At 32.9% G+C, this 115,343-nt stretch carries 103 protein-coding genes and 1 tRNA gene (2 of these 104 cut by a window edge); 58 read left to right on the top strand and 46 right to left on the bottom strand.

The window, feature by feature from the left end; all coding sequences use genetic code 11:
- On the top strand, positions 1 to 808 hold the 3' end of the coding sequence (gene typA / locus GM3708_RS04535; RefSeq protein ID WP_066344470.1) for a translational GTPase TypA. It extends 986 nt beyond the left edge of the window; the window shows 808 of its 1,794 coding nt (coding positions 987-1,794); the start codon falls outside the window, past its left edge; its stop codon occupies positions 806 to 808.
- A gap of 104 nt (positions 809 to 912) precedes the next feature.
- Here typA and GM3708_RS04530 read toward each other — a convergent pair whose 3' ends face one another.
- Positions 913 to 1,671, bottom strand: coding sequence for a PD-(D/E)XK nuclease family protein (locus GM3708_RS04530; protein ID WP_066344468.1), 759 nt, complete (start codon positions 1,669 to 1,671; stop codon positions 913 to 915).
- Positions 1,672 to 1,727: 56 nt separating this feature from the next.
- On the opposite strand from GM3708_RS04530, the gene GM3708_RS04525 reads away from it, so the two are divergent.
- Positions 1,728 to 2,423, top strand: a complete 696-nt coding sequence (locus GM3708_RS04525; RefSeq protein WP_066344467.1) for a response regulator transcription factor — start codon at positions 1,728 to 1,730, stop codon at positions 2,421 to 2,423.
- A 42-nt stretch (positions 2,424 to 2,465) separates the two neighbouring features.
- On the opposite strand, the gene GM3708_RS04520 is transcribed toward GM3708_RS04525, so the two are convergent.
- A complete protein-coding gene (locus GM3708_RS04520) occupies positions 2,466 to 3,020 on the bottom strand; it encodes a shikimate kinase (RefSeq protein ID WP_066344465.1) in 555 nt (184 codons plus the stop codon).
- A 130-nt stretch (positions 3,021 to 3,150) separates the two neighbouring features.
- Between GM3708_RS04520 and GM3708_RS04515 the strand changes: the two genes are divergently transcribed.
- Genes GM3708_RS04515 through ybeY form a run of 3 tightly spaced genes read left to right on the top strand, consistent with a single transcriptional unit; the run spans position 3,151 to position 5,382 of the window.
- Positions 3,151 to 3,555, top strand: a complete 405-nt coding sequence (locus GM3708_RS04515; RefSeq protein ID WP_066344463.1) for a hypothetical protein — start codon at positions 3,151 to 3,153, stop codon at positions 3,553 to 3,555.
- A gap of 10 nt (positions 3,556 to 3,565) precedes the next feature.
- On the top strand, positions 3,566 to 4,825 hold the full coding sequence (locus tag GM3708_RS04510) for a glutamate-5-semialdehyde dehydrogenase (protein ID WP_066344462.1): 1,260 nt from the start codon (positions 3,566 to 3,568) through the stop codon (positions 4,823 to 4,825).
- A 38-nt stretch (positions 4,826 to 4,863) separates the two neighbouring features.
- Positions 4,864 to 5,382: an rRNA maturation RNase YbeY gene (ybeY, locus tag GM3708_RS04505; protein WP_066344461.1), complete on the top strand. Its 519-nt coding sequence runs from the start codon at positions 4,864 to 4,866 to the stop codon at positions 5,380 to 5,382.
- Between the two features lie 34 nt (positions 5,383 to 5,416).
- On the opposite strand, the gene GM3708_RS04500 is transcribed toward ybeY, so the two are convergent.
- Positions 5,417 to 5,665, bottom strand: coding sequence for a Ycf34 family protein (locus tag GM3708_RS04500; protein WP_066344460.1), 249 nt, complete (start codon positions 5,663 to 5,665; stop codon positions 5,417 to 5,419).
- A gap of 220 nt (positions 5,666 to 5,885) precedes the next feature.
- On the opposite strand from GM3708_RS04500, the gene petJ reads away from it, so the two are divergent.
- From petJ to GM3708_RS04480, 4 genes are all read left to right on the top strand, one after another.
- On the top strand, positions 5,886 to 6,218 hold the full coding sequence (gene petJ / locus GM3708_RS04495; protein ID WP_066344456.1) for a cytochrome c6 PetJ: 333 nt from the start codon (positions 5,886 to 5,888) through the stop codon (positions 6,216 to 6,218).
- A 126-nt stretch (positions 6,219 to 6,344) separates the two neighbouring features.
- Positions 6,345 to 6,635, top strand: a complete 291-nt coding sequence (locus GM3708_RS04490) for a DUF2288 domain-containing protein (RefSeq protein WP_066344454.1) — start codon at positions 6,345 to 6,347, stop codon at positions 6,633 to 6,635.
- Positions 6,636 to 6,735: 100 nt separating this feature from the next.
- On the top strand, positions 6,736 to 7,668 hold the full coding sequence (locus GM3708_RS04485) for a UDP-glucuronic acid decarboxylase family protein (RefSeq protein WP_066344452.1): 933 nt from the start codon (positions 6,736 to 6,738) through the stop codon (positions 7,666 to 7,668).
- 83 nt (positions 7,669 to 7,751) lie between these two features.
- Positions 7,752 to 9,131 (top strand): UDP-glucose/GDP-mannose dehydrogenase family protein, encoded by a 1,380-nt coding sequence (locus GM3708_RS04480; RefSeq protein WP_066344450.1) that lies wholly within the window; start codon positions 7,752 to 7,754, stop codon positions 9,129 to 9,131.
- Positions 9,132 to 9,166: 35 nt separating this feature from the next.
- Here the strand turns inward: GM3708_RS04480 and GM3708_RS04475 are convergent, their stop codons facing one another.
- The 4 genes from GM3708_RS04475 to GM3708_RS04460 all read right to left on the bottom strand — a co-directional run bounded on the left by GM3708_RS04475 (position 9,167) and on the right by GM3708_RS04460 (position 14,011).
- A complete protein-coding gene (locus GM3708_RS04475) occupies positions 9,167 to 9,490 on the bottom strand; it encodes a hypothetical protein (RefSeq protein ID WP_144439276.1) in 324 nt (107 codons plus the stop codon).
- A 170-nt stretch (positions 9,491 to 9,660) separates the two neighbouring features.
- Positions 9,661 to 11,871: a cation:proton antiporter gene (locus GM3708_RS04470; protein ID WP_066344447.1), complete on the bottom strand. Its 2,211-nt coding sequence runs from the start codon at positions 11,869 to 11,871 to the stop codon at positions 9,661 to 9,663.
- Between the two features lie 112 nt (positions 11,872 to 11,983).
- Positions 11,984 to 12,826 carry an alpha/beta fold hydrolase gene (locus tag GM3708_RS04465; RefSeq protein ID WP_144439275.1) on the bottom strand — a complete coding sequence of 281 codons (843 nt, stop codon included), beginning with the start codon at positions 12,824 to 12,826 and terminating at the stop codon, positions 11,984 to 11,986.
- Positions 12,827 to 12,871: 45 nt separating this feature from the next.
- Positions 12,872 to 14,011, bottom strand: a complete 1,140-nt coding sequence (locus GM3708_RS04460) for a chromate transporter (RefSeq protein ID WP_173644993.1) — start codon at positions 14,009 to 14,011, stop codon at positions 12,872 to 12,874.
- Between the two features lie 229 nt (positions 14,012 to 14,240).
- On the opposite strand from GM3708_RS04460, the gene atpD reads away from it, so the two are divergent.
- Entirely contained in the window at positions 14,241 to 15,689 is a 1,449-nt protein-coding gene (gene atpD / locus GM3708_RS04455; RefSeq protein ID WP_066344443.1) for a F0F1 ATP synthase subunit beta, read from the top strand.
- Between the two features lie 147 nt (positions 15,690 to 15,836).
- Positions 15,837 to 16,238 carry an ATP synthase F1 subunit epsilon gene (atpC, locus tag GM3708_RS04450; RefSeq protein ID WP_066344440.1) on the top strand — a complete coding sequence of 134 codons (402 nt, stop codon included), beginning with the start codon at positions 15,837 to 15,839 and terminating at the stop codon, positions 16,236 to 16,238.
- Between the two features lie 93 nt (positions 16,239 to 16,331).
- Here atpC and GM3708_RS04445 read toward each other — a convergent pair whose 3' ends face one another.
- The 4 genes from GM3708_RS04445 to GM3708_RS04430 all read right to left on the bottom strand — a co-directional run bounded on the left by GM3708_RS04445 (position 16,332) and on the right by GM3708_RS04430 (position 20,575).
- Entirely contained in the window at positions 16,332 to 17,369 is a 1,038-nt protein-coding gene (locus GM3708_RS04445; protein WP_066344438.1) for a hypothetical protein, read from the bottom strand.
- 349 nt (positions 17,370 to 17,718) lie between these two features.
- Entirely contained in the window at positions 17,719 to 18,978 is a 1,260-nt protein-coding gene (locus tag GM3708_RS04440) for an O-antigen ligase (protein ID WP_066344436.1), read from the bottom strand.
- A gap of 29 nt (positions 18,979 to 19,007) precedes the next feature.
- Entirely contained in the window at positions 19,008 to 19,601 is a 594-nt protein-coding gene (locus GM3708_RS04435; protein ID WP_066344434.1) for a DDE-type integrase/transposase/recombinase, read from the bottom strand.
- 278 nt (positions 19,602 to 19,879) lie between these two features.
- Positions 19,880 to 20,575 (bottom strand): DUF3318 domain-containing protein, encoded by a 696-nt coding sequence (locus tag GM3708_RS04430; RefSeq protein ID WP_066344433.1) that lies wholly within the window; start codon positions 20,573 to 20,575, stop codon positions 19,880 to 19,882.
- Positions 20,576 to 20,660: 85 nt separating this feature from the next.
- Here GM3708_RS04430 and GM3708_RS04425 point away from each other — a divergent pair, with 85 nt between their 5' ends.
- The 3 genes from GM3708_RS04425 to GM3708_RS04415 all read left to right on the top strand — a co-directional run bounded on the left by GM3708_RS04425 (position 20,661) and on the right by GM3708_RS04415 (position 22,677).
- Positions 20,661 to 21,080: a hypothetical protein gene (locus GM3708_RS04425; RefSeq protein WP_066344432.1), complete on the top strand. Its 420-nt coding sequence runs from the start codon at positions 20,661 to 20,663 to the stop codon at positions 21,078 to 21,080.
- Positions 21,081 to 21,118: 38 nt separating this feature from the next.
- Positions 21,119 to 21,835, top strand: a complete 717-nt coding sequence (locus tag GM3708_RS04420; RefSeq protein ID WP_066344431.1) for a DevA family ABC transporter ATP-binding protein — start codon at positions 21,119 to 21,121, stop codon at positions 21,833 to 21,835.
- Between the two features lie 368 nt (positions 21,836 to 22,203).
- Complete coding sequence (locus tag GM3708_RS04415; RefSeq protein WP_066344430.1) at positions 22,204 to 22,677, top strand: Hsp20/alpha crystallin family protein; 474 nt, start codon at positions 22,204 to 22,206, stop codon at positions 22,675 to 22,677.
- A gap of 131 nt (positions 22,678 to 22,808) precedes the next feature.
- On the opposite strand, the gene dnaB is transcribed toward GM3708_RS04415, so the two are convergent.
- The gene (gene dnaB, locus GM3708_RS04410) at positions 22,809 to 24,152 is read right to left on the bottom strand and encodes a replicative DNA helicase (RefSeq protein ID WP_066344429.1); all 1,344 of its coding nucleotides are present in this window, start codon (positions 24,150 to 24,152) and stop codon (positions 22,809 to 22,811) included.
- Between the two features lie 157 nt (positions 24,153 to 24,309).
- On the opposite strand from dnaB, the gene GM3708_RS04405 reads away from it, so the two are divergent.
- Positions 24,310 to 24,394, top strand: a tRNA-Ser gene (locus GM3708_RS04405).
- Positions 24,395 to 24,423: 29 nt separating this feature from the next.
- Here GM3708_RS04405 and GM3708_RS04400 read toward each other — a convergent pair.
- Complete coding sequence (locus GM3708_RS04400; RefSeq protein ID WP_066344427.1) at positions 24,424 to 25,908, bottom strand: DUF4335 domain-containing protein; 1,485 nt, start codon at positions 25,906 to 25,908, stop codon at positions 24,424 to 24,426.
- Positions 25,909 to 26,088: 180 nt separating this feature from the next.
- Between GM3708_RS04400 and GM3708_RS04395 the strand changes: the two genes are divergently transcribed.
- From GM3708_RS04395 to GM3708_RS04385, 3 genes are all read left to right on the top strand, one after another.
- Entirely contained in the window at positions 26,089 to 26,385 is a 297-nt protein-coding gene (locus GM3708_RS04395) for a 2Fe-2S iron-sulfur cluster-binding protein (RefSeq protein ID WP_066344425.1), read from the top strand.
- Positions 26,386 to 26,670: 285 nt separating this feature from the next.
- Positions 26,671 to 27,708: a uroporphyrinogen decarboxylase gene (gene hemE / locus GM3708_RS04390; protein ID WP_066344424.1), complete on the top strand. Its 1,038-nt coding sequence runs from the start codon at positions 26,671 to 26,673 to the stop codon at positions 27,706 to 27,708.
- Between the two features lie 324 nt (positions 27,709 to 28,032).
- Entirely contained in the window at positions 28,033 to 29,556 is a 1,524-nt protein-coding gene (locus GM3708_RS04385; protein WP_066344422.1) for a serine/threonine-protein kinase, read from the top strand.
- Between the two features lie 21 nt (positions 29,557 to 29,577).
- On the opposite strand, the gene GM3708_RS04380 is transcribed toward GM3708_RS04385, so the two are convergent.
- From GM3708_RS04380 to GM3708_RS04370, 3 genes are all read right to left on the bottom strand, one after another.
- Positions 29,578 to 29,979: a Fur family transcriptional regulator gene (locus GM3708_RS04380; protein WP_066344421.1), complete on the bottom strand. Its 402-nt coding sequence runs from the start codon at positions 29,977 to 29,979 to the stop codon at positions 29,578 to 29,580.
- Positions 29,980 to 30,055: 76 nt separating this feature from the next.
- Entirely contained in the window at positions 30,056 to 31,039 is a 984-nt protein-coding gene (locus GM3708_RS04375) for a GntR family transcriptional regulator (RefSeq protein WP_066344419.1), read from the bottom strand.
- A gap of 158 nt (positions 31,040 to 31,197) precedes the next feature.
- Positions 31,198 to 31,635: a CAAD domain-containing protein gene (locus tag GM3708_RS04370; protein WP_066344418.1), complete on the bottom strand. Its 438-nt coding sequence runs from the start codon at positions 31,633 to 31,635 to the stop codon at positions 31,198 to 31,200.
- A 312-nt stretch (positions 31,636 to 31,947) separates the two neighbouring features.
- Between GM3708_RS04370 and GM3708_RS04365 the strand changes: the two genes are divergently transcribed.
- Positions 31,948 to 33,210 carry a dihydrolipoamide acetyltransferase family protein gene (locus tag GM3708_RS04365; RefSeq protein WP_066344417.1) on the top strand — a complete coding sequence of 421 codons (1,263 nt, stop codon included), beginning with the start codon at positions 31,948 to 31,950 and terminating at the stop codon, positions 33,208 to 33,210.
- A 304-nt stretch (positions 33,211 to 33,514) separates the two neighbouring features.
- On the opposite strand, the gene GM3708_RS04360 is transcribed toward GM3708_RS04365, so the two are convergent.
- Positions 33,515 to 33,697: a hypothetical protein gene (locus tag GM3708_RS04360; RefSeq protein ID WP_066344416.1), complete on the bottom strand. Its 183-nt coding sequence runs from the start codon at positions 33,695 to 33,697 to the stop codon at positions 33,515 to 33,517.
- Between the two features lie 86 nt (positions 33,698 to 33,783).
- Entirely contained in the window at positions 33,784 to 34,323 is a 540-nt protein-coding gene (locus GM3708_RS04355; protein WP_066344414.1) for a Ycf51 family protein, read from the bottom strand.
- Between the two features lie 243 nt (positions 34,324 to 34,566).
- Here GM3708_RS04355 and GM3708_RS04350 point away from each other — a divergent pair, with 243 nt between their 5' ends.
- Together GM3708_RS04350 and uvrC are read left to right on the top strand one after the other, a co-directional pair.
- Positions 34,567 to 34,917 carry a DUF1830 domain-containing protein gene (locus tag GM3708_RS04350; RefSeq protein ID WP_066344412.1) on the top strand — a complete coding sequence of 117 codons (351 nt, stop codon included), beginning with the start codon at positions 34,567 to 34,569 and terminating at the stop codon, positions 34,915 to 34,917.
- Positions 34,918 to 35,153: 236 nt separating this feature from the next.
- Positions 35,154 to 36,965, top strand: coding sequence for an excinuclease ABC subunit UvrC (gene uvrC / locus GM3708_RS04345; RefSeq protein ID WP_144439274.1), 1,812 nt, complete (start codon positions 35,154 to 35,156; stop codon positions 36,963 to 36,965).
- A 76-nt stretch (positions 36,966 to 37,041) separates the two neighbouring features.
- Here the strand turns inward: uvrC and GM3708_RS04340 are convergent, their stop codons facing one another.
- From GM3708_RS04340 to GM3708_RS18650, 8 genes are all read right to left on the bottom strand, one after another.
- Positions 37,042 to 38,898, bottom strand: coding sequence for a phosphodiester glycosidase family protein (locus GM3708_RS04340; RefSeq protein ID WP_066344410.1), 1,857 nt, complete (start codon positions 38,896 to 38,898; stop codon positions 37,042 to 37,044).
- 73 nt (positions 38,899 to 38,971) lie between these two features.
- Complete coding sequence (locus GM3708_RS04335) at positions 38,972 to 39,637, bottom strand: hypothetical protein (protein ID WP_066344409.1); 666 nt, start codon at positions 39,635 to 39,637, stop codon at positions 38,972 to 38,974.
- A gap of 51 nt (positions 39,638 to 39,688) precedes the next feature.
- On the bottom strand, positions 39,689 to 40,192 hold the full coding sequence (locus GM3708_RS04330) for a hypothetical protein (RefSeq protein WP_066344408.1): 504 nt from the start codon (positions 40,190 to 40,192) through the stop codon (positions 39,689 to 39,691).
- A gap of 220 nt (positions 40,193 to 40,412) precedes the next feature.
- The gene (gene ltrA, locus GM3708_RS04325; protein ID WP_066344406.1) at positions 40,413 to 42,209 is read right to left on the bottom strand and encodes a group II intron reverse transcriptase/maturase; all 1,797 of its coding nucleotides are present in this window, start codon (positions 42,207 to 42,209) and stop codon (positions 40,413 to 40,415) included.
- Positions 42,210 to 42,970: 761 nt separating this feature from the next.
- A complete protein-coding gene (locus tag GM3708_RS04320; protein WP_066344403.1) occupies positions 42,971 to 43,531 on the bottom strand; it encodes a YcjF family protein in 561 nt (186 codons plus the stop codon).
- A gap of 326 nt (positions 43,532 to 43,857) precedes the next feature.
- Positions 43,858 to 44,961: a hypothetical protein gene (locus tag GM3708_RS04315; protein WP_066344402.1), complete on the bottom strand. Its 1,104-nt coding sequence runs from the start codon at positions 44,959 to 44,961 to the stop codon at positions 43,858 to 43,860.
- A 354-nt stretch (positions 44,962 to 45,315) separates the two neighbouring features.
- Positions 45,316 to 55,665 carry an FG-GAP-like repeat-containing protein gene (locus GM3708_RS04310; RefSeq protein ID WP_144439273.1) on the bottom strand — a complete coding sequence of 3,450 codons (10,350 nt, stop codon included), beginning with the start codon at positions 55,663 to 55,665 and terminating at the stop codon, positions 45,316 to 45,318.
- A 906-nt stretch (positions 55,666 to 56,571) separates the two neighbouring features.
- Positions 56,572 to 56,739, bottom strand: coding sequence for a hypothetical protein (locus GM3708_RS18650; RefSeq protein ID WP_158505848.1), 168 nt, complete (start codon positions 56,737 to 56,739; stop codon positions 56,572 to 56,574).
- A 16-nt stretch (positions 56,740 to 56,755) separates the two neighbouring features.
- On the opposite strand from GM3708_RS18650, the gene GM3708_RS04305 reads away from it, so the two are divergent.
- The 11 genes from GM3708_RS04305 (at position 56,756) to GM3708_RS04255 (ending at position 72,267) form a co-directional block, all read left to right on the top strand.
- On the top strand, positions 56,756 to 57,349 hold the full coding sequence (locus GM3708_RS04305) for an EAL domain-containing protein (RefSeq protein ID WP_231933068.1): 594 nt from the start codon (positions 56,756 to 56,758) through the stop codon (positions 57,347 to 57,349).
- A 47-nt stretch (positions 57,350 to 57,396) separates the two neighbouring features.
- Positions 57,397 to 58,116 (top strand): methyltransferase domain-containing protein, encoded by a 720-nt coding sequence (locus GM3708_RS04300; protein WP_066344398.1) that lies wholly within the window; start codon positions 57,397 to 57,399, stop codon positions 58,114 to 58,116.
- Positions 58,117 to 58,221: 105 nt separating this feature from the next.
- Positions 58,222 to 58,632, top strand: a complete 411-nt coding sequence (gene psb27 / locus GM3708_RS04295; protein WP_173644992.1) for a photosystem II protein Psb27 — start codon at positions 58,222 to 58,224, stop codon at positions 58,630 to 58,632.
- A gap of 218 nt (positions 58,633 to 58,850) precedes the next feature.
- Complete coding sequence (locus GM3708_RS04290; RefSeq protein WP_066344396.1) at positions 58,851 to 59,864, top strand: aspartate-semialdehyde dehydrogenase; 1,014 nt, start codon at positions 58,851 to 58,853, stop codon at positions 59,862 to 59,864.
- A gap of 274 nt (positions 59,865 to 60,138) precedes the next feature.
- Positions 60,139 to 61,032, top strand: a complete 894-nt coding sequence (gene dapA / locus GM3708_RS04285; RefSeq protein WP_066344395.1) for a 4-hydroxy-tetrahydrodipicolinate synthase — start codon at positions 60,139 to 60,141, stop codon at positions 61,030 to 61,032.
- Between the two features lie 286 nt (positions 61,033 to 61,318).
- The gene (locus tag GM3708_RS04280) at positions 61,319 to 63,184 is read left to right on the top strand and encodes a ribonuclease J (RefSeq protein ID WP_066344393.1); all 1,866 of its coding nucleotides are present in this window, start codon (positions 61,319 to 61,321) and stop codon (positions 63,182 to 63,184) included.
- Between the two features lie 356 nt (positions 63,185 to 63,540).
- Positions 63,541 to 64,566: an ABC transporter ATP-binding protein gene (locus GM3708_RS04275; protein WP_066344392.1), complete on the top strand. Its 1,026-nt coding sequence runs from the start codon at positions 63,541 to 63,543 to the stop codon at positions 64,564 to 64,566.
- An 86-nt stretch (positions 64,567 to 64,652) separates the two neighbouring features.
- Positions 64,653 to 65,543, top strand: coding sequence for an ABC transporter permease (locus GM3708_RS04270; protein WP_066344391.1), 891 nt, complete (start codon positions 64,653 to 64,655; stop codon positions 65,541 to 65,543).
- A 210-nt stretch (positions 65,544 to 65,753) separates the two neighbouring features.
- Positions 65,754 to 66,089, top strand: a complete 336-nt coding sequence (locus GM3708_RS04265) for a hypothetical protein (RefSeq protein WP_066344390.1) — start codon at positions 65,754 to 65,756, stop codon at positions 66,087 to 66,089.
- Between the two features lie 380 nt (positions 66,090 to 66,469).
- The gene (gene cysS / locus GM3708_RS04260) at positions 66,470 to 67,912 is read left to right on the top strand and encodes a cysteine--tRNA ligase (protein ID WP_066344388.1); all 1,443 of its coding nucleotides are present in this window, start codon (positions 66,470 to 66,472) and stop codon (positions 67,910 to 67,912) included.
- Between the two features lie 194 nt (positions 67,913 to 68,106).
- Complete coding sequence (locus GM3708_RS04255) at positions 68,107 to 72,267, top strand: response regulator (RefSeq protein WP_066344386.1); 4,161 nt, start codon at positions 68,107 to 68,109, stop codon at positions 72,265 to 72,267.
- Here the strand turns inward: GM3708_RS04255 and GM3708_RS04250 are convergent.
- Positions 72,264 to 72,851 (bottom strand): Npun_F5749 family FMN-dependent PPOX-type flavoprotein, encoded by a 588-nt coding sequence (locus GM3708_RS04250; RefSeq protein ID WP_066344385.1) that lies wholly within the window; start codon positions 72,849 to 72,851, stop codon positions 72,264 to 72,266. The genes GM3708_RS04255 and GM3708_RS04250 overlap by 4 nt on opposite strands.
- 350 nt (positions 72,852 to 73,201) lie before the next feature.
- Here GM3708_RS04250 and GM3708_RS04245 point away from each other — a divergent pair, with 350 nt between their 5' ends.
- Positions 73,202 to 74,674, top strand: a complete 1,473-nt coding sequence (locus GM3708_RS04245) for a glycosyl hydrolase family 57 (protein WP_066344384.1) — start codon at positions 73,202 to 73,204, stop codon at positions 74,672 to 74,674.
- Positions 74,675 to 74,821: 147 nt separating this feature from the next.
- On the opposite strand, the gene GM3708_RS04240 is transcribed toward GM3708_RS04245, so the two are convergent.
- Positions 74,822 to 75,427 carry a hypothetical protein gene (locus tag GM3708_RS04240; RefSeq protein ID WP_066344382.1) on the bottom strand — a complete coding sequence of 202 codons (606 nt, stop codon included), beginning with the start codon at positions 75,425 to 75,427 and terminating at the stop codon, positions 74,822 to 74,824.
- 116 nt (positions 75,428 to 75,543) lie between these two features.
- Between GM3708_RS04240 and dusB the strand changes: the two genes are divergently transcribed.
- Positions 75,544 to 76,551 carry a tRNA dihydrouridine synthase DusB gene (gene dusB, locus GM3708_RS04235; protein ID WP_066344381.1) on the top strand — a complete coding sequence of 336 codons (1,008 nt, stop codon included), beginning with the start codon at positions 75,544 to 75,546 and terminating at the stop codon, positions 76,549 to 76,551.
- Between the two features lie 303 nt (positions 76,552 to 76,854).
- Entirely contained in the window at positions 76,855 to 77,058 is a 204-nt protein-coding gene (locus GM3708_RS04230; RefSeq protein ID WP_066344380.1) for a hypothetical protein, read from the top strand.
- Positions 77,059 to 77,070: 12 nt separating this feature from the next.
- On the opposite strand, the gene GM3708_RS04225 is transcribed toward GM3708_RS04230, so the two are convergent.
- A complete protein-coding gene (locus GM3708_RS04225; RefSeq protein WP_066344379.1) occupies positions 77,071 to 77,673 on the bottom strand; it encodes a hypothetical protein in 603 nt (200 codons plus the stop codon).
- A gap of 141 nt (positions 77,674 to 77,814) precedes the next feature.
- Complete coding sequence (locus GM3708_RS04220) at positions 77,815 to 78,195, bottom strand: hypothetical protein (protein ID WP_066344377.1); 381 nt, start codon at positions 78,193 to 78,195, stop codon at positions 77,815 to 77,817.
- A gap of 338 nt (positions 78,196 to 78,533) precedes the next feature.
- Here GM3708_RS04220 and GM3708_RS04215 point away from each other — a divergent pair, with 338 nt between their 5' ends.
- The 4 genes from GM3708_RS04215 to GM3708_RS04200 all read left to right on the top strand — a co-directional run bounded on the left by GM3708_RS04215 (position 78,534) and on the right by GM3708_RS04200 (position 82,248).
- Entirely contained in the window at positions 78,534 to 79,487 is a 954-nt protein-coding gene (locus tag GM3708_RS04215; RefSeq protein WP_066344376.1) for a TAXI family TRAP transporter solute-binding subunit, read from the top strand.
- 54 nt (positions 79,488 to 79,541) lie between these two features.
- Entirely contained in the window at positions 79,542 to 80,156 is a 615-nt protein-coding gene (locus GM3708_RS04210; protein WP_066344375.1) for a DUF3011 domain-containing protein, read from the top strand.
- Positions 80,157 to 80,238: 82 nt separating this feature from the next.
- Positions 80,239 to 81,168 carry a heme A synthase gene (locus GM3708_RS04205; protein ID WP_066344374.1) on the top strand — a complete coding sequence of 310 codons (930 nt, stop codon included), beginning with the start codon at positions 80,239 to 80,241 and terminating at the stop codon, positions 81,166 to 81,168.
- A gap of 153 nt (positions 81,169 to 81,321) precedes the next feature.
- A complete protein-coding gene (locus tag GM3708_RS04200) occupies positions 81,322 to 82,248 on the top strand; it encodes a heme o synthase (RefSeq protein WP_066344372.1) in 927 nt (308 codons plus the stop codon).
- A 204-nt stretch (positions 82,249 to 82,452) separates the two neighbouring features.
- Here GM3708_RS04200 and thyX read toward each other — a convergent pair whose 3' ends face one another.
- The 4 genes from thyX to trpD form a co-directional block, all read right to left on the bottom strand.
- Positions 82,453 to 83,226 (bottom strand): FAD-dependent thymidylate synthase, encoded by a 774-nt coding sequence (gene thyX, locus GM3708_RS04195; RefSeq protein WP_071827580.1) that lies wholly within the window; start codon positions 83,224 to 83,226, stop codon positions 82,453 to 82,455.
- The gene (locus GM3708_RS04190; RefSeq protein ID WP_066344370.1) at positions 83,216 to 83,536 is read right to left on the bottom strand and encodes a nucleoside triphosphate pyrophosphohydrolase family protein; all 321 of its coding nucleotides are present in this window, start codon (positions 83,534 to 83,536) and stop codon (positions 83,216 to 83,218) included. Before GM3708_RS04190 ends, thyX begins: the two co-directional genes overlap by 11 nt.
- A 74-nt stretch (positions 83,537 to 83,610) precedes the next feature.
- On the bottom strand, positions 83,611 to 84,861 hold the full coding sequence (gene ftsZ, locus GM3708_RS04185; protein WP_066344369.1) for a cell division protein FtsZ: 1,251 nt from the start codon (positions 84,859 to 84,861) through the stop codon (positions 83,611 to 83,613).
- A 221-nt stretch (positions 84,862 to 85,082) separates the two neighbouring features.
- Positions 85,083 to 86,117 carry an anthranilate phosphoribosyltransferase gene (trpD, locus tag GM3708_RS04180; protein WP_066344366.1) on the bottom strand — a complete coding sequence of 345 codons (1,035 nt, stop codon included), beginning with the start codon at positions 86,115 to 86,117 and terminating at the stop codon, positions 85,083 to 85,085.
- A 192-nt stretch (positions 86,118 to 86,309) separates the two neighbouring features.
- Between trpD and GM3708_RS04175 the strand changes: the two genes are divergently transcribed.
- Positions 86,310 to 87,818 (top strand): tetratricopeptide repeat protein, encoded by a 1,509-nt coding sequence (locus GM3708_RS04175; RefSeq protein WP_066344364.1) that lies wholly within the window; start codon positions 86,310 to 86,312, stop codon positions 87,816 to 87,818.
- 80 nt (positions 87,819 to 87,898) lie between these two features.
- Here GM3708_RS04175 and GM3708_RS04170 read toward each other — a convergent pair whose 3' ends face one another.
- From GM3708_RS04170 to GM3708_RS04160, 3 genes are all read right to left on the bottom strand, one after another.
- On the bottom strand, positions 87,899 to 89,074 hold the full coding sequence (locus GM3708_RS04170) for a DUF58 domain-containing protein (protein ID WP_082713992.1): 1,176 nt from the start codon (positions 89,072 to 89,074) through the stop codon (positions 87,899 to 87,901).
- An 85-nt stretch (positions 89,075 to 89,159) separates the two neighbouring features.
- Complete coding sequence (locus tag GM3708_RS04165) at positions 89,160 to 89,444, bottom strand: DUF427 domain-containing protein (RefSeq protein ID WP_066344363.1); 285 nt, start codon at positions 89,442 to 89,444, stop codon at positions 89,160 to 89,162.
- Between the two features lie 34 nt (positions 89,445 to 89,478).
- Entirely contained in the window at positions 89,479 to 90,153 is a 675-nt protein-coding gene (locus GM3708_RS04160; protein ID WP_158505847.1) for a 4'-phosphopantetheinyl transferase superfamily protein, read from the bottom strand.
- A 144-nt stretch (positions 90,154 to 90,297) separates the two neighbouring features.
- On the opposite strand from GM3708_RS04160, the gene thiL reads away from it, so the two are divergent.
- From thiL to trmFO, 3 genes are all read left to right on the top strand, one after another.
- Positions 90,298 to 91,287, top strand: coding sequence for a thiamine-phosphate kinase (thiL, locus tag GM3708_RS04155; protein ID WP_066344361.1), 990 nt, complete (start codon positions 90,298 to 90,300; stop codon positions 91,285 to 91,287).
- Positions 91,288 to 91,356: 69 nt separating this feature from the next.
- Positions 91,357 to 91,728 (top strand): PleD family two-component system response regulator, encoded by a 372-nt coding sequence (locus GM3708_RS04150; RefSeq protein ID WP_066344359.1) that lies wholly within the window; start codon positions 91,357 to 91,359, stop codon positions 91,726 to 91,728.
- An 84-nt stretch (positions 91,729 to 91,812) separates the two neighbouring features.
- Complete coding sequence (trmFO, locus tag GM3708_RS04145) at positions 91,813 to 93,138, top strand: FADH(2)-oxidizing methylenetetrahydrofolate--tRNA-(uracil(54)-C(5))-methyltransferase TrmFO (RefSeq protein ID WP_066344357.1); 1,326 nt, start codon at positions 91,813 to 91,815, stop codon at positions 93,136 to 93,138.
- A 57-nt stretch (positions 93,139 to 93,195) separates the two neighbouring features.
- Here trmFO and GM3708_RS04140 read toward each other — a convergent pair whose 3' ends face one another.
- The 4 genes from GM3708_RS04140 to lepB form a co-directional block, all read right to left on the bottom strand.
- Positions 93,196 to 93,516: a 2Fe-2S iron-sulfur cluster-binding protein gene (locus tag GM3708_RS04140; RefSeq protein WP_066344355.1), complete on the bottom strand. Its 321-nt coding sequence runs from the start codon at positions 93,514 to 93,516 to the stop codon at positions 93,196 to 93,198.
- A 98-nt stretch (positions 93,517 to 93,614) separates the two neighbouring features.
- Positions 93,615 to 93,863, bottom strand: a complete 249-nt coding sequence (locus tag GM3708_RS04135) for a hypothetical protein (protein ID WP_071827578.1) — start codon at positions 93,861 to 93,863, stop codon at positions 93,615 to 93,617.
- Between the two features lie 261 nt (positions 93,864 to 94,124).
- Positions 94,125 to 96,152 carry a DICT sensory domain-containing protein gene (locus GM3708_RS04130; protein WP_066344352.1) on the bottom strand — a complete coding sequence of 676 codons (2,028 nt, stop codon included), beginning with the start codon at positions 96,150 to 96,152 and terminating at the stop codon, positions 94,125 to 94,127.
- Positions 96,153 to 96,305: 153 nt separating this feature from the next.
- Positions 96,306 to 96,923, bottom strand: coding sequence for a signal peptidase I (gene lepB / locus GM3708_RS04125; protein WP_066344349.1), 618 nt, complete (start codon positions 96,921 to 96,923; stop codon positions 96,306 to 96,308).
- 192 nt (positions 96,924 to 97,115) lie between these two features.
- On the opposite strand from lepB, the gene GM3708_RS04120 reads away from it, so the two are divergent.
- Together GM3708_RS04120 and GM3708_RS04115 are read left to right on the top strand one after the other, a co-directional pair.
- Positions 97,116 to 97,631 carry a YqeG family HAD IIIA-type phosphatase gene (locus GM3708_RS04120; protein ID WP_066344348.1) on the top strand — a complete coding sequence of 172 codons (516 nt, stop codon included), beginning with the start codon at positions 97,116 to 97,118 and terminating at the stop codon, positions 97,629 to 97,631.
- 577 nt (positions 97,632 to 98,208) lie between these two features.
- On the top strand, positions 98,209 to 99,015 hold the full coding sequence (locus GM3708_RS04115; protein WP_066344347.1) for a DUF3747 domain-containing protein: 807 nt from the start codon (positions 98,209 to 98,211) through the stop codon (positions 99,013 to 99,015).
- A gap of 229 nt (positions 99,016 to 99,244) precedes the next feature.
- On the opposite strand, the gene GM3708_RS04110 is transcribed toward GM3708_RS04115, so the two are convergent.
- The gene (locus GM3708_RS04110; RefSeq protein ID WP_066344345.1) at positions 99,245 to 101,593 is read right to left on the bottom strand and encodes a DUF3488 and DUF4129 domain-containing transglutaminase family protein; all 2,349 of its coding nucleotides are present in this window, start codon (positions 101,591 to 101,593) and stop codon (positions 99,245 to 99,247) included.
- A gap of 216 nt (positions 101,594 to 101,809) precedes the next feature.
- On the opposite strand from GM3708_RS04110, the gene def (GM3708_RS04105) reads away from it, so the two are divergent.
- From def (GM3708_RS04105) to GM3708_RS04090, 4 genes are all read left to right on the top strand, one after another.
- Positions 101,810 to 102,379 (top strand): peptide deformylase, encoded by a 570-nt coding sequence (gene def, locus GM3708_RS04105; protein ID WP_066344344.1) that lies wholly within the window; start codon positions 101,810 to 101,812, stop codon positions 102,377 to 102,379.
- 121 nt (positions 102,380 to 102,500) lie between these two features.
- A complete protein-coding gene (locus tag GM3708_RS04100) occupies positions 102,501 to 102,848 on the top strand; it encodes a YbaB/EbfC family nucleoid-associated protein (RefSeq protein WP_066344342.1) in 348 nt (115 codons plus the stop codon).
- Positions 102,849 to 102,896: 48 nt separating this feature from the next.
- Positions 102,897 to 103,370 (top strand): low molecular weight protein-tyrosine-phosphatase, encoded by a 474-nt coding sequence (locus tag GM3708_RS04095; RefSeq protein WP_066344341.1) that lies wholly within the window; start codon positions 102,897 to 102,899, stop codon positions 103,368 to 103,370.
- A gap of 140 nt (positions 103,371 to 103,510) precedes the next feature.
- Complete coding sequence (locus GM3708_RS04090) at positions 103,511 to 104,293, top strand: cytochrome b/b6 domain-containing protein (RefSeq protein WP_066344340.1); 783 nt, start codon at positions 103,511 to 103,513, stop codon at positions 104,291 to 104,293.
- A 124-nt stretch (positions 104,294 to 104,417) separates the two neighbouring features.
- Here the strand turns inward: GM3708_RS04090 and GM3708_RS04085 are convergent, their stop codons facing one another.
- On the bottom strand, positions 104,418 to 104,801 hold the full coding sequence (locus GM3708_RS04085; protein WP_066344339.1) for a DUF423 domain-containing protein: 384 nt from the start codon (positions 104,799 to 104,801) through the stop codon (positions 104,418 to 104,420).
- A gap of 51 nt (positions 104,802 to 104,852) precedes the next feature.
- Here GM3708_RS04085 and GM3708_RS04080 point away from each other — a divergent pair, with 51 nt between their 5' ends.
- From GM3708_RS04080 to GM3708_RS04065, 4 genes are all read left to right on the top strand, one after another.
- Complete coding sequence (locus GM3708_RS04080; protein WP_066344334.1) at positions 104,853 to 106,613, top strand: pseudouridine synthase; 1,761 nt, start codon at positions 104,853 to 104,855, stop codon at positions 106,611 to 106,613.
- A gap of 26 nt (positions 106,614 to 106,639) precedes the next feature.
- Positions 106,640 to 106,891 (top strand): glutaredoxin family protein, encoded by a 252-nt coding sequence (locus tag GM3708_RS04075; RefSeq protein ID WP_066344332.1) that lies wholly within the window; start codon positions 106,640 to 106,642, stop codon positions 106,889 to 106,891.
- A 165-nt stretch (positions 106,892 to 107,056) separates the two neighbouring features.
- Positions 107,057 to 108,547 (top strand): UDP-N-acetylmuramoyl-L-alanyl-D-glutamate--2,6-diaminopimelate ligase, encoded by a 1,491-nt coding sequence (locus GM3708_RS04070; RefSeq protein WP_066344331.1) that lies wholly within the window; start codon positions 107,057 to 107,059, stop codon positions 108,545 to 108,547.
- 67 nt (positions 108,548 to 108,614) lie between these two features.
- Positions 108,615 to 109,625 (top strand): NAD-dependent epimerase, encoded by a 1,011-nt coding sequence (locus GM3708_RS04065; protein WP_066344329.1) that lies wholly within the window; start codon positions 108,615 to 108,617, stop codon positions 109,623 to 109,625.
- Positions 109,626 to 109,716: 91 nt separating this feature from the next.
- Here the strand turns inward: GM3708_RS04065 and gatC are convergent, their stop codons facing one another.
- A complete protein-coding gene (gene gatC, locus GM3708_RS04060; protein WP_066344327.1) occupies positions 109,717 to 110,004 on the bottom strand; it encodes an Asp-tRNA(Asn)/Glu-tRNA(Gln) amidotransferase subunit GatC in 288 nt (95 codons plus the stop codon).
- A 110-nt stretch (positions 110,005 to 110,114) separates the two neighbouring features.
- Here gatC and GM3708_RS04055 point away from each other — a divergent pair, with 110 nt between their 5' ends.
- From GM3708_RS04055 to lptC, 5 genes are all read left to right on the top strand, one after another.
- Positions 110,115 to 111,173: a glycosyltransferase family 4 protein gene (locus GM3708_RS04055; protein ID WP_066344325.1), complete on the top strand. Its 1,059-nt coding sequence runs from the start codon at positions 110,115 to 110,117 to the stop codon at positions 111,171 to 111,173.
- Positions 111,174 to 111,270: 97 nt separating this feature from the next.
- A complete protein-coding gene (hemJ, locus tag GM3708_RS04050) occupies positions 111,271 to 111,831 on the top strand; it encodes a protoporphyrinogen oxidase HemJ (RefSeq protein ID WP_066344323.1) in 561 nt (186 codons plus the stop codon).
- A gap of 108 nt (positions 111,832 to 111,939) precedes the next feature.
- Entirely contained in the window at positions 111,940 to 112,392 is a 453-nt protein-coding gene (locus GM3708_RS04045) for a hypothetical protein (protein ID WP_066344320.1), read from the top strand.
- Positions 112,393 to 112,445: 53 nt separating this feature from the next.
- A complete protein-coding gene (def, locus tag GM3708_RS04040; RefSeq protein WP_173644991.1) occupies positions 112,446 to 112,940 on the top strand; it encodes a peptide deformylase in 495 nt (164 codons plus the stop codon).
- Positions 112,941 to 113,028: 88 nt separating this feature from the next.
- Positions 113,029 to 114,168: an LPS export ABC transporter periplasmic protein LptC gene (gene lptC / locus GM3708_RS04035; protein WP_231933066.1), complete on the top strand. Its 1,140-nt coding sequence runs from the start codon at positions 113,029 to 113,031 to the stop codon at positions 114,166 to 114,168.
- A gap of 28 nt (positions 114,169 to 114,196) precedes the next feature.
- Here lptC and GM3708_RS04030 read toward each other — a convergent pair whose 3' ends face one another.
- Together GM3708_RS04030 and GM3708_RS04025 are read right to left on the bottom strand one after the other, a co-directional pair.
- Entirely contained in the window at positions 114,197 to 114,535 is a 339-nt protein-coding gene (locus tag GM3708_RS04030) for a rhodanese-like domain-containing protein (RefSeq protein ID WP_066344315.1), read from the bottom strand.
- Positions 114,536 to 114,583: 48 nt separating this feature from the next.
- A protein-coding gene (locus tag GM3708_RS04025) for a cytochrome c biogenesis protein (RefSeq protein WP_066344313.1) crosses the window boundary here: on the bottom strand, positions 114,584 to 115,343 show its 3' portion. It continues 581 nt past the right edge of the window; the window shows 760 of its 1,341 coding nt (coding positions 582-1,341); its start codon lies beyond the right edge, outside the window — the gene reads right to left on this strand; its stop codon occupies positions 114,584 to 114,586.

The raw sequence follows: 115,343 nt of genomic DNA, 5'->3' as shown, positions 1-115,343 counted from the left end.
TCAAATTCGTGATCGTCTTGATAAAGAGCTTCAAACTAATGTAGCCTTGAGAGTTGAAGATGGTGAGTCAGCAGAACAATTTGTAGTTTCTGGACGTGGTGAATTACATTTAGGGATTCTCATTGAGAATATGCGTCGGGAAGGATTCGAGTTTCAAGTATCTCAACCTCAAGTAATCTATCGTGAAGTCAACGGACAACCTTACGAACCTTTTGAATACCTCGTTTTAGACGTACCAGAAGAAGCCCAAGGTGCTTGTATTGAGCGTTTAGGGCAACGTAAAGCAGAAATGCAGGATATGCAATCTAGCGGTAATGGACGTACTCAATTAGAATTTATTGTACCTGCACGAGGTTTAATTGGTTTTCGTGGTGACTTTATTCGTATAACCAAAGGTGAAGGTATTATGAATCATAGTTTTCATGAATATCGCCCCTTAGTTGGTGATTTGGAAACTCGTTATAATGGTGTACTAACTTCTTTTGAAGAAGGAGTTTCTACTTTCTACGCCATGAAAAATGCTGAAGACAGAGGTGTTTTCTTTATTCATCCGGGTACAAAAGTTTATAAGGGTATGATTATCGGTGAAAGTAATCGTGCACAGGATGTAGAAATTAATGTTTGTAAAACCAAACAGCTAACAAACCATCGTTCTGCAACTGGTGATGAGTTAGTACAACTACAAGCACCTATTGAAATGAGTTTGGAAAGAGCATTAGAATACATTGGCTCTGATGAATTAGTAGAAATTACTCCTGAATCTATCCGCTTACGAAAATTGCCTAGTAAAAAATTAGCTAAACGCTAAAAATAATGAGGAATTAGGAATTAAGAATCATAAATTATGAATTACGGGTGGGTAAATGCTCACCTTTTTTATACTTTATATTTTATTTTGCACTTTGCCCTTGACTATATTTCATCAAGAGAAGTTGGTAAATTTTGAGCTAATTCTAATTCTGTTAATAAATTAGGAAAATTATGACGATAAGGACAATTATTACAGTTTTGATGGTGAGGAAAATTAACTTTATTTTCTACATATTCTCTGGTTAGATAATCTAATTTTTCTAATAAAATATGTAATTCTTTTTTTGTTTGCTCATGTTTAGTTTTATTATATTTAATTGTGTATTTTTGAGGCTCATTAGGTATCTTTACAAACCAGTAAGTAAAAGAAATTTGATGAGGTTTATAGTTAAGTTTTTCTGCTAAGATATATAAATATAATTTTGTTTGCCAATTATTAATTAATGTTTGTTCGTTTTGCGGTTTTAAGTAAGTTTTCCAATCAAAAATTACCGCTTTATTCTTATACAAAATCAATAAATCATATACCGAAGTAAATAAAAAGTTTTTGATGGTGTGATTAACCTGAAATTCAGCTCTTTTTTCAAAAATATCCTCAGAATTCCAAATATTTGCCGTGGCATTAATTAAAGCCTTAACCGAAATTTTTAACTCTTCATTATCTGTGTGAATTTCCTCGATAGATAAACCTAAATTATGTTGCTGCATTAACAGATGAAATTGCTTTCCCCATTGGGTTTTTTCTTCTTGAATAACATTAAAAGGACTTTTTAATTGTTGTAAATAAATTTTTTGAAATATGGGTGGACAAGTTTCTAAGATGTTTAAATGATTCTGGGATAAGTGCCAATGTGATGTCATAAAGCAATATACTGAAAATTAGATAATTTTATATAAACTTACTATTAATAATCCTTATGTCAGAAATAGAAAAAATATTATTAGTGGATGATGAGCCAGGAATCAGAGAATCAGTACAAGCATACTTAAATTATAACGAAAATTGGGAAGTAGATGTTGCTAGTAACGCCAAGGAAGCGTGGCAAAAATTAGAACTAAACACTCCTGATTTAATTATTTCTGATATTATGATGCCAGAAGTTAACGGCTTACAATTTTTAGCACAATTAAAAGAAGATATTCGCTTTCGCTCTGTGCCTGTAGTTTTTCTGACTGCAAAAGGAATGACAACTGATCGAATAGAAGGATATACCGCAGGATGTGATGCGTATTTACCAAAACCATTTGATGCTGATGAATTAGAAGCAATTGTTAGAAATTTACTAGAGAAAAAAAGAAGTCAGCAGGAGAATGTAGAAGGTAATATGCAATTAGAGGAATTAGTCAAAGATGTGAAAGACATCAAAGATAAATTAGAAAATAGTTCTAAGTTTACCATTACAGAATTACCGATGGCTATTGATTTAACACCAAGAGAACAAAGTGTATTAGACTTAGTAGCACAAGGCTTGATGAATAAAGAAATTGCTAAAACTCTGGAAACCAGTGTCAGAAATGTCGAAAAATATGTTAGTCGTCTTTTCAGCAAAACTGGTACAAACAGTCGTACTGAATTAGTCAGATTTGCTTTGAAGCATGGTTTAACAGATTAACCAAGATTTGAAAAATATTCAGTGATTATCAATTAATAATCTTTAATTTAATTCGGGATTAAACTCTGGTTTAACATGGAGAGGAATTTCTTGAAGCAATTTTTCGACAATATCTTCAGGGGTGTCATTATCAGTGATGGGAAGAATAATATCCGCTTGTTGATATAAAGATTCTCTTTGTTGTCGTAATTTCGTCAATTTTATAGTTAAATCTTCTTGATGTAATAAAGGACGAGTATTATCATCCGCTAATCTTTCGACTAAAAGGTTGATTGGTGCATCTAACCAAATAACCATACCATCTCTTAAGTGACTCCAGTTGTCTTGACATAAAATAATTCCACCTCCCGTAGCGATAACAGTGCGAATATAAGCAGAAATCTCTTGTAAAATAGCACTTTCTAATTTACGAAAACTGGCTTCACCTTCTTCTGCAAAAATTTGATTAATCGTTTTATGACTTATTTTTTCGATCATCTCATCAGTGTCTAAAAAACGATAATGTAATCTTTCTGCTAATATTTTTCCGATGGTGCTTTTACCTGATCCCATCATACCAATTAAATAAACGTTTAAACCTCTTAAAATATTTTTCATCTATAATGAATTTATTAATCTTTGATATTTGATTATTGTCAACTGTCAACTGTCAACTGTCAACTGCGACTATGATTAACTCTCAACTGCTTATAATGTAGTTAATATTCAGTTTCTTTTACTTGTTATTGTGCCCTTAGGAAAAAACCATCCCATTGATTTAAACTGTCAATATCCTTGCCCTTGTCGTCGCAAAGGAATATTGTTACCTATTATATTAACCGAAGCTATGGGTTGCGATCGTTGTCAACAAATTTTTGTAGTAGCTGAAAAAGATGGATATATAGAGCAATTAAACCCCACTTATCCTTATAAAAAAAGATGGCGTTGGAATGGAAAACGCTGGATTTCGACAAAAAAGCCGTGGCAAGAAAACTATTTTTTATGGGGTGTTATTTGTTTAAGTTTTTTTATTTTGATATCCACTCCCATATTAATGACTTTAAATATAGGAATAAACTTAATTTTTGTTACCATTATAAGTTTAATCTTGATATTACTATCTTTGTCTATTTGGTTCGCCTTTCGTCGTTAACATCAACAATATGAGTCAAAATTCTATACAATCTATTTCTCAAATCCTATATCAAGCCCATCAAGCATTTTTACAAATGAGTAGTATCAAAGGAATTGAACGCTCTCAAGCTGTATTACGAATGGTGCAAAAACTTGAAGAATGCTTTGATGATATTTTACAGGCTAATACTTTGGATTTAGAAATCAGCAAAGAAATGGCAGTGCCCAATCTAATCTTAGAATGGTTGAAGTTGACTCCTCAAAGACTGAAATCGACTTTAGAAATACTTAAAACTCTAGCAGATTTACCAGATCCTTTTCAAAAAGTTATCAATTCTCCTTATCAAGTTACTTACTGTCAGAATTACTCGCAGTTGATGCCTTTAGGAGTTATTGCTTTTATTTACGAAGCCTTACCAGAATTAGCAATAATTATCGCAGGATTAACCATCAAAACGGGCAACAGTTTAATTTTAAAAGGTAGTAGTGAAGCTAGTAATACTAATTCTATTATTGTTCAAGTTTTACAAGTTGCCTTAGAAGAGGCTAATTTCCCACCGTCGTGTGTACAATTTTTGCCGCCAGAAGAAGGATATTCTATGGAAGAACTAGTCACTCAAGATCAATATCTCAACTTAATTATTCCCTATGGACGACCAAGTTTAATTCATAAAGTCACTCATATAGCAACCGCACCAGTGTTAAAATCTGCTATGGGTAATTGTTCTTTATATTGGTCATTATGTCATGATTTAGATTTAGTTCGCCATGTAATTGTTGATAGTTACAACACAATACCTGATCAAGTTAATGCCATTGAAAAGGTTTTAATCAATAAACAACAAAAACCTAATTCTATTATCAGATTATTTAACCATCTTAAAGAACAAAAATTTAACCTTGTCGCCGATGAATCTTTAGTTAAAGAATTTCCTGAATATCTAACTTTAATTAAACCAAATCAATGGAATCAACCTTTTCTTAATAAAACCATTGCTTTTCGTTTTGTGGATAACTTAAATGATGCCATTGCTTGGATTAATGAATATAGTAGTGGTCATGCTGATTGTTTAGTTACAGAATCTTATCAAGAAGGGCGAATTTTTGCGATGGAAATAGATAGTGCATTGATTTATATTAATACTTCTCCTCGTTTTTATCGTTATTTACAAGGTAGTAATTCCATTTTTTTAGGTGTATCTAATCAAAAAGGAAATCGACGAGGATTAATTAGTCTTGAAACCTTCACTACCCTTAAACAAATTGTTGTTGGCGACGGAGAAATTTAAACAATTAGCAATGATAAAATTCTGGGATAAATAAAATTATGACAAAATATGAACTCGAACTGTACGTAGAAGATTTATTTTTTCCTGATAATGATCAAAAATCACCAATAAGTGAATCTCAGTGGCAAAAATGGTTTGAAAAATGGTTAAATCTTGTTGATATTGATTTCGATGAAGATAAAATTTATGAAATAAGTCTTTTACTAACTGATGATAAAGAAATTCAAAGTTTAAATACTCAATTTCGCCATAAAAATCAACCTACTGATGTATTAACTTTTGCAGCCCTAGAAGCAGATTTTCCCGATCATGATTTGATGGATTCTGTTACCCTTGGGGATATTATTATGTCGGTGGAAACTGCCCAAAAACAAGCTCAATTACAACAGCATTCTCTCAAAACGGAATTAGCATGGTTAGCTAGTCATGGTTTTTTACATCTTTTAGGTTGGGATCATCCTGATGATGATTCTCTCAGAAAAATGCTCACCCAACAAGAGTTTCTTCTTAATGCTATTGGTTTACAATCTCCTGCTGTGGCTGATTTTTTCTTTTGAGGGATTATCCATATTTTTCTTCTTTCCCACAACTTTAAGTCGGAATAGCTTCTCCGGGGCGTAATTTTGCCCATTTACCTATTTCTTCTATAAAACTTTCACAGCCAACCACATCCCACTCAGTCTCAATATAATTATCTTTAGTACGGATATTGACATTAATAGAAGGTTGTAGTGGCTCAAAATCAGGATTTTCGTTTAGATGGGGTTGTTGATGTTGCTCTTCTACCGCAAAATAAGCATGACAACGATCTACATATAAACAGTTAACACAAATACACATAATTTTTTTCCTGTCAACTTACTTATTTATTAAATGTAGCTCAAATTTTTTATAATTAACAGATTTTACTTTTCAATTTTTATTTGTCTATTATTTTTGTAATTTATTAACTTAAATATTAAGAAATGTAACCAACTTTGACAGGCTGTCATTTGACAATAAAAAACAAATTGAGGAAGATCAGAAACGAGAATCATTGAAAACTATTCAAACCTTAAAAATGAAAAAAATTATTAGTTTAATATTGTTATTAATCACCGTTGCAACTTTCAGTTTTAGTTCACCAGCATTAGCTGATGCGGCTAATGGGGCTGCCATTTTTAGTGCTAATTGTGCTTCTTGTCACATGGGTGGTAAAAATGTCGTTAATGCAGCTAAAACTCTACAAAAAGCTGATTTAGAAAAATACGAAATGTATAGCTTAGAAAGTATTAAAACTCAAGTAACTAAAGGTAAAGGTGCAATGCCTTCTTTTAGTGGACGTTTAACAGCAGAACAAATTGAAGATGTAGCAACTTATGTTCTTTCTCAAGCTGATAATGGTTGGAAATAATTAATAATTAACAATTAATAATCAACGATTAACAATTAACAATTAACAACTCAGAAAAAATAGTTGATGACCTTTGGGATATATTCGATACAATATTTTAAGGTCAAATAAAATCAAAGTTTGTTCATGTCAAATTTAAAAACACAATTACAACAACAAATAGCACAAATGGATTGGAAAGATTTAATTCCTCATGCTCAAAGAGATGCTTTAATTGTAGTTGATCAAAATTTAGATTTAATTGAAGTGGGTTATGCCATCGCCGAAGATAAAACAAATTTAGTCGAAAATTGGATTAGTGAGCAGTTGATTCAAAAACCGACTACTCAACAATTAAGTTTATGGAATAGTAAACCTGATTATCAATTCAATACAATCATTGTCCAACCTTTTGTTTTAATTTCTCCTTCCGTTTAACCACCAAAAATAATTTTTGATAAAATCACAAAAAAATTTGCCTAAAGTAACCTATACAAGGTAATTTATAGATTAATTTTAGATTCTTGGATTAGGTTATATGAGAATTTTAGTTACAGGTGGTGCGGGATTTGTAGGATCTCATCTTGTTGATCGTCTTATGAATCAAGGTCATGAAGTATTATGTTTAGATAACTTTTATACAGGCAATAAAAGCAATATCGAGCAATGGTTTAATAACCCACGTTTTGAACTAATTCGTCATGATATTACAGAACCCATTAGGTTAGAAGTAGATCAAATTTATCATTTAGCTTGTCCAGCTTCTCCCATTCATTACCAATTTAATCCCGTCAAAACAACAAAAGTTAACGTAATGGGAACTTTAAATATGTTAGGGTTAGCTAAACGAGTTAAAGCTAGATTTTTATTAGCCTCCACATCTGAAGTTTATGGAGATCCTGATGTACATCCTCAACCTGAAGAATATAGAGGAAATGTAAATTGTATAGGGATTCGTAGTTGTTATGATGAAGGTAAAAGAGTCGCAGAAACTCTTACTTTTGACTATTATCGTGAGCATAAAGTAGAGATTCGAGTAGCAAGAATTTTTAATACTTATGGCGCTAGAATGCTAGAAAAAGACGGACGTGTTGTTAGTAATTTTATTGCTCAGGCTATTCGAGGTATTCCCTTAACAGTATATGGTGATGGTTCACAAACCCGTAGTTTTTGCTATGTTTCCGACTTAGTTGAAGGATTGATGCGTTTAATGAATAATGATTATGTTGGTCCTATAAACCTAGGAAATCCGGGGGAATATACTATTTTACAATTGGCACAAACTATCCAAGAAATGGTAAATCCTGACATTGAATTGGTTTACAAACCTTTACCAGAAGACGATCCTAAACAACGTCAGCCTGATATTACCAAAGCAAAACATTATTTAGACTGGCAACCTACTATTCCTCTAGTGGAGGGTTTAAAAATCACCATCGATGATTTTCGTCGTCGTATTGAAAATAATTAGACAATTTTTAGGGGTGAATGTCATTCACCCAGAGAATTAACTAATTTAGATTATTAACAAAATTATTGATTAAGGAGAAAGTTATGCGTGTTTGTGTCATTGGCACTGGATATGTCGGATTAGTTACAGGAGTATGTTTAGCTCATATTGGTCATGATGTAATATGTGTCGATAATAATGAAGAAAAAGTAAAACTAATGAAACGAGGACAATCCCCTATATATGAGCCAGGATTGTCAGAATTGATGCACTCTTGTATGAATAGTGGGAAGTTAAATTTTACTACAGATTTGGGTGCAGGAGTGAATCATGGTGAGATTTTATTTATCGCTGTTGGCACTCCACCTTTACCCACAGGAGAAAGTGATACCCGTTATGTAGAAGCTGTTGCACGGGGGATTGGTAATAATCTTAACGGTGGTTATAAAGTAATCGTCAATAAATCAACTGTCCCCATTGGCTCAGGAGATTGGGTACGCATGATCGTCTTAGATGGTTTCAAAGAAAAACAAAGCCAAACTTTAGGAGACGGTTTTGTGATGACGGAAGAATCAACTCCTATATTTGATGTGGTTAGTAATCCCGAATTTTTGCGAGAAGGTAGTGCCGTTTATGACACTTTTAATCCTGATCGTATTGTTTTAGGTAGTGGTAGTGAAAAAGCTATCGCTATGATGAAGGAATTATATGAGCCTTTAGTTAATCGTAGTTTTTCCTATGATCATACTTTACCACCAGTACCTTTAGTTGTAACTGATTTAAGCTCGGCGGAAATGATTAAATATGCGGCAAATGCCTTCTTAGCCACAAAAATCAGTTTTATCAATGAAGTGGCAAATATTTGCGATCGAGTAGGAGCAGACGTGACACAGGTAGCTCAAGGTATTGGTTTAGACTCCCGTATTGGTAGTAAATTTTTACAAGCTGGTATTGGTTGGGGGGGATCATGTTTTCCTAAAGATGTGTCAGCATTAATACATACTGCCCATGATTATGGCTACGAAACCGAATTAATGAATGCCGCAGTGAAGGTAAATGAGCGTCAAAGAGTAATTATTATCGAAAAACTCCAACATGAATTAAAAATCTTGAAAGGAAAAGTAGTGGGATTATTGGGGTTAACCTTTAAACCTGATACTGATGATATGCGTGATGCACCAGCGTTGAATATCATCCAAGAATTAAATCGTCTTGGTGCTAAAGTTAAAGCTTATGATCCTATCGTATCCCAAACAGGCTTAAGTCATGGACTTTCTGGTGTCATTATCGAAAGTAATGCTGAGATGTTAGCCGATGGTTGTGACGCTTTGGTGTTAGTCACTGACTGGCAAGAATTTTTAAAACTTGACTTATCCAAAATGAGAAAATTAGTTAAAAATCCTCTTATCATTGACGGGCGTAATTTTCTTGATTGTAAAGCCATCGAAGAAGCAGGTTTTCATTATATAGGCATCGGAAGATAGTTAATATTAATAAGTAATAAGTAATAAAGAAAGGCTTAATTTTTAATTTGATTACGCCAAGAGGATAAATGATTTTTCACGTTTTCATATACTTGTTTTTCTTCTGGGGTGACATTAGTTTGCTGAAGATAATTGTCAATGACATTAATACAATTATTTAATCCAGTTATATCAATGATGTCACCTTCTCTATAGATTAATAAGTTTCTCGCAGTATGATCTCCAGAACGGGAACGAATATAATAATAACGACAACGGTTAGCTTGTATTCCTAAAGATTGTGTCTGTTGACTATAACTTTTTATAGGAAAGAATACGCTTATTATTATTATGATTATTATTACGGGATTTTTAAACATATTTAACATTTTTAATATTTTGAAAAAATTATACGCTAAAACACATTTAACTTGTATCTTTTAAAATTAGTAAAAAATTAAAAAAACTCTTATCCATTGCTAATTATCTACCGCCACCTAAGCCCATAAAGTCTTCTGAGACGGTATAGAATCTTGTTATTTTATATTAATTAACTAATTTGAGTTAGCTTATCTAATTTACCGAATAATAAGATATTATCACCAGCTTTAATATCCTTCTCCGCATCAGGAAAACGAATATATTGATTTTTACGTCTAATGCCTTGAATAATAACTCCAGACTGTTTTTGTTGTTTGATTTCCTCTAGTTTTTGACTGGCAAGATCACTATTTTTAGGTATTGATACCCAAAGACAGGATTCTCCTTCCTTCGGTAACATGACTTTTTCTTTCGCTAAATAATCAAAAGCCTCAAAATCTTCTGGTGCACCTACTAGCAATAATTTATCATCTTTTTCAAAAACTGTTTGTGCAGGAGGGTAGTCTAATTTTTCGCCGTTTGAGCGTTTAATTTCAATGATACTTACTCCAGTTAAGCGACGCACATGGGCTTTTTCCAGAGTCATACCAATTAAAGATGATTCTGCAGGTAAAGTGTACCATTTATTATTCATGGTACTGACAGCTTCTTCTAGTTCTCTTAAAATTTCTTCATCAGAGCGTTCAGGTTGTAGTTGAAGATATTGAGATTGCCTGATTTCTTGGATTTTTTGTTGAATTATAAGTTTTGATACTCCTAATACTCTTAGTAAATGTCCTGAAAGTTCCAAACTAGCTTCAAACTCTGGTTGTATAACCTCTTTTGCACCTAGTTGATACAGCATTTCAATATCTTCTGCATCGTTAGCCCGTACTACCATATCTAATTCAGGATTAATTTGTAACGCTCTTTTGACACATAATCTTGAACTCATGGAATCGGGTAAGGCGATCGCCATAGCTTTGGCACTACAAACTTCTGCTTTTTCCAAAACCACTAAACTTGAGGCACTACCGTAAAGATAAGGTATTTTTTTGTCCCTAAGTTTTTTGATTTTTTCTTCAGATTGATCAATGACTAACACTTTATGTCCTTGATTTAATAAAAGTTTAACGACATTTTTGCCAACTCTTCCATAACCACAAACAATAACATGATTCTTAAAGGTTGATTCTTCAGAAATTTCTATGGGTTTTTCTAATGTTGCAAACCAATTTTCAAAAGTAGGAGAAGATTCTGCCTCAGATAAGATAATGGGTAAAAATTTGAGTACAAAAGGAGTTACAACTAAAGTCATCGCCGTAGTTCCTAAGACTAACATATAAATATCATTAGAAATCAAAGAAAAATCCCTACCTTTATCGGCTAAAACAAAAGAAAATTCTCCAATTTGGGCTAATCCGAATCCTGCTATCAAGGCAGTTTTAAGAGGATAACGAAATAGTATAACTAAAGGAGTAATAATTAATGATTTACCAACAAATACTAAGGATACTAATCCTAAAATTAAAGCTAAATTATTCCAAAGGAATACAGGATCAATTAAAATACCGATGGACACGAAAAATGCCGCCGCACAAATATCTCGTAAAGGCTCAACATAATCAAGGGTTTGATCTGAATATTCCACTTCAGAAATCATTAAACCTGCTACGAATGCACCCATTTCAGTTGATAAGCCGATTTCTCCTGTTAATAAAGCAATACATAAACATAAAGCCACCACCCCTAATAAAAATATTTCCTTACTTTCTGTTTTTGCCAATAATTTTAAATATGGTGGAATTAACCACTTACCTACGGCGATCGCACCTAAAGCAAATAAAGCCAATTTGAGTAAAGCAACACCAATAGCAATACCAATTTCATCAATAGGTTGATTTAAAGCAGGTAATACTGCTAACATTAAACCTAATGCTAAATCTTGAACTATGAGGATACCAAGCATAACTTGACCATGAGAAGTCCCAGTTTCATTGGATTCCATCAAAGCTTTAATCACCACAGCAGTAGAAGAAAGAGATAAAAGTTCCCCTAAAAAAATACCTTCAGGAATAGATGCTACCCATCCCACTGTAAAAGAAATAAAAGCAGTGATGCCGATGGTTAAGGCAAGTTGTAAACCTCCACCTCCTAAGCTAATATTTCTAACCTTATTTAACTCTGCAAAAGAAAATTCTACACCGATAGCAAAGAGTAAGAAAGTTACACCTAATTCGGCGATGGTTTCTACAATTTCATAATCATGAATTAATCCTAATTCAAAAGGACCAACAATAATTCCAGCTAATAAATATCCTAAGATAACAGGTTGTTTTAAAATTGAAGCTAACAACCCTCCGAAGGCTGCGGCAGAAAAAAGTGCGATTAAATCAGTCATTGAAGTTGTTTAAAATTTTCTTTCTGATTATAACGAATAAAGTTGAGACAAAAAACCGATGAATTGAACTATTAGTTTGATAATTATTACTAATTTTTAATAGTCATAAACTTTAATTTTTTCGTGTTTCTAAAAATTCCTCAATAACTTCATTAAATGGTTGTGGTTGTACCAAAAAAGCCCAATGATTACTAGGCACAGTTTTGATGGTTAAATTAGACAAATAAGTTTTAAAAGGTTGAAGTTGCCATGATGTTCGATTTAATCCCTTTTCAGGCTGAATAAATAAAGTAGGAATTACTAATTTTTCCGTTAAACCAGCTTGTAACATAACATCCGTAAAAATTTCATTTCTTGCTTCAAGAACAAATTTACTTGACCATGTACCATCATCATTTTTTTTGATACTATTTTGAAATACTTTTTCCTGTAGTGGTGTCCATCCTTGATATTGTTTTAATGTTTTTGCTAAATTTTCGGCTTTTTCATAAGTGGTGAAATTACCCGTCATTTTCAGGAAAGGTAAAACTTGATAAAGAAACGGAAAAGTTATTTTAAAAACATCAGGTATTTTATTAATATAAAAAGGATCAACTAAAATCATACTTAAAAAATAATCAGGATTTTTTGTTGCCCAAATAGGTACTAATTTTGCCGTCCAAGAATGTGCTAAAATATGAATCTTTTGCCAACCTAAATAATTAATCAATGCTTCTAAATCGCTAATTATATCTTCAGTAAAATATCCTGTTTCTGGTTTACTACTATCACCATGTCCTCTTAAATCAGGAGCAATAATATGATAGTTATCTTTTAAATGTTCTCCTAAACTTGTCCATACAAAAGCGTTATCAGCCATGCCATGTAATAACATTAAAGGAGTTTTTCCTTGATTCCATTCTAAGTAAGAAATCTGAATTTTATCATCTTTAATAAAAGTTTTTCGTTCCATAATTATTAAATATATTTTAAGAATATTTTTGTTAGCAATTACTAATGTTTAATTATTCATGACAATAAAGCCTAATAATCCTCCGCCTAAAACTAACCATGCAGAGTTTACCTGATAACAAAAAATTATTATTGTTGTTACTATCGTTAAAATTAAAGTCAAGGAATCGATAACTGACGTACGAATTAAAATAAATGTAACTCCTGCCATTAAGCCTAAAGAAGCAGTATTAACTCCATCTAAAAAACTACTCGCCGATTGAGAATTACGAATTTTATTTACCCAAGGATTAACCAATAAAACCAAAAGAAAAGAAGGTAAAAATATGCCAACAGTAGCAGAAATTGCACCTAAATTTCCCGCAACTAAATAACCAACAAATGTCGCTGTTGTAAAAATAGGTCCAGGAGTTAATTGTCCGATGGCGATCGCATCTAACAGTTGTTCAGAAGTTAACCATTGATAATTTTCTACTAAATCTCGCTGTAAAAATGCCAATAAAACATAACCGCCACCGTAAAGAAGACTACCAATTTTGAGGAAAGCTAAAAATATATTTAATCCACTGGGAATAAATGTTAAATTAACGCTATTTTGAGCCAATAATCCTGAAAATGGCAATAAAAGAGCACCTTGCATCTTATTTTTAGCAAAATTTTCATATACCATTACTCCCAATCCTACCACCAATAAAATAATCACCTCATCACCACCAAAAAAGAAGCCTACAGTAGCTAAAATACCTCCTATGGTAGTAGGAATATTTTTCATGGCTTTTTTACCCAATTTCCACAAAGCTTGAATAATAATAGCGATAACAACAGGTTTAATACCGTACAATAACCATTCGGCAGAAGGTACATTTTCGTAACGCACATATAAAATAGCCAAAATCCAGACGATAGCCATAGCAGGAAAAATGAAGCAACTACCAGCAACGATTAACCCTTTCCAACCAGCTTTTTCATAGCCGATATGAATAGCTAACTCTGTAGAATTAGGACCAGGTATTAAGTTTGTTACTCCTAATAAATCCAACAGTTTTTCTCGACTCATCCACTGCCGTTTATTAACAATTTCCTCATCCATCATCGCAACATGGGCGGCGGGACCACCAAAGGCGATCGCACCTAGCTTTAAAAAGACTTTAGCAATTTCTGTTAATGGTTGTTTCTTATTCTCAGGCATAACAATTAAATCCTGTTGAATATATTACAAAAATCGTTAAAAAGATCAATTTTCCTGTAAAACATCTTTTTCATCTCCTTGTCTTGTAGTGTCCCTTATCTTGAACATTTTTCTTCTGTCGAACTGGGGTAAATTGGGATCATAAATTGATCCAGTACATGATAATCTTGAAAGTGGCAAATTTTATTATAAATTAATATTTACGAAAGTAAATTAACAATAAATCAGCATGGTTGCAGTACAAGAAAAAACAAACGTCGGTAAAATCGTTCAGGTAATTGGGCCGGTGGTTGATGCTGAATTTCCTAGCGGCAGTCTTCCCCGTATTTATAACGCTATTCGTGTTGAAGGTACTAATGAAGCAGGACAAGAAGTTTCTGTTACCTGTGAAGTACAACAGCTTTTAGGTGATAATCAAGTTCGTGCCGTATCCATGACTACCACTGATGGTTTAGTTAGAGGCATGAGAATTGTTGATTTAGGTGCACCTATCAGTGTTCCTGTTGGTAAAGCAACTTTAGGACGTATTTTCAACGTTTTAGGTGAACCTGTAGATGAAAAAGGGCCTGTTAATACCACCGAAACTTCTCCTATTCACCGTAAAGCTCCTGCTTTCACTGATTTAGATACCAAACCTACCGTATTTGAAACTGGTATCAAAGTTGTGGACTTATTAACCCCTTATCGTCAAGGCGGTAAAATTGGTTTATTTGGTGGTGCTGGTGTTGGCAAAACCGTTATTATGATGGAATTAATCAACAACATCGCTATTCAACATGGTGGTGTATCTGTGTTTGGTGGTGTAGGTGAGCGTACTCGTGAAGGTAATGACCTCTACAACGAAATGATTGAGTCTAAGGTAATCGACTCTGAAAATCCTGAAAACTCCAAAATTGCTCTAGTTTATGGACAAATGAACGAGCCTCCCGGAGCAAGAATGCGTGTAGGATTATCTGCACTGACTATGGCAGAATACTTCCGTGACGTTAACAAACAAGACGTATTGCTCTTTATTGATAATATTTTCCGCTTCGTTCAAGCTGGTTCTGAAGTATCTGCACTTCTAGGAAGAATGCCCTCTGCGGTAGGTTATCAGCCCACTCTCGGTACAGATGTAGGTGAATTACAAGAACGTATTACCTCCACCAAAGAAGGTTCTATCACCTCTATTCAAGCGGTATATGTACCTGCGGACGATTTAACCGATCCTGCTCCTGCTACTACCTTTGCTCACTTAGACGGTACTACAGTATTGTCTCGTGGTTTGGCTTCTAAAGGTATTTATCCTGCGGTTGATCCCCTTGATTCCAGTAGTACAATGTTACAACCTAGTATTGTTGGTGAAGATCACTATAACACTGCTCGTGCTGTACAGTCCACTTTACAACGTTATAAAGAATTACAAGATATTATTGCGATTCTCGGTTTAGATGAATTATCTGAAGAAGATCGCTTAGTGGTTGATCGTGCTCGTAAAATTGAACGTTTCTTATCTCAACCTTTCTTTGTCGCTGAAGTATTCACTGGTAGCCCCGGTAAATATGTAACTTTAGCTGACACCATTAAAGGATTCAATAAAATTCTTTCTGGTGAATTAGATAGCTTACCTGAACAGGCTTTTTATATGGTTGGTTCTATTGAGGAAGTAATCGCTAAAGCTGAAAAAATGAAAGGCTAATTTCATTTAATGAACAATTAACAATGAACAATTAATCAATAGTTAGAGTTTTGATCCTTTGTTTCACAATAAGGGTTTTAATTCTAACTTATAAATTTTTAATTGTGCTTCACATAAGATTATAAGTATTAAATTTACAATTAAATTATGACTTTAACAGTAAGAGTAATTACCCCAGATAAGACTGTGTGGGATCAAACTGCTCAGGAGGTAATTTTACCAAGTAGTAGTGGACAATTAGGCATTTTAACAGATCACGCACCTTTATTAACTAATCTTGATATTGGTGTCATTCGTGTTCGCTCTGATAAAGAATGGAAATCCATTGCTGTTATGGGTGGTTTTGCGGAAGTGGAACAAAATGAAGTTAAAATTTTGGTCAATGGTGCTGAATTAGGGGACTCTATTAATAAAGAAGAAGCTCAGAATGGTTTAGCAGAAGCTCAAAAATCTCTCGAACAAGCTACAACTTCTGGTGATATTCGTTTGCAAATGAAAGCGACTCAGAATGTAAAAAAAGCTAGAGCCAGATTACAAGCCGCTAGTTAAAAATGAATAATTAGGCTCTGTTGAAAAAGTGTAAATAAAGTTCTTTTAAAAACTATGACTTAAAACACTTTAGATTGATTCAGCAGAGCCTATTTATATTTCATCACTCATAATTTTTAAGCGAATCATTTTATCTCCTCCATCGTCTAAATGTAATTCGATCATTTCACTGGTGAGTTTTTCTAAACAACTTAATAGCGATCGCAAATTAGGACTACTCGCACCAGTTTCTACATAAAGACGATCTGCTACACTACCTAGTTTTTTCCATAAAGTATATAATTTACCGACAGTTTGTTCTAAATTTGTAGCTTGTTTAACTAAATCTGCGGTAATACTTAAACAATCTAATCTCAACGCCTCATCTAAGGCTCTTTCTATATCTACACTAGAACCTCTTAAGGTTTCAACTTGAGAAGCAGAATCTAAATATTTAGATAAGCTTTTGGCTGTGGAAGTCATTTGTTTAACGGTATCAACATCTGGATTTTCCTCTACTTCTTTACGAATTTCGGCAATTTGTTCTTCAGGTAATTTTTCTAATTCTTTTACCAAAGGTGCTAAATGTCGAGGGGGTAATGATCCATCTACGGCTTTTTCTTTAACAATATCAGGCAATAAATCGGAATTCATCGCTGTATATTCATCTGTTAATTGTTTGACTTCTCGACGAGTAATACGATCACCATTTTGAGCGGCTTCACTAACTAATTTTTGAATTTCTGGATCAGCTTTAGCGGTTTCCACAAAAGCGCGTTTACTAAAATTATTAATCGCTTCAGGATCTAATTTTCCGTCTTCTAATAGAGTATCAGCACTATTAGCTAACTGAATAAAAGCATAAGCTTGACTCTTGGTAATTTCTCTATTTTTGAGCCAATTAAGAAAACCTGTACCTCTACCTTCTCCCCCATGCTTTTCTCTATCTCTGACGGTGCGCAAAATCCTACCACGCCAAATATCAGTTTGTAAATCGAAGCGCTCGCAAACTTTCCAACTATTTTCCACTTGTTGCAGAAACTCCTCCTCCGCAATACCGTCATCTTCAGGATTCGGTAAATCAAAATCTAAATCTGCGGGAATCGATAAAGCCTGAGCAATATCGATAGTTGAAGGGGGAGTATCTATCATAACTTTATATTCCTATAGTTAAATCAAAAAAATGACACTTTCATAAAATACCATTTTTTGACGATGAACTCTTTAGTTTTTTTAAAAAAGACAGAGATAGTTTGTAATTTTATGGACAGGTATTGATGTATTAACTTACTTTTCAGATGTTAACCTAAATGGAATTACTCCTAATTCTTTTATTCCATGAGCATACCCATTTGAAAATGCTCTTTTTTTGTCTTATAAATATTACTCTAATAATGCTTAATTTTATATAAATAAAAGCATTAACAAGCCATTTTTCGATTTATATATATAAACATCTTTTGATTCTTTTTTTACTACTAAATAATAGATAAAAAATCAATTAATTTTTGACGATATTTTCGCTGACTCCAGAAATAGAAGCTAAAATTATCCATCCTAAAATATTTAATCTTAAGTCAAAAATGCTGACATCAAATAAGTTAAAAATAATAAAACTACTAAATACGACTAAATAACTAAATAAGATAATTCCTTGAGATTTTTGCAATTTTAATCTATTTAATGCTTGAATTCCTTGCCATAAAATTCTCCCTATGATGAACATGATTACACCTAAAGTTATTAATCCTGTCTCTGCACCAAACATTAAAAATAAGTTGTGGGGATGTCCTAAATAAATTGATGTTTTTTCTTCATACAATACACTAAAATTTCTTAAACCCCACCCGAAAAAAGGACGATCTGTAATTAAATCAAAACAATAACGCCACTGACTAGATCTTAAAGTAGGTAAAGGACGATCTGGATACATCTGATCTGATAATCGTTGCCATAAAAAACTAGGAACAATTTTTCTTGTCCAATTTTGTCCGGGTAAATTACCAAAAGAAGCCCAGCTAACTATAAATCCTCCAAAAGCTAATAATTGTAAAATTACATACCAATTTGAATAAATAGCAAAAGCGATAAAACTAAAAAAAGTTATGATCCAACCGTTACGAGAACTTGTTAAAATTAAGCCAATGAGATTGAGAATAATTGTTGAAATTAACAATAAATCTATTTGATTAAATTTATGTTTTTCTCGGCGGTAAATGATTAATGCCAAAGTGAAAGTTAAGGCTGTTGTTAAATATAAAGTTAATGGATTAGCATGGGGAAAAACTGAGGACATTCTGCCTTCTGGTATGCCATAAGCTATTAATCTCCATCCAGATAGCTTAAAAAATAAATCTGGTGTTTGCCAACCTAATTTGACTTCACCAATTCCTAGTAAAACTATAATAACTGAGTTTAAAATAATGGGTAAAATAATAAAAAATAACTGGTTATAATTACTAATTAAAGTTCTCAAACCTAAAAACATTAAGAAAAAAGGTACAAAATGAACTAATCCTAAAAAAGATTCTGATGAATTATAAGCAAAAATAGAAGCTATTATCATCAAAACGGTTACAATAATAAAACTATAACTTAAATTATTTTTAATAATATTTTTGTAGTTATTTATCCATGATTTTAAAATTACAAAGAATAAAACAAGAATTCCTAAAAAAGATTGAAATGGTAAGATTAGGATACTTAGAGATAAAAGTTTTAAATCAGTGTATTCAGGATCATTATAAGTTTTAATAAACATTATATTTTTGTGTACGTTAATATCAATTGCTAGACTGTTTCAAAGTTTAAAACTAATCTTTCGGAAGAATTATTATTGAGATTAAAATTTTTATTTTTTTCTGTATATTTTGCCACTTGATTAAATACTACAATTCCAATAATAGAAAGTATCGTTATACTCAAAACACTTCGGAGAACATTATTATTTTTAAGACTATTTTTTTGTCTTTTTGGTAATATTTTACTAGGAGTAATTTCTGTATTTTTAGAAATAGTTTTTTCAAAAAAAATTCTTGCTTTTTCTTTATTTCTTTTTCCCGTAATAATAAAATCTAAAGTATTACCTTGTGCATCCAATGCTCTATATAAATATTTTCTCCTTCCCCTTAATTTAAAAGGTATTTGTACTACTCTCCAACCCTTTTTTCTTCTTCTTTCTGTCTCCCGAAATCTTTTCATCGCTCTAGGAGTATATTCTTGTATTATAGCATTAATAGTACGAGGATCAATTTTAAAACCTCTTTGCTGCATTACCATTTTCAATTGAGAGTAGCTTAATCTTTCTGTTACATACCACTGAATACATAGTAAAATAATCTCTTCTCTAATTTGATCCCAAGGATCATGACTAGCACTCCTCATGTTTTATTTACCTCATTAAGTGGCTTTTCTTTCTAATAATTTTAAATTTAATAATACCACTATTTTATCTTGAAAGTTATTGATAAAACCAATATTATTAGCTAATTTATTAATAATTAATAATTAGTAAAAAAATAACAAAAAGTAATTTTAATCTATGAATTTGTTGATTAGTATTTAAAATAAAAAGTAAGTCAGGGGTTCAAAAAATATTTTCAAAGACCTTTTATATATATTTTTCTTTTACCCTCATCAATCACTTTTTTATTTATAAAATTTTAAATATTTTTCATTCTAGCACTACTTCTCGAACGCACCGGAGGGGTTTTTAAAGGCTGATTTTCGATGGGTTGATCTTGTTTTTGTTTTGCTTTAGCGGCACTACGACGTAATGCTTGTAAACGCTCTTCATATTTTTTCCGTTGACTGCGATTAGGAGTTTGTTCAATAATAGTTTTAAATGCACTACCTAAACTTTGATAAGCATTTTTCATGGAATAACCGAAACGAGTAGCAATAATAATCGCTTTTTCATCGGCTTCAATGGCTTCCTTGAGATTTTTTTCCCCATTGTTTTTTTGCCATAAACGATAACCTGAAATACCACATAAACCTAAAGCTAACAATAACAATAAACCATCTTGTACCCAAAGTTCACCTACCGCACCACCTAAACCAATGGCCAATGCTGCCATTTCCCAACCTTCACGGGGAATAGTATCATTTTGAATACGAGCAACTTCATGCCAAAACATTAGATTACGTTGATCAATTGCTAGATTTTCCCACTTAACCAAATCAATTTGAATCTCGATTTCATCTTTTCCTAATTCCTCAGTGCGTATTAACGGAGGATTAACTTCTGTAGAGGCTTCTATCATAACCCAACTTTGCAACTCGGGGGGAAGTAAAGTTTTGAGTCTTCTCAATTCATTCATTTCGGCTCTAGCGGAGGAAGTTGTGTAAGAAGTCATATAATTATTCTGAGTAGATCTATATTTTAATAGATTTAATTTTATTCTATGGTAGTCTTATTTAATTTTAGTTGCCAATTTTAACATGGAACGTGGTTTATTATGGTTGCCTTTGCTAATAGTTTTTATTTGGTTAGCATGGAGCGGAAAAAAAGAATATCAAAAAGTTGAAGCTTATAAAGTATGGGCTGAAAAATTTGAACAATCTAAATATGATATTTATTCAGTTTTAGGAAAAAAAGGAGACTTAATAACATGGGGAAAACCCACTTCTAAAGGAATTATTCAGGAAACTACTTTTTCTTTGTCAAAGATCAATAAACTAGATATAACGGTAAAAGATAAAATAGCAGACATTAATAGTTTATCTGAAGATGGAGAAGGAAATTTACAATTTTTATTAACAAATAATGAAATCATAAATGTACCTTTTACTGATATTAATTTAACGATAAAATGGTTTAATTATTTACAGAAATTTATTAATGAAAATCCTAAAATTTAGAAAGAAAATAAATATATCAAATAAAATAATAATTAAAAATGATTGCTTTAACTGAACATCTCACTAAAGATGATGGATTAAATACAGATACGGTTGTAGAAATTAAAAACTTAGATTTTTATTACCATAATAATCATATTGAAAAACAAACCTTATTTGATATTAATTTAACCTTAAAAAAAGGTGAAGTTGTTATCATGAAAGGACCTTCTGGCTCAGGAAAAACTACGTTATTAACTTTGATGGGAGCTTTAAGAACTGCCACTCATGGAAGTTTAAAAGTGTTTGGTAAACAATTAGTTAATGCTGATAATAATTTATTAATTGAAACTAGAAGAAATATTGGTTATATCTTCCAAGCTCATAATTTGTTAAAATCTCTTACGGCTAGACAAAATGTTCAAATGTCTATGGAATTACACTCAGAATTTTCTACCAGAGAAGCGAAACAAAAGTCCATCGAAATGCTAACAGCTGTGGGATTAGGTGATAGAATCGACTATTATCCTGATAATCTTTCTGGTGGACAAAAACAACGAGTTGCCATTGCCAGAGCCTTAGTATCTCATCCTCAATTGGTTTTAGCGGATGAGCCTACTGCCGCCTTAGATAGTAAATCTGGTCGAGATGTAGTAGAAATTATGCAAAAATTAGCTAAAGAGCAAGGTTGCACTATTCTTATTGTCACCCATGATGATCGTATTTTAGATGTAGCTGAAAGAATTATTGAGTTAGAAGATGGATTGTTAGTTTAATATAGATCTTGTATCAGTACTTTTATACTGAAAGACAAAAAAATCAATTTCTCTTTAGTTAAGGTCAATTTTTCCTACTATTGCCCATTGCCTACCTTAACCGATAATTCAAGATCTCAGTTTAAACCTTCACTTTATTTAAAGTTTAAAAAGAATTAATTATTTTTAGGAGTAAATACGATTTATATAGACATAGTGTTTACTCAAATATAAGATAAATATCTCAAATTATTTATGATTGATTTTCAGAAAACCCTACCTAAATAAATTCGGTTTTCCCTCTACTAAGCTCATAAAATTATGACACCATAAAGATAACAAAAAATTCGATAGTTCATTATCAATTAACTTATAAGGAGGAAAAAAGTATGTCTTTAGTTCGTTTTTATCCCTTATCAGATATTAATAGTTTACATCGTCAAATGAACCGACTTTTTGATGAAATCACTTCTTGGGATAATACTAATAATACTGTGTTAAAACCATCAGTAGAATTATTAGATAATCAAGACACTCTGACTTTAAGAGTTTTAATACCGGGAATTGATAAAAAAGATCTTGATATTAGTGTTACCAGCGAAGCAGTAAAAATTAGCGGGGAATATCGTAGTCAAAAAGAAAATAAAGATAATGGTTACTATGTTTCTGAATTTAATTATGGTAAATTTGAACGAACTATTAATTTACCAGTAGCCATTCAAAATGAAAAAGTAAGTGCAGATTACAAAGATGGTATCTTAACTTTAAATTTACCTAAAATTGAACAAGCTCAAAACAAAGTATTTAAAGTTAGTTTATCTGAGGATGGTCAACCTACTTTAGAAGCAAAACATGATCAATAGTTTTGAGTTTTTCTCTAAATTTGACTATTAGACATTTGGGAAAAATTATTGTAGGGGCATAAAATTTTACACCTCTACAATAGTTTTAGTCTCCGAAAATTGAATTTCTGGAGATGTCCATTACAAAATATTTAACTACGCTTCATATTTAAAAACTGGGTTAATTCAGGGCGAAATATTAGTTTAACTTGCCCTGTCGGACCATTTCGATGTTTAGCGATAATTATCTCTGCTACACCTTGATCTACAGTGTCAGGATGGTAATATTCATCACGATATAACATCATCACTAAATCCGCATCTTGCTCAATTGAACCTGATTCTCTCAAATCTGATAACATAGGACGTTTATTAGTTCTTTGTTCTACCGCACGACTAAGCTGAGATAATGCAATGATAGGAGCATTGATTTCCCGTGCTAAACTTTTTAAAGAGCGTGTAATTCTTGATAATTCTTGTACACGATTATCACTACTACCCTGCATTAATTGTAAATAATCGATTAAAATTAACCCTAATTTACCTTTTTTTTCTGCTTGTAAACGACGTACTTCTGATCTCATTTGCATTACTGTTAAATTACCAGAATCGTCAATATAAATTGGTAACTCTGATAATTTGCCCATAGCCGTCATTAAAGGTTCCATTTCTTGTTCTGTAACCCTACCTGCTCTTAATCGACTACTCTCTAGTTTTCCTTCCGCAGAAAGTAATCTCATTGCTAGTTGTTCTCTTGACATTTCCAAGCTAAAAATGGCTACTGCTAAATCATGTTCTTTAGCAATATTAGAAGCAATATTCAAAGCAAAGCTTGTTTTTCCCATGGCAGGACGACCAGCAATAATAACTAAATCTGAACGTTGAAAACCACCACCCATCAAAGCATCTAAGTCATAAAAATCACTACTAATACCGGGTAAAGCAAGTTTTTCTTGAAAGTTTTGAATTTCGGTAAAAGTATCGATTAAAGTATCAGAAAGAGGAACTAATCCTTGTTGTATTCTTGCTTGAGTAAGTTTAAATATTTTCTGTTCAGCTTCATCTAATACTTGATCTAAATCTTTAGTAGTATCATACCCTAATTCACTAATTTCTTTAGCTGTACTTATTAATAATCTCCTAATATATTTTTCGGTGATTAATGGTACATAACGCTCAATATTTGCTGAAGAAACCGTACGATCAAGTAAACTAACTATTTTAGGAGTACCACCGATTTTATCTAATAAACTATAATCATTTAACCATGTTGTTACCGTCATTAAATCAACAGGTTGTCCTTGAAAATATAAATTTCTAGCCGCCTCATAAATTTGACGATGGGCATTAACATAAAATGCTTCTGGTGGTAATATATCGATAATTTTACCCATGGCATTAGGATCAAATAAAATTCCACCTAAAATAATCTCTTCTGCTTCTATATTTTGGGGTGGTAAAGAGGTTGGGGCTAAATCAGGGGTAAAGTCTTTCATTATCAATATTTATGATGGTAAGAGGCAGAAAATAAATTATACAAATAAATATTCTTCTCGATTACAAATTTCTCTTCTAACTAATTTTGATAGTTGCTGAGGGTATAATTGGCAAAAATAGTTCTTTTTTTGTTATAATCTTAGATGCTTGTTATCTGGAGAGGTGGCAGAGTGGTCGATCGCGCTCGACTTGAAATCGAGTGACTAGAAATAGTCCGTGGGTTCAAATCCCACCCTCTCCGTTGTTAAACAAAAATTTCTAAAAGTCTTCTTATTTCGACTCATGAAATGTTTGTACCTTGCCATCGGGGCTTAAAATTAATCTGACAGTGACTTGATCTTTGTCACTAAATGAAGATGTTATTTTTTCTCCTAATAACGGCATTTGTGTACGATCTAGAAAAATGATTGCCACTTGTCCGATAGGAGTTATTTTTGTTAAAGATCCATTTTGGTTAAAGTTTAAGCGATATTCAATACTTTGTTTTAAATTTTCAGGTGGTTGCCATTTACTTTGAAAATATTTTTTTACTTCCTTAGAAACCACTCCGTCGGATTTTTGATTATTTGAAGATGAATCTAATTTGCTTATTTGTTGATTAAAATTAGGTATATTTTCAATTACAGAAGGGGAAATACTATTTAAAGTATTAATACCGGGTTGAATGATATTAGAGTTATTTTTCGATAGGTTGGATGAAGGATTTTGGATTTTTTCAGAATTACTAGATTGCAATACAGGTAAACTTGAAAGACGAGAAGGATATTGGGGAGTGGAAATAACAGGAGGTTGAGTAGGTTGAAAAGAAGGATTGACTGGTGCTAAAGAAGGTTGAATACCGATGACATTAGAATTATTAGACGTTTCTGTCATTGGTGGTGGCGGTGGTAAATTAGAAATGGATGGTGCTAATGGTGGTGGAGAAATAATCATTTCTGCCTGTTGAGTGGGAGGATTATTATTAATTGTAATATTGCCATTATCCTGAGTATTATTTTCTTTAACTTGTGGTGGTGCTGTGATAGTGGAAGGAGGTGATAATGGATTTCTATTTTTAAGATTTTCAGGTACTTCTGGTGCAATTATCGGCGGTAAAGTATTGGGATCTAATGATGACGGAGGAACTACGCCTTCTATATTAGGTTTAATTGTCTCATCAGTTAATTCCTCTTGAGGTATTTTTGTTGCCATCTGTTTTTCATAACGCCACCAAATACCACCACCAATTAAACAGACTAAGGCAGTTAAGGTAATACTTAATCCTAAATTACTAGAAATAGAATCGTCTATTTTTGTTCTTGAGGCATCTGAATGATAAGAAGATAAAGCATTCACAAAATCCAATAGTTGAGTATTCGTCAAAATTATTTCAATAATTTCCTCTTTAGGAAAAAGAGAATGATAAAAAAGACGATGACGATAGGTTGAATCTCTAGTAATGGAAATAAATTCTTCTTGGTTTTCTGACGGTAATTCACAAGCTAAACATTCATCTGAAATATTATCAATTTTTAAATAGTTATTAATATATTCATTTACTTTTTCTCTTAATCTTTCTAATAAGTTGCGATCGCCAACTATGCTACTTCTATCATCTTGAGGTAAACGAGGATCATCAAAATGTAACTGAAAACTAAAATATTGAGGAAAATTTTTTGCACCAAAAGTACCCCAAAGAGCGTGAGGATGATAGATTTCTAAAGTACAAGTAGGAGGAGTATAACGTCGGAATGAATTAGAAGTATTAATTACCATACTAGATGCCAAGATACGGTTTTTGATTGAAAAACTAGAGACTATCTTCAAATGATAAAGCATAGACATTCATTATTGCATGAGAATTTCAAATATTGATCTATGGTCTGTCCGCATTTTTTGTGATAATTTCTTAATATTAGTATAAAAAACTTAACAGTTAGACAGGAGTAATGGAAAATGCCGACAATCACATTTATCAATGAAAATAAAGAAGTAGTAGCTGCTGATGGTGCAAATTTGAGAGAAAAAGCCTTACAAAATGGAATCGATATTTATAAATTTCGGGGTAAACTCATGAATTGCGGTGGTTATGGACAATGTGCAACTTGCGTGATAGAAATTGTCTCCGGCATAGAAAATTTATCCCCTAAAACCGACTTTGAAGAACGAAAATTACGGAAAAAACCAGCTAGTTATCGTTTAGCCTGTCAAACTCTTGCGAATGGTGATGTAACAATCAAAACAAAACCTTAAAATCAATCTGTCATCAGAGTTACCTCCCTTGAGTTCGATATAAATTTGTTGAGGAAGATGAGACTAGGAGAAAATTCTCAATATTTATAAATTTTTGAGAGATTTTTATTCATTCACAAAAAACATAATCTCCTTGTCTGCGGAGTCTTCCACGTCAGTCATTATTTTTATATTCAACTCAGGTTTCTCTAGTTTTGATTGTTCACACATCGTTACATTTTTTGGATATTAAATAAGTGTGGTGATAAGCTATGAAATGCACTTAAATTTAACATAAAAATTATAATGAGCGAATTACCTTGCCTATTGCGAGTTGCCCGTGGTGAAATATTAGATCGTCCACCTGTATGGATGATGCGTCAAGCTGGGCGCTATATGAAAGTTTATCGTGATTTAAGAGATAAATACCCCGGATTTAGAGAAAGATCTGAAAATGCTGATTTAGCCATCGAAATTTCTCTACAGCCTTGGAGGGCATTTCAACCAGACGGGGTAATTATGTTTTCTGATATTTTAACCCCATTACCCGGTATCGGTATTCCCTTTGATATTATTGAAAGTAAAGGTCCTATTATTGATCCGCCTATTCGTAGTTTAGAACAAGTTGAGAAATTACATCCTTTAAACCCTGAAAAATCCCTACCTTTTATTAAAACTATTCTTAATACTTTACGACAAGAAGTAGGAAATAAATCCACTGTCTTGGGTTTTGTTGGTGCACCTTGGACTTTAGCGGCTTATGCCATTGAAGGTAAAAGTTCTAAAAATTACGCCGTCATTAAAAGTATGGCTTTTTCTGAACCCGATATTTTACATAAATTCCTCGGTAAAGTTGCTGATGCCATCGCCGTTTATGTGCGTTATCAAATTGATTGTGGTGCGCAAGTTGTGCAAATGTTCGACTCATGGGCAGGGGAATTAAGTCCTCAAGATTATGAAACTTTTGCTTTACCCTATCAAAAAAGAGTAGTTGATCAAGTGAAAGCGACTCATCCTGATACTCCTTTAATTCTTTATATTAGCGGTAGTGCTGGGGTTTTAGAAAGAATGGGACAATCAGGTGTTGATATTGTTAGCGTTGATTGGACTGTAGATATGGCGGAAGCTAGACAACGACTTGGACAACAAATGAAAGTGCAAGGAAATATAGATCCGGGTGTATTATTTGGTTCACCAGAATTTATTCAACACAGAATTCATGATACTGTCAAGAAAGCGGGTAAAGGAGGACACATTCTTAATCTCGGTCATGGTGTATTAGTAGGAACACCTGAAGAAAATGTAAGAGTATTTTTTGAGACTGCAAAACAAGTTAGATATTAATGAACAGTTAATAATTAATAGTCGATGGTTAACAGTTGATCGTTAATAAGCTAAAAGGCATTTAACTTACATCTTTTAAAATTATTAAAAAATCAAGGAAACTCTTACCATTGCCTATCTTCACCAGTCAACTTAGATGCGTTTGAGCTTATTGGATAGTTGACAGTTGATAATTAACAATTAAAGCTATTCTACAAATGAGAAAATAAAAGTTAAAAAATGTTATAATTCAAATATACTTATTTTTTAAAAATTCGTTTTTTGATCTCAAAATAAATGTAATTATTATAAAACATAGATCATCATTTTCCCGGCACTAAATCAATGTTTAAACCATTATCAGATCTAGTAAAATCTTTTGGTAAAGACTCAGATAATTTATTAGCAAATCGCTACCAATTAATCACTCAAATTGGTAGAGGTGCAATGGGACAAGTTTTTAAAGCCATTGATAAATCATCGGGAGATAATATTGTTGCCGTTAAGTTTTTATCTCAGGCATTGTTAGACGAAAAAATGCGTCACCGATTTGAAACAGAAGCCAAAATAAGTGCTTTATTGGGAGAGCAAAGTAACCATATTGTCAAAGTAAAAGACTACGGTTTAGGTAATGATCAAGTTCCTTTTTATGTGATGGAATATTTAGAAGGAGACGATTTAGATCATTTAGTGAAAAAAAAATCTATTTCTATTCGTCGATTTTTATTTTTAACTCGTCAAATTTGTCTAGGTTTAGAGTGTGCCCATAACGGTATTTTAGTTAATGGAGAATTAGCTCCTATTATTCATCGAGATATTAAACCTAGTAATATATTTTTAGCAAAAACTGCTGATAAAGAAATAATCGTCAAAATATTAGACTTTGGAATTGCTCAAATTCGTAATCCTGAACAAGGTAAAACACAAGAAAGTTTCATGGGTACTCCTGAATACTGCTCTCCTGAGCAAATGGCAGAAGATGAATTACATCCTACTTCCGATATTTATAGTTTAGGAGTATTAATGTATCAGATGTTAACCCAAAAAACCCCTATTACATCGGAGTATCGAAATTTTCAGGCATGGTATAAAGCTCATCAAGAAAATATACCTCAATCTCTTCCTAGTTATTTGGAGTTACCAAAAGACTTAGAAAATATGATTATGAGATGTCTTGCTAAATCTCCTGCTGATCGTCCCCAAAATATAGGAGAAATTTTAAAAATTATTACTCCTTTAGAAAGAGAATATAATAATAAAAATGCCTTAGAAAAATCTTCCCAATTATTCACTGCAAAGGAACAAAATATTAATAAAATTTTACCTCTACAACAAATATATTTGCAAAGTAATTGGCCTCAAGATAAACCTCAGAAAAAAATTGTTTTTCCTTGTTTAACCGAAGCACAAGAAGGGTCATTTTCTAGCTTATGGACAATGTTAGAATCTCAAGATATTCAAATATTTAAACCCCAATCTACTTTATGTTTTAATCATTTTATGTACCAACTTGCACCCCATCCGATGATTTTATGGGTAAATTTACTTTACTGTCGCCACCATGAACCCAAATGGCTACCTTGTTATTTAGATTTAAAAACAGAAATTGGTTATCAAATTAGTACTAATTTAATTTCTAAAAGTTTATATTATATTATATTATTTGAAATAAATAAACCAAAAAAATATGAGCAGTTACTAACAGTTAAAATTAGTGAAGAAAAGATACAACATCTACAACATTTTATCATTAAAAGTTCATCATGGCAAGGAAAAAATCAACCAGAATTAAGTAAAATAAACCTAAAAAAACAATTTGAATCTGTTAAAAATACTATTTTATCTGCTATATATAAATCTACAAAATAAAAAAGATTAGTTTATTTTTTATTAACTATTAACTAGATTTTGACAGATTTCACATAAACCAAAAAATTCTAAAGTATGATAGTATAACTTAAAATTTTCAGTCAAACACCCGTTAATTAAATTATCATTAATAGGACAATATTCTCCTTTTAAAATAGTAGATTTTCCACAATTAACACAATTTAAATGATGGTTATGATTATCTTTGATTAATTCATATAAAGACTCTCCATGAGGATTAATTCTTTCTTGAATAATTCCTTTTAAATGTAAACTTTTTAAGTTTCGATATACTGTTGCTAATCCAATTTTTAAGTTTTTTTGACGTATTTTGAAATGTAATTCTTGAGCTGTAATTTCTTTATCTAAATCTTTTAGTAAATGTAAAATTTTTTGTTGATTTTTAGTAAATTTAACTAACATTTTAGATCAATCATATAATATTTAACAAAATAACATTGATAATAAGGATGAAATCTATTTTATAACAAAATTTCGATCAATTTATTCCTAATTCTCTTTTTAAAAGATTAATTGATTTTTCACCAATATAATTATTACTACAAATAATTTCAGGAGGACGTATTAGATCTTCTTGTACTTGTTGAAGGGTTTTTTTAACTATTAAATAACTATTAGGATCGCAGATAATAGTATAAGCACTACGAACTAAATTTTTTAATTTTTGTTGGTCATTTGTTTGAGCAGTAAGAATAGTAATATCTTTTCCTCGAAGACTATGAACTAAAATTTCTGCTACTCTCAAAATACCTGTACTTAAACTTACAATTCCTAAATAAGAGTCTTGGGGTAATTTTTTAATGATTTGTAACTCTTCTTTATAGTCATAAATATCAAGGGGAATTACTCTGGTTAACTGAGGAGAAACTATTTCTAAAACTTGATGAATAAAATAACGACTTGTAACGACAGTGGCTCTCATGGCTTCTGTTGCAATTAAATGTAATTCTTCCATCGGTACTAATTGTATCGGCATTAACAAAGCTTGTTCTAGTTCTAAAACTATTAATTGTCCTGCACCAATATCCGCCATTGGTACAGTAACGAAAACTAAAGCATTACAGCGTAATCGACTATCAATTTCAGCTACAAATAATTGTTTAATTTGTTCTAAATTACAACCTTGTAATAGTAATTCATCAACATTTTCCTTGACAATTTTTTGAAGGCTAAGATAAGCTCGTGACAAATGAGATTCTGATTTTTTGATACTTTCATTTCCTTGGGGTTTAACGTATATTCCAGAGCCCGGAAGAGATTCTACTAACCCTTTTTCTTCTAATTGCCGATAAACTTTACTGATTGTGTTGCGATGTAATCCCGTAATGGTAGCTAGTTGTCTTGTACTAGGTAATCGATGACCGGGGGGATACTGACGAGAGGCGATCGCAAATTGAATTTGATCAATTAATTGTTGAGAAGGAGGAATATTGCCTTCATTGTGGACACTAAAGTGAAACATAATTAACAATTAATTCTCCCAGTCTTTTTATGGTAGAGTGCTTAAACAAAATGAAAGTTTAATTTTTTGTGACTACAGTCAATTAAAGATTTATTAGGAAAAATTCTACATATAGAGGCATAGTGTAGCCCCTATACTATGATGACAACAATGAAGGATTAACCTTGAGTCTTTCCGCCTAATACTTGTTGTTTTAAGCCGTTAAATTCAGCAAACAGCTCTTGACGAGTAGAAGCTTTTAATAGATAACGAGTAACAAACCAAGCAGAATATCCTAAACCTACTAATTCTAAAATAGAAGATAAAAGAGGAATATTATCGATAGCATCCAATACTGACAAAGTTACATAAACAGTAATACCAGCAGTGAGAATTAAACCGAGGGTAGTTAAGGGTTGTTTATAGTCAGAAAAGAAGTTACCTAATTGTTCAGGCACTTTAGCTAAAAAGTCCACCACTAAATCTACCCATTCTTGCCAACCTTGTTCATCGTTAGAAGGTCTTTTAGCGGCAGTAATGACACCGGGGATGTCATCATTTAATTGTGCAGTAGATTCGTTAAATTGAGTCTCTTGCTCATAAGATTGAGATTCCATAGAATATATCTCCTAAGTTTGATTTCCAGATAATTTTGCTTGTGTAAGCACAAATATTAAGTTAACTGACTATTACTTAAATTGCCAGAAAACAACAATAAATTTTAAACTTTTATATAGCGATCCTATAAGATTTTTGTTCCACTCTACTATATATTTTTCTCTCTGACAATATTTTCCTCTTTTCTTTAATTAACCTAGTGTTATAAAGAAAAAATTAAACATTTTTTGTTCTTTACGAATCTTTCCTTCACCACCAATCAAGGTATAATTAGTCATTTGATGAATAAAAAAAATAAATTGTAAATTATAATGATTCACGATATTTTTATGCCTGCCCTTAGTTCAACAATGACAGAAGGGAAGATCGTTTCATGGGAAAAAGCACCAGGAGATAAAATTGAAAAAGGAGAAACCGTTGTTGTCGTGGAATCAGACAAAGCGGATATGGATGTAGAATCCTTTTATTCTGGTTATTTAGCTACTATTTTAGTCCCAGCGGGGGAAGAAGCCCCAGTCGGACAGGCGATCGCTTATATTGCTGAAACAGAAGCAGAAATAGAAGAAGCCAAACAAAAAGCTAGTCAAGGTCAACAAGCTACTCCTGCACCTCAAAACGAAGTCAAAGCTGAACCTGACCCCATTGTTACTGCTACTGTTAACACTACAGCTAAAACTAATGGTAGAATTGTCGTCTCTCCTAGAGCCAAAAAATTAGCTAAAGAATTTAAAGTTGATTTAAGTAATATTGTTGGTACTGGTCTTAATGGACGTATTATTGCGGAAGATGTGGAAAAATTAGCTGGAAAAGTTCCTCAAACACCGAAAGTTAGTCCTGTTATTGCCACTGTTACTGCTACACCCAGTATTGCTCCAGCACCTATTCCAGTTAATAATTTAGCAGGGCAAACTATACCTTTTAACACTTTACAACAGGCTGTCATACGAAATATGATGGCTAGTTTACAAGTACCCACCTTTCAAGTTAGTTATAGTATTAACACCGATCAATTAGATAGTCTTTATCGTAAAATTAAATCGAAAGGGGTAACAATGACTGCTTTATTAGCGAAAGCTGTAGCTGTTACTTTACAAAAACATCCTGTTGTTAATGCTAGTTTCAGTGAAGCAGGTATTAAGTATAACGAAAGTATTAATATTGCCGTAGCCGTAGCTATGCCTGATGGTGGTTTAATTACTCCTGTTATTAAAAATGCCGATCAAATTGATATTTATTCCTTAGCACGTAATTGGCAAGATTTGGTTAACCGTGCTCGTGCAAAACAGTTACAACCAGATGAATATACCACGGGCACTTTTACCCTATCTAATTTAGGTATGTTTGGTGTTAGTAATTTCACCGCCATTTTGCCTCCCGGATTAGGCTCAATTCTCGCCATCGGTGGTGCTTCTCCTACGGTTGTAGCCAATGGTGACGGGTTATTTGGTGTTAAAAATCAAATGTCAGTAAATATCACCTGTGATCACCGAATTATTTATGGTGCGGATGCGGCAGCATTTTTACAAGATTTAGCGAAATTAATTGAAACTGATGTTCAATCTTTAACTCTATAAAGACAGCAGATAACCTGAGTTCGATATAAAATTATCGGTGATGATTAACTCTCATTGACAGCTAGACAGGAAGACAGGGAGATTATATCTTGCATGAATCAATAAAATTATTTTAACGTGTACAAATATTAGGAATTTTTCTACCTGTCTCCTTGTCCACTTGTCCACCTGTCTTGTTTTCACAACTTTTCTTCTGTCGAACTGAGATTGTAATAATTGCGATATTAAAAACAATTCATAATCAATAAGACAAAAAAAGACACAGATTTAACTTCCGTGTCATAAATTTTGTCTGCAAAAATCTTTAATAAGCCAATGCTTCAAGGGTTGAACGTAAATACTGTTTTACTTGATCTTCAATATTAATTTCTAATTTATTTTCTTTCTGCCAACGCTTGAAACCAGAGCTTTTGGCGATCGCCTGTTTGAGATTGTTCCAGATTTCTTGATCTTGTCCTAGATTACTCGAAATAGTTGATATAGCCATAAATATTTTCGTTTTGGTAAGAGTGACTTAATTGCTGATCTTAAATTAAGATAACTCAATTCTAGCTCATACTATTGTAACTAAGATCACATAATATTGTTTTTCGAAGAATCAGTAAGAGTTTGCATCTTTGCAAAGCTCTCTTTAAAAATAGTTATAGTAGGATTATTATCATCTTTTTGAACTAAAGAACGTCGAATTTGACCCAGATATAAAGGATAAGTAACTTGATCTTGATGAATCTGTGTTCTAGCCCTAATGGTAAGCTGACTATCTCCATTAGAAGAAGTTCTACCATAGGAGAATAAATCAATTGCGGCTTGTTGTAAAGTGGCTTCTAATTGAGTAGGGGTAATAGTAGAAGGCACGGTAATGACAGCTTGATTTGCACCAGTATCATAAACCAAATTAAATCGAAGAGCATTCGGTATTTCTGTGCGACTAAATAAACCAAAACTAAGGGCGAATAAACCGATAGTTAATACTGCCATAAATCCCGTTGCACCGACTAAACGAAAACGAAAACCCCATTTGAAAATAAAACCCAGAATCGCCAAAATCGAAAAAGCAATGGTTGTATAGATTGACCATATCGTATAACTACCAAAATCTAAGGATAATTCCATTTTTTAAAAGTTGAATGTTAGCTTTTCAATTTTACAATAAGAATGAATAATCAATAGTTACTATTAATTTAACCTTAAAAAAAACTTAATATTATTTTAATAATTATCTATAATTATCATCAAAAAAAGATTAAAAAGAAAATTCAATTAAATTGGTAATCATCTTTACAACTAATTGGGATCAAGGAATGTTAGCTTATACAGTATAAAGATAAATTCAATTTTAAAAAACTAATGATCATCATGGCTCAAATACTAGATGCAATTCCTCACAATGAAAATGATGCTATTTTATGTTGTTATGTTAACGCTACCAGTCAAATTCAAATAGCTAGGATCACAAATATAAGTAATTGGTATTTTGAGAGGGTGGTATTTCCGGGACAAAGATTAGTATTTGAGGCTTTACCAGAGGCATTATTAGAAATTCATTCAGGAATGATGGCTAGTGCTATTCTCTCAGATACAATTTCTTGTAAACGTTTATGTGTAACTGAGCAAAAAGTCTCAACCGAAAATGGAGAGGAAGATTCCATCGTTAATATCAATAAAGACAGAAATAATAATTCTGATGTGGAAGCCATTGTTGCTTAAAATTAACTGAATTATAACTATCTGTTTATTGTGATTATTTTGATAGATTTTAACTGAGCTAATTTATATTATAAAAACTATTTAAAATAAAATTATGAGGGGATAATAGTCCCCTTTTTTATGAGTAATAATCAAAATTTGAAGCTAATCTAATATTTATTTTTGATACGAACAAGAAGAAACATAATTTATAATTTATTTTAATTAATAAGATATTTAAGATCAACCCAAACTTTATGATAGGACAAATAGAAACTTTACTAACACACTTGCCTTCTGATTCTGGAGTATATTTTATGAAAGATAAAGAAAGTAATATTATTTATATTGGTAAAGCGAAAAACTTGAAAAAAAGAGTTAAATCTTATTTTATATCTTCTCAAAAACATACTAATCGTATCGCTTTAATGGTGTCACAAATTCGAGATATTGAGTTTATTGTCACCGATACTGAAGCCGAAGCCTTAGCTTTAGAGGCTAATTTAATTAAACAACATCAACCTCATTTTAACGTTCTACTCAAAGATGACAAAAAGTATCCTTACGTTTGTATTACTTGGTCAGAAACTTATCCTCGAATTTTTATTACTCGCAAAAGACGCTTAAATAGTAAACTAGATCGTTATTATGGTCCTTATGTTGACAGTGGAAAATTAAGAGAAACTCTTGAGATTATTAAACGCACTTTTCCCCTCAGACAAAGATCAAAGCCTTTATATAAAAATCGCCCTTGTTTAAATTATGATATTGGGAAATGCCCCGGAGTCTGTCAAAATTTAATTACTTCTGAAAATTATCGGGAAATTATTAATAAAATTGCCTTAATTTTTCAGGGAAGAACAGATGAATTAATTAAAAATTTAACAAAGCAAATGGAAATAAATGCTGAGAATTTAGACTTTGAAAAAGCGGCTAAATATCGAGATCAAATTCTTAGTTTGCAACAATTATTTTCTAGCCAAAAAGTAGCATTATCTGACGATACTGTTTCCCGTGATGCTATTGCTTTAGCCCAAGATGATAGTCATAGTTGTGTTCAATTATTTCAGATTCGGGCAGGACGTTTAATAAGTAGATTGGGATTTTTTACTGATAATAATAATAATGATGAAAAAGGTGAGATTTTAGAAAGAGTTTTAGAAGAACATTATAGTCATATTGAGTCAGTGGAAATACCTTCAGAAATTTTAGTTCAATATGCTTTACCTGATGAAGAAATTTTTACGAATTGGCTCAGGGAAAAAAAAGGCAAAAAAATTACTATTATTACTCCTCAAAAACAACAAAAAGCGGAGTTAATTTCTATGGTTGAAAGAAATGCTCAAATTGAGTTAGAAAGAAGTCAAAAATTCAGTCAGGGAAATTTACAAGCCATGGAAGATTTAGCTAATCTTTTAGATTTACCTAGCTTACCGAGAAGAATCGAAGGTTATGATATTTCCCATATACAAGGCTCAAATGCTGTAGCTTCTAAGGTTGTGTTTATTGATGGTTTACCCGCTAAACAACATTATCGTCATTATAAGATACAGAATCCTGATATAAAAATAGGACATTCTGATGATTTTGCCTCTCTTCAAGAAGTAATTAAAAGACGGTTTTATAAGAGCGAAGAATTCCCAGATTTAGTGATGATAGATGGTGGAAAAGGACAACTTTCTTCTGTTTGTGAAGTGTTAGAAGAAATAAATTTATTATCAAAAATTAATGTTATTAGTTTAGCAAAAAAAAGAGAAGAAATTTTTTTACCAAATCAATCACAGCCGTTGCCAACTAATTCTGAACAAATAGGTGTACAGTTATTAAGAAGATTAAGAGATGAAGCTCATCGTTTTGCCATTACTTTTCATCGACAACAAAGATTAAAAGCTAGTAGAAGATCAATTTTGGATGAGATTAATGGGTTAGGATTTGAACGTCAAAAACTATTGTTAGCCCATTTTAATTCCATTGATTATATCCGACAAGCTACCATTAAACAATTGCAAGAAGTATCAGGCATCGGCGAAAATTTAGCTCAAATTATCTATGCTTATTTTCACCCATAAAAATCAAGAATAGAGAATACTAATCAAAATTGGAAATTTGTTCTTCAATTCTCCATTATTAACTATTAATTTTCTTCTATTTTTGACGATAAAAAACCCCTATACCATTATGAACTCTTGCAGCAGTGGCTGGAGAACGATCAATAATTTCTCCACCTAAATACATTTGTGTTGAACTACCACCATCTAAATTCAACGCTGATACAGCCCCCATTTTTTGTAAAATTTCCGCAAATTCCGATAAAGTAGCACCTAAACCACCTATCTTATTATGTACTGCGACTAATAAAATTCTACCTTGATTATCCACAGCGATAGCACTACGAGAAGCTTTTTGAGTATTAAAAGCTTTACTAAATTTTTCACCTTCTCCATTCAAGATAATTTGACGATTTAAGAGTAAAAGAGGTCCAGCACCAATAATATAAGGATATTTAGCAAAATTAGAGGGAATTGTACCCGTATTTAAAGTAATTTGATCATTAATATCTAGTTTTTCTGCTAGAGTTTTGGCACTTCTGAATACCAAAAGATAATTTTTGGGTTGAATAGCGATAGAATCCTCTCCTGCTTTTGTGCCGACAATTTTATCTTTAACAATATTATTTTCAACAACAAAGATAATTTCATTATCACTAAGAGTTTTATAATTGATGCCCCAATTAGAAGTATAACGAGCAACTCCTGCTTGAATATAACCACTATTGATATAACTATTTATAAAGCGATTTCCTTTATCGGTAGTAACAACTTCCTCTAGCATTATCCGATCAAAATTGACTTCTCCCACATCATTCCATGCCATAATACCACGATTTAAAATGGGACTTGATAGCCAATTATCACGATTTTTTATCGCACCTAAAGGCAACTGATTATTACGGTTAAAAAACCCCCCATTAATAGCTGCCATTGCTTCTAAGTTTTGAGCTGTAGTCTTAAGAGGTGCTGTACCAATAAGAGTATTATTATTAGCTAAAATTGGTTGTAAATCTATATTAAAATTCTTAATATTAAAAGTTAGAGCAGATACTAAAAATAAATCTTTATTATTATTTAAGCTGATATACTTCTTACTCAAAAATAAATCATTATTCCAACTAATATCTCTTGTAGTAAGAGCTGAAGGATTTATATCAACTAATAAAAGATTAGGATTAGCAGAGGTAACTTTAAGATTATTTCCCGTCGGTAAGTTAATATTAATAATGGTTTTATCATCTTTACTGCTAATATTAAATAAAGAATTTTTAGGCTTTTGTTTATCTTCCCTAACTTCATCACCTTCTTCCTCTTGAAGTCCAGAATTATCTAAGGGCTTTAAAGGCTTAGTATCATTAAATAATGTATTACTAGGTTGACCATTAATGGAAATAATTGCTTGATCTTTTCCTTGACTTACTTGGAAAAAACTAGGTTTATCTAATTCAATAATAATTTTTTTACCGTTAGTTACTGGAATTTCATAAACTTTATTAACTTGACTGGGAGGAAGATTTAATTCTAAAATATTATTGTTGTTATTAATTTGAAGGAAAGTAGTTTTAGTTAAATTAGTAATATCTAAATAACGATAAGGATTTATAAATTGAGTCGATAAAGTATTATGATAATTAAACCAATGAATAGGCTGTTTTTTTGTATTTGTTGTGTTCATTAATTCTATGCCTAAGACGGCTTCTGCACTCATATCAGCAATTCCTGTATGGATTTCACTTCCTTCTTGCCACTGTAACCAAGGAAGATTGACAGTTTTTTGATTGATTATGACATCTTTACCTTTTGCAATGATTGTTAAAGATTCAGATTGAGCAAAAACAGGATTTAAAAATTTACCTTTAATAATATTAGGAATATTACCAATAAAATTAACTATAAAAACTGATAAAAAAATCAATAATAAAAATTTAGATTGATAAAATTTTTTCAACATGGTTTTTCTACATTATAAAATAGTAAAAAGAACAAAACAAATTAGATGAGATTAAGGAGAATTAATAAGTTATTTATTTATCACAATATTCAGCATAGAGATTGATATAATCCATAGCATTGTCAATGGCTTTTTGTCGTAAATTACGTTTACGTTCAGGAAATTTAATTAAGACTGATTCGGGAATTTGATATACATTACACCAAGAAGATTCCATATTTTTTTGTGCTTCTATTAAAGAGTTAATAAAATGAATAGTGAAATTATTCGGTAATCCTACAATAGCTTGAGATAAAAATTCTGTGGGAGTAATTCCTCCTAAAAATTGATTAATATTTTTATCAATGGGAGATAAATAAAAATAATCATCCATAGCTAATAAATAGCCTAAGACAAATTTATCCGAAGCATTCAAGTCATTTAAGGTAAGATTACTTAATTTGATATTTTTTGATTTGACTAATGCTATTAAAAATAAAGAAGCATTATTTTGTCCGTCAAAATTCCACCCTAAAGCATTGATAACTGCCGCTTTTTCATCTAAAGGTGCATTACTCAATAAAAATTTTAATACTTTTACGTCAAGTTTTTTATTATTTAATGTTTCTGATACAATTTCTATGTCTTGATAAGGAGTTGCTAAATCTATAGAAGTTAATGGGCTATCTGCTTTAGCTGAATCATTTATTATCAGTAAACTCAGTGTTGCAGTTAAAATTATATATAAAGTTTTATTCATGATAATAATTTTAAAAAATAGCTTTTATAAAAACAAGTTCAATCACTTTATTTATTGTTGATAACCTTGTAAACTTTCAGGCTCAAATTTGTTTAATATTTCTTTTGCTTGATTTTTAATATTGTCATTGCCCTGCACAATTAATAAATATTTACCTACTTTTAAACGATTGAGAAAAGGTATCATCTCTCCTTTACTTTCCATTAAACTACCGCTACCACCCACAAAAACACTGCCCATTGCACCACCAATCGCACCCAAAATACCACCAATAATATGATTAAAAGGCTCACCAGCCCAACCAAAAGTATCGATAGTGGTAATAGCATCAAAAGTAAAACCACCAAAAAAACCGAAAGGAATCAACCAATAAGCCATTCTAATCACATTTTTACGTCCTTCTTCGCTAGGATCAAGAAACCCAAATTCCGCCGCATTTTTATATCCTTTTCCCACGATGGATAATTGACTCAAAGGAATTCCTACTTTTTCTAGGGCAGTGTAGGCTTCTTCTGCTTGAATTCTATCGGATAATACAGCTATTAAATAATTCATTTTAAAAGTTTATTCTTGTTTTAATTAAGTCTTGATATTTACTCGAATCATATCACCCTTGTACCCCAAACAGAGCATAAAATGGTGAAATCCATAACTAAAATAGCTTTTTATTATATGCCAAAGAGATATTGTGACTCATTGATTTATATTTTCAAGATATTAAATTTATTAGAAATTATAGTTGATGGAGTGGAAAATTTTTTGGTTTTAAGTCAAACTAAGCATAGATGTCACCATCTACCCTTGTCTTCAGAACGGAACGTGAGACTTTTACCTCATTCCGCTCCTCTGGAATAAACCCTTTGTCATGGGTACAATTCAGACTTCCATCTCTGGTTGTCTTATCATCGTGGCAATGTCTATGTAGAGCTTGTAGATTGTCATATTTATCCTTTCCGCCTTTCGATTTGGGGATAATGTGGTCGATTTCTAACAAGTCTCCAGCTTTGAAGTTCAGTTTGCAGTGATTACATTTTCCTTTTTGTTTCTTTAATAATATTGCCATTCTTGTAGAAACTTCAGGATGTTTGCCTATTCTTGCCGTCCAGTAAATCCAGTCACCATCGTAAGGTGATTTCTCTCCTTTAACTTTAGTGTGACGCTTGATTTCTGTTTTGCTATGGTTTAATAGTCTTATTCCATCTTCATCTCTGGTTGAGAACGTCCAGTTATCTTCTCCATAAGTACGCCAATATTTCTTGACTACCCATGATTTCGATTTATTGGGGTGTCTTCTTTCACTCCATCTTTTCAACTGTTTATATATCAGGTGGTCACATTTAGAGTAAGTCTCTTTACTGCACACAGAGCTATAGTAATTTGCCCAACCTCTTATTACTGGGTTAAGTTCCATTATCAGGGCTATTTGTGGACTTGATTTATGACTTCTGATTATATTTCCAGTCTTATTAATGTGAGTTTTTATTTTTTCCTTTGATGGTTTTATTATGGTCTTAAATCCAAGAGGTACACCTTGACTGTTAATTCTAGTGTGTGTTTTACCTACTTCATATTGTCGGATGTTGAATCCTAAGAAGTCAAACCCTATTTTTTCTTCGTACTCATAAAGAGTGTGAGATATTTGGGTTTTGCTTGGTTTAAGTTCAAGTCCTATTTCTTCTAACCAGTTCTCGATGATACTTTTACATTGGAAAATAACCTCTATATCTCTATGAAGAATGACGAAATCATCTGCATATCGAATAAGAGATAGGCTAGATTCATTTGCTTTCTTGTCACCTTTTAATGTTCTGGCAAACTTTTTAATTTCTAGTTCCATACCGTGAAGGGCAATATTTGCAAGTAGTGGAGATATGACTCCTCCCTGCGGAGTGCCTTCCTTAGTAGGAAACCATTGTTTGCTGTCCATTACTCCACTTTTTAACCATGATTTTATCTCACGTTTTAATTGTGGGTAGGTTTCCAGTTTAGCGAGTAATTTTTCATGATTGATTTTGTCAAAGCATTTAGCAATATCAGCGTCTAATACATATTTCGGTTGTAGCCTTATTGAATTAAATATAGCTCTTATTGCGTCATGACATGACCTTGCTGGTCGAAAACCATAGCTATTCGGCTCGAATTTGGCTTCCCATTGTGGTTCTAATGCTAGTTTTACTTGGCATTGTTTTACTCTATCTTCCATACACGGTATTCCAAGTGGTCTTTTTTCTCCATTCGCTTTTGGTATCCATACCCTACGAGTAGGTTTTGATTTACCTTTTAACTTTAGGTTTTTGACCATTTCAACACGTTGTTTCTGAGTGAGTGATTTAATACCATCAACACCTGCTGTTTTCTTGCCTTGATTATCTTGTGTTACCTTTCTGGTTGCCAAGAGTTTACCATAGTAGGATTTGATTAGTAATCTTTGCAGACTATGAACCAATTTAACATCGCCTCTTTGACTCGCTCTGTAAATTCTTTTTTGTAGCCGAAATACTTGTTTCTCTACAACTTTCCAGTTGATAGATGACCACTTATTAATTTTATCAATCGGTTGTACCGTTGTCATAATTTTAATACAAAAGTTGACTTTACATTGTTTATCACAGTGACTACGTCAGCAAATCCTTTACATTACATAAAGGCATTGGCTTCTTAGTCAATCCTTCCCCTCATAACCTTACGCTGGTTACTACTCCTAGTTTTCACCTTTCTAAGAGAAGTTACGAGAGGTTACTTCGTTCCCTATATCCTTTTTCTTTCTGACTTTAGACCTCCTCTTTCCACCAGACTCTGTGTATTTGACCCCAGTTTAGATTTGATATTCTACTGGTACAATAGAGCAGTACCATTTTGGTCTAGCCTATCAGCCTTATTTGGCTAGTTTACAATTACGATGGTTCAGACAAGGATTCCTTTCGTAGTCATGGTCAGTGTGCTAGACGGGATTCCGATTTAGGCTATCAGTTACCGCCGTTTAGCCCAGCTTCAGCGTATGAGATACCACCTCAGGTCACTGTGAGCTATGCTGTCACACGGTCAAATCGTGGGTAGGATTTTCACCGACAAGGATATAAAGTTATCAAGGTACATTAGATATAAACCTTGTCTAGCTTACGTTTTGGCTATTTTGCCTAGACTTTGGCTAGAACGAATCGCACATCAAAGATTGTAACCAGTGAATGTCAATTGATATTATTTCATATATATAGTGATTTTAATTAAGATTGAGACAAATTTTTGATTAATTATTATTAATAGAAAACTGTCTCATTTTTATTTTAAATAACTATAGTTAATTGGTAACAGTAAATGTACGATAATTGTTTTCTATATTCGTTCTAATAATTCTTTTTTCTTAGCCTCAAATTCTTCTTCAGACAAGATACCTTGCTGTCTCAATTTGCCTAATTTTTCTAAAGATTCATAAACATTAGTCACTTCATCTTGATTATCTTCTAAGTCAGAAACATAAGATTTGCCTTTTTTGTATGCAGACTCATAGGCTTTTTTTGCGTTTTCGATATTAAAATCAAGTAGTGAACCTGAATCAGAAAAGATATTAATGGCAACTTGTCCTACTGCATAAGTAGAAGCACCTGACATAACAGACATAGAAGCCCCCCCCACAATACTCCCAATACCTGGAATAGCTTTGATCATACTTGCCCCGATACTGGCTAAAGTTGTGCCGGTAAGTGCCGAAACAAAAGTTTTACCCACATTTTGGGAATAATTTACTTCGTAAAGATTTGCTAATTGCTGTAACATTTCTAGCTGAATAGCAGTAACGGCGGCAAAATCAACTAATGGTAGTGGTATAAGCCCCCCACCCATTGCCCAAAGTACATGAGAACGGATAATTTTTTCTGCTTCAATTTGTTTACTCATTTTTATTTATTTATTTTAATTCTTTTAATTTTATCTTGGCAAAACTCCATATTCGGCATGATACCAGATCTAAAACCAAGCAATATCTTGTCCATCTTAGGCCCCAGTTCGATAGAAGGAAAATGATGAACACGGGATAGGTGGACAAGTGGACAGGGAGAAAAATTCTCAATATTTGTACATTTTTGGGATAATTTTATTTATTCACAAGAAATACCATTTATCTGTCTTCCAAGTCAGTCATCATCTATTTTTACGTCGAACTCAGGTATCTGAGGGGCTGATCTCCCTTATGCTAGAATTACACCATGTATAGTGCAAAAAGCTTATTCTAGCCCACCTCCTTCACCAGCCCAAGCACGAATATAGGAAATGGCATCGGACAGATTAGCCGCATTTGTAAGTTGAGTAGCTGCCGCCACCTCAACACTAGCACTGGGAGGAGGAGATCCCGAAGTTAACAAACCACCATTAACCGTCAAATTTTCAAAGATCATTGTATTAGTGCTAAGATACTGTACTCCTCCTTGGTAAGTGGGGATTACCAAAACAGGACTCTGAAATGCTATTTCCCCCGCTAGGCCGATTTCTGCCCCGATAGATTGACTAGCACCATTCATCAACACAAAACTAGAACTACCACTGGCATAGGCTTGAACAGAAGAACTGTTCTTACTAGAATTGCCACTACGCCAAGCACGAATATAAGAAATGCCATCAGCAATAGTTGCCGATGTTGCTGCATCAATTTTCCCAGCAACGGCCACTTCTACACTGGGACTGGCACCAGAAAGCAGAGTCGGTGTACCAGGATCTACCGCTAGACCGAAAAATGCTTGGGCATTTGTACTAAGATTAAGAGTTGTGTCAACTAGAACTGGAGTTACAATAACACCTTGAAGAAATACTAGACTTTTTGAAGCGCCAATTTCTGCCCCAATGGATTGACTAGCACCGTTCATCAACACGATGGTGGAACTACCACTGGCATAGGCTTGGGTAGAAGAACTGCTATTACTCGAATAACCACGGCGCCAAGCACGAGTATAGGAAACTCCATCGGCAAGACTAGGAGCATTGGTAATCAAGTCGGCGACTACTGTCTCTATACTAGTCGCATTAGAACTGGGGATTGCTAAAGGTGCACCAGGATTGACGGTTAGGTCAAATATAATAGGGCTATTTGTGTCAAGACTATCTATTGTCGTTAAGTTTACGCTAACATCTCCTATCCCAGGTGTTGCCCCGCCAAAAATAAATCCTTTTGGAACAGAAATTTCCCCACCGATGGATTGACTGGCACCATTCATCAATACGATAGTGGAACTACCACTGGCGTAAGTCTGTTGTGCTGAAACGGAGGAAGATGTAAATACACCTAGCCCTGTTATCCCTAACGCAATCACTAAATCTACTTTCATTTTTGTCATTATTTTTATTGATTAATATACTTTGAAATAGAATGCTAAGGTGATTTTCAGAAAAATTTGTACCAGTCATTACCCGAGTTCGATATAAAAATAGATGAGGCTGACTTGGAAGACAGGCAGACAGGAAGATTATATTTTTGGTGAATGAATAAAGTTCTCTAAAAAGTACATCAAATATTGACAATTTTTTTCCCTGTCCACTTGTCCACTTGTCCACTTGTCTAGTCTTCATCATTTTCTTTATGGTTCACTGAGGTGAACTGAGGTTAGTGATTAGCCTTAGATAACCTATTGCTTTTTTAATTTACTGGTATTTTATACTGAAAATCTCTTAGGAGGACTCAATGATCTGAATTAAACTGATGGAATCTGAATCATGGTTAGGTTTGAGATGGCAGAAAAGTTGCCAAGACCATCCCCTGTTAAGATACCAGCATTATTGGTTAAATTATTGGCCACTCTTAAGTCTAGGTTACTATCGCTATTGAAGTCTCCTACCGTTACACTGTAGGCAGATAAATTAGCACTGAGGGCGATATCTGTTTTTGGACTAAACCCACCACTGCCGTTGTTGAGGAAGACAGACAGGGTATTCGATTTGTTGTTATTAACGACTAAATCAAAATCCCCGTCCTTGTCAAAATCGCCAACGGCAACGGAGTTGGGGCTTGTACCTGTCAGATAATCCGTCTTTGTCCCGAAGGTACCATCACCTGCTCCCTGGAAGATAGAAACTGTATTGGCACTATAATTGGTTACGGCTAAATCTGATTTACCGTCTCCGTTAAAGTCCTCCACGGCCATGGCCGATGGTTTAGAACCTGTGGTTAAAGAGGTAGGAGAGGAGAAGCCACCCGCTCCATTGCCTAAGAAAACGGAAACGGTATTATTACCATAATTAGCTACGGCCATATCTTTGTTACTATCTTCGTTAAAGTCTCCAGTCACCACAAACACAGGATTAGTACCAGTGGTAACGGTGGTGATTGTTGGTGAGGCTGTACCATTGCTGAGAAATACTGAGACATTATTCGTTGTCTTATTTGGTAAAATTAGGTCTAGACCTGCATGACCATTCAAGTTGGTTACTGCCCCTCCTCCTGGTTTTTTATTAGTGGGAAAGGTGACACGAGAAAGATAACCCCCCGCACCGTTATTGATAGCCACATAGAAAGCATTGAGGGAGTTTGTATAACCAATGTCGGATAAGTTGTCTCCGTTAAACTCGGCAATGATGGTGGTGCGTACAGAGTTCACTGCTAAAATATCCGTAGATAAAGAAGGTGCTGTTTGAGTTACGGCTTTAACCGTCACGGCAATGGAGTCACTATCTTGTTTAGCACCACCTGAGCCTGTATTGCCATTATCGTTGACTGTTAGGTTAATTGTATCTGAGCCGCTAAAGGTACTATTACTTTGATAGATGAGGTTCTTTAAGGCGGCATTGACATTATTGAGGGTACCGCTAAAGGTTAGGTTACTGCTACCACTACCCCCCGCCGAGATGGTTAAACCTGTGGTACTGGCTAGGGTGATGGTTCCTGATGTGGCGGAAAGGGTGACAGTTTGGTTGCCACTACCTGCATCTACATCTGCAATGCTTATACCACCGAGGATCAGGGGGGTATTTTGGTTGACAGTTTTTGCACTTGGGACTGTTATCACAGGGGCTTGGTTAGGGACTTGGTTAGGGGCAACGTAGAGTTGAACGTCATTCCCTGTGCCTCCTTGATAGGTGATTAAGAGTTTGTCACCTCCGATGGTGGCGACGGTGGCTCCTTCTGCTAATCCTGTGAAGGTTCCTGTTACTGCATCGGTGCCATCATTATTGATTAGGGTATAAACAGTATCGGCGGTGGGGGTATAGTTGCTGATGTCGAGATTCAGGGTTGAGCCAACTAAGTCCACTGCTCCCGTTAGGTTAAGGGTGTCAAAGCGATTAATACCTGAGTTGTAGTCAATTTTTATGGTGTCATTGAGGTAGAGGTTACCTGCAATGTTCACACTTGCCCCTAGGGTGGTTGTGCCGACTAAAGTACTGTTATCGTTGTCTTGGTTAATAAATATATTGCCGGTGGTGGTGATGCTGGTGGTGTCACCAAGGTTAATGGTATTTGATAATAGGTTGATATTGCCTGAAGTACTAGTAATTGCACTGCTATTAATCAGGTTAATGTCAAAGCCTGTATCTTTGGCGGTTAAGGTAATATTGCCACTGGCATTAATAGTCTGGTTAACGATTATGCTTTCTGTGGAACTCAAATTAACTTGTCCATTATTGACACTAACTCCGCTTAATCCTTCCACGGTATCAATGGTTAAAGTACCTGTATTTTTAATGGCAATATCTCCGCTTGTGGATGCCCTCGCCGCTAAATTGGTTACTTGTGTTTCTATGGCATTCGTTATTGTACCGATACCGTTGCTAGTATCTAGTTTGGCAGATGTAGCTGTGAAATTATTGCTATCATCATTAAAATCTTGTATGTTGCCAGAATCGATGTCCACCGTGATGGTCTTTGTGCCTCCGGCAATGATAGGGGAAACTAATCTCAAGTTACCACTAGTGATACTAATGCTTATATCACCATCATTAGTTTTAATACCCCCTCCACCTACATCAATACCACCGATCGCTCGACGGAGGATAATATCACCTACTCCCGTTGTTTCATAACCGCTAATAGTAGTAGAGACATCTAAATCAATGCCACTTAAAGCGAAAGCGGTGGAAGTACCTGATGTAATATTATTAACTCCGATACCGTTATTGTCTGTAATTTTGCCATCTTCTGCAATTAAATCTATATTGAATTGAGCTGACACAGTATTGATATTCAAGTCACCGCCTACGGCTTTTAGTGCGCTCGAACCGCTTCCTGTGGCAGTAACATTTTTAACTGTCAACCCTCCACTGGTATCTGTCACTCTGACATCCCCTGTCTGTGCAATGGCATTCAGGGTGTTAGCATTGATTTGAATAGTATTAATAATTGCATTGCTATTTAAAATCAATTCATTAGCGATAATATCCGTTGTACTGGAGTTATTATCATGGGTAATATTACTAGTAGGAGCATTGAGAGTAATATTGTTGCTACTACCGTTAAGGGCAATAACTTCGATCGAATTTCCATTGATGGTAAGGTTATCGGTAAAGGTAGCATTATTAATTTTGACTGCACCAGTTTTATCGTTGCCGATTGTAATCTTACTAAATCCATCTTTAAAACTAGCGATTTCTGTGGATGTCAGATTTAATGTACCACTTGCTGAACCAAGTCCGATGGAAGTGTTATCTGTTTTTTGCGTGATTAATAATTCACCACCACTAGAAATACTGTTATTACCACCTGCAAGGTTAATAGTGTCAGTTTCTAAGGTAATTTTGCCAGTACTACTGATGATCGAGCCACTATTAAAAATATTGATACCTATACTGGAATTATTGGCACTACCTGTTAAGGTAATGTTACCGCTCTTACTTTGTATTTTTGAATTTTCAAGGCTAATACCATCACTAGAAGTACCATTCCCCCCTATACCCGTGATCATTATATCGGCGCTGTCAGTAGCAGATATTTCACTTAAATTGACTATATTGACACCAACATTTAACTGTGTACCACTTCCTCCCGTTCCAGTAACACTTACGTCACCATCAATAGATGTTACTTTACTCTTATTCTCTACACGAACTCCGTCATTATTACTATCACTAGCTGTGGTTGATCCGTTTCCTACGATTGTAATAGTAGAAGCAGACTGTCCAGTTCCTGTAGAAGAGATTGTAGCATTGAGCAATAACAAAACACCATGATTTCCACTTTGTCCAGAACCACCTAAACCTGTCACCTTAATCGCCCCATCGATGGAGGTAATTTTGCCACTTTGTTCAATATCCACCCCCGCATTTTGACTTGCCTTGTTAGAAATTGAACCACCATTTCCCTCGATGGTAATGGTAGCAGCATCAGCACCCGTTCCTGTGGAGGAAATTTCTCCTGAAAATATGACTTGAACACCATAATTAAAAGTAGTACCTACTGAGTCACCTGTCGCTCCTGCTGTGCCACTAATGAAGATTGCTCCATTTTTGGAAGTAATTTTACCAGTATTATCTACACGAACCCCACGATTTCCTCCAGTGGAGAGGGGATTTCCTGAACCTTGTCCAATAACGGTAATAGTGGCTTTACCTGTGGAAGAAATCACTCCTCCACCTTCGATCGAAACTCCTCGATTATTACTACCACTACCTCCTCCCGTGCCTTCAATGGTAATATCACCGTCAATGGATGTAATAGCACTACTGCCTCCCGTAACTTGTACTCCATAGTTCGTACTTACAGCATTTTCACTACCAAAACCCTTGATGTTGATAGTTGCTTTACCCGTAGATTCAATTTTTGCACCACCAATGATTCTTACCCCTAGTTGGGTTGTTCCAGTACCTCCTCCTGTACCAGTAAGGACAATATTGCCATCATTGGATTGAACTGTACTATTATTGAGACGAATCCCATCATTGTTATTACCCGTGGCAGAGGTAGAGCCTTGACCTGTAATGGTAATAGTTGCAGCATTGGCTCCTGTTCCTGTTGATGAGATTTGTCCTGTTCCGCCCAAGTAAACACCATAATTATCATTCGTGCCATTACCACCAGTACCTCTAACTGAGATCGCGCCATTCAAAGAGCTAATCTTTGTATTCGCTCCGTCAATATAGACTCCAATATTTTCGACATTGCTTGTAGATGTTCCTTGACCTGTGACAGTAATGGCGGCAGCATTGGCTCCCGTTCCTGTTGAGGTGATGCCCCCACCAGTCACCAACGCAACACCATAACTTCTGAAACCTGCATCGGTGCCAGTGCCCTTGACTGTTATATTTCCTGTTTCTGAAGTGATTAATCCATTACTAGCAATCCATATACCTCGACTTTGTGCACCTTTACCACCAGTACCTGTTATAGAGATCGCCCCAGCAATGGAAGAGATTTTACTATTTGTGCCTTCAATGCGAACGCCGTCATTACTCCCCCCCGTACTATTTAGGGAGCCTTGACCTGTAACAGTAATAGTGGCAGCATTGGCTCCTGTCCCTGTGGAAGAAATTACGCCACCATTTATAGCATTACCAATGAGATAGACACCATAGTTTCCAGATCCTGTGCCACTTCCCGTGCCATTGACTGCAATATTTCCCGTTCCAGAAGTAACTACTCCATTGTTAAATACTACTACCCCACGATTACCATTTGTACCGTTACCTGCTGTGCCTGTAATAGCGATCGCTCCTGCCACAGAAGAAATCTTGCTATTCGTTCCGTCAATGCGTACTCCATCGTTATCAATGTTGCCTGTAGCAGTAATTGCCCCCTCACCTGTGACATTGATTTGGGCAGCATTTGCGTCTATTCCCGTTGAGACAATACTTCCTCCTGATGTTAACCATACACCATAGTTACTGATCCCCGTATTACCACCAGTTCCATTAACTGATATATTGCCTATTTCTGAAGTTATTAAACCATTATTAACGAGTAATACTCCTCGATTTTGTTGAGAACCTGTACCCGCAGTACCCGTAATGGAAATTGAACCGTTTTTTGCCGTTATTTGACTATTAACATTCTCTATACGAACACCATCATTACCATTTCCTGTTCCACTTTTTGAACCTTCTCCGATTAAAGTTATTTTGCCAGAATTGGTCTGAATTATTTTTGATTCGGAAACGATAGCAATACCAATATTCGTTCCACCTTGACCGTCGGCTGTGCCTTGGACAGTCATAGAACCTGTTGCGGAAGTAATTGCCCCTTTATCTGAGAGCAAAACACCACTATTAAAACCTGTTCCTGTTCCTCCTTTACCTTCAATGTCGATCGAACCACTGACAGAGGAAATTAAAGTATTTTCTCCTTGAACACGAATGCCATAATTCCCAGTACCAGTACCTAATAAAGAACCCTGACTTGTTATTTTTATGATACCTGTTCCAGTGGAACTTATTTTTCCTTTGTTAACAACATGAACACCATAACTTTCCCCAGCTTTGCCTCCGCCTGTGCCGTCGATGGTGATATTTCCACTACCTGTTGACGTGATAGCACTACCGTTTCCGTCAATCATTACGCCTCGATTATTACTGCCTGTAGCTGAAGTTGATGCTTTTCCTGTTACGGTAATGTTTGCTTTTCCACTGGAAGAAATAACCCCACTGCTTTCGATCGAAACCCCTCGATTATTACCCCCGCTACCTCCTCCAGTGCCTTCGATGGTAATGTCACCATCAATGGATGTAATGGCACTATTTACTCCCGTAACTTGCACTCCATAGTTAGTATCAACACCACTTGTACTACCTTGACCTATTATATCAATAGTGGCGTTTCCTGTCGATTTTACCTGTCCTCCACCAGTGATACGAACTCCTAAATTCGCACCCCCCGTACCACCTCCCGTACCAGTAATATTGATCGAACCATCTTTTGCACTTACTTGAGTATTTGTTCCTTCTATGCGAATACCATCATTGTCATTTGTGCCATTAATTGCTAGTCCGATTAAGCTAATCTTTCCTGTGTCTGTGGCGGTGATTTGTGACTGAGAATATATGTGAATCCCAATATTAGCACCTCCACTCAAATTGTTATTGGTTGTTCCTTGGATGGTAATGGTGCCAGTTTCTGTTGTCACCTGTGAAACATCAGCTATACGAACACCATCATTAAAACTACTCCCAGTTCTCGCTATACCCATGAGTTCGATCGAGCCACTCACCGAAGAAATTAAACTATCAGCACCCACCATGCGAATACCATCATTTCCCCCATTCAATCCTGATAAAGAACCTTGACCTGTTATTTTAATGGTGGCGGTAGTGGTGGAGATAATTTCACTGCCGTTGAGCAAATAAACTCCATACTGATCATTACCGTTGCCTCCTCCCGTACCATTCAGATCGATTGCACCTGTACTAGAAGTGATGAGACTGTCATTAACAATAATTCCTTGATAATTACCTGTTGCTTCACCTTTTGCTGTCAGATTGATATTTCCCTTCGTGGTAGTTAAACTTGAACCACTGGCAAAGTTGATAGCTTGTCCTGTTGTCCAAGTTACATCTCCATTATCATTAAGAAGATCGATCGTAGTGGTGGCAACGCTAGAAGCAACATTAATATTTTGAACTTCATCTAGGATAAAATCATTAATTGTAATACTACCATTGAGATTAACTAGATCTCCACTGGTATAACCATTACCATCGATGATTATATCGGACTGAAAAGCAGTGCCGACACTGTTAATATTGAAGGTATCTTCCCCTCCATCACGACTGATGATGATATTTTCATTGGTGACGGTGAAGGTAGGATCAACGTTAATAGTTACATCCGTATCTGTTAAATTGCCATTAGCAACGATCGTTACTACTGGGGCACTCGTACTCCTTGAAAACTCTGATGTATTGTCATTAATGTCGGTTGCCGTGGCTGTAATATTAGATGAACCTGTGGGAGGAGTAAAGGTAAAATCAACATTACCATCATTTCCTGTTGTAACTTGTTGAAAACCTAAATAAGTCTGCCCTTCACCATTGCCACTGGGATCGATTGTTGTATTGCTGAAAAACTCAATCCGAAAATCTGTGTCAGGAGTACTATTGAGACTACCCTTAACCAAACCAGTACTATACTGAATTAATAAGGGATAGTTTTGAAGATTATTGATTCCAGTATCGGGATCATTTAAGTCGTTGGGTTCTACTGTGTTATTTCCTACTAAATCAATGCCTAAATTTGTATTACTAAAAATACTATTGCCTAAAATACTATTTCCTTGATTTCCCGTGCCGTCAAGAATAACAACTCCATTCCCTTGATTGTAAGCAATTTTGTTTCCTGCTCCTGATGCTGTACCGCCGATCGTATTATTCGCTCCTGTAACTCTTACACCACTACCACTACCATTACCTAAAGAATTATTCCCACTGACATCCGTACCGATATAGTTACCTTGTACAATATTGTTACTAGCATTAGATGGAGTATCTGCGTAGATAGCAACTCCACTGAAGCCATTACCTGAGATGATATTCCGAGCTGTAGTTGTTACTCCGCCAATGGTATGGTTAGAAGAACCAATATAAACACCGTGAACTCCATTTCCTATTGCTGATGTGCCATTAACATTAGTACCAATATAATTACCCCGAGCAAAATTATTGTTGCCGAAGAAAAGAACACCTACATTTCCATTACCAGAAATTAAATTCCCCTCATTGGTGTCATTTATGCCATCTTCGTCACTGCCAATAATGTTATTATTACCTGAATTAACAAAAACACCAAATGAGTTACCTGCCCCAGATGTTCCGGTGGCATTAGTACCAATATAATTACCCTGTATTTTATTTCCTGTACTATTGATTAGGATGCCAATATTAGTAAAACGATTAATTATTAAGCCTTTAATAACACTATTACTAGAACCACCTCCCAAACTTAAACCGTTACCAACGTTATTATTACTATTTATTTCGATAATTGGACTATTAGTAAAACCGGGTTGACTTGTTCCATCAATAGTAACTTGTCCGGTAATTTCAGGCAAAGCAGTATTAAGAGTAATTGTCTGTACTCCACTACTTGCAATATTAAAGGTGATAGTATTTGCACCAGCGATCGCATTGGCATTGAGAATCGCCTGACGAAGACTGCCTTCACCACTGTCGTTGGTATTTGTCACGATAGTTTGAACTGGGGTAATTGTCCCGACTCCTTGGGTATCCCCTGCGGTGGCACCAGAAATATTAGAAAGATTGACGAAGAAAGTTTCACCAGGGGCGGTAATGTTACCCGATGCAATATTAACCGTAAAGGTTTTGCTGGTTTGTCCTGCGGTAATAGTTTGACCTGTTAGGGCAACAGCGGTGTAGTCACTACCTGCCGTAGCTGTATTATTAGCAGTGGCAAGATTAAAGGTGACATCCCCAGGAGTAGGGGATGACAGACTGACGGTAAAGATTGCGGTACCTGCAATCTCGTTAACAGTGACATCATTAATGGATAGAGTAGAGAGAACGTTGACCGTACCATAGAGATTAACATTGTTGAATGTACTGCCCGTACTAATACCGCCATTGTTAAGAGCAGTATTATTACTAAAAGTAATACCATTGACATTGACGGTAGGAGCCGTAGTAAGTCCTGCTTGGGTCTTGAGGGCATCGGTGACGGCAAAAATAGCACCCCCCAGCCCTTGACCGTTATTAGCTCCTGTTCCTCCCGTAGCACCGTTATTGCTAAAGCTAGTGTTATTAAGGATGAGGGAACCAGAGCGGATGAAAATCGCCCCCCCCAACCCAGCACCACCACCACCAGCACCACCAATACCATCACCAAAACCACCAGCACCACCAATACCATCACCAAAACCACCAGCACCACCAAAAGTAGCACTTCCAGCACCACCAGCACCACCAAAACCACCAGCACCACCTATAGAAGCACCACCACCAGCACCACCAAAACCACCAGCACCACCTATAGAAGCACCACCACCAGCAGCACCACCACCGAAAGGAGAGCCTAAACCACTACCACCCGCACCAGCAATATCACCACCATTCCCACTAAAACCACCACCACCAATACCACCACCAGCACCACCAGCACCACCAAAATCACCGCCACCACCACGAAAACCACCACCATTACCACCAAAACCACCACCACCATTAGAGTTACCATTACCACCATTACCACCGATCACCTGATTATTGGTGAAAGCCACATCGGTTAGTGTTACATTAGTAGGTACTTGATTGCCGTCAAACTTACCATTAATAAACAAAGCACCCCCAGCACCCATACCGCCACCGCTACCATCTCCTCCTTTACCCCGTCCATTGGCAAAGGTTAGCCCCGAAATGGTTACATTACCTTGGTTGATGAACATAATCCGCACATCCCCCGCATCGTTGCTACTATTATTATTGGCATCACCGCTCAGGGTTAATAAATTCGTTCCTGTACCTGTAATTGTCAGGTCATCGGTAATAATCGGCAACATGGAAGACAGACGAATCGTATCAGGAGTGGAGTCCGTAAAAATAGACCCTGTAAAAGTAATCACATCTGCCCCAGAGTTGGCATTGGCATCTATGATCGCCTGACGTAAAGAACCCGCTCCACTGTCGTTGGTATTGGTAACGGTAAAACTAGCCGCTTCGATTTGTACTATTTCTCCATCCACAACAATAGTATTGAAATCATTTTGGGATTTTATTTCCTGTACATTAGCTAAAGTTAAACTACCCTCTCTTACAAAAGCCGAAAAAAGTTCCCCTTCATCCCCTGGGGTATCGCTAACATTGAGAAGGGTATCAACATGATGTCCGTATTCTTCTAATAAAACCTTGGTAATTAGATCTGTATTATTACTGTCGATTAATTCCTGAGATAAGTAAATCTGACCTGTTTGTGCGGAGTAAGCCCCTAAAGCACCATTAATTACTGATGAATTCAGTACAACCACTGTGGGTAATGTCCAACTTTGATTAAGCCATTGTTGTTGTAGACTTTCAACTTGAATATTCTCCCCAAATACCTCTTCCATTAAAGTAGTAAATTCAGCCGATGTAGCGAAGTGACTGAGAATAGGTGAGAGAAGATGTTGATAAGTCATCATATGATTAAAATTGTTTAGAAAATATAATAAAATTATTTACAAAATATATCAAACAGTAAACTTACTTAAGTAATATATATTTTTTTATATTGATATGATAATATATTTGTTTTAACTATAATCCACTAATACAATTACTCAACTTTATGTTTATAAATTGTTAATATTCTTTCCCAAAGAGGATAGTTATAAAGATCTTCCACAGCTTTAATGATATTATTCCATTATTGCCCCTGCAAGGAGAGGAGTAAGTGCTCAAGGTAGAAAAGAGATTGAATACAAATGGCTCTCATTTAGTAAATCACCTACAGACAAACCTATTACCATTGGTACAGTGTTTAGGTTAGCCATGGATGAAACGTATAAACCTTAGGGAAAAAACTATTCAGAGTCAGAGTTTTCCCTAAGTTACTATAGTTTAGAGCAATTCAGGAAAGACTTAGACAATCAAGAATGGTCAGAGTTTCAATTTGACTTAATTAGAAGTACTAATAATCTAAGTAAGAATTTTATGAAGGGTTTTAATGATAGTAATAAAATACTATCTATTCCTGAATTACAACCTGCAACTTTACCTATCATCCAGAACGTCGTTTACCATCAAAGGCAGACTATGATAGTAAAACTCAGCCATTAATCATCATTCCCACAAAATATAAAAATTAGCGTCGGAAAATTATTGCTTATCGTTCTATTTAATATTTTTTCAAATAATCTGTCAATAAAAAATCCTATAATGATTAAATAGCAATCCTTTTAGCAAAAATTATTAGTGAGCTATTGGCACAAAGTTGTATAAAACCAAAAAATTGACTCGTATGAGTTCGTAGAGTATAGCTGATGTACGTTAGTTAGGATTTCCCATTGGTGATGGACGTAGAAAGTTCGTATAAAATAATTGAATTTCTACGACTTCTCTTTTTCCTCGTCATGGAATAGATGAGAAAGTTGATACCTGTCCATCAAAATCAAATCAATGAGGGTTGAAACACTAATATCAAGTTGTCTGGCTTCCTCTAATAGTTTTTGATAACTAGAATACGGTTTTGTATCTCCAGCCTTATTCATTCCCATTGCTGAATCTAGTGATTTGATTTTAGATATACGTACATGGGTATTGAGAACTGTTTGTCAACAAAATCAACGTTGGCTATCAGCAGGATTTCCAGAGTTATGCGTTGCTGTTAATTTATCAGGAAAACACTTTCAACAGGAAAATTTAGCAGATGAGATAAGAGGCATCCTTCAAGAAACAAAGTTAAAACCCCATCAGTTAGAGTTAGAAATTACAGAGGGTTTATTGATAGATGATGTACAGAAAGCCATTAATATTCTGCAACAATTACACAATTATGGTTTTTTACTAGCTTTAGACGATTTTGGTACAGGTTTTTCCTCTCTCAGCTATTTGAAACGTTTTTCCTTAGATTTCCTGAAAATTGATCAGTCTTTTGTCAAAGGCATCCCTCATGATTCAGATGATAGCGCTATTACTTGTTCTGTGATCGCTCTTGCTCATAGCTTACAAATGAGTGTTATTGCTGAAGGAGTAGAAACCATAGAACAAGCAAACTATCTTCAAGATCATGGTTGTTATAAACTTCAAGGTTACTATTTTAGCCGCCCGATTCCAGCTCAAGATTTTACTCATTTATGGCAAGAAAAATTAAAAAAATATAATTGAACAACTCCTGCAAATATAATTAATAAAAAAAACTAATAACTTTTTTTATGACTTTGAATCAAAAAATAACCAACATTAATGGTACTATCGAAAATTTAGCACTTAGTTCTTATCCTTTCAGTAAAAATGATATTGAAAAATTAGGATTAAAAGGTATTCACTGTGGCTCAGGATTAAACTTACACCCAACTTGGTTAAATACCGATTTTCTAAAAATAGGAAATCAATTAGGAATAACATCAACTAGAGAAAAATTAGTTGTTATCAATGATAATAAATATTATTTAGAACATGATCAAACTCAACTTCTACCGATTGAGGGTGAAGTATTTGATTATGCTTTTTCAGAACATTTTATCGAGCATATTACGTTAAATCAAGCAGTAGAATGGTTAAAAGAAATTAGACGGATTCTCAAAATAGGTGGAGTTTTACGTTTAAGTACACCTGATTTATATTTATATGTTTCTGGATACTTAGATAATACCGAGAGTTTTTATAAGCAACATTGTGATAATCTTTCTAAAATGGGAATGAAAAATATCCCTCAACGAAAGGCTTGGATGATCAATCAAATTTTTCGATTTTGGGGACATCAATGGATTTATGATTTTGATGAAATTAAGACAATAGCGGTAGCGGCAGGATTCCACCCAGAAAATATAGTAAAATGTAGTTTTCAAGAAGGTTCTATCCCAGACATTTCTAAATTAGATTTACCTAATCGTAGTGATGAAAGTATTTATGTTGAAATTCATAAAACCTAATTTCTCTGTGCATAGGAATAGTAGTTTCTCGTTATTGATTATTTATGGTTAATTGCCTCATAACTGATAAAATCAGGGAAAATAAAAATATGGTTATAAATGAACATGATCAAATTTACATTATCGAAACTCTTAGCATTAATACTGGTCATCACCATTAGTTTTCTGGGCTATATAGACAGTGCGTCTGCTAATTTAACAGGTAAATATACAGAAGATACTTTAAGTGTCTTAGAAACTTTAACTACAGCTATTGAACTTCCAGTAGATGCAGACGTTGAAACCAAAAAAGCAACTCAAAAAGAAGCCAGACAACAGATTAATGATTATGTATCTAGGTATCGTAAAAATAGTAATTACAGTGGTTTAAAATCTTTTACCACTATGCAAACTGCCCTTAATTCCCTAGCAGGTTTTTACACTTCTTATGGTAATCGTCCTTTACCTGATAAACTTAAAGCTCGTATTAATCAAGAATTTAAACAGGTAGAATTTGCCCTTAAAAAAGGATATTAAAGCAATTAGACATTAACAATTAACAATTAAGCTTTTGATAAAGGATAAACTTTTTTGTTTGTTATTAATGAGCAACTATTTTTGTATGTAAGTATAGCACACAATTTTAGCCATAATTGGACAGCCTAAAAAAGATTATAGTTTAATTAGTCTCAATTTTTATCGTAGTTTTATTTTTATTGTTAAATTTCTCAGTCAATTATTAGGAGGATACTTATTTGTCTAATCAAATTAATGTTGCTATTTTAGGGGCGACTGGTGCAGTAGGTACGGAAATTATCGATTTATTGATAGAGCGTGATTTCCCCGTTAAAAATTTAAAATTATTATCCTCTCCTCGTTCAGCAGGGCAAAAAATCCCTTTTAAAAATCAGTTAATCGAAGTAGAAGCGGTTGACGAAAATTCTTTTAAAGACATTGATATAGTTTTAGCATCTGCAGGAGGTTCGACTTCTAAATACTGGGCAAATACAATTGTCTCATCAGGAGCAGTTATGATTGATAACTCCAGTGCTTTTCGGATGAATCCCGATGTTCCCTTAGTTATACCTGAAATTAATCCTCAAGAGGCTTTAGCTCATAAAGGCATCATTGCTAACCCCAATTGTACAACAATTTTAATGGGAGTTGCTATCTATCCTTTACATCAAATTCAACCAATAAAAAGAATTATAGTTTCTACTTATCAATCTGCCAGTGGTGCTGGTGCAAGAGCGATGGAAGAAGTAAAAATCCAAAGCCAAGCTATCTTAAAAGGAGAAAATCCTGTAGCTGAAGTGTTGCCCTATCCCTTAGCTTTTAATCTGTTTCCTCATAATTCCCCTTTAATGGATAATAATTATTGTGAAGAAGAGATGAAAATGGTTAACGAAACTTGTAAAATTTTTGGTGACGATTCCTTAAGGATTAGTGCCACTTGTATTAGAGTACCTGTATTAAGAGCTCATTCTGAAGCTATTAATATAGAATTTGCGAAGCCTTTTTCTATCACAAAAGCTAGAGAAATTATTGCCCAATCAAAAGGAGTCAAATTAGTTGAAGATTGGGATAGAAATTATTTTCCTATGCCTATAGATGCCACAGGGAAAGATGATGTTTTAGTCGGCAGAATTCGTCAAGATATATCTAATGATAATGCTATGGAATTATGGCTATGTGGTGATCAAATTCGTAAAGGTGCGGCATTAAATGCGGTGCAAATAGCTGAATTATTAATAAATCAAAAATCATAAATTTATCAATTATCAACAATGTTGGGTTAAAAAATAAAACCAAACCGACAATAAATCAATTACAACAACGTTTAAGTCAATTCTCTCCTAGTCTCCCAATCTCCCAGTCTCCTAATCTCATCTTCGCCAACAAATTTATATCACGGGCGAGTTATCCTTTCTTTTGGGTATCTGTTTTGTTGTTGTTCTCTGAGGTTAATGTCCATTTATTGTATAATATTCTAAATTATGGACAATGTTTTCCCTTACTTAACCATTCCGTTGATTGACAATAATGAGTGATTATATTTTTGGTAGAGTTTTAACCGCTATGGTGACACCTTTTAACGAAGATTTATCCGTTAATTATAGTGTTGCTGAAAAATTAGCCGATCATTTGGTTAATAATGGTAGTGATGGTTTAGTTATTTGTGGCACTACTGGTGAATCTCCTTCTCTCGAAGACGATGAAAAATATGAGTTACTCAAAGTTGTTAAAAATGCTGTAGGTGATCGCGCTAAAATCGTCATGGGTACGGGTTCAAATTCTACCTCTAAAGCGATTAAAGATACTCAAAAAGCTAGTAAGATAGGAATTGATGGCTCATTACAAGTTGTCCCTTATTATAATAAACCGCCTCAAGAAGGCTTATATCAGCACTTTAGCTTGATTGCCAAATCCTGTCCTGATCTGCCAATAATGTTATATAATATTCCAGGTAGGACTGGTAAAAATTTAGAAGCGGAAACCACCATTCAATTAGCTCAAAATTTAGATAATATAGTAGCAATAAAAGAGGCTAGTGCAGATTTAGAACAAACGGCTAAAATAAAAATACTTGCTCCCTCCGATTTCCTAATTTATTCAGGAGAAGACTTTTTAACCTTACCTATGATGACAATAGGAGGTGTAGGAGTTGTTAGTGTGGCTAGTCATTTGGTGGGAAATCAAATGCAAAGCATGATTCAAGCCTACGAAGCAGGTAATAACTTATTGGCTCAAGAAATTCAACAAAAATTGTATAATTTATTTAATATTATATTTTGTAACACTAACCCCATTCCCGTTAAATTTGCCCTACAATTACAAGGTTGGGATGTAGGTGGCGTGAGATTGCCCTTATCTAGTCTTCCCATAAATCAATGTCAGGAAGTAGAAAAAGTATTAAAGGATTTGAGTTTATTATAAATAGTATAAAGATGACAATAAATTTAAAATACGACTATTTATAATTAGCTAACAAAGTTTTTCAGTCAATGAAAGAGATAAAATAAATTATTTTTTCGAGGAGGAAATAAGTAATGTTTTTTACATAGAAAATTTTATTACTACTACTTTTAGGTCTTATATTTCAATATTTTAGGATAAATCTATTTTTACTAAACTTTTAAAATTAATCCACCTAGAAAACTAACTACCAAATTTTATTTTAGTTTTTAACTAAATTCATTTATTCGTAAAAGGAAACATAAATATGTACAAAATTCAAGCAAGAAAAAGAAAAACTACTGCCGCCGAAAAACCTATAGTAACCCTTCCATCAAGAAATAATAAACCATTGTTAAAAGTTATTCCCCTCGGTGGATTACATGAAATTGGTAAAAATACCTGTATTTATGAATATGAAGACGAAATTATTTTAGTAGATGCGGGTATTGGTTTCCCTACTGATGGAATGCACGGTATTAATGTTGTTTTACCTGACATGACTTATCTGAAGGAAAATCAGCACAAGATTAAAGCTATGGTTGTAACTCATGGTCATGAAGATCATGTGGGGGGTATTCCTTATCACCTAAAACAAATTGATACACCCATCATTTACGGTCCTCGACTAGCGATGGCTCTTTTGCGTGATAAACTTGAAGAATCAGGATTACATGAGCGTACCATCATTAAAACTGTTTCTCCTCGTGAAATCATTAAAATAGGTAAACACTTTAAAGTTGAGTTTATTCGTAATACCCACTCCATCGCCGATAGTTTCACCCTTGCAATTCATACCCCTATTGGTGTTTTAATTCATACGGGAGATTATAAAATTGATCATACTCCCGTAGATGGTGAGTATTTCGATCTCCACCGTTTAGCTCAATTAGGAGAAGAAGGCATATTATGTTTACTGGGAGATTCTACTAATTCTGAAGTACCCGGCTTTACACCCTCAGAAAGAGCAGTTTATCCCGGATTAGAGAAAGTTTTCACCCAAGCACAAGGGCGTTTAATGGTAACAACTTTTTCTACTTCAGTACATCGGGTTAATATGCTGCTAGAGTTAGCAATGGAATATAATCGTAAAGTAGGGGTAGTAGGACGCTCCATGTTGAACGTTATTGCTCATGCTCGTAACTTAGGATATATCAAAGTACCTGATAATTTATTTGTACCTTTACGCAATTTAAGCGGTTTACCAGAAAATGAAGTATTAATTCTTTGCACAGGCTCTCAAGGGGAAAAATTTGCTGCCATGACAAGGATTTCTAAGGGTGAACATCGACAAGTAAAGATTCGTCAAGGTGATACAATTATCTTTTCTGCCAGTCCGATTCCGGGTAACACGATTGCAGTCGTTAATACGATTGATCGTCTCATGATGCAAGGAGCAAATGTAGTTTATGGAAAACAAGCTGGAGTTCACGTTTCAGGTCATGGTTGTCAAGAAGATCAAAAATTAATGTTAGCTTTAGCCAAACCTAAGTTTTTTGTACCTGTACACGGTGAACATAGAATGTTGATACAACACTCCAAGACTGCTCAAAGTGTTGGTATTCCCCCAGAAAATATTGTTATTATTCAAAATGGCGATACTATTGAATTAACAACAGATAGTATTAGTAAAGGAAATAAAGTTCCTTCAGGTATTCAATTAGTAGATACGGCAGGAGTTGTTCATGATAATGTCATGGAAGAGCGTCAACGGTTAGCGGAAGATGGGGTAATTACTATTGCCGCTAGTATTGATAATCAAGGGCGTTTATTAAGCCAACCACAAATTAATTTACGAGGTGTTGTTTGTAAAATAGAAATTTCTACCTTGGAACGCTTAATTATTCGTACTGTGGATAAAACTATTACTGATCGTCTAAAAAGTAGCTTACTATTAAATGGTCATGATGAGGTTAATTGGACAAGTATTCGTATTGATGTGGAGGCAAATTTAGAGCGATTAATTCAACGAGAATTAAATAGTGAACCATTAGTTATTTTTATCCTACAAGTGCAAGAATCAACGGAAAAACCTGTAATTACTAATGATAACGCTAATGATAGTGATACTGAAATGGAAGAATCCGATCCTAAATTTACTCGTCGTCGTCGTAAAACTATTGTTTCTGTGTAGATTATAAAGCTCCTCATCCTTAATTTTAATCTGACTGCGATCTAAATTTGAGAGAGGAGAACTAGAAGACTAGGATATAATCAACTTAAACACTGTCAAAATTTTATTTCAGATAATCATTGATCAAACTTAATTCTTTTCTGTACGTAAAATTTTGTGTTTCATCAGTCTCAAACCTTTATTTTTAAAAGTTTTTTACATCAAACTCAGGCAATTTTGAGACAATATTTTAGATTTGATCAAGTTCTGAAAAAATAATCCTCATCTGTGAATTTTGACAATCAGTCTCTTGATTATTTTTGCCAGAATATGAGAGCATTAAAAATATAATCCTGTCTGGTGTTTAAGTAAGTAAGATGAGTGATATAATTACAATCAAGAACCTACAAAAAAGCTACGGTAAAATTAAGGCTCTGAAAAATATCTCCTTTTCCGTCAAAGTTGGGGAAATTTTCGGTTTATTAGGACCAAATGGGGCAGGAAAGACGACGACGATTCGATGTTTAACTACCCTCGCTCAACCTGACTCTGGAGAAATTATTGTGGGCGGTGTATCCGCTATCACTCAACCAAAACAAGTTCGCCAAAAGTTGGGTTATGTGGCTCAAGAAGTTGCTATTGATAAGGTTTTAACTGGTAGAGAGTTATTAAACTTACAAGCCTCTCTTTATCATTTACCCTTCTCTCTGGCAAAAAAAAGAATTGATCAATTATTGAAATTATTAGGATTACAGGAATATAGCGATCGCCAAACGGGTACTTATTCAGGAGGTATTCGCAAACGTCTTGATTTAGCCGCTGGATTGCTTCATCAACCTCAAGTGTTAGTTTTAGATGAGCCTTCTGTGGGGTTAGACATCGAAAGTCGCACAATCGTCTGGGATTTTTTGCGTCAACTGAAAATAGCAGGTACAACAGTACTAATTACCAGTCACTATTTAGAAGAAATAGACGCATTGGCAGACCGATTAGCTATTATTGATCAAGGTGAAGTTATCGCTGAAGGTAGCCCTTCTTCTTTAAAAGATCGTGTAGGTGGCGATCGCATTACCTTAAAAATTAGGGAATTTGCTAACTTTGAAGAAGCACAAAAAGCAAAAGAAAAATTATCATTACTGCCCTTTGTCGAAAATATAATCATAAATCAAACTCAAGGTAATTCGTTAAACCTAATTGTTACCCCAAAAAGTAATCCTATTAGTAAAATAGAACAGACTCTTATAGAAAATGATTTACCTATATTTAGTATCAGTCAATCTCGCCCTAGTTTAGACGATGTTTATTTAGCGGCTACGGGAAAAACCTTGATTGATGCTGAAATAGAAGCATCTAATAATCGAGATTTGAAAGCCGAAAAAAAACAAGCCATGAAGAGCAATTAAGAATTAATAATTAATTATTATCTCCTAGTTTTCTACTCTTTGCCTTATCATCTTAATTAATAATATTTTTATACATCTAAATAATTATGACTCAAAGTATTTTACCTAATCAATTTACTGAAATTTTAGCTCCTAATTTAGATACTCAAATTGAAGTAAAAAATAGTGACTTTAGAGACTTTTTACAAGAAACTTTAGCTCTCACAAAACGTTTATTTATTCAGTTAAAGCGTCGTCCTTCAAGCCTTATTGCTGGTGTCGTTCAACCTTTTATGTGGTTAATTTTATTTGGTGCTTTATTCTTTAATGCTCCTGAAAATTTATTTGAAAATAACATAACCTACGGACAATTTTTAGCACCAGGTATTATTATTTTTACAGCTTTCTCTGGTGCATTAAATGCTGGTTTACCCATAATGTTTGATCGAGAATTTGGATTTTTGAATAGACTATTAGTAGCACCATTAGCATCTCGTTTTTCAATTGTTGCTGCTTCCACTATTTATATTATTAGCCTCAGTTTTATTCAAACCGCCGTTATTATCGTTGCTAGTGCCTTTATTGGTGCGGGTTTGCCCCATATTTTTGGATTAAGTGCGATCGCTTTGATAGTATTCTTGATCGTATTAGGGGTAACAGGGCTGAGTCTCGGGTTTGCCTTTGCTTTACCCGGGCATATTGAATTATTAGCAGTTATATTCGTAATTAACTTACCACTATTATTTGCAAGTACAGCATTAGCACCTTTGTCATTCATGGCGCGATGGTTACAAATTATTGCCAGTTTAAATCCTTTAACCTATGCCATTGAGCCCATACGTTATATTTATCAAAATGGTGATTGGAATTTTGCTAGTATAGTAATGAATACTCCTTGGGGTGATCTTAATTTTGTGACAGTTTTAGCATTATTATTGGCTTTTGATGTAATTATTTTATTATCAATTAAGCCTTTATTAAGTCGTCGTTTTACCTAACAAAAAATCATCAAAAATGGTTTTATTTTCTCTATAAAAAAGTAGAGTGATACAGTACTCACAACAAAACATGGAAGTATATAAAAATAGCTAAAAAAAAATACTTATGAGAAAAAAAATTGATGATAACGAAAAGATTAAAAAATAAAAAAAGAAACAAATAAGATTAATATTTAGTCGAATATATCAATAACTTAGAGAGATAAATCAATGAAAAATATCGCTAATTCAAACATTCTAGGTAGTATAATTATTAGCTTGAGTTTAATTACCGTAACTCATAACTCTGTTAATGCTCAAGCCGTTAGAAATGGGCAACCACAACCATTTCAAAGCAACGAAAAAAATCCCCTTTATGGCGATAGTATTAACCCCATGGATTTAATTCACAACGCCAACTTTTTTAACAGTCGTAATGGTGCGGATTTTGCAGAAGATACTAACCGTAACATTGATTCCGCCGCCGAAGATTTTAAACAACAACAGCAAAAAAGAATGATGGAAATGCAAAAACAAAAAGAATCAACGGAAATAATCAATAATTAATGATCTTCTTCAATCCCCAACCTTGGGGAATTTTTTTTGTTTATATGATGAAAGTGCTTTACAATAAAAAATTGATTAAGTATAGAAAATATTCTTTAAAATATGAGACATATTTCATCAGAAATCAAAGTTTAAATCTTTTGACGATAATGGAGAATTATTTTTAAAGAAGTCTAATTATTAACCATATCCAATATGTAGCAATCCTTAAATAATTTGTGACAAAAATAAAAAATAAATTTGTAAATTTTACTATATCTAAAACCTGATTATTAAAAGTTGAAAGCTGATAGCTAACATTTCCAAAAATCTCGCAACTCACATATTAGGATTGCTATATTATTTTGATCATTGCTAACAATCAATATTAATTACCTTAAATGAATTTAACTTTATATAACACTCTCACTAATCAAGAAGAAACTTTTATCCCTATTAATCCTCCTAAAGTTAATATGTACTGTTGTGGCATTACAGCTTATGATTATTGTCATTTAGGTCATGCAAGGACTTGTATTGTCTGGGACGTGGTAAGATCTTATTTGATTTGGAGAGGTTACGAAGTTAAATATATTCAAAATTTTACAGATATTGACGATAAGATTCTTAATCGTGCCAAAAATGAAAATACCACGATGGAAGCAATTTCTGAGCGTTTTATTCAGGCTTATTTTGAGGATATGCAACGATTAAACGTTAAACAAGCAGACGCTTATCCCCGTGCGACTCATGCCCTCGATGGTATTAAAAAATTAATTTGGGAATTAGAGCAAAAAGGTTATGCTTATGAAACTCAAGGGGATGTTTATTATTCTGTCAGTAAGTTTAAAGATTATGGTAAGTTGTCGGGGCGAAAATTAGAAGATTTACAAGCGGGTGCTAGTGGGAGAGTTAATCAAAGTGAAGCGGTGAAACAAGAATCTTTCGATTTTGCTTTATGGAAATCTGCTAAACCTGATGAACCTAGTTTTGACTCTCCTTGGGGAAGAGGGCGCCCAGGTTGGCATATCGAATGTTCGGCGATGGTGAGAGATATGTTAGGAGAAACTATTGATATTCATATGGGAGGAAATGACTTGATTTTTCCTCACCATGAAAACGAAATTGCACAATCTGAAGCCTTTACGGGTAAACCTTTAGCTCGTTATTGGTTACATAACGGTATGGTGAAAGTTGACGGGGAAAAAATGTCTAAATCTTTGGGTAATTTTGTTACCATTCGAGATTTATTGGCAAAATATGACCCTATGGCAATTCGTTTGTTTATTCTTCAAGCTAATTATCGTAAACCTCTTGATTTCACTGATGATGCTCTAAAAGCGGCAACTAATGGTTGGCATACTTTAGTGGAGGGCTTACTTTTTGGAATTAAATATAGAGAAAAACTGAATTGGACAGAAGAAACCCATAATAGTTTTATTAAATCAGTTCACGATCACTTCTGTCAAGCCGTAGATCATGATTTTAATTTTGCCGCTGGTTTAGCTATCCTGTTTGAATTAGCAAAGGATTTGCGTAAGGAAGGGAATTTATTAACCCATGAAGGCAAAACCAGTCAATCTAGTCAAGAATTAAGAGGTAAATGGCATACTTTAGTGAATTTAGCTCAAGTTTTGGGGTTGGAAGCTGATTTTAACGAAATTGAAGATGCTTCTAATGCTATTACTGAGTCAGAAATCGAGGCTTTAATTGAACAAAGATTAAATGCTCGTCAGGCGAAAAACTATCAAGAAGGCGATCAAATTCGTGATTTATTAAAAGAAAAAGGAGTTACTCTGATTGATGTTTCTGGGGGTGTCACTAAATGGCATTGGAATAATTGACAATAGTAATCTCCTATCACTTAATTGATTAAGTATTTTTAACCACATAATTTATAATGAGAATAACAGCTAAGTAAGTATTGTTAATATTTAATATTCTTTTTTTTATTTCATTTAAGTAATTATTATTTTAAAAAGCTAATATTGATTATTTATTATTAATTATATAATCTGGTTATTCTCTATCATAAACCATGAAAAGTAAGACAAAATTTGTTGATTTTTCATTATTTCTTTTAATTATTTTTTCATATTTAGGTAACTATTTTAAACTACCTTTATTTTTTGGCGTTGATTTTATTTTTGGAGCAATTTTTGTCTGGATAGTTAGTTATTTTTATGGTGGTTTATGGGGAGTAATAACAGGTTTTATCAGTAGTCTTTGTACTTGGTTTTTATGGGAACATCCCTATGCGATAATTGTTTATACTATTGAAGCTATTTTTGTTAACTATTTTTGGCGTAGAAAAAGTAAAAATTTAGTTTTAGTTAATATTATTTATTGGTTATTTATTGGTATTCCTCTTGTTACTTTTTTTTATTTACTGATTTTAAAAGTTTCTTTTTTAGGAGTGACTTTAGTTGTTTTGAAACAATCAATAAATAGTATTTTTAATGCTTTAATTGCTATTCTAATTATTAACTATTCCCCTATATATAAAATTCTCAGAAAAAATGCACAAAAAATAGTCTTATCCTTTCAAGAAAATCTATTTAATTTATTAATTAGTTTTATTCTAATTACTACTCTTAGTATTACTATTTTTAATAGTTATAGACAAATTGACGATATTGATCATACAATTGTTAAACAGTTACAACTAGTAGTTGCACGATTACAAGATAAAATTATTGATTGGTATGATCTTCATCAAAAATCTTTGCAAGAAATAGCTTCGGTTAAGGATAATAAGGAAATTTTGGCAAATCAATTAATGAGTAGTACAAAAATATTTAATGATTTTCGAGAATTATATGTGATTAATCAAGAAGGAATTATTATTGCTGGTTATCCTGATACAAATCAAATAGGAAACTCAATCGTTAATTTATCTTCTTCTGATTTGCAAGAATTTAAAATTGCAAAAAAAAGTCAGAAGTTGATGTTAAGTGATATTCATAATCAAGATTTAATTAATGAAAATCATGTTAGCTTTATTTATCCTATTATCGAAAATAATAAATGGAATGGCTTTATTTATGCCTCTTTTTTTACTAATAGGATAAGTAATTTTCTTAATTTAGATAAAATAACGATTGATGGAAATATATTTATTTTAGATAGTAAAAATAAAATCATCGTTGCTAATGATTCAACAGTTGATGAAAGTTATCTTAATTCTAAAAACAAAAAAATACGATCATTAAATAATGGTATTTATCAATGGTTACCTATTAAACCCGGAATGCCAATTATGTCGAGATGGAGTCAATCTTATTATGTAAAACAAGTAAAGATTAGTGATCAAATTCCATGGTCAATTCTTGTTAAAATTAAAACTGAACCTTTCATAAAACAATTACAAATTGATTATATTAATTCTTTAGGTATTCTTTTTATTATCACTATTGTTGGTTTTTTCTTGGCTGATAAAATTAGTAAACAAGTAGTTAAACCCTTAAAAATCTTAGGAGAAGTAACAAGTAATTTACCTGATAAAATTATTAATCATCAAGATTTTTTGTGGCAAAAAACAGCTATAGATGAATTAGAAGTTTTAGCAGTTAATTATCAAATAATGATCTTAGCATTACAAGATAAATTTAGAGAATTACAAGAAATAGAAAAAACTCTACAAGCTAAAGTGGAGGAGAGAACTAATGAATTAATCTTAAATACTAGAAAATTAGAAGCAGAAATAGAAGAAAAAAAAGAAATAGAAAAATTATTATTACAAAAAGATGAGCGTTATGAATTGGCAGTTTCTGGTACTAATGATGGCATTTGGGATTGGAATTTAAAGACTAATGACGTTTATTATTCTCCTACGTGGATGCGAATTATTGGTTATGAAGAGAATCCTTTACCACCCACTATTAATAGTTGGTTACATCAAATTCATGAGGATGATTTAGAAAAACATCTACAAGATATTCATTTTTCTCTATCTCATGATGCTCAACTATATCAAAATATACATAGATTACGTCATTGTAGTGGTCAATATATTTGGGTTTTAGCGAAAGGTAAACGAGATAATGATATTGATGGACAACCGTCTCGTTTAGTAGGGACAATTACAGATATTAGTGATAAAGTTAGGGTAGAACAAGAGTTACAACTAGCAAAAGAACAAGCAGAAGCGGCTAATCAGGCGAAAAGTGAGTTTTTAGCTACCATGAGTCATGAAATACGCACTCCGATGAATGCAGTGATAGGAATGACAGGATTATTGTTAGATACTCCTTTAAATGTTGAACAAAAAGAGTTTGCGGAGATTATTCGTACTAGCGGTGATAGTTTATTAACGATTATTAATGATATTTTGGATTTTTCTAAAATAGAGTCGGGCAAATTGGAGTTAGAATATCAACCTTTTTCTATTTATACAGTGGTAGAAGAGTCTTTAGATTTATTGGCATCAAAAGCGATAAACAAAAATATCGAATTAATTTATTTAATCGCTCAAGATATTCCTCTAACGATTAGTGGTGATATGATTCGTTTACGTCAGATTTTAGTTAATTTAGTAAGTAATGCGATTAAATTTACCAAAACGGGAGAAATAATTTTATCTGTAAGTGTTTATCAAACTAACATTATTAATAGTAATGTTACCGAATATGAGCTTCTTTTTTCGATTAAGGATACAGGAATTGGTATTCCCGCTAGTCGTATTGATAGACTTTTTAAAACTTTTTCTCAGGTAGATGCTTCTACAACTCGTAACTATGGTGGCACAGGATTGGGATTAGCAATCTGTAAACGCTTAGTTGAAATGATGAGAGGAAGAATTTGGGCAGAAAGTCGAGGTGAGGTAGCAGGAAATTATCCTTCTGATTGGAATATTTCTTCTAAAGTGGGAGAAAATGGTTCAATGTTTTGTTTTACCATGAAAACTCAAATTTCTAATCTGTTAAGGCAAAATCATTTATCTCATCCTGAATTTTTGCGAGGTAAAAAAGTTTTGATTGTTGATGATAATGAAACTAATCGCCAAATGTTAATGATTCAATGTCAGAATTTGGGCATGGAAACCACCGTGACTTCTTCAGGAAAAGAAGCCTTATCTATGCTCAGAAATAAGCAACATCTTGATTTAGCTATTTTAGATATGCAAATGCCTTCTATGGATGGCGTTGCTTTAGGAAAACAAATTCACTTATTACCAGACTATAAAAATTTACCATTAATTTTACTAAGCTCTATTGGTAATCCAGAAATAGAAAAATATATCAAACAAGTTAATTGGAGTGCAACTTTAACAAAACCGATTAAACAATCTCAATTATCAGATATTTTGCTTAAGGTTTGTAATCGAGAAAATAATAATTTTCAATCTTTTAACATAATTAATAACAATTTACCTTTTGATAATATCGCCAGTATTGCACCTCTAAAAATTCTCGTGGCTGAAGATAATATTGTTAATCAAAAAGTAATTACTAATATTCTTAAACGTTTGGGCTATCGTGCTGATGTAGTTGCTAATGGTGTAGAAGTTTTAGAAACTCTTCGCCGTCAATCCTATGATTTAATTCTCATGGATGTACAAATGCCTGAAATGGACGGTTTAACTGCCACTCGTCAAATTCGCACTCTTTGGAATACTCCTCATAGCAATTTTTATGGAGATATACCATATATTATAGCCATGACAGCTAATGCAATGGAAGGTGATCGAGAAATCTGTTTATCGGCGGGGATGAATGATTATTTATCGAAACCTGTAAGGGTAGAAAATTTAGTCCAAAAATTGAAAAATCTGAAAAAAAAGAATTCAGTTTCAGACATAATTAATAATAATGATGTTAAACCAGAATCAAATAATAGTATGGATCATTTAGACTCAAAAATAATTGCTGAATTAAAAGAAATGATAGGAGATGAAGACTTTGAAGAAGTTTTTGCTGATTTAATCAATGCTTATTTAGAGGATAGTCCAAAATTAATACAAGGTTTAATTAATGGGTTAAAAAATAAAGATAGACAGGAAATTAAAATCAATGCTCATACTCTCAAGTCTAGTAGTGGTAGTTTGGGTGCAAAAAAATTATCAGAATTGTCTAAAGAATTAGAATACTGTAGTATTACTGGAGACATGGAAAAACCAAATACTTTAATCTCTGAAATTTTATCCGAATATCAAGCTGTAGAAAGTTTAATGCGTCAAGAATTAAGTAAATTTAATTAAGGATTAATGAGCTTTTTTGACCATTTATTATTTTCTATAAGCTGATAAATACAGCGATTTTGAGGATTTCCTTTTAATTCTAAATGATCAACTTTTTCTGGATTTAATAGTAATAAACAAAAATTAGATCTTGGCTTTTCTTCGTCTATTATATCAATAATTTTTTCTGAATTTTCTGTTAATAATTCTCCCGGATTTGCCCAGTAAAATTGCTCTTTTCCACTTCTACTTAATTTTTCCCATACTTTTTCACGCTCAGATAATAAATTTTGATCTTGATAATTTTCTGTAATTAAGATTATCTTTCCCTTGATTCTAAATTGTTCTCTTGTTTTTGCAAAATACCAACAAATTTCACTAGAAGAATTATTAGTTAAATGGGTAAATTTTTCACTGCGAATATCAGTAATAATTTTTAGTTGATTACTATTATCTAAAAATCCTCTAAAAACTACCATTCTATTGGTAGGATAACCTTCTTCATTTACTGTTGCTAAAGAAAAATAACGACTAAATATTTGTGAACGATTACGATGTAATGCTCTTTGTAAATGCGTTCTCCACGGTGCTAAAATTTCAGACATAAACAGGGTTTAATAAACAAGTAGAAAGTTTTTGAAAATAAAGTATTGGCAATTGACAATGGTTTCATTCAAAGTTTAAAATCTATCTTTTTGAGAGAAAAAATAAAAAAATTTCATTTTTTAATCTTCAACAATTGAATCAACAGAGACATAATTGTCTATTTTCTATTATTAATTGTTAATTATCCATTGCCTAAATACAAAAAAAATATTAAATTTTGTAAATAAAGGTAAAATTAAATTAAATTAAATTACAAAAAATTTTGACTAAATATAAGGTAAAATTAGGTTCAAAAGAGATCTAAAAAATCTAAAAAATTATTTAATCATTCCCTCACAAAAAAATATTTATGATTGCGACAGCAGAATCCAAAACCTTTGTTTCATCTACAGCTAATCTTCCTTCTATCAGTGGTTTTGAAGCTAAAATATCAGCTTTAGTTAATAATAATGATCAAGTATATTTACCTAAAACTAACCTTAAATTAGAACAAATAAAATCTGGATTTGCCTGTGCTTTACATATGCACCAACCCACCATTCCAGCAGGGGAAAATGGTGCATTAATTTGTAATTTACAGCATATGTTTAATCATCAAGGTGAAGGTGATAATCATAATGCGGGTGTTTTTGCATGGTGTTATAGTCGCATGGGTGAATTTATCCCTCAATTAGTGGCTGATGGTTGTAACCCTCGCATCATGTTGGATTATTCGGGCAACTTGCTTTGGGGTTTACAGCAAATGGGACGCCATGATATTCTTGATAATCTCAAAAAAATTACTTGCGATGGTCAATATCAACCTTATGTAGAGTGGTTGGGCACAATGTGGTCTCATGCCGTCGCACCATCAACCCCAATTCCCGATTTAAAATTACAAATTCAAGCATGGCAACATCATTTTGCTTCTATTTTCGGTGAAGAGGCACTATCACGAGTGAAAGGTTTTTCCCCTCCTGAAATGCATCTTCCTAATCATCCTGACACTCTTTTTGAATATATCAAAGCTCTTAAAGATTGCGGTTATCGTTGGCTATTAGTTCAAGAACACACCGTTGAAAATATCGATGGTTCAGGTCTAGAGCATAGACAAAAGTATATGCCTAATCGTTTAGTTGCCAAAAATTCCAGAGGGGAAGTTATTAGCATCACAGTCTTAATTAAAACTCAAGGCTCAGATACTAAATTAGTGGCACAAATGCAACCCTATCATGAAGCGAAAACTTTAGGTAAACAAGACATTAAGGGTATTTCTATTCCTTCTTGTGTTAGTCAAATTGCTGACGGTGAAAACGGTGGCGTGATGATGAATGAGTTTCCTCGTGGTTTTCAACCTCTATGGTACGATCTCAAAAATGGTAGCGATGTAGTGGGTTTTAATGGTACGGAATATCTTGAGTTAATCGAAGCCAATGGCATTAATCCAGAAGATTATCCTATCTGTCAACCTGTTGGGCAACATAAAATTTGGGCAAAAGTTGCCGATAATATTACTACAGCAACGGTAGAAAATGCGATCGCAGAGCTTAATCAAAATGATCATCAATTTCATATGGATGGTGCATCATGGACAAATGATTTAAGCTGGGTAAAAGGTTATGAAAATGTCCTCGAACCGATGAACAAATTAAGTGCTATGTTTCATCAAAAATACGATCGTTTAGTTGCAGAAGATCCAACTGTAACCCAAAGAGCTGATTATCAAGAAGCCTTACTTTACAATTTATTAGTACAAACAAGCTGTTTTCGTTATTGGGGACAAGGAATGTGGACTGATTACGCCCGTGAATTATATCGTCGTGGTGAGCAACTTTGTCAATAAGTGTCAGGGAAAATAATATTTTAGACATGACGCAGATCAACTATTCTGATTCTGTTTAAACATCACCTGTACTGTAGAGTGGGCAATGCCCACAGTACTTTCAGAATTGTCGCTTATTGCATCACAACTATATTGAAAAACTACTAATTAACCTTTCCAGATAATATCTTCTAAACCTTCAGCTTCCAACTCTTCATAGCTATTGATAGTAATTCTTTCGTAAATAGTTAAATCATTATTGTTATTAACAGTTTGTTTTTGAGAATTCGTGGGATGGGTAATTTTTGCGGAATTTTCTGATGCTATTGTTCTTTTTAAATTCATTGTCGTTTTATCGCGATATTGTATATCATTTGTATTTTTAGCATCAGACGCAAAATATTTTAAGAAAAATTTTAAGGTATCTTGGGTTATACATCCTCTTAAAACCGCTAAAGAGCCGAATTTTACCCCTAGTTTTTTTTGTTCATCAAGAATAGCCTTAATATCATTTTCTTTTAGTAAACCCGCTTCAAAAAAATAATTACCGATTTGTTTTTTGTGATCATTAACTATTAATTCTTTGATTTTATGACCAAAAAAATCTGCAGTTTGTTGATCAATCCAACCGTGAAGTGCTAGGATTTCTCCTAGTTTTAAATGACTATAAATACTTTGTTCTACCAATGCAACATGGATTTGTCCACTATTAATTAATCCAGCTTCTTCTAAAATTTTCCCTATGGGTTGATTTATTAAATTGTTTTTTGACATAATTATATTCTCCACCTTAGATAGTTCTAAACAGTTTTAATAAAAATGAGTTTTGAGATGATAAAATTAGAATAATTTAAACATTAACAATAGATCATAGATCTTTTTTTTGAATCATGATCCGTTTATCTGCTAGTTTGCAACAAAAATTTTCTACACCCTTAAAAATTGGAAATGTAATTGTTTATAGTCGAGTATTGCAATCACCATTGTCAGGAGTTACAGATTTAGTTTTTCGTCGTTTAGTTAGACGTTATGCTCCAGAATCGATGACATATACTGAAATGGTAAACGCCACAGAAATAAACCATCTTAAACAATTACCTAAATTAATGGAAATTGATGCTGATGAGCAACCCATTAGCATTCAACTTTTCGACTGCCGCCCTGATTTTATGGCACAAGCCGCCGAAAAAGCAGTCACTGAAGGAGCAAAAACCATTGATATAAATATGGGATGCCCAGTTAATAAGATTACCAAAAAAGGAGGTGGCTCAGGTTTATTACGTCAACCAGAAATTGCACAAGCCATTGTCAAAGAGGTAAAACAGGCAGTAAATGTACCTGTTACGGTGAAAACTCGCCTTGGTTGGAATGATGACGAAATCAATGTTATCGAATTTGGTCAAAGAATGGAAGAAGCTGGAGCAAGTATGATAACTGTACATGGACGGACTCGTGAGCAAGGTTATACGGGCACGGCGAGATGGGATATCATCGCCCAAGTAAAAGAAAAATTGACAATTCCCGTCATTGCCAATGGTGATATTTTTTCTGTGGAAGATGCCCTTCGTTGTCTCACAATTACTAACGCTGACGGCGTGATGTGTTCTCGTGGGACGTTGGGTTATCCGTTTTTAGTGGGACAAATCGACTTTTACCTCAAAAATAATAAAAATCCTGTTTTACCTACCATCAAGCAACGTTTAGAATGTGCTAAAGAACATTTAATTGGCTTGTGGGAATATAAAGGACAAAAAGGCATATTTCAAGCTCGTAAACATTTATCATGGTATTGTAAGGGTTTTAGTGGTGCATCAGAATTACGGGATCAATGTTCTCGTATTAATAGCGTTGAGGAAGGTTTAGATTTGATTAATAATGCACAATTAAAACTTGATTGATATAGACAAAATATTAAAATTCAATTCAAAATCATTGTCGTGTAAATGTTTGAAATAGGTTAATGTATAAATAAGTTTATTTAAAAGAATAATCAGATAATTAATAACTTAAAATCTAAAATATTTTATAGTAAATAAATTTCAATCCCTAAAAAAATTAATGATAACTCAAAATAAAATACTTAATTTGAGTAAGACTGAAAAGCTAGGAGATGAAATAGACTTTATTGAATAGAGTGCTTTTTATCAAATGTGGTACTCATTACAAGAGTGATTAAATTTACTGAAATCTCAACTCTAATAATGATTGCACAAGAATATATTAACCAGATTAAATTAAGGTTAAAAAGAAGTAAAATTGTTGATAATTTAGAAATTATTAAAGAAAAAATAGTCTTAGATCAAGGATATTTTAGAGCTAAAATAATTTTAGAAAATGAAGATTTTTCAGATTATTTAGTGATGCGATCGCTCTATTTTAGATTTGAATTAATGATCATTTACTAGGTTAAAAAACACCTATTTAGAGCATTTATCACTAGCATTATAGATAATACTACTATAACGTCCTTCCACCGTACCGACTTCGACACAATAGCCTGTTTTATCTTCAATATAGTAGGCACTTTTACCACCATCAAAAGTTACGGTATTGCGATAAGTATAACCTCGTTTGATCAATTCTCCTTCAGCTTGTCCAGCCCTAGCACCAACTAAATCTTCTAATGTAGGAGGTGTTGTACTGTAAAGATTTTCAGGAGTTTTTCCTTTAGAATAGGATGAAGATGGTGCTGTTTCACCCTGATAAATGTAAACGGATTCATTTTTGAAACGAAAAATAATAGTATTTCCGTCAATTTCTCGAATGACAGAATTACTATTTTGATCAGTATATTGATTAGTTTCCTTAGGTGTTAATTCATAAGTAATGCCATCTTCCCGTTGAATAGTAATAAAACCTTGACGTTGAGAAAAAGTACAATTGACTACGCCAGAAGCCTTATCTTCACCTTTAGGGTATATATCACACCGAGAATTGATAGTATCTGCCTGAGCGATACTAGAAAAAGAAACCGTGGTAATAATAGTTATTAAGGGTAATAAAAAGTTTTTGATTTTCATGTTTTTTAAATTGATTTAATTAAAATATTTTTATTAAATTTTTGAGTTTTTCCTGACTTTTTATCTAAAAAAATGAGCTATTAAAGATAAATTTTTTGCTTAAAAAGAGAGATTAAATATTATTCACCTCTCAATTTTTTACTATAGTTTGCCTTCATCCGCTATGGAAAAAATATAGTTATAAAATTCTGTACCTGTTTTTTTATTAATAATTACCACATGACTTGTACTTTTGTCATACATAACTCGGACTTGTTTATCTTCTCCCATAAACATATTACCTGAAGTTCTTTTAAGTGTTCCGTTAAAGACAAATTCAGCATCTTTAATTTTCACGATAATTGTATCATTATTTTTCTTTGTCATCTGAGTTACAGGAATTTTTGCCATTATCATTGGCATTGATTTCATCGTTAAAGTTTCAGCTTTTAGAGGTGAAATAAATCCATTACTACTTAAAAGAATAATACTAGAACTAACAAAGAAACAGACCTTTTTTGTTGATAACGTTAAAGATTTCATAATAATTTTATGTGATAATTTGATAGATGAGTTTTCAGGGTAATTTTAACTAAAAAAAGTTAGATATTTATAGCGATTCTAAATTATTTGTCAAATATTTAAAAGTAATAATAAATTATGTAATAGTTATATAACAAAGAATTTAAACTACTTGCTTCCAAATTTTTGAGATTGATTTTAACACAAATCATTTAAGACTACTATACATATTATTCCTCTTCTAATTTTTTATCCATATCAAAAATTAAGAGATATTTTGTAAATTAATTGATTCTAAATAGGAATATTAGATTAAACTGATATTTTAAAAGTAAACCTTAAAATTATTCAGTAAAATTTTGAACAAGAAAAAATCATTACCTTATATAATCAGTGGACTATTAGGAATAGTAACAATACCCTTTACCTTGTTTCCAATTTCTGTGTTTGCACAACCATCACCCTTAGAAATTAAGTTAGTAACGGGGAATGAAGTTGGGGAATATTATTCTATCGCCAAAGACATCGAAAAACTGGCAAGACGAAACAATTTAGATATTGACGTGATACCCACCAGAGGAGGATTACAAAATCTTCATGATGTTTTCATGTACGAAAGCATACCACTGGGTATAATTCAAGGAGATGTGTTAGCTTTTCTCAATATTTTTGCTAACTATGATGAAGTAACTAAAGTTAAAGCTGAAAGTATGAGAATCGTATTACCTCTTTATCAAGAACAAATCTACGTCATTGCGAGTAAAGAGATTAAATCTATTCAAGACTTATCAGGAAAAATAGTTTCCATTGGGGATGAAGGTAGCGGTACAAGTATGACTGCTTCCACTTTATTATATCAATTAGGAATTAACCCAAAAGAATTAGTTACCTATGATATAAAAAAAGGAATTGATGCTCTGCGTAACGATAAAATTGATGCTTTATTTTATGTGGTGGGAAGTCCTGCTAAAGTGTTGCAACAACAAATTGTACCTGAAGATAACTTTCATGTTTTACCTTTAAGTTTGCCCACAACTTCTGAAGATGAGTTTTACACCAAATTATACTCTAAAGTTACTTTACCAGCAAATACTTATAGTTGGCAAACAGAACCTGTAGAAACCTTAGCTGTGCAATCTTTCTTGTTTACCGTAGAAAATGATGACTGTAGCCAAGTAACTCCTGTGGCTTCTTTAATTAAAAATAATTTATTATGGTTACAAAAAAATGGCAATCCCATGTGGCAAAAAGTTGATTTAAAAACATTACAACCTCAAGACTTAACTAGAATGTCTAAATGTGTTAAGCCTTAATCTTGTCTTTTTCCTTACACAAAAACCTAACAACTTCAATAGAGAATATTAATCATGAAAAATTTACATAAATTAGCTTTAATTAGTGCTATTAGCTTTGGTTTCTTTTCCCAAGGCAATCCCGTTTCTGCACAACAACAAAGAATTACTTGTCAATCTCAAAATGGGCGTTATCGTTTTTGTGAAACTAATACTAGAGGAGGAGTCACATTTATTCGTCAAATTAGCAACGCAGAATGTCGTCAAGGAAGTACTTGGGGTTATGATAGAAATGGTATTTGGGTAGATCAAGGTTGTAGTGCTGAATTTTCCGTCAGAGATCGAGGAGGTAACAATAATAATATTAATAATAATAGTGGAGGAGATAATACTGCGGCTATTATTGGTGGTGTTTTAGCCGTAGGTGCGATCGCCGCAGTACTAGCATCTGGTTCTAATAATAAAAATAACAATAGTAACAATAATAATTCTTTTAATGATACTATAACTTGTGGCTCTGATAGAGGTAATTTTACTCGTTGTAATACAAATATTAGTCGTCGTGATCGAGTTTTTTTAAAGCGTCAATTAAGTAACTCTGGATGTTGGGAAAACGATACATGGGGTTATGATAGTAACGGTATTTGGGTTGACGCAGGTTGTCGAGGATTATTTGAAATTCAAAGATAACAATAGATGAAAAAAATGAGTATAAGTAACTAAAACCTGAGTTAAGATCAAAACAATGATAACTTCAATAGCATTTTTTGATATGACAGAATCAATTTTTTATTCTTCTTATGCTCAGGATAATATTACTTCTTCTCAACCGCTAAAATGGATTCGTTGGCTAGTGTGGAAAATTGCTTTTGCTACTTTAGCCCTAATGGCAATTGGTGCGGCGACAAGGGTTATGAATGCTGGATTAGCTTGTCCTGATTGGCCTTTGTGTTACGGTCAGGTTATACCCACTCAGCAAATGAATTTACAAGTATTTTTAGAGTGGTTTCATCGTCTCGATGCGGCATTAATCGGTTTAAGCACCATTGTTTTAGTGATTTTATCTTGGTGGTATAAAGCAAAATTACCTCAATGGTTGCCCTTAAGTTCAACTTTTGCCCTTAGTTTAATCATTTTTCAAGGAGTTTTAGGAGGTTTAACCGTTACTCAATTACTCCGTTTTGATATTGTTACCGCTCATTTAGGTACAGCTTTACTATTTTTCGGGACTCTTGTTGCGATCGCCAGTAACTTAAAACCCTATCAGGGCAATGCTACAGTAGGTAAATTAAAAGTAGTGAGTATCATAGCCACAGTATTAGTTTATCTTCAATGTTTATTAGGAGGTTTAGTCGCCTCTCAATGGGCATTACATCAGTGTTTTGGGGAGAATCAGTTATGTATCGTCATGAATAGCCATATTATCGGAATCTTTCCTGCCACTATAGCCACTATGGCCCTAATAATTCTAGCATGGCGAACTCCTGCTTTAAGCCTAGAACTAAGAAAATTAACTAAATATATCGCTTTAATTTTAGTTAGTCAAATATTACTGGGTATAGCTACTTTTTACCTTCATTTACAAGTCGAACCTCTTACCATTGCTCATCATACGATGGGAGCGGGATTATTTGGTATCTTAATTGCTTTCAGTGTTTTTGCGAAAAAAGATGATCAAAGAAGTTCCGTTCCAGAATTGTGAGCTAACATTGACAGTAGGTAATAGGTAATAGTGCTTAAATTGATCCTAATTTTTTATCAGAAAGATGAATCAGTAATAAAGCTAACTGTTTAATCCTTATTATTTTAGATACCTTTAGGTATCACAATATCATCATCTTATTTAACAATTACCATGATTGGATCTAGTATTTCACCTCGCAACGAAAATTTTGGGCAAGTAGTCCAAAGTTACTATCAACTAACAAAACCCCGCATTATTCCCTTACTATTAATTACCACCGCCGCCTCTATGTTTATAGCTTCTGAAGGTAATATTGATCCATTTTTACTCATTATCACCCTTTTAGGAGGTACATTAGCCGCCGCTTCAGCTCAAACCTTTAACTGCGTTTATGATCAAGATATTGATTATGACATGAAAAGAACCAGAAAACGTCCGATTCCTTCTGGTAAAGTGCAATCTAACCATGCTATTATTTTTGGTGCTATTTTAGGTATTTTATCTTTTTCCTTACTTGCCATTTGGGTAAATATGCTTTCTGCTTTACTTGCAATCTCAGGTATCATTTTCTATATGCTCATTTATACCCACTGGTTGAAACGTCATACAACACAAAATATCGTTATTGGCGGTGCCGCAGGTGCAATTCCTCCTCTAGTAGGTTGGGCAGCCGTTACAGGAGACTTAAGTTGGAGTGCGTGGGCAATTTTTATGCTAATATTTTTATGGACTCCTCCTCATTTTTGGGCATTAGCCCTGATGATTTCTGATGATTATGCTGAAGTAGGTGTGCCTATGTTACCCGTTATTGAAGGTGCATCCCATACCGTCAAACAAATTTGGGTTTATACTCTCATCACCGTTGCTTTTAGTTTTATTTTAATTTATCCATTACACAGTTTAGGCTTAGTGTATCTCGGTTTTGCCACGATGTTGGGTATCAGTTTTATCGTCAAAGCATGGCAATTATTACAACAACCTGAAGATAAAGATACGGCAAAATCCATGTTTAAATATTCTATTCTTTATATGATGCTTTTATGCACAGGAATAGTCATTGATACATTACCAAATTTTCATCAATTAATTCCGAATTAACCTGAATTCAATATAAAATTATTGGTGAAAACTGATTTGGAAGACAGGCTGACAGGTAGATAGAGAGATTGTATTTCTTATGAATGAATAAAATTATCCCACAAATGTACAAATATTGAGAATTTTTCTTCCTGTCCACTTGTCCACCCGTCTCCTCTTCATCATTTTTCTTCTATCGAACTGAGGTTGTAGTTTACGAATAAACTAGGGTGCTAATAAATTTTTACCTAATCTTTTCTTTACATAAAAAGCAGCAACTTCAGGCATCCATTCTTCAAAATGATTTAACAATAAAACACCTAAATTTCTAATCTCAGGTTGAGCGTCTTTTGGTAAACGTAAATCGCAAAAATGCAATAAACTTCGAGCGTTAAAACTAACGACAAAATGTTGTCGAATATTTTGAGTTAAAATATCTCTAGCGTGTTCAGGTGAGTAGCCTTTACAATTTACTTTATCAGCATAATGTTCAATGGCTTTTTTAGTAAATAAAATGTCATTATTCCTCGCAGAATCTGAATAAAAATATTTATTTCCTTCACGATCAAAATAGTTACCTACTCCCCGAAAATAAAACACTTCTTCAATTAATTGATTATGATTTTCCGAGGATTCATTTAACTGATTTGCTAACCTCAAAATTCTTTGACTTGTATATCTTTGAGACTGACAATCAAAAGTTATTCCTACTCGATGAGTTCTAGCTTGAACCATTACAGAATGAGGAAAATTGATAACATTAAAGGAAATAGAAGGATGTTCCAAGATTCCCCAATGATTCTTATTAACACAATTACGAACAATTCTTTCTCCTAATTCTTGTTCTGAATAAGCGGATAATTTTTCAAATTCATTACCTACAAAATCTTCACTGTAGTCTTGATGCATTGCCAAATAACAAAGCAAATTAGGTCTTTCTGTTTTACTTAAAACTTGTACCGCAAATTTAGGATCTAAAAGAGATACATTATCGGTCATCTCCATCTCCTTTTAACGTATTATTAACTTGTCTATTAAGCAATTTATTGATATTTTTTTCCATGACTTCTTCAGGATTTAAACCTAACTCATCACATAATCTTGCCCAATACCAGATTACATCACCTAATTCTTTAATGAGTTTATCTTTAGCTACTTCTAAATCATAGTCTTTTCTGATGTACTTTTTGACAACACCACTGACTTCTCCAGCTTCAGATGCTAAACCTAAAGTAAGGTATTCCAAGAAAGTATTTTGAGAATAAATAGCCGTTTTTCTAGTTAATAATTGATATTCTTGAACGTCCATAAAAATAGTTAATAATTGATAATGAAAAATTAGGAATTAAGAAAAATTAGTCTCCTCTTCTCCTCCACCCCTATTTATCGACGAGGAAAACGACGACGTTGTAAAAATTCAGGAATATCTAAACCCTGTGCAACATTGCTAGAATCTGAGTTAGGATTATTTACCCCTTCGGTATTACTAGGATTTACTAAAGTATCTTGCTTGGGTATAATGACAGTTTTCACCGTGGGATTAATTCTTGTTTCTCCTGAAAAGCCCGTGGCAATGACAGTTATTCTTACTTCTCCTTGCATTTTCTCATCAATGACAGCCCCAAAAATAATATTAGCATTGGGATCAACAATTTCATAGATGGTTTCAGCCGCCGTGTTAACTTCGTGTAAAGTTAAATCATGTCCTCCTGTAATATTTAAAACTACTCCAGTAGCTCCTTGAATGGAAGACTCTAGTAACGGAGAAGAAATTGCCGCCACTGCTCCTTCTTTCGCACGGGATTTTCCAGAGCCAATACCAATACCCATTAAAGCCGAACCAGCATCAGCCATGACGGCTCTAACGTCCGCAAAATCGACGTTTACCAGCCCCGGAATTGTGATAATATCAGATATTCCTTGCACCCCTTGTCTAAGGGTATCATCAGCCATTCGAAAAGATTCTTGTAAGGGAGTTTCTGCGGGAATTACAGATAATAACTTATTATTGGGAATCACAATTAAAGTATCAACCTTACTTTCTAACGCTAAAATTCCATCATCAGCTTGAGTAGTACGACGACGACCTTCGAATGTAAAAGGACGAGTGACAACTCCTACTGTTAAACAACCCATTTCTTTGGCTATTTCTGCCACAATTGGTGCTGCACCTGTACCTGTACCACCTCCCATTCCAGCCGTAATAAAAACTAAATCTGTATTTTCTAAGGCTTTGGCAATTTCGTCTCTGGATTCCTCGGCGGCTTTTTGCCCAATAGCTGGATTTCCTCCAGCACCTAATCCTCTGGTAAGTTTTTGTCCAATTTGTAAACAATAGGTAGCCATGGATTGGGCTAAGGCTTGGGCATCAGTATTTATTTGCCAAAATTCAACTCCGACTACATTACCTTGTATCATGCGATTAACGGCATTACAACCACCACCGCCAACTCCGATAACTTTTATTTGAGCGACATTACTAGGTACAATTATATTAGAATTCATGTTTTGTTCTTGTGACTCGTTTCCTTGTCTCACTTTTTTCCCTTGACGAATAGCAGGATTAGTTCGATTAACGGGTTTTTGTGCCGATGATTCGAGATATTCAGCTAAGTTTAAATCGGATTCATTCATGGTTGGTTAGTAGTCATGCCATTGGTAAGTTATAAAATGGAGGGTTAAAATTTAACTGATAGAATTCAGAATTAATTTTTAATAATAATAGTTTCTGAAAAATAATTAAATATATTTTAGAATCGATACTGAGCAAAATTATAACTTAACTTGTTAATCTTTTCATTTAAGTAATTACTACTTACTTTATAAAATCTTCATAAATTAACTTTAGACAATCTCTATAAAGCAAAAAAATTAACTAATTCTGTCAATTTATCCCAAGCAACACCACTGGAAATAATATGACTACATTTTTCAATCCCCTCAGTATGTTTGCCCATGGGAATTAAACCCGATACTTGCAACGCCAAAGAAGCATTTAATATAACGACTTCAGACTGTGCTTTAGTTCCTTTCCCTTGAAGTACATTAGTGAGAATTTGTGCATTTTCTTCGACATTACCACCTTTTAAAGCTGAAAGAGGTGTAGGAGAAAAATTCAATTCTTGAGGGTTAATAGTAGTAATGCTGATATTTCCATCACTTAATAAAGCCAAATCTGTTATATCTCCTAATCCCGCTTCATCAAGTTTTTCTCTACCATGCAAAACAATCGCTTTTCGAAGGGAGAGATATTGTAAGGCTTGAGCTACAGGCTTAATAAACTGTGAATCATATACACCGATTACTTGCCCATTAGGGCGTAAGGGGTTGACTAAAGGACCTAATAAATTAAAAATAGTCCTAATCTTCAACTCTTTGCGTAAAGGTGCGACGGCTTTCATGGCAGGATGCCATCCAGGAGCGAATAAAAAAGTGATTCCAACTTTATTCAATGCTTGTTTATATAGACTTTCTTCTGCATTTAGCTTGACCCCTAAATATTCTAACACATCAGCAGAACCAACTTTACTAGAAGCTGAACGATTACCATGTTTCGCTACTTTTACTCCTGCAGCGGCCGCCACAAATGCCACTGCAGTAGAGATATTAAAGGTTGATGAGCCATCTCCTCCCGTGCCACAAGTATCTATGATAGGATAAGAATGATTGATATTTTCGGAATTGAGAGATTGAGATTGCAATACTTGAGCCATTCCTGCTAATTCTGTAGCACTAACACCTTTACTTTGAATAGCCGTCAGAATTGCTCCTGATAACACAGGAGAAATTTCTTCTTTTAACCATCCTTGCATTAATTCCGCCGCTTGTGCTTGAGTTAAGGATTGTTTATCTAAAAGTTGTGTGAGTAAATTTGACCAATCTGTACTCATTAATATTTATTGTAATATGACTATTTTGCTTATAATATCATTCACATTAACTCAAATCAACTATGAAATTAATGTCACATAACAAATTTTGATTTTGTCTGTTTTGATGATTATGATATGGGTAATTGATAAAATCATCTGAATTTAAAACGTAGATTAAAATAGAATTAATAGTTTACTGTTGTATTAATAATGGACTGGATAGCACCACTCAAAGCACAACAACAAGATTTTTGTCATCGTTTAACATTGGGAAAATTACTTATTTGTGAAGAAAATTATTTACACAGCGAAGTTACTGTCATAAAAAAAGAAATAATCGAAAAAATAAAAGTTGAATCTATTTTAGAATCAGAAGATATTGCTAACAAATATGATTTAACTTATCCTTTGAGAGAAATTTTAGAAGCTATTTTTTACCGTAAACTGGCAATAGAAGCATTTTTAGCTAGGTTTGGTAATTTAGTTTGGTTAGATAATAGTAAATATTTTCAAAATTCAGAAAGTACTTTAATTAATAGTAATTTTTTAGTCAAAAAAGCTCCTTATATTAAAATTTTACTCAAAACTTTTCAAGGGAATCATCAAGATATTCAATGTAATTTATCTTGCCAAGAAGCAGAAACTAATAATATTTTTATTTATGCAATTTGTTCGGAAAAATTTAATAATAATGTTCCAGCTTACTCCATAATATTTCTTGGGTTTACTATTGTAAATTTGCTAAAATTTAAAAAACAACAGACTATTAATATATCATCTTCTGATGAATTGTTATATATTAGCGGATTAAGTTATTATATAAATGATATTTTATCTCTAGGTTATTCTTTCATAAAATTAGCAAAAATATCTTTAAAAAAAGGCAACTTTGATGAAGCAATCTCTTTTTATGATCAGGCTATTAAACAAAATAATGTTAACCCTAAAATATATTTATTGAGAGGAATTTGTCAATATAAAAAAGATAATAAGCAATCAGCCTTAATAGATTTTTCTCAGGCGATAGAATTAGATAATAATTATGATTTAGCTTATCATTGGAAAGGTTATATTTATCAAGAATTAGGTAATTATTCAGAAGCATTAGTTAACTATAATAAAGAAATAGCAATTAATCCTTTAAATTTTTTTGCTTATTATAAAAGAGGATTTACCTATGAAAAATTACATCAATTATTTAATGCTTTAGATGACTATAATATGGCAAATACTATTAATTATAATTTTTATCAATTATTTTATAATAGAGGTGGTATTTATTATCGATTAGGAGATAAAGAAACTGCCATTGAAGACTATAATCAGGCATTAAAGCTCAAGCCAAATTTCGTGGAGGCTTATTATAATTTAGGAATAGTTTATCAAGAATTAGGAAATTATAAGGAAGCTATTAGAAATTATCGTTTAGCTATAAAACATAATAATCAATATTATAAAGCCTATTATAATTTAGCAATTTTACAGGCAAATTTAGGATTATATAAACAATCTATTAATAGTTATGGAATTGCCTTAAAAATTAATCCTTATTTTATTCAAGCTAATTATAATCAAAAAGCTTTAAATATCTTGATAAAAAAAGAAATAAATATAGTAACAAAAGATTATGATATATCAGAATTAAGCGATGAAAATAATCTAATCGTTGATATAAATGGTAAATCTGAAAAAAATTATTTTTACGATTCTGAAAATTAACAATGTAATAACAGACAGAAATTAAGTATTTGTTTTAACTCTTATCTCTCACTCTCATCAAAAAACTTTTTCATCACACCCTAATTCATTAAGGGTTTTTGCAGTTGAGATTGTAACGGTATTTCTTCACTATAAAAAATTCCTCTACAAAAATTATCTTTAACACTAACTTGACTTTTATGTTGAGAAGAAAACATCATCCAACGACTACCATTGGTTAATAACGAGAGTGAATTAATATCTTGAGATAACCAAATGACAGGAGAAGAAGGTATTTCTTTCATCATTGTTACTCCATCATTAATTCCAGCAAGAGTTTCTAAAGTTACTTGATTACCGTGAATTATTCCTATATCTGCTGTCCACAATTTTACTTCTAACTGTTGACGACTGGCGTAAAAATACATAGAAGACGCTACAATCACAGCTTCTTCAAAATATTTTTCTTCCCACTCACAAGAATTGTCTAAACAAATAATAATCTCTTCTCCCCCAGTAATAGTCTCTAATTCCCTTACCTGTAAATCACCAAAACGTGCACTGCTACGCCAATGTATTAATCTAGTGGCATCTCCGTAACGATATTCTCGTATTGCTTTTGTTATTCCTTCCGTCGCATTTTGATATATTTTATTACTTTGTCTTTGTCTAGCTTCCTGAGTACCGATATTATCAATTAATGGGCAAGTTTGTAAGGGCAAAACTTGAGGATAAATAATTGCTTTGGCTTCTACTTGTCTTTGTCGAGTCGCATAAAACAGTCCAAAAGGTGTAGCAGTTTTTATTTTCACATGATGCCAATGATAAATACCTCTTTTTTTAGCAAGATTGTAAGAGACTATTTTTAATTCACTTTTTGGTGATATAGTTTCAATTTTATTAATAATTTTTTCTGACAATCTTAAAGGAATTTCGTCAATAACTTCAATGAAATTTTTTACTTGTTTTGTGGGATTAATAATAAATAATTCTGTGGTTAATTCATCCCCTACACTAACAGGCTTTATCGGTAATCTTTTTATCTGAATTTGTTTTAAAGTACGAATAGATATAACAAAATTTAAACCTAATAAAGATAATAATACACCACTCAAAGCATAAAGCCATCCTGCCATTGTATTTGTTGCCGCACCAAAGAAACTTAATGCAATACCAATTAATACCCAACCACTATAAGCAGGAGTTGCCCAATGATTTTCTAACCAATGAGTTAAAGAAAACATATTATTATCAAGAAGAAATTTTTGACGATTCATAAAACTGTTTAGGGAATGAAAATTAATCTTATAGATTAAAAAATAAATTTATGATCAACTATTAATTCTTAATCATCAATTATTATTAAGGCTCAACTTTTACGCCACGCCAAAAAGCTATATAATTTTTAATATTGTTAGCTTTATCTTTTGGATTAGGATAATACCATGCTGCATCTTTATTTTCTTGTCCATTAACCACAATATTATAATAACTAGCAACACCTTTCCAAGAACAAGTGGTATGAGTATTACTTGGTTTAAAATATTCTTGCTTGATAGAATTCTCAGGAAAATAGTAGTTTCCTTCTACCATCTCACAATTATCACTTTCAGCGATGACAACACCATTCCAAATTGCTTTTACCATGATTTTGAAATTAATAAATAAATTTTTAATGTTTTTAATTGTCGATTATACCAAGTTCTGAGTAATAATAAAATTTTGGTTTGATTGGTGAATTAATAGCAATACTCATTATGTAATCATCAGCTAAAATCCATGTTTTAAAATACCAATTATAATTTATATTATTATCTTGAATTAAATTCATTTTAGGTTTAGATTTATTATTGAAAAAACAAATACTATCCAATCCGCCAGATAATCCTTCACCTATGGCTTTTAAATAGGCTTCTTTCTTTGTCCATAGTTTAAAAAAATAATCTTCCTTTTCTCTCAAATCTAATTGTTTTAAATAATCAAATTCATTCTTACAAAAAAAACGTTCAGCAATTTTTTCTACTTTTGTTTTATGATCAATTTTTTCTAAATCAATGCCTATTGTATGTTTACTAAAGCTATAAATAATATAATTATTTTTATGGGAAAGATTAAATTGAATGTCAAATAATAGAGTATCTAATTCTGGTTTCCCTTTTGAATTATATTTTAAATAAATTTTTTCAGGTTTTATCTTTAAATATCGACTTAAAATAATTTTTAAATACGCTCTTGTTATAATAAAACGTTTTTTAAATAAATCTGAAGCAAATGTATTAACCTTTTCTTGCTCATCATCGAATAAAATCTTGTAAAAACTGTCAATTTTTTGATGATAATTTTCTGTATTAATCATCCAAATATGAACTTCATTATAATTTAAAATTAAACTTTGCGGTGGTTTATTCCACATAATAGAAAATCACGATAATTTAACTCTTGAACTCTAATCTAAATTAATCTCAAGTCAAACCTAAAAAAAACAATTAATTTACTAATTATGGTAAAAATAGAAGACATCGGTGAACATCAATTATTAGCAATAATTCGCCCATATTGTGATCAAGAAAAAATAGGAGATGATGGTGCAATTCTTGATGTTAGTCTAGGAAAAAAATTAGTTATTACTACTGATATTTTAGTAGAAAATGTTCACTTTAGCGATAGCACAACACCTCCTCATTCTATCGGTTATCGTGCCACTACTGCTAATTTGTCAGATCTTGCCGCTATGGGTGCAACACCAATCGCCCTCACCATTGGCTTATCCCTCAGAAAAGACGTAGAAATATCATGGATAGAATCTCTATATCAAGGCATTCAACAATGTCTCGCAAAATATAATATCAAAATTGTCGGTGGTGACATCACAAGATCAATAGTAAACACGATCTCTATTACAGCCGTGGGAGAAGTAAGCCAAAATAAAGCCATTTACCGACATACAGCCAAAGTCGGTGACGTAATCTTAACAACAGGGTTTCATGGACTAGCTAAAGCAGGATTAGAAATCTTGCTCTATCCCGAAAAATATAGTCATATTGATGATGAAACTAGAAAAAAAGTCATTTTTGCCCATCAATACCCTCAACCTCGTTTAGACATGATTAAACATTTAAAAAATCTTCATCCTTATCCTCAAATTACGGGTATGGATAGTAGTGACGGATTAGCCGATGCTATTATACAAATTTGTCAAATGAGTAACGTAGGTGCGACAATTAATCGTCAAAAACTCCCTATTCCTTTAGCCATAAAAAAAATAACGGATGATGAAACTGCATTGAATTGGTTACTATACGGGGGAGAAGACTTTGAGTTAGTATTATGCATGAATGTAAAAGTAGCACAATATTTACAACTAAGACTGGGAAAAAATTGTCATATCATAGGTGAAATTAATGCCTCATCTGAGATACAATTAATTGATCATGAAAATGTCTATCCCAAACTTTTATTAAACCAAAGGAAAACTTTTCAACATTTTTAGCTATACTAATCTATAGTCTATAGTTATTAATCCATCTACTCCCTATAATCTTTAAGTGTTAATCAAATCATGATTAAAATTTTAGTTGTTGATGATAATCATACTCCCAGAGAAGTGATCTGCGAAGCACTGAAGCAATTTAATATTCAGGTAAAAGAAGCCGTAAATGGAGTAGAGGCAATAAAAATTTTGGAAGAAGAACAATTTAATCTTGTTATTACAGACGTAGTAATGCCTGAAATGAATGGCTATGAATTGTGTCGTTGGATAAAAACTAATCCCGCTACAGAAAAAGTACCCGTAATTATTTGCTCAACTAAAGGAGAAGATTTTGACATTCATTGGGCGACAAAACAAGGGGCTGATGCTTATATTATTAAGCCTTTCAAAACAATGGAATTACTTAAAACTATCAAGTATTTATTAAAGCACAACGTATAAACTATTAACAATTCATCAATATCTACCTGTTTTCTAGCATTGTTTTCTCCTAGTCTCCCTCTTTTCTCTAATTTCTAATTTTTTATGAAAAACATAACTGTAATAGGTGGTGGTTTAGCTGGTACAGAAGCAGCATGGCAAATAGCTCAAGCTGGTATTTCTGTTGATTTCTACGAAATGCGCCCCGTAGTTAAAAGCCCTGCTCATCATAGCGAAGAATTAGCAGAATTAGTTTGTAGTAACTCTTTTGGTGCTGATGCTACTGATAGAGCGGCGGGATTGCTACATGAAGAATTACGCCGTCTAAATTCTATTATTATAACGACTGCGGATAAACATCGTGTACCAGCAGGAGGAGCGTTAGCAGTAGATAGAGGAGTTTTTAGTGAAGAATTAACTCAAACCCTTGCTAATCATCCTTTAATCAGCCTTAAACGAGAAGAAATCAAGGTGATACCATCAGATGGAATTGTAGTATTAGCAACAGGTCCTTTAACAAGTGCTCCCCTTGCTCAAGAATTACAGAATTTGACAGGGATGGACTATCTTAACTTTTTTGATGCAGCAAGTCCTATCATAGTCGGAGAATCAATAGACAAAGATATTGCTTTTCTTGCCTCCCGTTACGATAAAGGAGAAGCCGCATATTTGAATTGCCCAATGGATAAAGAGCAATATTTAAACTTTTGGCAAGAATTACGTCAAGCACAACAAGCAGAATTAAAAGATTTTGAGCGAGAGAATGCTAAATTTTTTGAAGCCTGTTTACCTATTGAAGAATTAGCCCAACGAGGAGAGGAAACCATGAGATATGGTCCTTTAAAACCCATTGGTTTATTTGATGCTCGTTTAGGAGACTTTAAAGAAAATAAAGATAAACGTCCTTATGCTGTCGTACAGTTGCGCCAAGAAGATAAAGCTGGGCAGTTATGGAATATGGTAGGATTTCAAACAAATTTACGATGGGGAGAACAACAAAGGGTATTTCGCTTGATTCCGGGGTTAGAAAATGCTGAATTTGTGCGTATGGGAGTTATGCACCAAAACACTTTTTTAAATGCACCTCAATTGTTAAAAAATACTTTACAGTTTAAATATCGAGACACCTTGTTAGCGGCAGGACAAATAATCGGTACAGAAGGTTATACTGCGGCGGCCGCTGGAGGTTGGTTAGCTGGTACAAATGCCGCTAGAATTGCTCACAATAAATCACCTTTAACTTTACCCAATGTAACTATGATGGGGGCTTTATTCGAGTTTATCAGCACAGCAGACGCTAAACATTTTCAGCCAATGCCTCCTAATTTTGGCATAATTCCTTCCTTTCCTGACAAAATTCGGAATAAACGTGAACGTTATCAAGCCTATGCACAAAGATCATTTGGGGCGATCTCAGAAATTAGTATGTAAAGAGACACGTTAACTAGGAGCATTAATTGTTAATTGTTAATTATTGATTATTAATTATTAACTTGCTTTGCCGAATTGACGATCATAAACTTCATCCTCTTTACCTGTTTCTAATTTTAAATTTGAACGAGGATAAGAAACACACAATAAAGCATAACCTTCTCTTTGTAGTTCGAGAGATAACCCCATACCTTCACTTTGTTCTACTTCACCGCTAATAATTTTAGCCGCACAAGTGGTACAAACTCCAGCATTACAAGAGTTTGGTAAAACAATATTTTGTTGTTCGGCAACATCTAAGATTTTTTGATCTTCAGGTACTTGTATGGTGTAAGTTTGACCTTCGTTAATAATTTCTACTGTATAGATATTTGTCATAAATAAGTTTTTCTTTAATATTTAGTCACAAATTCCCATTATACTCAGAAGTCTATCAAATAACTAATAGTAGAAACTCAAGTCGTCAAAAAAATTTTTTAACAATAAAATTCACTTTTATCTAAAATAATTTCGCCATAACCTGGAACCCAACTAACCCATACACCTGAAGATTTTTCACATAATAATAACGCTTCTTCTTCGCTATAAATATTAGGAGATTGAGATAATTTTACCCAAGAATCACGATTATAGGTAATATGACAAACAGGATTCCAATTAGTGACGATGGATTTTTGTACTTCGGATTCTAGGTTAACGGGCATTGAGGCAAATTGAGTTACCATAGATTTATCTCACATATATTCAGTTAATATTTAAAAACCTTAAATCTCTTTTTTGATGAAAGATAAAAGGTTTTCTGTATATCATGATACAAAATTTTAAATAGATTCCTGAGAATTGTTATCAAAAATTAACATTAAATATTTGATTTATCAATAAATGATATTTGTCACATTAACATCTAGCAGATAATGAGTTGACTAAAATATTTTTTCTTTTTCCACTTGTACTTGTCTCTTGTCTTTATCTTTGTTCTGTCGAACTTATTTCAAGCTATCTTGTGATGATTGCCGACGATTTTTTTTAATTGTTTGAGAATTTGTTGAAATTGTATTGTTAAATTTTGGCACGGTGAAATGAAATTTACTGCCAAGATTTTTACCAACAGATTCTGCCCAAATTTTTCCGCCCCAATTTTTTACTATTTGCCGACAAATAGCTAACCCTAATCCAGTGCCACCAGCTGAACGTCTTAAAGCTCCTTCTTCTTGATAAAATCGGTCAAACACCTGATCTAATCTATCTGGTTCAATACCTCTACCATTATCTGATATTGTTACTTCTAAGGTATCGGTATCTCCTTCTATTTCTTGTACTTGAATAGTAATTGTTCCATTACCATCGGTAAATTTACAAGCATTATCTAATAATTTACTTAATACTTCTACTAGCCATTCTCCATCGGCTTGTACTAAAGGTAACTCATGCACTACTAAGTTTTTAATTGTTGGTATCCCACTTTGATCTTGACGAGAACGAATATGAGATAATGATAGATCAATACATTCTTCTAAGGATAAAGGTTCAGGATTCCATTCTACGGTGCCCCCTTCGAGTTGAGAAAGAGTAAGAAAATCTTGGACTAATTTACGCATTCTTTCAGCATCATGTAAGGCTGTGCTTAACATGACTTGGCGTAATTCCTCCGACATATCTGGCTCATTGGCTAAACTTTCTAAACATACCTGAATGGTTGATAAAGGAGTACGCAATTCATGGCCTGTAATAGCTACCAAGTTTGAACGAGTACGATCTAAAGCTTCTAATTGTTCGTTAAGATTCTCTAAATTAGCATAAGATTCTGCTTGAATTAAAGCAACACCAACTTGAGTAGCGATAGCATCAACTAAAGCAATATCTTCAGGTTTCCAAGTGATAGGAATAGAATCACAATGGTGTAACTCCATTATCCCTAATAATTTTCCTTGATAAAGTATTGGCACTATCAACCAAGATATGATTGAACAACTGTGGATTAACTGGGATAATTGAGACTGTTGATCTTGAATACGAGGATCAATAGTTACATCATCAATACCAATAGATTCTCTAATTTGCAATATTTCCTGAAATAAAGGATTATCTTTAAGAGGCCAAGTTTTTCCTTTAATAGATTTAATTTTTTCGCTTAAAAACTCATGATGAATTGTTGCACTAAAATCTGTTTCCTGACAACGATAAATCAAACAACGACAAACCCCTAAGCCTTCTCCTAGTTTATCTACAGCTACTTGTAATATTTCATGAGGATTGAGAGATCTTCGTATTGCTCCCGTCACAGAATTAAGTAAACGTTCTTTTTTCTCTTTCGTACTCAAAAAACGATTTGCTTTAATAAGTTTGTACTGTCCAGCTTGTAAATATGTCACTAATCTTTGTACAAAAGGATCAGGATTTATCATCGGAGAATCAAGCGTATCTAATTGTAAAGATTTGGAAGATTTTTTTCCTTGTTGACAATATAGTTTTAACTCTTGATTAATTTTCTTTTTTAATTCTGGACGATAACCAGCAATCCGCTTTAACAAAATTTCTGCCGCTTTTGCACTAATTTGGCGATCGAAAGTCCAAATACCCTCAAAGCGACGACTATTATCCATGGCAGTCTCTGAAGTACTTGTTTTTGGTAAATGAGTTTTTTCACGACAAATTAAACAATTAGCATAATTTTTAGCAATTACCACTAAATGCCATTCATGACTTAAAGCATCATCTTCTGTAAAAGCAACCTTTTCATAAACATCAGTAGTACTACTAAATTCTGTTTCTGGAGCTGCCAAAACATAAACATGGGGTGAGATTTTACCAATACGCCCATAACGATGAGCTTCTTGACGATAAAATTTTTCTTTTTGAAAACTAGCAATAATTAAAGGCTGTTCATCACTAGCTAAAACTTGATCTTCCATCGCATGAGAAAGAGCCGTTAAAGAAGATTTAAAATACATTTGAGTACAACCTTGAGGAAAGGAGTTTAATAGCTCAGTAACGACAGAATTAGGATTACTCATCGAGTATGCTTAATGTTGCTTTCAGCTTCAATTTCTGATGTGAATAAAGATCATTGATATTAACCTTTATCAGTTAGTCATAGATAATGACATAAAATTCTATCGTACATTAATTCGTCATTAGCTATCCAAAATAGATAAAATAATTAACAATTAATTTTCCTTGTTTTCTTTTTTTGGAGTGTCCGCATAAGCTGGTTTTTCGTCAATAAAGCCCATTCGCCCAGGAGGCCAAAAACGGATAGACGCACGACCAATAAATTTTTCTCGTGGGACAAATCCCCAAAAATGAGAATCATAGCTGTTATTACGGTTATCTCCCAACACTAAATACTGATCTTCAGGCACAATTACCGGTCCATAATCATATTGAGGAGCTTCTTTGATATATGCTTCTTTTAATACTTGATTGTTGACGATAACTTCTCCATGACGAACTTTGACTTCATCACCAGGTAAGCCGATAATTCTTTTAATAAAAGCATCTTTTAAGTTCTCTCTTTGTAATGCTTCTGTAGCGTTAAAAACAACTACATCGCCTCTTTGTGGTTCATGAAAACGATAACTCATTTTTTCAATAATTAAGCGATCATTTATTAGTAAAGTAGGTTCCATAGAAGACGAAGGAATATATCGAGCCTCAGCGACAAAAGTACGAATACCAAAGGATAAAACTGCCGCCAAACCAATAGTTTTTAATATTTCTACCCAAGGATTTTCTTCTTGAGTAAGAATATCTGGCGATGGTTTTTTTGGTAAATTTTCACTCATAGTTGTTTTTTTACATTAATTTCTGCTTATTTAGTTTAACTTAAACTTTTGACCTCTGAGGGTGTTCACAATTGACAATGAACAATGAACAATGAACAATGGATTAATGGTAATTAACGATGACTTGACACTGTTAGTCGTTCGATTCTTTTACTTATTATGAATTCTCTTCATTATCAATTATCTTAAATTATGTCCAGAGCAAAAATTTTACAACCTGATTTAGTTTTAGGGGATATTGTTATTCATCTTAGTCCTACCTTGATTCAAAAACATAATCTCAAAGGATTAGTGCTAGATGTTGATGAAACCCTTGTACCTTGGAATGAAAAAGAGCTATCTTCGGAATTAATGGAATGGGTTACTCTGATGCGTCAAATTACCGATTTATGGTTAGTTAGTAATAATCTTAGTCAAAATCGGATTAGCGCCATCGCCTCTAGTTTAGATTTACCCTTTATTTTTGGTGCGGCTAAACCATCTCGTCGCAAACTTCGCCAAGCAGTTGAAGCGATGAATCATCCCGTCGAACAAGTTGCGATGGTAGGCGATCGTTTATTTACTGATGTTTTAGCAGGTAATCGTTTAGGGATGTTTACCATTTTAGTTGAGCCAATGGTGGAACTTGAAAAAAGAAAATCTTTATCGATACGCAATTTTGAAGTATGGTTATCACAAAAACTAGGTGTTTCTGTTTACAAAAGTTAAGACTAAATTAACATTTTTTAATATTTTGTGATACTCATTAATAAAATCTAAAGAAAAGATTAAGAAAATAAATATAACTTAAAAAATGTGAGACTATAATTTTCAAGATAAATTGAGGTCAGCTTATATAAAGACCTTAAGCATAAATAAGTTAATATAAAACCTGGAGACATCTATAGCTGTAAAACTGCTTGAGGTGTCTCTAAATTTATAAATATGGATTGCTGAAAAAGTTTATCGGTGAGGCAATGAGTTTAAACCCATTTTTAACAAGTTTTTGAGAAAATAAAAGTCACAATTAATTTTATGCACTCCTTTAAAAGAATAAAACCATTACCCATTATCTACACTCTATACAATCAATTTTACACGAGTATTTTATAGTTAACGACGGCAAAATTTAGTAACGTGAGATAAATCAAAAACAAATTTTCGGAACTTGGTTTATAACAGAGGAGTCAAATGATATAACTTTCTATAAGGGAAATTCTATAAATCCCTGAAAGGCATCTAGTTAATTATTTATGTAAAATACAAAAACATTAACTGTAACCAAGATCAAATCTTAATAATAACTATGATTAAATCATTATTGTCAACGAAATTATCAGTTTTAAGTTTAATTGCATTATCTACCTTTTTACCCTTCAACCCAGCCAAAGCCGTTACTTTCCAAGAAACAGAAGTAAATCAAAATGAATTTATTGCGGTGGCACAACCCTACGGAGAAAATAAATATAATTTAATCGTCATTGAGCAAATAGCTGGAAAAAATAGTTGTTGGAGTGAAGGCGGTTCAAATCCTGTCAATGTGGACTTATTGTTACTTAACTTTGATTTTAGCGGTCATTGTCGTCGTAGTACTGATGCCAATGGTTATTCCATTCGTTCTGATGGTCAAGATTATGGCTTAGATATTCTGCTTAACCTAGTAGAAAAAGATGGTAATTTAATGTTAATCGGCATTAATCGCAGAGATATTAATCAACCTCCTGTGGTAGTAGGTACTGCTCAAGGTTTAAATGGGCAACCAATGAAAATACAACTAAATCCTGGATGGCGTTTTACCAAAAGAACTTATGAAGGAAAACCTTTAGGTCATGTATATTTTAGCTATGATTCTGCTACAGCAGGAAATATGATGCCTTCAATGAATACTAACAATAATCAAGAAATGAATAACTCAGTGACTTCACCAACGCAAATGCCCACGGAAGGAAAAATTCAGGAAATCGTTTCTCCAGATATCCAATCACAAAAAAATATTTTAAAACCGGAAGATATTTCCGTGATTAATAAAAAAGAGATGATTAGAGCTAATAGATCTCAACCTTCAAAATATAACTTAAGCCAAAGTGGTTTTGAAAGAATGAATAAACGTTAACCATTGACAATTAACAATTAACAACCGTCAATTGATATTTTATTTATCAAGAAAGGTAATTCTAATGTGTGTGTGCGTGAATTCTGCCTAAGACAAACGAACCTTAGTTCGATATACATTCTAAGCACCATTATTCATATAATATAAACTATCTTCATAAATTTATTTCAATAAAATATTTCAATATTCATCTTTAACAATAACTAATATTTTGATACTTTATTAAACTTTATCTTTGAAATGATATAGTATTAATTTTCTTCTGATTTAAACTATTATTTAATAACCTAAATTGTGATTTTAAATAGTCTAAATTAACAGAAAGATTACCGTAACGCCATTGTATATAACTATCGGTAATTAACACCACAATTTCTAGTTGTTCTATAGTTAAAAATTCCGTTAAAGTATGAGCATATTCTAAAGGAGTTTGAGCTGAATTTTTTATATATCCTTTATCTGCTAATAAATCTAACATTTCTTTATACAATTTTTCTATGGGATTAAGTTTAGCTAATCTCAGACGATATAGTAATTTTTGAATAAAATTCCACCCTAACCAACTAATAAAAGCAAGAATAATTAACCCTAAAAATCCTATTAAAATACCAATAAAACTTCCTGTTAAAAATTGCCAAATTTTAACTATCCAACTTGCACCTAAAAGGTTCGTTATTGTCTTCAATATATTAGAAAATAAAGCTTTTATAAAACCAGTAATAGGAGAAGGCAACCAACTAGCAACCCAATTCCATAATTGTCCTAAAACTCCAAAAGTATTGTCATCTTCAAAGGATGGTGGTATAATTTCATGACCGGGTAAAGGATCAAAATAATGCCATCCATAGTTAGGAAAGTAAACTTCCGTTAAGGCATGGGCATCGGTGTTGTGTACCACATAATAGCCTGTAAAAGGGTTAAATTGTCCACTGGCAAAACCAACAACTAAACGAGAAGGAATATCAAGTGATCGCAACATCATCGTGTAAACTGTAGCAAAGTGATCTGGATAACCTCCTTTATTTTTAAAGAATGCTAAAGTTAAGTCTTCTCCTTTTTTTAGTAAAGGAATATTAGGTTGAATTTCATAATTTTGTTTAATAGCTTGGGCTAAATATAAAGCTTTTTCATAGTTAGATTTTAATTGATTAGGAGATTTTGCTAATAATTCTTCCGCTTTTTGTTTAACTTTCTCTTTTATTTCCGAGGGGATTTCCAAGTAATATTTAGTTATCGATTCAGGATAATTATTTCCTGCTTGTTTTAAATTTGTTTGACTTCGATAGGGTACTTGTGATACGGTAGTATAAGTTAAGCCCTCAATTAATCCAGCAGGTGATCGCAAACTACCTTCAGTATCAACGGCAAGTTGTTCGGTGGGAAAATAAATAAATTGAGGATTACTCAAAACAGGAACAATATTGGGTAAATCGGAAACCACTGTGACGGTTTGAATAATTCTGCGAGTCTCACCTTTGATAAAAGGTATATTCAAATTAAACACATAATTCCAAGGATTACGATTAAGATCAATGGTTTTATCTTCTCTGGAAATTTTCCACCCAAGTCCTGTATAATGATCAAAAGCTAACACTCTCCAAAAACCTTTAGCTTGAGAACGTATTCTTAACAAAATTTTCTTTTCGAGGATATTGCCGGAAAAATTTTGATTAATAGTGGTATTAAAACCATAATAGGAATTATCCGGATTGTCTCCACTGCCACCATCACCAATTAAATCTCCGTCACCTTGACGACTACCATCACGATTATATCCAGGGCTAACAATACCTCTGTTTTTGTCACCGGGCTGAAAACTTTTTTGTAATCCATCAGGTGCTTTGACAGGAAAAGTTTGTAATTGATAACCAGGATAACGGGGCATAATAGCGAATAAAGATAGCCCAATAATGATAATGATTAAGACAAAACTAGTTAATTTTTTGACTGATAAAGGAGAATTTTGCCGCCATTGTTGTTTTTTAAGGGGATTTTTTTCCCTTTGATTTTGTTTAAATTCTGTTTCCCAAGTTTCCAACCCCATTCTGGAGCGATAATCTAATATCATGGTGGGAATAGAGATAAATAAAAACAATAATAACCAAGGTGCAAAAGCTAATGTTTGCGATAATGTAGCGGATACCCCTATCAAGATTAAACCGATAATCATGGAATAACCTAAGTCTTTTCTTCTGGGTAAATCAAAGCTGTGTAAGACTTGTAATTGTACTAAAAATTCTGCCAACACTAACCGATTATCAAATAAACTTTCTAATAAATTGCCTAAAAAGATCACTAATGTTACAATCATAGAGATCGCTAAACCAAATTTAAGACTAATATTTTTTTTCTTGCGTCTTCGCCAACTAATAACAGCACCTAAAATACTCAAAGGAATCGCCCATAAACTCATAATCGATTCACCTCTAGCGGCAACATCCGTAGAAATAATACCGATAATCACCATCGTTTGCACTAAGATTCTCAGTAAAATTGATTCTTCTGTTTTGGGGGGAGGAAAAGATTTTATTTGCTCAATAATATCTTTAATAGTCGGGCGTTGGCGTAATTCTTCCATGATAATTAATTCACGCTGGTTTTAATGGCGTTGTCTTATTTCTTGGTGTTAGAAATGTCTCGCAAAGGCTCGAAGGCGCAAAGAAAGACGCAAAGTTTGTTTGCTATTTGCTATGTTAATCGATCAAACGGTACAAAAATCAAGTTAATATTTTAATATCCCCAATCATCCTGTATTGTATTAAAAATTTTATTATTAATTTATCAAATAGAAATTATGACTAAAAATCTAATTATAGAAAAAGAAAAATTAGAGAATCCCCCCCTAGAGATGCACTATTTGGGAGATAAAGTTTTACGTCAACCAGCTAAAAGAGTCGCAAAAATAGATGATAGTATCCGACAGTTAGCCAAAGAAATGTTGCAAACAATGTATAGTGAAAATGGCATTGGTTTAGCAGCACCTCAAATCGGTATCAATAAACAAATAATTGTCATTGACACTCAACCAGATAACCAAGCAAATCCTCCCATGATTCTCATTAATCCCGAAATCAAAAGAGTCAGTAAAGATTTATGCGTTATGGAAGAAGGTTGTTTAAGTATTCCTCAAGTTTTTTTAGAAGTTACTCGCCCTCGCACTATCGAAGTTATTTATAAAGATGAATATGGAAAACAACAGAAAATTAAAACGATGGGTTTACTCTCCAGAGTAATTCAGCATGAAATGGATCATCTCAATGGAGTATTATTTGTCGATAGAGTGCAAAATAACTTTGCATTAACGGAAGAATTAAATAAAAAAGGTTTTTCCGTTTCTGCAGTAAAACCCATAATAAACAATTAACAATGTACAATTAACAATTAACAATTAATTAACGCAATAGGTAATGGTAGAAATAAATTATCTTCTATTATTCATTTCCTATTAACTATTCATTATTCATTCACTATTAACTACAAAAAAGATGACTAATCAAGGAAAAGGATTTGGTTTCGGTTTAGGTAAAATGAAAGAATTAGCCAATGCCTTTCAAAAAGCCCAACAAATTCAAGATGATGCAAAAAAACTTCAAGAAGAATTAGAAACCTTACGCATTGAAGGGCAAAGTGCTGATGGTTTAGTTGTAGTGACTGTGACTGGTAATCAAGAGCCTCAATCTGTGGAAATCAAAGATGAAGCCTTAACTAAAACTGCCACTGAATTATCTGAAATTGTAACAGAAGCCTTTAAAGATGCACACCAAAAATCTACAGAAATTATGCGGGAAAAAATGGAAGCCTTAACTGGTAATTTAGGTTTACCCGGAATGTAAAAATAAGTAATAAGTAATAAGTAATAGATAAAATAAAATAATTTTGATATGGGAAAAACTAAGTTACTTTTTGTTTGTTTAGGTAATATTTGCCGATCACCTTCTGCGGAAAATATTATGAATTATTTAATCGAAAAAGAAGGTTTGACGGATAAATTTGAGTGCGATTCTGCCGGTACATCCAAATATCATATTGGTGCATCTCCAGATACAAGAATGAGAATGGCTGCCCAAAAAAGAGGTATAGAATTAAAAGGAAAAGCTAGACAAATAGAAGATTTTGATCTAGAATATTATGACTTAATTTTAGCGATGGATAAGTCTAATTATGTTGATATTTTAGCACTTGATAGTACCAGAAAATATCGAGACAAAATCAAATTAATGTGTGATTTTACCACAAAATTTAAAGATAAAGAAGTACCTGATCCTTATTATGGGGGAGAATCTGGTTTTGACTACGTTATTGATTTATTATTAGATTCCTGTCAAGGATTGTTAGAATATTGTCAAAAAAATTAAATTAAAAACTGATAGTTAGTATAATCAGGGATAAAAAAACTAATTAATTATCTCTTCATCTTAGAATTAAACATTTCACCAATAATGCTACTTTTTTTCTTTTATTTTAAGTAAAAATTGTCCATATTTCTTAGAAAAAAATGTCAAAAAAACCATCATTTCCTTATCAACCATTATTATTAAGAATCACTCATAATTTTCAGGGATTATTTGTTATTCTGGCAATAATCACTGCTTTTTGGACTTATAATACTTATGATGGACGTTGGGGGAAAATATTTCTTCCTGATTGGCAAGAAATCGAAGGAATTCATGGTACTTTTGGCTTATTCTCTTTATTAATATTTCCTTTTTTTGTGATTTATGTCATTCATCGAGGAGAAAAAAAACTAATTCAATCGAATAGTTTCAATCAACTAAAATTAATCAATAAACCGATATGGTGGTACACTCTTCATCGCTATATCAATACTTCTATTATTTTTGTGTTAACTTTTGCTTTATTTACTGGCAAAATGATGGATGAAGAATGGCTACCGAGAGGAGAATTAAATCATATTTGGTACACTTTACATTTAATATCATGGTTGATAATCGTTTTTAATATCGCCTTACATATTCTCATGAGTGTCAAAATAGGAGGTTATCCCTTAATTTTATCGATGATAATGAATTATAGTGCGAGTGACAAAGATACTTTATTTTTTTTGAATTATAGTAAGATTCACAATGATAATTCTACTTCTATGGAACACGAAGCGAGTCACAATCATGTTATAAAATTACTGACGGAAAATCTAACGAAAAACTGGGGAAAAATCATCAGGGAAGAATGGCAAAAATTACCGACTCATTTTAAACTATTAGAAATTTTTCTTTTACTGATAATTATTAGTGCGTGGTTAATTTCTGCTTTTAAATAATTTGCCTTATCCATATCAATAAATATCTAGCAAAAAAAGAAATTGAAAATCAATTCTTATTTATAAATAATTAATTATTATCACTATTGCCTATTAGCTGACTTCCCAAAAGTTGTTTAATTAATTATTTTTCATTAAAACTAAAGGCAAAAAAAGCCAAGCATCCCCAACCAAGAATAAAGGCAACTCCCCCTAAAGGAGTAATTGCACCTAACCATTTAATTTCTGTGAAGCTCAAAAGATATAAACTACCAGAAAATAAAATAATTCCGATTATAAAAGCAAAACCAGCCGTATTTAACCAAATCGAAGATATTTCCTGACTTTTCATTAAAATAGCGACAAGAAACAAACCTAGACTATGATACATTTGATATTTAATGCCAGTTTCCCAAATCGATAAAGCATAATCTGTTAAAATATTCTTTAAACTATGGGAGGCAAAAGCACCACCAATAACAGCTAAACCAGCTAAAATTGACGCAATGGCTAAAAATAAGTTATTCATCGACATAAAATCACCATAAATAGGTTAATTTGAGAAAAAATATTAATTGTTTTGAGTTATTTAGATAAATTATTGCATCCCTTAACAGATTTTGTCTCATCGGCAGACATAGAAGAAAAAGAGATTATTACCTATTATTATCAAGGAATTTGCCCTAAAACAGAAGTTAACCTGAAATTACCTCGCACAATTTTAGCAGAAAAAATTGCTTTAAGTTTATGTCGTCAATTAAAAGAAGCGAACTTTTCTACTGTCAAAGGAAAAATGCTAGGAATTTTGATAGTCAAAAATAGTCAAGAAAAACTAGGAGTAATCAAAGCCTTTTCGGGATTATTAAACGGTAAAAAAGAAGTTAACGGTTGGGTATCACAAATTTCTAGTAACTCTGTTATTGCCTTAGCAGAAAATTTTACCCTTAAACAATTAGATGAAATTAAAAATGAAATACTTGCCCTTGAAAATCTCATTATTAGGGAAGAATATAAGCAACTGAAAATAGAATACGAAAATCAATGGCGGGAATTAAAAGCTATTCATCATCAAAGAAAAGAAATTAGAGATAAGAAACGAATTTTATATACTGATACTTTTAATAATTCATATCTTGTAATAGCTATAGCCTCAATATTTTTATTAACATTCTCACTCAATAATAATCAAACAAGATTTTCTTATGGATTACTATTAGAATTTGATATTAATAAAAAACTTTATAATTTACAGCAAGAAAGTCGGAAAGATGATTGGCAAAGACGAAATTTAAAACATCAATGGCAAGAAAAAATAAAACCCTTAGAAGAGGTAATTAATCAAGCTAATCTTAAAATTAAACAACTAAAACAACAACGAAAAGAATTATCAAAACAATTACAGGCACAAATGCAAACTGCTTATACAATTACCAATTTCATGGGTGATAGTTTAAGTATCGGTAAATTATTAGATAAAACATTTATTCCTACTGGTACGGGAGACTGTTGCACTCCTAAATTACTTCACTATGCGGCAACGAATAATCTACAACCCCTTGCTATGGCTGAAGTTTGGTGGGGGGAAAACTCTCCCAATGGCGAAAAAATTGAAGGTTATTTCTACCCTGCTTGTGAAGAAAGATGTCAACCATTAATGGGTTTTCTGTTATCTGGTTTGCCTAGGGTTGAAGCTATTGATACTCAAGAATCTATTCCCATTATTTATGAAGATGAGTGGTTATTAGTGGTAAATAAACCCAGTGGTTTGCTATCAGTGTCAGGTAGAGGAAGCAAAAATTTTGACAGTGTTCTTATTCGTTTTAAACAGATTTTTAGGGATAATCGTAATTATGATATTACCACAGTACATAGATTAGATCAAGATACTTCAGGCATATTAATTTTGGCAAAAACTAAAGAAAGTTATCTCCATTTATCTCAACAATTTGCTCAAAGACAGGTTAAAAAAGTTTATGAAGCAGTAACAGATGGTCTAATTTCTTCATCACAGGGCATAATTAACTTGCCTTTATGGTCAAATCCTTTAACACGACCAAGACAAGAGGTAAATTATGACGATGGAAAACCGAGCGTTACTCATTTTCAAGTGATGGGGATAGAAAACGAAGAAACACGATTACAGTTAAAGCCTATCACGGGTAGAACTCATCAGCTAAGAGTCCATTGTGCCGAAGGTTTAGGCGTAGCTATCAAAGGCGATCACTTTTATGGAAAATCTAAGGATAATAGTTTAAGATTGCATCTTCATGCCCGTGAAATTAAATTTATCCATCCTCAACAACAAAAAATGATACATTTACAAGCACCAACTCCTTTTTAAAATTAACTTAAACCATTTATTTAGCTATGAAAATTATTCTTTATGGTAAGCCTGAATGCCATTTATGCGAAGGATTAGAAGAAAAATTAAGGGCTATTACTGAGATTGAGTTAGAAATTGAAATTAGGGATATTAATACTAATAAGCAATGGTGGGAAATGTATCAATACGAAATTCCAGTAATGTTTTTGGCAACGGAAGAAGGAGAAAAATTAATCCCTCGCCCCTCTCCTCGAATTTCAGTGATACAATTGACAAAAATTTTACAAAAACTTTGATAATTAACAATTAGCAATTAACAATAGGTAATGGTAAATTTCCAATGACAAATAACAAATGATAATTAACAATTAAAAACCTTAAATCAAAAATCTCTCTAACCCCATTGTCAAAAAGTTGCCAAAAATAAGAACTATTAAACTATAAATTGAGGAGTGAATTTTATGAAATTAAGTCAATTATTATCAAATTTAGCTCATATTAGCTATATTCCTGAACATCCTAACCTAAAAGCAGAAATAAAAGGTATAACTACCAATTCCCATGCTTCCACTCAGGGTGATGTTTTTATCGGGATGCCTGGCACAAGGGTTGATGGTGGTGAATTTTGGCAAAGTGCTTTACGAGAAGGGGCGATCGCCGCTATAATCAGTCCTGAAGTAGCTAGTAAAATTCCTCCAAATCCTGAAGATTGCGTTATTATTAGCGGTAATATTGTTAGTCTTTGTGCTGATATTGCCAGTAAATTTTATGGCTATCCCACTCAACAGTTAAACATGATAGGGGTTACAGGCACAAATGGTAAAACTACTACCACTCATTTAATTGAATTTTTCCTTCATCAAGCTCAAAAATCTACTGCTTTATTCGGCACTTTATACGCCCGTTGGCAGGGTTATCAAAAAATAGCAACTCATACAACCCCTTTTGCCATTGATTTACAGGCACAACTAGCTGAAGCGGTAAAGGCAGGAAATAATTATGCAGTTATGGAAGTAAGCTCTCATGCTTTAGCCCAAAAAAGAATTAGAGGGTGTAATTTTGATGTGGCTGTCTTCACCAATTTAACCCAAGATCATCTTGATTATCACAAAGACATGGATGATTATTTTTCCGCTAAGGCATTACTCTTTAGCCCTGAATATTTACACGGGAAAGCGATTATTAACTATGATGACTTTTATGGTCAAAAATTAATAAATAACCTTAATGCTGGACAAATTTGGAGCTATAGCGTTAATAATAATCAAGCTGATCTATATACCAGCAATTTGACTTATAAAGCTACAGGGGTAAGTGGCTTATTACACACACCTCAAGGCAACATAGAATTTTCTTCTCCTTTGGTGGGACAATTTAATTTATCTAACCTCTTAGCCAGTGTTGGAGCGGTTTTACAATTAGGAGTAAGTTTAGATATTATTGCTCAAAGTCTTCCTCATTTTAATGGTGTGCCAGGGCGTATGGAAAGAGTCACCGTCAGTGATATTCAAGATATAAATGTAATCGTTGACTATGCTCACACTCCTGATAGTTTAGAAAATTTACTTAAAGCTGCCCGTCCATTTATTGCTGGTAAGATGATTTGTGTCTTTGGATGTGGAGGGGATCGAGATCGCACAAAACGTCCTATCATGGGTAAAATAGCGGCAAATCTAGCAGATTTTGTAGTCATTACCTCCGATAATCCTCGCACGGAAAACCCAGAACAAATTTTGCAAGATATTCTCATGGGTATTCCTAATCATATTAAACCCATTGTCGAAGGAGATCGAGCTTTAGCCATCAAAATAGCTATCGAAATGGCAAACAGTGGAGATGGTGTCTTGATTGCAGGGAAAGGTCATGAAGACTACCAAATTTTGGGTACGGAAAAAATCCACTTTGATGATAGAGAAGAAGCTAAAAAAGTTTTAGAATCAATTAATAATTAATAATTAACAATTAACAATTAACAATTTATAAATTAAAATTTAAAGTGGACTATTAATAATATAAAAAATGAGAATATTAGTAACTGGTGCTGTAGGATTTGTTGGGTTTTATTTAAGTAAAAAACTCTTATCTCTAGGCTATGAAGTTATTGGTTTAGATAACATTAATGACTATTATGATGTATCTTTAAAAATAGCTAGATTAAATGAAATTAAAGAAGAAAAAAATTTTACATTTCATAAATTAGATTTAGTCCAGAGAAGTAATCTTGAACAACTTTTTGCTGAAAATAATTTTGATATAGTTGTCAATCTTGCCGCTCAAGCTGGGGTTAGATATTCATTAGAAAATCCTCATGCCTATGTTGATAGTAACCTTGTCGGTTTTGTTAATATTTTAGAGTGTTGTCGCCATTACAATATTAAACATTTAGTTTTTGCTTCTTCAAGCTCTGTTTATGGCTTTAATACAAAAATACCTTTTTCTACCTCTGATAATGTTGATTATCCCGTAAGTCTTTATGCCGCCACAAAAAAAGCTAATGAATTAATGGCTTATACTTACAGTCACTTATATAATTTACCCTGTACAGGTTTACGTTTTTTTACGGTGTATGGTCCTTGGGGAAGACCTGATATGGCTTATTTTTTGTTCACAAAAGCAATTTTGGATAAAAAACCCATAAAAGTATTTAACTATGGCAAAATGCAACGGGATTTTACTTATATTGATGATATTGTAGAGGGGGTGGTAAGGGTTATAAATAACATTCCTAACACTATTGATGTTATCAAATCAGATACACATTCAGATCTGAGTATTCATAATGCTCCTTATAAGATTTATAATATTGGCAATAATCAACCAGTAGAGTTACTTAAATTTATTGAAACTATTGAAGATTGCTTGGGAATCAAAGCAGAAAAGAATTTATTACCAATACAACCGGGTGACGTTCCTGTTACCTATGCTGATGTAGATGATTTAATTAGAGATGTAGGTTTTAAACCTAGTACACCTATTGAAGTGGGGATTCAAAAATTTGTTAATTGGTATCAAGATTATTATAGAATTTAACGATTAAATTTTGATATTTATTTTAGATAGAAATATTATTTTTAGGGCGAATATTATATTTTAAGATAATACAATTCGCCTCTGAAATATTTTAAGCTAAAATTTTAGGCACTCGGAAAAAATCTTCTTCTCTTTCGGGTGCACTATTCAATAAACCTTCTCGATCATTATAAGTAATTTGCTCATCTTTTCTAGTGATATTACTAACATCAATAGCTCTGGTAGTGGGCAAGACATTTTCTGTATCTAGCTCTTTGAGTTGTTCAAAATAATCGAAAATAGCATTTAATTGTGTACCAAATTCTCCTTCTTCTGCAGAATTAATTTCTAATCGTGCCAGATTAGCAACTTTTTTAACTTCTTCTTTACTAAGACTCATATTTTTGTTATTTGATGGCTTTATTTCATTTTAATATAACAAAGTCATTCATTCTTGCTTGGGTTATATAACAAGTTTATGATTGATTTATATTATCTTTTATTATTACAATGAAAATTTTAATTTTATCTACTTCTGTAGGTGCTTTAAGTTCAGGTATTGGGGGTGGTGTAGAATTAACTATCTATAATCTGATTCAAGAAATGCAACGACGTAATCATATCGTTAAAGTAATTGCACCTAAAGGCTCAAAAATTAGCCATGCTAACATAATTGAGATAGAAGGTAATTTACATATTCCAGCCCAAACTCAAACCCGTGATATTCCCATAACGATGCCTAAAAATTCGGTGTTGGCAAATATGTGGGAATATGCTCGACAAATACAATCAGATTATGACGTTTTAGTCAACTTTGCTTTTGATTGGCTACCTTTTTATCTTACTCCTTTTTTTAAAACTGCTATCGCTCACTTTATTAGTATGGGCTCGTTATCTGATAGTTTAGATCAAATTATGGAAAAAATTGCCCGAAAATATCCACAAAACGTTGCCGTTTATACCCAATCTCAAGCAAATACTTTTCCGTTTGCCCAATTTTGTCAAATTTTGGGCAGTGGCATTGATTTATCGTTATACCAATTTAAAGAAAAAGCTGAGAAAAAATTAGCATGGTTAGGTAGAATTGCACCCGAAAAAGCTTTAGAAGATGCCGTTAAAGCCTCAGAAATAACTCAAATACCTTTACTAATTTTCGGTAAAATTCAAGACGAAAACTATTGGCAAAATATTCTTCAAGAATATCCTAAAGCACCGATAGAATATAAAGGTTTTTTATCTACCATTGATTTACAAAAAGAATTAGGTAATTGTCAAGCTTTATTAATGACACCTCGTTGGATAGAAGCTTTTGGTAACGTTGCCATTGAAGCCTTAGCTTGTGGTGTTCCTGTTATTAGTTATGCTAGAGGAGGTCCTGCCGAAATTATCATTGATGGTAAGACAGGTTTTTTAGTGACTCCTGATAGTATTGATGGATTAGTTGGGGCTATTCATCGCATCCCTGAAATTAACCGTTATGATTGTAAGCAATGTGCGGAAGAAATTTACTCCTTAACAGCATGGGGTAATAATTTTGAAAATTGGTTAAAAACGATAGTAAATAATTAATAATTAATTATTAGTAGTTGACAGTTGATAGTTGATAATTGATAGTTGATAATTGATGATTCATTACTAATTATTTGATAAAAATTAAGATAAAACTATGGCTTATTTTTGGTATAAAGCATTTCACCTTATCGGTATTGTGGTTTGGTTTGCAGGATTATTTTATCTAGTGAGATTATTTGTTTATCATGCTGAAGCATATGAAAAACCAGAACCAGCACAAAGTATTTTAAAACAACAATATGAGTTGATGGAAAAACGTCTGTATAACATTATTACTACTCCGGGGATGATTGTCACCGTATCAATGGCAGTCGGATTAATAAGTACTGAGCCAGAAGTGTTAAAATCTGGATGGTTACATATCAAATTTTTATTTGTAGGCTTGTTGTTGATTTATCATTTTTGGTGTGGCAGAATCATCAAACAACTAGAAAAAGGTGAAAATTCGTGGAGTGGACAAAAATTCCGAGCCTTAAATGAAGCCCCTACTATCTTATTATTAGTTATCGTGCTATTAGCCGTCTTTAAAAATAGTTTACCTTTAGATATTACTACTTGGTTAATTGTAGGCTTAGTGATTTTAATGGCAGTAAGTATTCAACTATATGCAAAAAAACGTCGTCAAAATGAAGAAAAACTAAATTTTAATAATTAATAATTAATAATTAACAATTAATAACTATAAACCAACTTCTTTTTTTTCCTTTCAAAAAATAAATTTTGAGCTAGAATGACAACGTATTAAATGAACAGTTATTAAATTATGTTTAAGTCTTTTGTTATCTCTTCTTTAATTTTAGCCACCGCTAATTTAACTATTATGCCAACTATTGTTCAAGCTCAAAACCCACCTGCTGAAACTTTTCAACCCGGATTTTGGCAACCAATTGCTAGAGTCGATATAACTAAACCAATCACTCTAAAAATTATCAATGATAGTGGTATCTCATTAGATTATGCCTTGACAGATTCCACATTAGAGCCTTCATCAATTCCTATAGATGCTACCGAAACCCTCAAAAATTTTCAACCCCCTTCTTATATCGTTATCTATCCAGATATAAAAAATCCTGACGCTTCCAGAATCAATCTCAAGTATTCAGTTAACGTTACTTCAGATAACACGATTGAGTTGAGAGTTACCCAAATAGATAGCATTAGTCAAGGAAATCGTACTTTTAATTTACAAAAAACAGGTGCTATTTTTGTTTTTTAAATCAGTTTTTGAACAGAAATAAATAATAATAAATTTTATTAAAAATTATCAATATGAGTACTGAAATATTGCAAATGGGGAATCCTATTTTAAGAAAAATAGCTACCGAAGTCACAGCAATTCATAGTGCAAAAATACAGACTCTTATTGACGAATTAATTCTCATCACACAACAATCTCATGGAGTCGGCATCGCTGCACCTCAAATTGGTATATCTAGTCGAGTTATTGTCGTTGCTTCTCATCCTAATATTCGTTATCCTGATGCCCCTTTTATGTCACCTATGGCGATGATTAATCCACGTATTATTAGCCATTCCCAAGAAATTGTCATAGCATCAGAAGGTTGTCTTAGTGTTAAAGAAAAACGGGGTGAGATTCCTCGCTATCAAAATATTGTGGTAGAATATATCACCCGTGATGGTAATGTTCAACGACAAGAATATCATAATTTTATTGCTAGAATTATTCAACATGAATTAGATCATCTTAACGGCATTCTTTTTGTAGATCATTTACAAGATGAGTTTATCATTAATAATCAATAATAATTCTCTATTTTTACTAACAATTAAGTAAAACTTTGATTTATTTCCTATTGCTAATTGACCAATTATTTTAACTGTAAGTTATTGAATGATGTTATTTAAAAATAAAATTTCTGTGATTTTTTTATGTTTTTTATTGATTAGTTGTCAAGGAAATAAGCCTTCAGAAAAAACAGAAAATTCTAATTTTAAAAGGGAAATAGAACAAGGTTTAGTCTTATATAATGCAACTTTAGAACAATCAAATTCTGATGGTCAAATTTTATGGCGTTTAAGTACGAAAAAAGCGACTTATACCCAAGATAAAAAAAGTGCTATTTTAGAAAATTTAACAGGTAATTTATTTGATAAGGGTAAAATTATCTTACAAGTAAGTGCGAAAAAAGGAGAGATAAAAAATGATGGAAAAGAGATTTATTTATCAGGCGAAATTATCGCTTTTGATACTAGAAATAAAGCTGAATTTAAAGGGCAAGAGTTGATGTGGAAACCTGAAGAACATTTTATGATAATGGCTGGAGATAAAGGAATAAAAGCTAATCATACTAAGTTAATAGCTAGTGCAAAAGAAGCGAAATATAATACTAAAGATCAAATTGTAGAATTATCTAAAAATATTATTGCTAATACTAAAAATCCACCGTTACAACTTAAAACTGAGCATTTATATTGGAAAATACCAGAAAATAAAATTATTGGCAATAATTTATTAGAAATGGTACGTTATGAAGATAAATTCGTTACTGATAAACTCAAAACTAATCAAGTAGAAGTGGATTTGAATACTAATATTGCTATTCTCAATGGAAATATTGAGTATCAATCTTTAAAACCTCCTTTACAAGGCGCAACTACCAGAATTATTTGGAATTATGGCGATCGCACAATGGAATCTAATCAAGCAACAAGGTTATTTCAACCAGAAGATGATGTGACTTTAACAGCAAATATTGTTAAATTTAATTTAGAGGAAAATCAAGTTTATTTACATGAAGGAATTTATGGACAAGCGGTAAAAAATGAAGTAGAAATTTATGCGGATAATTTAGTCTGGAATTTAGATAATAAAGAAATAAATGCCGAGGGCAATGTTTATTATAAACAAATAAATCCAGACTTTAATTTGAAAGGAATTAAAGCTATTGGTAAGTTACAAGATAAAAGTATGAAAGTGGAAGGAAACCAAGAAAATCCTGTTACTACCTTAATTTATCCTAAAGAACAATAAGATAAATTTCTTTTTATATTATTCAATATTAATAACGAGCAATAGAAGAGTCAATATATATTGCATAAGCATCAATTCCGCCCGATACATTTTTTACTTTAGAAAATCCTTGACTAATCAACCATTGACACATATTAGCTGATCGAATACCATGATGACAAATCACGATTGTTTCTAAATCTGGATTGAATATGGTTTTAATTTGACTTTGCCATTGTTCATATTGACTTAAAGGTAATAGTTTAAATTGAGATAAAAAAGCAATTTCTGCTTCTTTTTCTTCTCTGACATCAATCAGTTGTATTTCTGGATTTTCTTCACTTAAAATAACTGCTAATTCTTCCACACTGATAACATTAATACTCATCTTTTTTTGATTAATAATAAATAGTAAATAATTGTTAATTATTAATTATTAGAGATTTTCTAAAATATCATATATTTCTTTTTCAAAAGCAACTTGAGCACGATTAGTTTTTCCACCAATAAAATAACGATCACCTTCTTGTAATGCCCAAATTTGAGAAAAAGAGACATAACTCATCACCACACCAATCATTAAAAGTGCAAAACCAAGATAAACTAAAGGTACACCGGGATCAGATTTAATTTGTAAACCAGTAGAACCAATTAAATCTAATATTTTAAGAGTAACTCCATTAACCTCTACAGGCATATTTGGACGTACTGCACTAATTAATTGTCCTTGCATATCATAAAGAAACATAGTACCTTGCAAGTCTTTTGTAACTAAAGAAATTCCTTCACTTAAATCAGGTTTTGTAGGAATCCATGTACCCCAAATACGCCCTTTTCTTTCACTAGTTAATTCTGCCATGGGTAACTGAAAAATAGGACTGTTATTGACTTGAATTTTAACTGCCGCAATACTCCAATTAGTTTGATAAAAAGTAATACCATTATACCGTAAAGGTTCATTAACAAAAATAGTTTTTCTTTCTAATTCTTCTCCTGTTTTATTAACGACAGATAAATCAGAATAAAATTGATCAACTGAGCCGTCAGGAGTATATTTAATCCAAAAATTATTAACTTTAATATCAAAAGATTGAGGATGATTTAAGTTAGTAAATTTACCTGCTTCTAAAAAATTTTGAATAGTAAAAGTTTCACCACTAGCAATCATTTCTTGAGCAAAAAATCCTGTAAATGCT

Origin of the sequence: Geminocystis sp. NIES-3708 (assembly GCF_001548095.1) — a bacterium.
GTDB lineage: Bacteria > Cyanobacteriota > Cyanobacteriia > Cyanobacteriales > Cyanobacteriaceae > Geminocystis.
Note: the sequence above shows the minus strand (reverse complement) of the source record. Positions and strands in the feature narration are given on the sequence as shown.

What these genes read in the sequence shown, in the direction of transcription:
- GM3708_RS04530 (WP_066344468.1), bottom strand. Translation starts at nt 1,671, where the DNA reads ATGACATCACATTGGCACTTATCCCAGAATCATTTAAACATCTTAGAA.
- GM3708_RS04525 (WP_066344467.1), top strand. Translation starts at nt 1,728, where the DNA reads ATGTCAGAAATAGAAAAAATATTATTAGTGGATGATGAGCCAGGAATC.
- GM3708_RS04520 (WP_066344465.1), bottom strand. Translation starts at nt 3,020, where the DNA reads ATGAAAAATATTTTAAGAGGTTTAAACGTTTATTTAATTGGTATGATG.
- GM3708_RS04510 (WP_066344462.1), top strand. Translation starts at nt 3,566, where the DNA reads ATGAGTCAAAATTCTATACAATCTATTTCTCAAATCCTATATCAAGCC.
- ybeY (WP_066344461.1), top strand. Translation starts at nt 4,864, where the DNA reads ATGACAAAATATGAACTCGAACTGTACGTAGAAGATTTATTTTTTCCT.
- GM3708_RS04500 (WP_066344460.1), bottom strand. Translation starts at nt 5,665, where the DNA reads ATGTGTATTTGTGTTAACTGTTTATATGTAGATCGTTGTCATGCTTAT.
- petJ (WP_066344456.1), top strand. Translation starts at nt 5,886, where the DNA reads ATGAAAAAAATTATTAGTTTAATATTGTTATTAATCACCGTTGCAACT.
- GM3708_RS04490 (WP_066344454.1), top strand. Translation starts at nt 6,345, where the DNA reads ATGTCAAATTTAAAAACACAATTACAACAACAAATAGCACAAATGGAT.
- GM3708_RS04485 (WP_066344452.1), top strand. Translation starts at nt 6,736, where the DNA reads ATGAGAATTTTAGTTACAGGTGGTGCGGGATTTGTAGGATCTCATCTT.
- GM3708_RS04480 (WP_066344450.1), top strand. Translation starts at nt 7,752, where the DNA reads ATGCGTGTTTGTGTCATTGGCACTGGATATGTCGGATTAGTTACAGGA.
- GM3708_RS04475 (WP_144439276.1), bottom strand. Translation starts at nt 9,490, where the DNA reads ATGTTTAAAAATCCCGTAATAATAATCATAATAATAATAAGCGTATTC.
- GM3708_RS04470 (WP_066344447.1), bottom strand. Translation starts at nt 11,871, where the DNA reads ATGACTGATTTAATCGCACTTTTTTCTGCCGCAGCCTTCGGAGGGTTG.
- GM3708_RS04460 (WP_173644993.1), bottom strand. Translation starts at nt 14,011, where the DNA reads ATGCCTGAGAATAAGAAACAACCATTAACAGAAATTGCTAAAGTCTTT.
- atpD (WP_066344443.1), top strand. Translation starts at nt 14,241, where the DNA reads ATGGTTGCAGTACAAGAAAAAACAAACGTCGGTAAAATCGTTCAGGTA.
- atpC (WP_066344440.1), top strand. Translation starts at nt 15,837, where the DNA reads ATGACTTTAACAGTAAGAGTAATTACCCCAGATAAGACTGTGTGGGAT.
- GM3708_RS04445 (WP_066344438.1), bottom strand. Translation starts at nt 17,369, where the DNA reads ATGATAGATACTCCCCCTTCAACTATCGATATTGCTCAGGCTTTATCG.
- GM3708_RS04440 (WP_066344436.1), bottom strand. Translation starts at nt 18,978, where the DNA reads ATGTTTATTAAAACTTATAATGATCCTGAATACACTGATTTAAAACTT.
- GM3708_RS04435 (WP_066344434.1), bottom strand. Translation starts at nt 19,601, where the DNA reads ATGAGGAGTGCTAGTCATGATCCTTGGGATCAAATTAGAGAAGAGATT.
- GM3708_RS04430 (WP_066344433.1), bottom strand. Translation starts at nt 20,575, where the DNA reads ATGACTTCTTACACAACTTCCTCCGCTAGAGCCGAAATGAATGAATTG.
- GM3708_RS04425 (WP_066344432.1), top strand. Translation starts at nt 20,661, where the DNA reads ATGGAACGTGGTTTATTATGGTTGCCTTTGCTAATAGTTTTTATTTGG.
- GM3708_RS04420 (WP_066344431.1), top strand. Translation starts at nt 21,119, where the DNA reads ATGATTGCTTTAACTGAACATCTCACTAAAGATGATGGATTAAATACA.
- GM3708_RS04415 (WP_066344430.1), top strand. Translation starts at nt 22,204, where the DNA reads ATGTCTTTAGTTCGTTTTTATCCCTTATCAGATATTAATAGTTTACAT.
- dnaB (WP_066344429.1), bottom strand. Translation starts at nt 24,152, where the DNA reads ATGAAAGACTTTACCCCTGATTTAGCCCCAACCTCTTTACCACCCCAA.
- GM3708_RS04400 (WP_066344427.1), bottom strand. Translation starts at nt 25,908, where the DNA reads ATGGTAATTAATACTTCTAATTCATTCCGACGTTATACTCCTCCTACT.
- GM3708_RS04395 (WP_066344425.1), top strand. Translation starts at nt 26,089, where the DNA reads ATGCCGACAATCACATTTATCAATGAAAATAAAGAAGTAGTAGCTGCT.
- hemE (WP_066344424.1), top strand. Translation starts at nt 26,671, where the DNA reads ATGAGCGAATTACCTTGCCTATTGCGAGTTGCCCGTGGTGAAATATTA.
- GM3708_RS04385 (WP_066344422.1), top strand. Translation starts at nt 28,033, where the DNA reads ATGTTTAAACCATTATCAGATCTAGTAAAATCTTTTGGTAAAGACTCA.
- GM3708_RS04380 (WP_066344421.1), bottom strand. Translation starts at nt 29,979, where the DNA reads ATGTTAGTTAAATTTACTAAAAATCAACAAAAAATTTTACATTTACTA.
- GM3708_RS04375 (WP_066344419.1), bottom strand. Translation starts at nt 31,039, where the DNA reads ATGTTTCACTTTAGTGTCCACAATGAAGGCAATATTCCTCCTTCTCAA.
- GM3708_RS04370 (WP_066344418.1), bottom strand. Translation starts at nt 31,635, where the DNA reads ATGGAATCTCAATCTTATGAGCAAGAGACTCAATTTAACGAATCTACT.
- GM3708_RS04365 (WP_066344417.1), top strand. Translation starts at nt 31,948, where the DNA reads ATGATTCACGATATTTTTATGCCTGCCCTTAGTTCAACAATGACAGAA.
- GM3708_RS04360 (WP_066344416.1), bottom strand. Translation starts at nt 33,697, where the DNA reads ATGGCTATATCAACTATTTCGAGTAATCTAGGACAAGATCAAGAAATC.
- GM3708_RS04355 (WP_066344414.1), bottom strand. Translation starts at nt 34,323, where the DNA reads ATGGAATTATCCTTAGATTTTGGTAGTTATACGATATGGTCAATCTAT.
- GM3708_RS04350 (WP_066344412.1), top strand. Translation starts at nt 34,567, where the DNA reads ATGGCTCAAATACTAGATGCAATTCCTCACAATGAAAATGATGCTATT.
- uvrC (WP_144439274.1), top strand. Translation starts at nt 35,154, where the DNA reads ATGATAGGACAAATAGAAACTTTACTAACACACTTGCCTTCTGATTCT.
- GM3708_RS04340 (WP_066344410.1), bottom strand. Translation starts at nt 38,898, where the DNA reads ATGTTGAAAAAATTTTATCAATCTAAATTTTTATTATTGATTTTTTTA.
- GM3708_RS04335 (WP_066344409.1), bottom strand. Translation starts at nt 39,637, where the DNA reads ATGAATAAAACTTTATATATAATTTTAACTGCAACACTGAGTTTACTG.
- GM3708_RS04330 (WP_066344408.1), bottom strand. Translation starts at nt 40,192, where the DNA reads ATGAATTATTTAATAGCTGTATTATCCGATAGAATTCAAGCAGAAGAA.
- ltrA (WP_066344406.1), bottom strand. Translation starts at nt 42,209, where the DNA reads ATGACAACGGTACAACCGATTGATAAAATTAATAAGTGGTCATCTATC.
- GM3708_RS04320 (WP_066344403.1), bottom strand. Translation starts at nt 43,531, where the DNA reads ATGAGTAAACAAATTGAAGCAGAAAAAATTATCCGTTCTCATGTACTT.
- GM3708_RS04315 (WP_066344402.1), bottom strand. Translation starts at nt 44,961, where the DNA reads ATGACAAAAATGAAAGTAGATTTAGTGATTGCGTTAGGGATAACAGGG.
- GM3708_RS04310 (WP_144439273.1), bottom strand. Translation starts at nt 55,665, where the DNA reads ATGATGACTTATCAACATCTTCTCTCACCTATTCTCAGTCACTTCGCT.
- GM3708_RS18650 (WP_158505848.1), bottom strand. Translation starts at nt 56,739, where the DNA reads ATGGGAATGAATAAGGCTGGAGATACAAAACCGTATTCTAGTTATCAA.
- GM3708_RS04300 (WP_066344398.1), top strand. Translation starts at nt 57,397, where the DNA reads ATGACTTTGAATCAAAAAATAACCAACATTAATGGTACTATCGAAAAT.
- psb27 (WP_173644992.1), top strand. Translation starts at nt 58,222, where the DNA reads ATGATCAAATTTACATTATCGAAACTCTTAGCATTAATACTGGTCATC.
- dapA (WP_066344395.1), top strand. Translation starts at nt 60,139, where the DNA reads ATGAGTGATTATATTTTTGGTAGAGTTTTAACCGCTATGGTGACACCT.
- GM3708_RS04280 (WP_066344393.1), top strand. Translation starts at nt 61,319, where the DNA reads ATGTACAAAATTCAAGCAAGAAAAAGAAAAACTACTGCCGCCGAAAAA.
- GM3708_RS04275 (WP_066344392.1), top strand. Translation starts at nt 63,541, where the DNA reads ATGAGTGATATAATTACAATCAAGAACCTACAAAAAAGCTACGGTAAA.
- GM3708_RS04270 (WP_066344391.1), top strand. Translation starts at nt 64,653, where the DNA reads ATGACTCAAAGTATTTTACCTAATCAATTTACTGAAATTTTAGCTCCT.
- GM3708_RS04265 (WP_066344390.1), top strand. Translation starts at nt 65,754, where the DNA reads ATGAAAAATATCGCTAATTCAAACATTCTAGGTAGTATAATTATTAGC.
- cysS (WP_066344388.1), top strand. Translation starts at nt 66,470, where the DNA reads ATGAATTTAACTTTATATAACACTCTCACTAATCAAGAAGAAACTTTT.
- GM3708_RS04255 (WP_066344386.1), top strand. Translation starts at nt 68,107, where the DNA reads ATGAAAAGTAAGACAAAATTTGTTGATTTTTCATTATTTCTTTTAATT.
- GM3708_RS04250 (WP_066344385.1), bottom strand. Translation starts at nt 72,851, where the DNA reads ATGTCTGAAATTTTAGCACCGTGGAGAACGCATTTACAAAGAGCATTA.
- GM3708_RS04245 (WP_066344384.1), top strand. Translation starts at nt 73,202, where the DNA reads ATGATTGCGACAGCAGAATCCAAAACCTTTGTTTCATCTACAGCTAAT.
- GM3708_RS04240 (WP_066344382.1), bottom strand. Translation starts at nt 75,427, where the DNA reads ATGTCAAAAAACAATTTAATAAATCAACCCATAGGGAAAATTTTAGAA.
- dusB (WP_066344381.1), top strand. Translation starts at nt 75,544, where the DNA reads ATGATCCGTTTATCTGCTAGTTTGCAACAAAAATTTTCTACACCCTTA.
- GM3708_RS04230 (WP_066344380.1), top strand. Translation starts at nt 76,855, where the DNA reads ATGATTGCACAAGAATATATTAACCAGATTAAATTAAGGTTAAAAAGA.
- GM3708_RS04225 (WP_066344379.1), bottom strand. Translation starts at nt 77,673, where the DNA reads ATGAAAATCAAAAACTTTTTATTACCCTTAATAACTATTATTACCACG.
- GM3708_RS04220 (WP_066344377.1), bottom strand. Translation starts at nt 78,195, where the DNA reads ATGAAATCTTTAACGTTATCAACAAAAAAGGTCTGTTTCTTTGTTAGT.
- GM3708_RS04210 (WP_066344375.1), top strand. Translation starts at nt 79,542, where the DNA reads ATGAAAAATTTACATAAATTAGCTTTAATTAGTGCTATTAGCTTTGGT.
- GM3708_RS04205 (WP_066344374.1), top strand. Translation starts at nt 80,239, where the DNA reads ATGACAGAATCAATTTTTTATTCTTCTTATGCTCAGGATAATATTACT.
- GM3708_RS04200 (WP_066344372.1), top strand. Translation starts at nt 81,322, where the DNA reads ATGATTGGATCTAGTATTTCACCTCGCAACGAAAATTTTGGGCAAGTA.
- thyX (WP_071827580.1), bottom strand. Translation starts at nt 83,226, where the DNA reads ATGACCGATAATGTATCTCTTTTAGATCCTAAATTTGCGGTACAAGTT.
- GM3708_RS04190 (WP_066344370.1), bottom strand. Translation starts at nt 83,536, where the DNA reads ATGGACGTTCAAGAATATCAATTATTAACTAGAAAAACGGCTATTTAT.
- ftsZ (WP_066344369.1), bottom strand. Translation starts at nt 84,861, where the DNA reads ATGAATGAATCCGATTTAAACTTAGCTGAATATCTCGAATCATCGGCA.
- trpD (WP_066344366.1), bottom strand. Translation starts at nt 86,117, where the DNA reads ATGAGTACAGATTGGTCAAATTTACTCACACAACTTTTAGATAAACAA.
- GM3708_RS04175 (WP_066344364.1), top strand. Translation starts at nt 86,310, where the DNA reads ATGGACTGGATAGCACCACTCAAAGCACAACAACAAGATTTTTGTCAT.
- GM3708_RS04170 (WP_082713992.1), bottom strand. Translation starts at nt 89,074, where the DNA reads ATGAATCGTCAAAAATTTCTTCTTGATAATAATATGTTTTCTTTAACT.
- GM3708_RS04165 (WP_066344363.1), bottom strand. Translation starts at nt 89,444, where the DNA reads ATGGTAAAAGCAATTTGGAATGGTGTTGTCATCGCTGAAAGTGATAAT.
- GM3708_RS04160 (WP_158505847.1), bottom strand. Translation starts at nt 90,153, where the DNA reads ATGATTAATACAGAAAATTATCATCAAAAAATTGACAGTTTTTACAAG.
- thiL (WP_066344361.1), top strand. Translation starts at nt 90,298, where the DNA reads ATGGTAAAAATAGAAGACATCGGTGAACATCAATTATTAGCAATAATT.
- GM3708_RS04150 (WP_066344359.1), top strand. Translation starts at nt 91,357, where the DNA reads ATGATTAAAATTTTAGTTGTTGATGATAATCATACTCCCAGAGAAGTG.
- trmFO (WP_066344357.1), top strand. Translation starts at nt 91,813, where the DNA reads ATGAAAAACATAACTGTAATAGGTGGTGGTTTAGCTGGTACAGAAGCA.
- GM3708_RS04140 (WP_066344355.1), bottom strand. Translation starts at nt 93,516, where the DNA reads ATGACAAATATCTATACAGTAGAAATTATTAACGAAGGTCAAACTTAC.
- GM3708_RS04135 (WP_071827578.1), bottom strand. Translation starts at nt 93,863, where the DNA reads ATGGTAACTCAATTTGCCTCAATGCCCGTTAACCTAGAATCCGAAGTA.
- GM3708_RS04130 (WP_066344352.1), bottom strand. Translation starts at nt 96,152, where the DNA reads ATGAGTAATCCTAATTCTGTCGTTACTGAGCTATTAAACTCCTTTCCT.
- lepB (WP_066344349.1), bottom strand. Translation starts at nt 96,923, where the DNA reads ATGAGTGAAAATTTACCAAAAAAACCATCGCCAGATATTCTTACTCAA.
- GM3708_RS04120 (WP_066344348.1), top strand. Translation starts at nt 97,116, where the DNA reads ATGTCCAGAGCAAAAATTTTACAACCTGATTTAGTTTTAGGGGATATT.
- GM3708_RS04115 (WP_066344347.1), top strand. Translation starts at nt 98,209, where the DNA reads ATGATTAAATCATTATTGTCAACGAAATTATCAGTTTTAAGTTTAATT.
- GM3708_RS04110 (WP_066344345.1), bottom strand. Translation starts at nt 101,593, where the DNA reads ATGGAAGAATTACGCCAACGCCCGACTATTAAAGATATTATTGAGCAA.
- def (WP_066344344.1), top strand. Translation starts at nt 101,810, where the DNA reads ATGACTAAAAATCTAATTATAGAAAAAGAAAAATTAGAGAATCCCCCC.
- GM3708_RS04100 (WP_066344342.1), top strand. Translation starts at nt 102,501, where the DNA reads ATGACTAATCAAGGAAAAGGATTTGGTTTCGGTTTAGGTAAAATGAAA.
- GM3708_RS04095 (WP_066344341.1), top strand. Translation starts at nt 102,897, where the DNA reads ATGGGAAAAACTAAGTTACTTTTTGTTTGTTTAGGTAATATTTGCCGA.
- GM3708_RS04090 (WP_066344340.1), top strand. Translation starts at nt 103,511, where the DNA reads ATGTCAAAAAAACCATCATTTCCTTATCAACCATTATTATTAAGAATC.
- GM3708_RS04085 (WP_066344339.1), bottom strand. Translation starts at nt 104,801, where the DNA reads ATGAATAACTTATTTTTAGCCATTGCGTCAATTTTAGCTGGTTTAGCT.
- GM3708_RS04075 (WP_066344332.1), top strand. Translation starts at nt 106,640, where the DNA reads ATGAAAATTATTCTTTATGGTAAGCCTGAATGCCATTTATGCGAAGGA.
- GM3708_RS04070 (WP_066344331.1), top strand. Translation starts at nt 107,057, where the DNA reads ATGAAATTAAGTCAATTATTATCAAATTTAGCTCATATTAGCTATATT.
- GM3708_RS04065 (WP_066344329.1), top strand. Translation starts at nt 108,615, where the DNA reads ATGAGAATATTAGTAACTGGTGCTGTAGGATTTGTTGGGTTTTATTTA.
- gatC (WP_066344327.1), bottom strand. Translation starts at nt 110,004, where the DNA reads ATGAGTCTTAGTAAAGAAGAAGTTAAAAAAGTTGCTAATCTGGCACGA.
- GM3708_RS04055 (WP_066344325.1), top strand. Translation starts at nt 110,115, where the DNA reads ATGAAAATTTTAATTTTATCTACTTCTGTAGGTGCTTTAAGTTCAGGT.
- hemJ (WP_066344323.1), top strand. Translation starts at nt 111,271, where the DNA reads ATGGCTTATTTTTGGTATAAAGCATTTCACCTTATCGGTATTGTGGTT.
- GM3708_RS04045 (WP_066344320.1), top strand. Translation starts at nt 111,940, where the DNA reads ATGTTTAAGTCTTTTGTTATCTCTTCTTTAATTTTAGCCACCGCTAAT.
- def (WP_173644991.1), top strand. Translation starts at nt 112,446, where the DNA reads ATGAGTACTGAAATATTGCAAATGGGGAATCCTATTTTAAGAAAAATA.
- lptC (WP_231933066.1), top strand. Translation starts at nt 113,029, where the DNA reads ATGATGTTATTTAAAAATAAAATTTCTGTGATTTTTTTATGTTTTTTA.
- GM3708_RS04030 (WP_066344315.1), bottom strand. Translation starts at nt 114,535, where the DNA reads ATGAGTATTAATGTTATCAGTGTGGAAGAATTAGCAGTTATTTTAAGT.